This is a genomic window from Vagococcus luciliae, assembly GCF_024637875.1.
GTDB lineage: Bacteria > Bacillota > Bacilli > Lactobacillales > Vagococcaceae > Vagococcus > Vagococcus luciliae.
Map to the genome: position 1 here is coordinate 663,358 of NZ_CP102451.1, position 115,343 is coordinate 778,700.

The 115,343-nt window shown below is 33.2% G+C and carries 112 protein-coding genes, 1 tRNA gene, 1 pseudogene, 2 riboswitches and 2 other annotated features (2 of these 118 only partly in view); of the genes and pseudogenes, 98 read left to right on the forward strand and 16 right to left on the reverse strand.

The genetic code is table 11. The features are described 5' to 3' along the window. On the reverse strand, positions 1-659 hold the 5' portion of the coding sequence (locus G314FT_RS03495; protein ID WP_257702067.1) for a DeoR/GlpR family DNA-binding transcription regulator. It extends 97 nt beyond the left edge of the window; only the first 659 of its 756 coding nucleotides appear in the window; its start codon is at positions 657-659; its stop codon lies beyond the left edge, outside the window. A 223-nt stretch (positions 660-882) separates the two neighbouring features. On the opposite strand from G314FT_RS03495, the gene G314FT_RS03500 reads away from it, so the two are divergent. The 9 genes from G314FT_RS03500 (at position 883) to G314FT_RS03540 (ending at position 10,843) form a co-directional block, all read left to right on the forward strand. After that, positions 883-2,340 carry a CoA-acylating methylmalonate-semialdehyde dehydrogenase gene (locus G314FT_RS03500; protein WP_257702068.1) on the forward strand — a complete coding sequence of 486 codons (1,458 nt, stop codon included), beginning with the start codon at positions 883-885 and terminating at the stop codon, positions 2,338-2,340. Positions 2,341-2,354: 14 nt separating this feature from the next. Next, entirely contained in the window at positions 2,355-3,173 is an 819-nt protein-coding gene (gene iolB, locus G314FT_RS03505) for a 5-deoxy-glucuronate isomerase (protein ID WP_257702069.1), read from the forward strand. A gap of 14 nt (positions 3,174-3,187) precedes the next feature. Further along, complete coding sequence (gene iolC / locus G314FT_RS03510) at positions 3,188-4,150, forward strand: 5-dehydro-2-deoxygluconokinase (RefSeq protein ID WP_257702495.1); 963 nt, start codon at positions 3,188-3,190, stop codon at positions 4,148-4,150. Between the two features lie 14 nt (positions 4,151-4,164). Beyond that, positions 4,165-6,078 (forward strand): 3D-(3,5/4)-trihydroxycyclohexane-1,2-dione acylhydrolase (decyclizing), encoded by a 1,914-nt coding sequence (gene iolD / locus G314FT_RS03515; RefSeq protein WP_257702070.1) that lies wholly within the window; start codon positions 4,165-4,167, stop codon positions 6,076-6,078. 88 nt (positions 6,079-6,166) lie between these two features. After that, positions 6,167-7,051 carry a myo-inosose-2 dehydratase gene (gene iolE / locus G314FT_RS03520; protein ID WP_257702071.1) on the forward strand — a complete coding sequence of 295 codons (885 nt, stop codon included), beginning with the start codon at positions 6,167-6,169 and terminating at the stop codon, positions 7,049-7,051. 15 nt (positions 7,052-7,066) lie between these two features. Continuing rightward, positions 7,067-8,662: a solute:sodium symporter family transporter gene (locus tag G314FT_RS03525; protein WP_257702072.1), complete on the forward strand. Its 1,596-nt coding sequence runs from the start codon at positions 7,067-7,069 to the stop codon at positions 8,660-8,662. 24 nt (positions 8,663-8,686) lie between these two features. Continuing rightward, a complete protein-coding gene (gene iolG / locus G314FT_RS03530; protein ID WP_257702073.1) occupies positions 8,687-9,691 on the forward strand; it encodes an inositol 2-dehydrogenase in 1,005 nt (334 codons plus the stop codon). A 12-nt stretch (positions 9,692-9,703) separates the two neighbouring features. Next, the gene (locus tag G314FT_RS03535; protein ID WP_257702074.1) at positions 9,704-10,012 is read left to right on the forward strand and encodes a PTS sugar transporter subunit IIB; all 309 of its coding nucleotides are present in this window, start codon (positions 9,704-9,706) and stop codon (positions 10,010-10,012) included. A gap of 192 nt (positions 10,013-10,204) precedes the next feature. Further along, positions 10,205-10,843 carry an NAD(P)H-binding protein gene (locus G314FT_RS03540; protein WP_257702075.1) on the forward strand — a complete coding sequence of 213 codons (639 nt, stop codon included), beginning with the start codon at positions 10,205-10,207 and terminating at the stop codon, positions 10,841-10,843. A 67-nt stretch (positions 10,844-10,910) separates the two neighbouring features. Here the strand turns inward: G314FT_RS03540 and G314FT_RS03545 are convergent, their stop codons facing one another. After that, positions 10,911-11,960 carry an endonuclease/exonuclease/phosphatase family protein gene (locus G314FT_RS03545; protein WP_257702076.1) on the reverse strand — a complete coding sequence of 350 codons (1,050 nt, stop codon included), beginning with the start codon at positions 11,958-11,960 and terminating at the stop codon, positions 10,911-10,913. Between the two features lie 164 nt (positions 11,961-12,124). Here G314FT_RS03545 and G314FT_RS03550 point away from each other — a divergent pair, with 164 nt between their 5' ends. From G314FT_RS03550 to G314FT_RS03615, 14 genes are all read left to right on the forward strand, one after another. Next, a complete protein-coding gene (locus G314FT_RS03550; protein ID WP_257702077.1) occupies positions 12,125-12,856 on the forward strand; it encodes a DUF4396 domain-containing protein in 732 nt (243 codons plus the stop codon). A 107-nt stretch (positions 12,857-12,963) separates the two neighbouring features. Next, the gene (locus G314FT_RS03555) at positions 12,964-13,671 is read left to right on the forward strand and encodes an MgtC/SapB family protein (RefSeq protein ID WP_257702078.1); all 708 of its coding nucleotides are present in this window, start codon (positions 12,964-12,966) and stop codon (positions 13,669-13,671) included. 113 nt (positions 13,672-13,784) lie between these two features. Next, on the forward strand, positions 13,785-14,309 hold the full coding sequence (locus tag G314FT_RS03560; protein WP_257702079.1) for an HdeD family acid-resistance protein: 525 nt from the start codon (positions 13,785-13,787) through the stop codon (positions 14,307-14,309). Positions 14,310-14,374: 65 nt separating this feature from the next. Beyond that, entirely contained in the window at positions 14,375-14,782 is a 408-nt protein-coding gene (locus tag G314FT_RS03565; RefSeq protein ID WP_257702080.1) for a DUF4809 family protein, read from the forward strand. 116 nt (positions 14,783-14,898) lie between these two features. After that, a riboswitch (TPP riboswitch) is annotated at positions 14,899-14,987 on the forward strand. Between the two features lie 144 nt (positions 14,988-15,131). Next, on the forward strand, positions 15,132-15,692 hold the full coding sequence (locus G314FT_RS03570) for an ECF transporter S component (RefSeq protein WP_257702081.1): 561 nt from the start codon (positions 15,132-15,134) through the stop codon (positions 15,690-15,692). 19 nt (positions 15,693-15,711) lie between these two features. Continuing rightward, a complete protein-coding gene (locus G314FT_RS03575) occupies positions 15,712-16,278 on the forward strand; it encodes an ECF transporter S component (RefSeq protein WP_257702082.1) in 567 nt (188 codons plus the stop codon). Next, positions 16,275-17,705, forward strand: a complete 1,431-nt coding sequence (locus G314FT_RS03580; protein ID WP_257702083.1) for an ABC transporter ATP-binding protein — start codon at positions 16,275-16,277, stop codon at positions 17,703-17,705. The genes G314FT_RS03575 and G314FT_RS03580 overlap by 4 nt, the downstream gene beginning before the upstream one ends. Then, positions 17,644-18,297 (forward strand): CbiQ family ECF transporter T component, encoded by a 654-nt coding sequence (locus G314FT_RS03585; protein ID WP_257702084.1) that lies wholly within the window; start codon positions 17,644-17,646, stop codon positions 18,295-18,297. Before G314FT_RS03580 ends, G314FT_RS03585 begins: the two co-directional genes overlap by 62 nt. A gap of 11 nt (positions 18,298-18,308) precedes the next feature. After that, positions 18,309-18,995 (forward strand): thiaminase II, encoded by a 687-nt coding sequence (gene tenA / locus G314FT_RS03590; RefSeq protein WP_257702085.1) that lies wholly within the window; start codon positions 18,309-18,311, stop codon positions 18,993-18,995. After that, the gene (gene thiW / locus G314FT_RS03595; RefSeq protein WP_241699512.1) at positions 18,976-19,521 is read left to right on the forward strand and encodes an energy coupling factor transporter S component ThiW; all 546 of its coding nucleotides are present in this window, start codon (positions 18,976-18,978) and stop codon (positions 19,519-19,521) included. Before tenA ends, thiW begins: the two co-directional genes overlap by 20 nt. Further along, entirely contained in the window at positions 19,508-20,335 is an 828-nt protein-coding gene (thiM, locus tag G314FT_RS03600) for a hydroxyethylthiazole kinase (protein WP_257702086.1), read from the forward strand. Before thiW ends, thiM begins: the two co-directional genes overlap by 14 nt. Further along, positions 20,332-20,982 (forward strand): thiamine phosphate synthase, encoded by a 651-nt coding sequence (gene thiE / locus G314FT_RS03605; protein WP_257702087.1) that lies wholly within the window; start codon positions 20,332-20,334, stop codon positions 20,980-20,982. The genes thiM and thiE overlap by 4 nt, the downstream gene beginning before the upstream one ends. Next, positions 20,972-21,793 carry a bifunctional hydroxymethylpyrimidine kinase/phosphomethylpyrimidine kinase gene (gene thiD, locus G314FT_RS03610; protein ID WP_257702088.1) on the forward strand — a complete coding sequence of 274 codons (822 nt, stop codon included), beginning with the start codon at positions 20,972-20,974 and terminating at the stop codon, positions 21,791-21,793. Before thiE ends, thiD begins: the two co-directional genes overlap by 11 nt. Positions 21,794-21,901: 108 nt before the next feature. After that, entirely contained in the window at positions 21,902-22,651 is a 750-nt protein-coding gene (locus tag G314FT_RS03615; protein ID WP_257702089.1) for an LPXTG cell wall anchor domain-containing protein, read from the forward strand. Between the two features lie 40 nt (positions 22,652-22,691). Here G314FT_RS03615 and G314FT_RS03620 read toward each other — a convergent pair whose 3' ends face one another. Beyond that, complete coding sequence (locus tag G314FT_RS03620; protein WP_257702090.1) at positions 22,692-23,123, reverse strand: hypothetical protein; 432 nt, start codon at positions 23,121-23,123, stop codon at positions 22,692-22,694. Positions 23,124-23,561: 438 nt separating this feature from the next. Beyond that, positions 23,562-23,741, forward strand: a riboswitch (Lysine riboswitch). A gap of 74 nt (positions 23,742-23,815) precedes the next feature. Between G314FT_RS03620 and G314FT_RS03625 the strand changes: the two genes are divergently transcribed. The 19 genes from G314FT_RS03625 to G314FT_RS03715 all read left to right on the forward strand — a co-directional run bounded on the left by G314FT_RS03625 (position 23,816) and on the right by G314FT_RS03715 (position 44,117). Beyond that, on the forward strand, positions 23,816-25,018 hold the full coding sequence (locus G314FT_RS03625) for an aspartate kinase (protein WP_257702091.1): 1,203 nt from the start codon (positions 23,816-23,818) through the stop codon (positions 25,016-25,018). Positions 25,019-25,036: 18 nt separating this feature from the next. Continuing rightward, a complete protein-coding gene (gene dapA / locus G314FT_RS03630; RefSeq protein WP_257702092.1) occupies positions 25,037-25,915 on the forward strand; it encodes a 4-hydroxy-tetrahydrodipicolinate synthase in 879 nt (292 codons plus the stop codon). Positions 25,916-25,919: 4 nt separating this feature from the next. After that, a complete protein-coding gene (dapB, locus tag G314FT_RS03635; protein ID WP_257702093.1) occupies positions 25,920-26,639 on the forward strand; it encodes a 4-hydroxy-tetrahydrodipicolinate reductase in 720 nt (239 codons plus the stop codon). Positions 26,640-26,654: 15 nt separating this feature from the next. After that, entirely contained in the window at positions 26,655-27,374 is a 720-nt protein-coding gene (gene dapD, locus G314FT_RS03640) for a 2,3,4,5-tetrahydropyridine-2,6-dicarboxylate N-acetyltransferase (protein WP_257702094.1), read from the forward strand. Between the two features lie 30 nt (positions 27,375-27,404). Next, positions 27,405-28,550 (forward strand): M20 metallopeptidase family protein, encoded by a 1,146-nt coding sequence (locus tag G314FT_RS03645; protein WP_257702095.1) that lies wholly within the window; start codon positions 27,405-27,407, stop codon positions 28,548-28,550. Further along, positions 28,547-29,614 (forward strand): alanine racemase, encoded by a 1,068-nt coding sequence (gene alr, locus G314FT_RS03650; protein WP_257702096.1) that lies wholly within the window; start codon positions 28,547-28,549, stop codon positions 29,612-29,614. The genes G314FT_RS03645 and alr overlap by 4 nt, the downstream gene beginning before the upstream one ends. Then, entirely contained in the window at positions 29,611-30,873 is a 1,263-nt protein-coding gene (lysA, locus tag G314FT_RS03655) for a diaminopimelate decarboxylase (RefSeq protein WP_257702097.1), read from the forward strand. Before alr ends, lysA begins: the two co-directional genes overlap by 4 nt. Before the next feature lie 18 nt (positions 30,874-30,891). After that, entirely contained in the window at positions 30,892-32,067 is a 1,176-nt protein-coding gene (locus G314FT_RS03660; RefSeq protein WP_257702098.1) for an aminotransferase class I/II-fold pyridoxal phosphate-dependent enzyme, read from the forward strand. A 401-nt stretch (positions 32,068-32,468) separates the two neighbouring features. After that, a complete protein-coding gene (locus tag G314FT_RS03665) occupies positions 32,469-34,526 on the forward strand; it encodes a BglG family transcription antiterminator (RefSeq protein ID WP_257702099.1) in 2,058 nt (685 codons plus the stop codon). 5 nt (positions 34,527-34,531) lie between these two features. Further along, positions 34,532-34,996 (forward strand): PTS sugar transporter subunit IIA, encoded by a 465-nt coding sequence (locus tag G314FT_RS03670; RefSeq protein WP_257702100.1) that lies wholly within the window; start codon positions 34,532-34,534, stop codon positions 34,994-34,996. Next, entirely contained in the window at positions 34,993-35,271 is a 279-nt protein-coding gene (locus G314FT_RS03675) for a PTS sugar transporter subunit IIB (protein WP_257702101.1), read from the forward strand. Before G314FT_RS03670 ends, G314FT_RS03675 begins: the two co-directional genes overlap by 4 nt. Positions 35,272-35,290: 19 nt before the next feature. Further along, complete coding sequence (locus G314FT_RS03680; protein ID WP_257702102.1) at positions 35,291-36,562, forward strand: PTS galactitol transporter subunit IIC; 1,272 nt, start codon at positions 35,291-35,293, stop codon at positions 36,560-36,562. A 10-nt stretch (positions 36,563-36,572) separates the two neighbouring features. Beyond that, positions 36,573-37,610: a zinc-binding dehydrogenase gene (locus G314FT_RS03685; RefSeq protein WP_257702103.1), complete on the forward strand. Its 1,038-nt coding sequence runs from the start codon at positions 36,573-36,575 to the stop codon at positions 37,608-37,610. 59 nt (positions 37,611-37,669) lie between these two features. After that, entirely contained in the window at positions 37,670-38,737 is a 1,068-nt protein-coding gene (locus G314FT_RS03690; RefSeq protein WP_257702104.1) for a galactitol-1-phosphate 5-dehydrogenase, read from the forward strand. Between the two features lie 63 nt (positions 38,738-38,800). Beyond that, positions 38,801-40,801, forward strand: coding sequence for a transketolase (gene tkt, locus G314FT_RS03695; RefSeq protein WP_257702105.1), 2,001 nt, complete (start codon positions 38,801-38,803; stop codon positions 40,799-40,801). Positions 40,802-40,939: 138 nt separating this feature from the next. Further along, a complete protein-coding gene (locus G314FT_RS03700) occupies positions 40,940-41,566 on the forward strand; it encodes a sugar O-acetyltransferase (RefSeq protein WP_257702106.1) in 627 nt (208 codons plus the stop codon). A gap of 75 nt (positions 41,567-41,641) precedes the next feature. Then, positions 41,642-42,610, forward strand: coding sequence for an ABC transporter substrate-binding protein (locus G314FT_RS03705; protein WP_257702107.1), 969 nt, complete (start codon positions 41,642-41,644; stop codon positions 42,608-42,610). Between the two features lie 17 nt (positions 42,611-42,627). Continuing rightward, the gene (locus G314FT_RS03710; protein WP_257702108.1) at positions 42,628-43,368 is read left to right on the forward strand and encodes an ABC transporter ATP-binding protein; all 741 of its coding nucleotides are present in this window, start codon (positions 42,628-42,630) and stop codon (positions 43,366-43,368) included. Continuing rightward, a complete protein-coding gene (locus G314FT_RS03715; protein ID WP_257702109.1) occupies positions 43,365-44,117 on the forward strand; it encodes an ABC transporter permease in 753 nt (250 codons plus the stop codon). The genes G314FT_RS03710 and G314FT_RS03715 overlap by 4 nt, the downstream gene beginning before the upstream one ends. On the opposite strand, the gene G314FT_RS03720 is transcribed toward G314FT_RS03715, so the two are convergent. Beyond that, positions 44,114-44,674: a prepilin peptidase gene (locus G314FT_RS03720; protein WP_257702110.1), complete on the reverse strand. Its 561-nt coding sequence runs from the start codon at positions 44,672-44,674 to the stop codon at positions 44,114-44,116. The two genes, G314FT_RS03715 and G314FT_RS03720, sit on opposite strands and share 4 nt — an antisense overlap. Before the next feature lie 105 nt (positions 44,675-44,779). Between G314FT_RS03720 and G314FT_RS03725 the strand changes: the two genes are divergently transcribed. Beyond that, positions 44,780-45,523: a hypothetical protein gene (locus tag G314FT_RS03725; RefSeq protein WP_257702111.1), complete on the forward strand. Its 744-nt coding sequence runs from the start codon at positions 44,780-44,782 to the stop codon at positions 45,521-45,523. Between the two features lie 30 nt (positions 45,524-45,553). On the opposite strand, the gene G314FT_RS03730 is transcribed toward G314FT_RS03725, so the two are convergent. The 3 genes from G314FT_RS03730 to proB are packed head-to-tail and all read right to left on the reverse strand — an operon-like array spanning position 45,554 to position 50,277. After that, positions 45,554-48,169: a YfhO family protein gene (locus tag G314FT_RS03730; protein ID WP_257702112.1), complete on the reverse strand. Its 2,616-nt coding sequence runs from the start codon at positions 48,167-48,169 to the stop codon at positions 45,554-45,556. A gap of 29 nt (positions 48,170-48,198) precedes the next feature. Continuing rightward, on the reverse strand, positions 48,199-49,446 hold the full coding sequence (locus tag G314FT_RS03735; protein WP_257702113.1) for a glutamate-5-semialdehyde dehydrogenase: 1,248 nt from the start codon (positions 49,444-49,446) through the stop codon (positions 48,199-48,201). Between the two features lie 27 nt (positions 49,447-49,473). Further along, entirely contained in the window at positions 49,474-50,277 is an 804-nt protein-coding gene (gene proB, locus G314FT_RS03740; protein ID WP_257702114.1) for a glutamate 5-kinase, read from the reverse strand. Positions 50,278-50,522: 245 nt separating this feature from the next. Between proB and G314FT_RS03745 the strand changes: the two genes are divergently transcribed. The 9 genes from G314FT_RS03745 (at position 50,523) to G314FT_RS03785 (ending at position 60,715) form a co-directional block, all read left to right on the forward strand. Continuing rightward, positions 50,523-52,505: a KUP/HAK/KT family potassium transporter gene (locus G314FT_RS03745; protein WP_257702497.1), complete on the forward strand. Its 1,983-nt coding sequence runs from the start codon at positions 50,523-50,525 to the stop codon at positions 52,503-52,505. 88 nt (positions 52,506-52,593) lie between these two features. Then, entirely contained in the window at positions 52,594-53,121 is a 528-nt protein-coding gene (locus G314FT_RS03750) for a dCTP deaminase/dUTPase family protein (protein WP_257702115.1), read from the forward strand. A 109-nt stretch (positions 53,122-53,230) separates the two neighbouring features. Continuing rightward, positions 53,231-54,601: a DNA repair protein RadA gene (gene radA / locus G314FT_RS03755; protein WP_257702116.1), complete on the forward strand. Its 1,371-nt coding sequence runs from the start codon at positions 53,231-53,233 to the stop codon at positions 54,599-54,601. A 20-nt stretch (positions 54,602-54,621) separates the two neighbouring features. Next, complete coding sequence (locus G314FT_RS03760; RefSeq protein WP_257702117.1) at positions 54,622-55,707, forward strand: PIN/TRAM domain-containing protein; 1,086 nt, start codon at positions 54,622-54,624, stop codon at positions 55,705-55,707. A 100-nt stretch (positions 55,708-55,807) separates the two neighbouring features. Then, positions 55,808-57,283: a glutamate--tRNA ligase gene (gene gltX, locus G314FT_RS03765; RefSeq protein WP_257702118.1), complete on the forward strand. Its 1,476-nt coding sequence runs from the start codon at positions 55,808-55,810 to the stop codon at positions 57,281-57,283. Further along, positions 57,268-57,478 (forward strand) — a binding site (T-box leader). (Overlaps the previous gene by 16 nt.) A gap of 52 nt (positions 57,479-57,530) precedes the next feature. Continuing rightward, a complete protein-coding gene (gene cysS / locus G314FT_RS03770) occupies positions 57,531-58,949 on the forward strand; it encodes a cysteine--tRNA ligase (RefSeq protein WP_257702119.1) in 1,419 nt (472 codons plus the stop codon). Then, on the forward strand, positions 58,946-59,365 hold the full coding sequence (locus tag G314FT_RS03775; protein WP_257702120.1) for a Mini-ribonuclease 3: 420 nt from the start codon (positions 58,946-58,948) through the stop codon (positions 59,363-59,365). Before cysS ends, G314FT_RS03775 begins: the two co-directional genes overlap by 4 nt. Next, positions 59,346-60,161 (forward strand): 23S rRNA (guanosine(2251)-2'-O)-methyltransferase RlmB, encoded by an 816-nt coding sequence (rlmB, locus tag G314FT_RS03780; RefSeq protein WP_257702121.1) that lies wholly within the window; start codon positions 59,346-59,348, stop codon positions 60,159-60,161. The genes G314FT_RS03775 and rlmB overlap by 20 nt, the downstream gene beginning before the upstream one ends. Before the next feature lie 17 nt (positions 60,162-60,178). Then, the gene (locus tag G314FT_RS03785; protein WP_117973391.1) at positions 60,179-60,715 is read left to right on the forward strand and encodes an NYN domain-containing protein; all 537 of its coding nucleotides are present in this window, start codon (positions 60,179-60,181) and stop codon (positions 60,713-60,715) included. Between the two features lie 51 nt (positions 60,716-60,766). On the opposite strand, the gene G314FT_RS03790 is transcribed toward G314FT_RS03785, so the two are convergent. The 3 genes from G314FT_RS03790 to G314FT_RS03800 all read right to left on the reverse strand — a co-directional run bounded on the left by G314FT_RS03790 (position 60,767) and on the right by G314FT_RS03800 (position 63,330). Next, positions 60,767-61,012, reverse strand: a complete 246-nt coding sequence (locus G314FT_RS03790) for a hypothetical protein (protein ID WP_257702122.1) — start codon at positions 61,010-61,012, stop codon at positions 60,767-60,769. A gap of 129 nt (positions 61,013-61,141) precedes the next feature. Further along, entirely contained in the window at positions 61,142-61,858 is a 717-nt protein-coding gene (locus G314FT_RS03795) for a DUF4811 domain-containing protein (RefSeq protein ID WP_257702123.1), read from the reverse strand. Continuing rightward, positions 61,855-63,330: an MDR family MFS transporter gene (locus tag G314FT_RS03800; RefSeq protein WP_257702124.1), complete on the reverse strand. Its 1,476-nt coding sequence runs from the start codon at positions 63,328-63,330 to the stop codon at positions 61,855-61,857. The genes G314FT_RS03795 and G314FT_RS03800 overlap by 4 nt, the downstream gene beginning before the upstream one ends. A 142-nt stretch (positions 63,331-63,472) precedes the next feature. Here G314FT_RS03800 and G314FT_RS03805 point away from each other — a divergent pair, with 142 nt between their 5' ends. The 15 genes from G314FT_RS03805 to G314FT_RS03875 all read left to right on the forward strand — a co-directional run bounded on the left by G314FT_RS03805 (position 63,473) and on the right by G314FT_RS03875 (position 77,639). Continuing rightward, complete coding sequence (locus G314FT_RS03805) at positions 63,473-63,910, forward strand: MerR family transcriptional regulator (RefSeq protein WP_257702125.1); 438 nt, start codon at positions 63,473-63,475, stop codon at positions 63,908-63,910. A gap of 146 nt (positions 63,911-64,056) precedes the next feature. Continuing rightward, positions 64,057-64,599 carry a sigma factor gene (locus G314FT_RS03810; RefSeq protein ID WP_257702126.1) on the forward strand — a complete coding sequence of 181 codons (543 nt, stop codon included), beginning with the start codon at positions 64,057-64,059 and terminating at the stop codon, positions 64,597-64,599. Between the two features lie 145 nt (positions 64,600-64,744). Continuing rightward, positions 64,745-65,002, forward strand: a complete 258-nt coding sequence (locus G314FT_RS03815) for a Veg family protein (protein ID WP_257702127.1) — start codon at positions 64,745-64,747, stop codon at positions 65,000-65,002. 59 nt (positions 65,003-65,061) lie between these two features. After that, positions 65,062-65,532, forward strand: coding sequence for a low molecular weight protein-tyrosine-phosphatase (locus G314FT_RS03820; protein WP_257702128.1), 471 nt, complete (start codon positions 65,062-65,064; stop codon positions 65,530-65,532). A 346-nt stretch (positions 65,533-65,878) separates the two neighbouring features. Further along, positions 65,879-66,919 (forward strand): sortase domain-containing protein, encoded by a 1,041-nt coding sequence (locus G314FT_RS03825; protein ID WP_257702129.1) that lies wholly within the window; start codon positions 65,879-65,881, stop codon positions 66,917-66,919. A gap of 117 nt (positions 66,920-67,036) precedes the next feature. Next, positions 67,037-68,521, forward strand: coding sequence for a helix-turn-helix domain-containing protein (locus G314FT_RS03830; protein WP_257702130.1), 1,485 nt, complete (start codon positions 67,037-67,039; stop codon positions 68,519-68,521). A gap of 88 nt (positions 68,522-68,609) precedes the next feature. Beyond that, positions 68,610-68,762, forward strand: coding sequence for a hypothetical protein (locus tag G314FT_RS03835; RefSeq protein ID WP_257702131.1), 153 nt, complete (start codon positions 68,610-68,612; stop codon positions 68,760-68,762). Between the two features lie 60 nt (positions 68,763-68,822). Further along, positions 68,823-70,301 (forward strand): AcpB/EbpR/MafR family transcriptional regulator, encoded by a 1,479-nt coding sequence (locus tag G314FT_RS03840; protein ID WP_257702132.1) that lies wholly within the window; start codon positions 68,823-68,825, stop codon positions 70,299-70,301. A 104-nt stretch (positions 70,302-70,405) separates the two neighbouring features. Continuing rightward, the gene (locus tag G314FT_RS03845; protein WP_257702499.1) at positions 70,406-71,050 is read left to right on the forward strand and encodes a redox-sensing transcriptional repressor Rex; all 645 of its coding nucleotides are present in this window, start codon (positions 70,406-70,408) and stop codon (positions 71,048-71,050) included. A 77-nt stretch (positions 71,051-71,127) separates the two neighbouring features. After that, positions 71,128-71,619, forward strand: a complete 492-nt coding sequence (tpx, locus tag G314FT_RS03850) for a thiol peroxidase (protein WP_257702133.1) — start codon at positions 71,128-71,130, stop codon at positions 71,617-71,619. Positions 71,620-71,661: 42 nt separating this feature from the next. Beyond that, positions 71,662-71,859 (forward strand) — a binding site (T-box leader). 58 nt (positions 71,860-71,917) lie between these two features. Continuing rightward, on the forward strand, positions 71,918-74,560 hold the full coding sequence (locus tag G314FT_RS03855; RefSeq protein WP_257702134.1) for a valine--tRNA ligase: 2,643 nt from the start codon (positions 71,918-71,920) through the stop codon (positions 74,558-74,560). 19 nt (positions 74,561-74,579) lie between these two features. After that, positions 74,580-75,866 carry a bifunctional folylpolyglutamate synthase/dihydrofolate synthase gene (locus G314FT_RS03860; protein ID WP_257702135.1) on the forward strand — a complete coding sequence of 429 codons (1,287 nt, stop codon included), beginning with the start codon at positions 74,580-74,582 and terminating at the stop codon, positions 75,864-75,866. Positions 75,867-75,869: 3 nt separating this feature from the next. Continuing rightward, positions 75,870-76,535 (forward strand): HAD family hydrolase, encoded by a 666-nt coding sequence (locus tag G314FT_RS03865; RefSeq protein WP_257702136.1) that lies wholly within the window; start codon positions 75,870-75,872, stop codon positions 76,533-76,535. A 55-nt stretch (positions 76,536-76,590) separates the two neighbouring features. Then, complete coding sequence (gene radC, locus G314FT_RS03870; RefSeq protein WP_257702137.1) at positions 76,591-77,283, forward strand: RadC family protein; 693 nt, start codon at positions 76,591-76,593, stop codon at positions 77,281-77,283. A 155-nt stretch (positions 77,284-77,438) separates the two neighbouring features. Beyond that, positions 77,439-77,639: a cold-shock protein gene (locus G314FT_RS03875; protein WP_071457588.1), complete on the forward strand. Its 201-nt coding sequence runs from the start codon at positions 77,439-77,441 to the stop codon at positions 77,637-77,639. Between the two features lie 171 nt (positions 77,640-77,810). Here G314FT_RS03875 and G314FT_RS03880 read toward each other — a convergent pair whose 3' ends face one another. Continuing rightward, complete coding sequence (locus G314FT_RS03880) at positions 77,811-79,094, reverse strand: ISL3 family transposase (RefSeq protein ID WP_257700363.1); 1,284 nt, start codon at positions 79,092-79,094, stop codon at positions 77,811-77,813. Positions 79,095-79,265: 171 nt separating this feature from the next. Here G314FT_RS03880 and G314FT_RS03885 point away from each other — a divergent pair, with 171 nt between their 5' ends. Further along, on the forward strand, positions 79,266-79,805 hold the full coding sequence (locus G314FT_RS03885; RefSeq protein ID WP_257702138.1) for a DUF2179 domain-containing protein: 540 nt from the start codon (positions 79,266-79,268) through the stop codon (positions 79,803-79,805). Beyond that, positions 79,802-80,239 carry a GNAT family N-acetyltransferase gene (locus tag G314FT_RS03890; RefSeq protein ID WP_257702139.1) on the forward strand — a complete coding sequence of 146 codons (438 nt, stop codon included), beginning with the start codon at positions 79,802-79,804 and terminating at the stop codon, positions 80,237-80,239. The genes G314FT_RS03885 and G314FT_RS03890 overlap by 4 nt, the downstream gene beginning before the upstream one ends. Positions 80,240-80,291: 52 nt before the next feature. Here the strand turns inward: G314FT_RS03890 and rnjA are convergent, their stop codons facing one another. Together rnjA and G314FT_RS03900 are read right to left on the reverse strand one after the other, a co-directional pair. Continuing rightward, positions 80,292-81,971: a ribonuclease J1 gene (rnjA, locus tag G314FT_RS03895; protein WP_257702140.1), complete on the reverse strand. Its 1,680-nt coding sequence runs from the start codon at positions 81,969-81,971 to the stop codon at positions 80,292-80,294. Between the two features lie 2 nt (positions 81,972-81,973). Beyond that, positions 81,974-82,189 carry a DNA-directed RNA polymerase subunit epsilon gene (locus G314FT_RS03900; protein ID WP_257702141.1) on the reverse strand — a complete coding sequence of 72 codons (216 nt, stop codon included), beginning with the start codon at positions 82,187-82,189 and terminating at the stop codon, positions 81,974-81,976. Between the two features lie 380 nt (positions 82,190-82,569). On the opposite strand from G314FT_RS03900, the gene G314FT_RS03905 reads away from it, so the two are divergent. The 27 genes from G314FT_RS03905 to G314FT_RS04035 all read left to right on the forward strand — a co-directional run bounded on the left by G314FT_RS03905 (position 82,570) and on the right by G314FT_RS04035 (position 108,420). After that, positions 82,570-84,300, forward strand: coding sequence for an ABC transporter ATP-binding protein (locus tag G314FT_RS03905; RefSeq protein WP_257702142.1), 1,731 nt, complete (start codon positions 82,570-82,572; stop codon positions 84,298-84,300). After that, a complete protein-coding gene (locus G314FT_RS03910; protein ID WP_257702143.1) occupies positions 84,297-86,060 on the forward strand; it encodes an ABC transporter ATP-binding protein in 1,764 nt (587 codons plus the stop codon). Before G314FT_RS03905 ends, G314FT_RS03910 begins: the two co-directional genes overlap by 4 nt. 190 nt (positions 86,061-86,250) lie before the next feature. Next, the gene (locus G314FT_RS03915; RefSeq protein WP_257702144.1) at positions 86,251-87,279 is read left to right on the forward strand and encodes a Gfo/Idh/MocA family protein; all 1,029 of its coding nucleotides are present in this window, start codon (positions 86,251-86,253) and stop codon (positions 87,277-87,279) included. 4 nt (positions 87,280-87,283) lie between these two features. Continuing rightward, complete coding sequence (locus tag G314FT_RS03920; protein ID WP_257702145.1) at positions 87,284-88,576, forward strand: DEAD/DEAH box helicase; 1,293 nt, start codon at positions 87,284-87,286, stop codon at positions 88,574-88,576. A gap of 21 nt (positions 88,577-88,597) precedes the next feature. After that, positions 88,598-88,924, forward strand: coding sequence for a PTS sugar transporter subunit IIB (locus tag G314FT_RS03925; RefSeq protein ID WP_257702146.1), 327 nt, complete (start codon positions 88,598-88,600; stop codon positions 88,922-88,924). A gap of 59 nt (positions 88,925-88,983) precedes the next feature. Further along, positions 88,984-89,057 (forward strand) — tRNA-Arg (locus G314FT_RS03930). A gap of 398 nt (positions 89,058-89,455) precedes the next feature. After that, positions 89,456-89,926, forward strand: a complete 471-nt coding sequence (locus tag G314FT_RS03935; RefSeq protein ID WP_257702147.1) for a FeoA family protein — start codon at positions 89,456-89,458, stop codon at positions 89,924-89,926. A 2-nt stretch (positions 89,927-89,928) separates the two neighbouring features. Then, positions 89,929-92,073, forward strand: a complete 2,145-nt coding sequence (gene feoB / locus G314FT_RS03940) for a ferrous iron transport protein B (protein WP_257702148.1) — start codon at positions 89,929-89,931, stop codon at positions 92,071-92,073. 10 nt (positions 92,074-92,083) lie between these two features. Next, the gene (locus tag G314FT_RS03945; RefSeq protein WP_257702149.1) at positions 92,084-92,224 is read left to right on the forward strand and encodes a FeoB-associated Cys-rich membrane protein; all 141 of its coding nucleotides are present in this window, start codon (positions 92,084-92,086) and stop codon (positions 92,222-92,224) included. A gap of 213 nt (positions 92,225-92,437) precedes the next feature. After that, on the forward strand, positions 92,438-93,364 hold the full coding sequence (locus G314FT_RS03950) for a DUF561 domain-containing protein (protein WP_257702150.1): 927 nt from the start codon (positions 92,438-92,440) through the stop codon (positions 93,362-93,364). Positions 93,365-93,528: 164 nt separating this feature from the next. Then, the gene (locus G314FT_RS03955) at positions 93,529-94,494 is read left to right on the forward strand and encodes an acetylxylan esterase (protein WP_257702151.1); all 966 of its coding nucleotides are present in this window, start codon (positions 93,529-93,531) and stop codon (positions 94,492-94,494) included. Between the two features lie 4 nt (positions 94,495-94,498). Beyond that, complete coding sequence (locus G314FT_RS03960; protein ID WP_257702152.1) at positions 94,499-95,191, forward strand: N-acetylmannosamine-6-phosphate 2-epimerase; 693 nt, start codon at positions 94,499-94,501, stop codon at positions 95,189-95,191. Positions 95,192-95,207: 16 nt separating this feature from the next. After that, positions 95,208-96,086 carry a carbohydrate ABC transporter permease gene (locus G314FT_RS03965; protein ID WP_257702153.1) on the forward strand — a complete coding sequence of 293 codons (879 nt, stop codon included), beginning with the start codon at positions 95,208-95,210 and terminating at the stop codon, positions 96,084-96,086. A gap of 14 nt (positions 96,087-96,100) precedes the next feature. Next, complete coding sequence (locus G314FT_RS03970) at positions 96,101-96,943, forward strand: carbohydrate ABC transporter permease (protein WP_257702154.1); 843 nt, start codon at positions 96,101-96,103, stop codon at positions 96,941-96,943. A 13-nt stretch (positions 96,944-96,956) separates the two neighbouring features. Next, entirely contained in the window at positions 96,957-98,324 is a 1,368-nt protein-coding gene (locus tag G314FT_RS03975; RefSeq protein WP_257702155.1) for an ABC transporter substrate-binding protein, read from the forward strand. A gap of 12 nt (positions 98,325-98,336) precedes the next feature. After that, the gene (locus G314FT_RS03980; protein ID WP_257702156.1) at positions 98,337-98,768 is read left to right on the forward strand and encodes a YhcH/YjgK/YiaL family protein; all 432 of its coding nucleotides are present in this window, start codon (positions 98,337-98,339) and stop codon (positions 98,766-98,768) included. Positions 98,769-98,770: 2 nt separating this feature from the next. Next, a complete protein-coding gene (locus G314FT_RS03985) occupies positions 98,771-99,646 on the forward strand; it encodes an ROK family protein (RefSeq protein ID WP_257702157.1) in 876 nt (291 codons plus the stop codon). 16 nt (positions 99,647-99,662) lie between these two features. Next, a complete protein-coding gene (locus G314FT_RS03990) occupies positions 99,663-100,496 on the forward strand; it encodes a MurR/RpiR family transcriptional regulator (RefSeq protein ID WP_257702158.1) in 834 nt (277 codons plus the stop codon). Continuing rightward, a complete protein-coding gene (locus tag G314FT_RS03995) occupies positions 100,483-101,400 on the forward strand; it encodes a dihydrodipicolinate synthase family protein (protein ID WP_257702159.1) in 918 nt (305 codons plus the stop codon). The genes G314FT_RS03990 and G314FT_RS03995 overlap by 14 nt, the downstream gene beginning before the upstream one ends. 539 nt (positions 101,401-101,939) lie before the next feature. Then, positions 101,940-102,740 (forward strand): SDR family oxidoreductase, encoded by an 801-nt coding sequence (locus tag G314FT_RS04000; protein WP_257702160.1) that lies wholly within the window; start codon positions 101,940-101,942, stop codon positions 102,738-102,740. 18 nt (positions 102,741-102,758) lie between these two features. Continuing rightward, positions 102,759-104,606, forward strand: coding sequence for a BglG family transcription antiterminator (locus G314FT_RS04005; protein WP_257702161.1), 1,848 nt, complete (start codon positions 102,759-102,761; stop codon positions 104,604-104,606). Further along, positions 104,607-105,089 carry a transcriptional regulator GutM gene (locus tag G314FT_RS04010; RefSeq protein ID WP_125957398.1) on the forward strand — a complete coding sequence of 161 codons (483 nt, stop codon included), beginning with the start codon at positions 104,607-104,609 and terminating at the stop codon, positions 105,087-105,089. 2 nt (positions 105,090-105,091) lie between these two features. After that, a complete protein-coding gene (gene srlA, locus G314FT_RS04015; protein ID WP_257702162.1) occupies positions 105,092-105,646 on the forward strand; it encodes a PTS glucitol/sorbitol transporter subunit IIC in 555 nt (184 codons plus the stop codon). A 17-nt stretch (positions 105,647-105,663) separates the two neighbouring features. Next, a complete protein-coding gene (gene srlE, locus G314FT_RS04020) occupies positions 105,664-106,662 on the forward strand; it encodes a PTS glucitol/sorbitol transporter subunit IIB (protein WP_125957394.1) in 999 nt (332 codons plus the stop codon). A 30-nt stretch (positions 106,663-106,692) separates the two neighbouring features. Then, complete coding sequence (locus G314FT_RS04025; protein WP_125957393.1) at positions 106,693-107,052, forward strand: PTS glucitol/sorbitol transporter subunit IIA; 360 nt, start codon at positions 106,693-106,695, stop codon at positions 107,050-107,052. A gap of 16 nt (positions 107,053-107,068) precedes the next feature. Beyond that, positions 107,069-107,740 carry a fructose-6-phosphate aldolase gene (locus tag G314FT_RS04030; protein ID WP_257702163.1) on the forward strand — a complete coding sequence of 224 codons (672 nt, stop codon included), beginning with the start codon at positions 107,069-107,071 and terminating at the stop codon, positions 107,738-107,740. Positions 107,741-107,757: 17 nt separating this feature from the next. Further along, the gene (locus tag G314FT_RS04035; protein WP_257702164.1) at positions 107,758-108,420 is read left to right on the forward strand and encodes an HAD family hydrolase; all 663 of its coding nucleotides are present in this window, start codon (positions 107,758-107,760) and stop codon (positions 108,418-108,420) included. Between the two features lie 34 nt (positions 108,421-108,454). On the opposite strand, the gene G314FT_RS04040 is transcribed toward G314FT_RS04035, so the two are convergent. Next, complete coding sequence (locus G314FT_RS04040) at positions 108,455-109,225, reverse strand: AraC family transcriptional regulator (protein ID WP_257702165.1); 771 nt, start codon at positions 109,223-109,225, stop codon at positions 108,455-108,457. A gap of 217 nt (positions 109,226-109,442) precedes the next feature. Here G314FT_RS04040 and adhE point away from each other — a divergent pair, with 217 nt between their 5' ends. Then, positions 109,443-112,028 (forward strand): bifunctional acetaldehyde-CoA/alcohol dehydrogenase, encoded by a 2,586-nt coding sequence (gene adhE, locus G314FT_RS04045; protein ID WP_257702166.1) that lies wholly within the window; start codon positions 109,443-109,445, stop codon positions 112,026-112,028. A 56-nt stretch (positions 112,029-112,084) separates the two neighbouring features. On the opposite strand, the pseudogene G314FT_RS04050 reads toward adhE, so the two are convergent. Next, positions 112,085-113,042 (reverse strand): annotated as a pseudogene (locus G314FT_RS04050) (IS30 family transposase). A gap of 497 nt (positions 113,043-113,539) precedes the next feature. Then, complete coding sequence (locus G314FT_RS04055; RefSeq protein WP_257702167.1) at positions 113,540-114,673, reverse strand: RNA-directed DNA polymerase; 1,134 nt, start codon at positions 114,671-114,673, stop codon at positions 113,540-113,542. 256 nt (positions 114,674-114,929) lie between these two features. On the opposite strand from G314FT_RS04055, the gene G314FT_RS04060 reads away from it, so the two are divergent. Next, positions 114,930-115,343 carry the start of an RNA-directed DNA polymerase gene (locus G314FT_RS04060; RefSeq protein ID WP_257702168.1) on the forward strand. 1,578 nt of this gene lie beyond the right edge of the window, so the window shows 414 of its 1,992 coding nt (coding positions 1-414); it begins with the start codon at positions 114,930-114,932; the stop codon falls past the right edge of the window.

Consider the following 115,343-nt stretch of genomic DNA (forward strand, 5'->3'; position numbering starts at 1 on the left):
AAATCTGCATAAGTTAATAAAGTCGAATGATCAAATTTTGTTTCATCAGCTAGTAAAAAGATTTTACCCGCTTTATCAATGACTTGTCGCTTGATTTCGTATTCCATAATATCAGAATTCATTAAGCCGCTATTGATAGAAACTGCAGTTGCCGCCATAAATGCTTTTGTAATATTGTATTTAACAGATAATTCATCGTTTTCTAAGCCCACAAAAGAACGGGTGGGTTTCTTAAAAATATGACCAATCAGAAAAATATTCGCTTTTCTTAATTTTTCAGCTTTTAATACCACATCTAAACTATTGGTAATAATCGTAAGAGGTATGTTTTCATCAACATAATCTAGAATGTATTTTGTTGTAGTACCAGAATCAATATATATTAGATCTTCTGCTTCGATATAAGAAGCGGCTTTTTGTGCAATAGCTTTTTTATCTTCTTTATTTTCAATGTTTCGATATTCAAAATCAACAAGAGTACCTTCTTTTACACTAACACCGCCGTAAACTTTTTCAAAACGTGAGTCTTTGAGTATTTTATTGACATCTCGTCTAATAGTATTCATGGATACGTTGAATTCCTCTTCCAATTCTTTTAGGCTCACATGGCTGTGATCTAAAATATATTGTTTCATTAATTCAAATCGTTTCTCTTTCATAAGTATTCTCCGCTTTCTGTCATTTCTTTTATCATATCACTTATACATAAGTTTATCAATAGTTAATCAAATTATGTTTTAATTACCAATTATTTTTATAAAATTAACAAAAAACATTGACTGTTGATTAGATTAAAGGTAATATTAAATCAAAGTTAACCAAAACAACCAAAATATAACAATTAAAATGGTATGTTTTAAGTAAATGTATGGAGGGTTATGAATGTCAATTAGAAAATTAAAAAATTATATAAACGGTGAGTGGGTAGATAGTCAAACAACAATGTATGAAACAGTAGTGAATCCTGCAACCAAAGAAGCAATGTGTGATGTTCCGTTATCAACTCGTGAAGATTTAGATCATGCAGCAACAGTAGCACATGAAGCATTTCAAACATGGAAAGAAGTCGCTGTACCAAGACGAGCACGAATTTTATATAAGTTTCATCAATTATTAATTGAAAATAAAGATGAGTTAGCAAAATTAGTAACATTAGAAAATGGAAAGGCTTTATCTGAATCGTATGGTGAAGTTCAACGTGGAATTGAAAACGTGGAATTTGCTGCTGGAGCACCAACTTTAATGATGGGGGATAACTTATCTTCTATTGCGACAGATGTTGAAGCAAGTGTTTATAAATACCCAATCGGAGTAGTTGGTGGGATTACACCATTTAACTTTCCAATGATGGTTCCATTCTGGATGTTCCCGATGGCCATTGCAACTGGAAATACAGTGGTGTTGAAGCCATCTGAAAAAGCGCCAATGTTAATGGAAAAAGTGGTGAGCTTATTAGAAGAAGCTGGTCTACCTAAAGGAGTATTTAATGTAGTTTTTGGAGCACATGATGTTGTAAACGGTTTATTGCAACACCCAGATATTAAAGCTATTTCATTTGTTGGGTCACAACCAGTTGGACAATATGTTTATACAGAAGGTTCTAAAAACTTAAAACGTGTTCAATCTCTAACAGGAGCTAAAAACCATACGATTGTTTTAAATGACGCCAACCTAAAAGATAGTATTCCTGCTATTGTGAGTGCGGCATTTGGATCAGCTGGTGAACGTTGTATGGCTGCTGCAGTAGTAACCGTAGAAGAAGGTATCTATGATGAATTCATGGTTGAATTAACAAAAGCCACAAAAGATATCAAAATGGGGAATGGATTAGATGACGGTGTGTTCTTAGGACCAGTTATTCGTCAAGAAAACTTAGACCGTACGCTAAACTATATCGAGCAAGGTGTTGAAGCAGGTGCCAACTTAATCTGTGACGGTCGTGACCAATTAGATGAAGATGGATTCTTTGTTGGACCAACTATCTTTGAAGGAGTTACAACAGACATGACAATCTGGAAAGACGAATTATTTGCTCCAGTATTATCTATTATGAAAATTAAAGATTTACAAGAAGGTATTTCTATTGCAAATGCATCAGAGTTTGCTAATGGCGCATGTTTGTTTACTAACAACGCTTCAGCTATTCGCTACTTTAGAGAAAACATTGATGCTGGAATGTTAGGCATTAACTTAGGTGTCCCAGCTCCAATGGCAATGTTCCCATTCTCAGGATGGAAATCATCATTCTACGGAACGTTACCAGCAAATGGAAAAGCTGGAGTAGATTTCTATACACGTAATAAAGTTGTGACAGCGCGTTACGCACGTAGTGATGTGTAAAGGGAGGAAACAAGATGGTTGAGTTAAAACGACGTCCGTATAAAAAAGAACTTTCTGAACACGTGGTGGAATGCCATCACGTGACACGTGAGGCGGACGGATTACGCTACATTGAAATGCGCGTCTTAAACCTATCTAAAGATGGCGTTTATACAGAAGAATTAACAGATTTAGAAGCCTGTATTGTTGCGATGACTGGGAAAATTGATGTAACAGTTGGAGAAGATTCATTTAAACAAATTGGAAATCGTCAAGATGTCTTTGATAGAGTTCCAACTGATAGTGTTTATGTTTCAAGTGGCAAATCATTCCAGATTACGACAAGTGATGAAGCTAGAGTGTTAATTGCTTATGCACCAAGTAATAAATCATTGCCAACAGCTTTAATTAAAGCTTCTGATAATACAGTAGAACATCGTGGTAAATATCAAAATAAACGAACAGTGCATAATATTATGGATGATCAAAGTCCCATTTCAGATAAATTGATTGTGGTTGAAGTGTATACAGATAGTGGTAACTGGTCTAGCTATCCCCCTCATAAACACGATCAAAATAATTTACCACATGAATCATTTTTGGAAGAAACTTATTATCATGAAATGAACCCTAAACATGGATTTGTATTCCAACGAGTGTATACCGATGATCGTTCGTTAGATGAAACGATGACAGTTGAGCATGAAAATGTGGTAATCGTACCAAAAGGTTACCATCCAGTATCTGTTCCTGATGGATACGATGGTTACTATTTAAATATTATGGCTGGCCCAATCAAAAAATGGCAGTTTCATAATGACAAAGATCACGAATGGATTTTAAATAGAGACTAATAAAAAGGAGTTTAATTATGACAACCTATGATTTAATTGCTGTTGGTCGTGCTTGTATTGATTTAAATGCAGTGGAGTACAATCGTCCAATGGAAGAAACAGAAACATTTAGTAAATACGTTGGAGGATCTCCAGCTAATATTGCAATTGGTGCATCAAAATTAGGATTATCTTGTGGATTTATTGGGAAAATTCCTGATGATCAACACGGAAGATTTATCTCAAATTACATGTCAGAAGTTGGAATTGATACAAGTAATTTAGTGGTTGATACAGAAGGGCACAAAGCAGGTTTAGCTTTTACTGAAATTCTTAGTCCGTCAGAATGTAGTATTTTAATGTACCGTGATGATGTGGCTGATTTATATTTAGAGCCAAATGAAGTTAGCGAAGGGTACATCAAACAAGCGAAAATGTTAGTTGTATCAGGAACAGGTTTAGCACAAAGTCCTAGTCGTGAAGCCGTATTAAAGTCAGTTGCATTAGCACGAAAAAATAATGTCAAAGTGGTATTTGAATTAGACTATCGTCCTTATACATGGAAAAATGCTGAAGAAGTATCTGTTTACTACTCAATCGTAGCTGAACAATCAGATGTCGTGATTGGAACACGTGATGAATTTAATATGTTGGAGAATGTAGTAGAAGGAAATAACGACAAAACAGTCGCGTATTTATTCCAACATGAGCCTGAATTAATCGTGATTAAACATGGTGTGGAAGGATCGTACGCTTATACTAAAGAGGGCGACACATTCCGTGGTAAAGCGTATAAATCAAATGTATTAAAAACATTTGGCGCAGGGGACTCTTACGCTGCAGCCTTTTTATATGCTTTAACTAAAGGAAAAACAATTCAAGAAGCATTGCAATATGGCAGTGCCTCAGCAGCGATTGTAGTTAGCAAGCATAGCTCATCTGAAGCCATGCCAACAGTGGAACAAATTGAAGCGTTAATGGAAGAACAATCAAACTAAAAGGAAGTAAGCTAATGAGAGAAACAATTCGATTAACAACAGCACAAGCATTAGTTAAGTTTTTAAATCAACAATATATCTATGTTGATGGTGTAGAAACACCTTTTGTTGAGGGAGTATTTAATATTTTTGGACATGGTAATGTATTAGGTCTAGGTCATGCTCTAGAAGAAAATCCAGGGCATTTAAAGATAATGCAAGGTAAAAACGAACAAGGGATGGCGCATACTGCGATTGCTTATGCCAAACAAATGAAACGACAAAAAATTTATGCTGTGACAGCTTCAGCTGGACCTGGTTCAGCAAACATGATTACAGCAGCCGCAACAGCGCATGCAAATAATATTCCTGTTTTATTTTTACCCGCAGATACTTTTGCGACACGTCAACCAGATCCAGTGTTGCAACAACTAGAGCATGAATCTAGTATTTCACTAACAACAAATGATGCGTTTAAAGCAGTATCACGATATTGGGACCGTGTGACACGTCCTGAACAGTTGATGTCTGCGTTAATTCGAGCGTTTGAAGTGATGACGAATCCTGCAACAGCAGGGCCAGCAACGATTTGTTTACCGCAAGATACTGAAGGGGAAGCATTTGATTTTGATGCCTCATTCTTTAAAAAACGTGTACACTATTTAGATCGTACTAGTCCAGTTGAAAGAGCCTTGAATGATGCACTAGATAGAATCAAAGAAAGCAAACGTCCAGTGATGATTGTGGGTGGCGGTGCGAGATATTCTGGTGCTGGTGAGGTAATCCAACAGATTGCAACGCAACATAATATCCCATTAGTTGAAACGCATGCCGGAAAATCAACTGTTCCAAATAGTTTTGCTTATAATCTAGGTGGTACAGGTATCTTAGGGACATCAGCTGCCAATAAAGCAATTGATTCTGCTGATTTAGTGATAGGAATTGGAACTCGTTATACCGATTTTACTACGTCATCAAAGACAGCATTTAATTATGATAAAACACGTTTTATTAATATCAATGTGAGTCGAGTACAAGCCTATAAATTTGATGCCTTACAAGTAGTGGGTGACGCGAAGGCTAGCTTAGAATGGTTTAGTCAACATTTGGATGATTATAAAGCCAGTTATGGTCATGAGTTAGAAGAATGGCAAAAAGAATGGCAAGAAGAACGCCAACGTTTACATAATATTGTCTTTAATAGAGAAACATTTAAAGCTGAAATTGCCGATCATTTTTCTCAAAAAATTATGAATGAGTACGCTGATGTATTACATACTGAATTTACTCAAACCAATGCGTTAATCACACTAAATGATACAGTAGCAGATGACAGTATTGTCGTTGCTTCAGCGGGTTCTTTACCAGGAGATGTGCAACGATTATGGGAAACAGATACCGTCAATACATATCATTTAGAGTATGGTTACTCATGTATGGGGTATGAAGTAGCAGGAGCGTTAGGAGCAAAATTAGCTAATCCAAATCAAGAAGTCTATGCCGTATTAGGCGATGGTAGTTTCTTGATGTTACATACAGAGTTAGTAACAGCCCTACAGTACAAACAAAAAATTAATATTTGTTTGTTTGATAACGCTGGATACGGTTGTATTAATAATTTACAAATGTCTAATGGTGGCGGAAGTTTCAACTGTGAATTACGCGATGCTGATAATCAAATTATGGCAATTGATTATGCGATGGTTGCTAAAGGATACGGAGCAAAAGTGTACCGTGTTACCACACGAGAGGAACTCGTTGCCGCATTAGAAGATGCAAAAAAACAAACAGTGTCAACATTGATTGACATTAAAGTATTACCAAAAACCATGACTGATGGATATGGTGGTTGGTGGAATGTTGGGGTATCAGAAGTATCAGATAATCCGGATGTCACACAAGTATGGAAACAACGAGAACAAAAGTTAGAAAAAGCGTGGAAGTATTAGGGTTGGGGAATATAGCTAGCTAAAAAAGGTGTTAGCTATATTTCTTTTAAAAATAAAGAAAGCGCTCTTTTTGAGCCGGGAGGATACTATGACAATTAAGTTAGGGATTGCACCAATAGCTTGGACAAATGATGATATGCCAGAATTAGGTAAAGAAAATACGTTTGAACAATGTGTCAGTGAAATGGCATTAGCAGGGTACACAGGAACAGAAATTGGAAACAAATATCCAAAAAATCCAGAAGAATTGAAAAGCTTCTTAGAGCCACGAGGATTATCAGTAGCCAGTGCATGGTTTAGTGCCTTTTTAACAACGAAACCATTTGAAGAGACAAAAGAAGCCTTTATGTTACATCGTGACTTTTTACATGCAATGGGAGCAAAAGTCATCGTTGTGTCAGAACAAGGACATAGTGTACAAGGTCAAATGGAGACACCTGTTTTTGATAAAAAACCTGAATTTACAGAAGAAGAATGGGAAAAATTAACAAGTGGGTTAGATAAATTAGGCGAGTTGGCAAATGAAAAAGATATGTCTATTGTTTATCATCATCACATGGGGACTGGTGTTCAAACAACTGATGAAATCAATCGTTTGATGGCTGAGACAGATCCTAAAAAAGTGTCACTATTATATGATACTGGTCACTTAGTTTTCTCAGGTGAAGATCCGATTGAAGTGTATCAAACACACAAAGACCGTATTAAACATATTCACTTTAAAGATATCCGTAAAGAAAAAATGGAAGAAGTCAAAACCAGCTCATCTAGTTTCTTAAAAGGCGTGAAAGAAGGGGTATTTACCGTTCCTGGAGATGGCATGATTGATTTTGCACCAATTTGGAAAGAAATTGAAAAAGATGGTTATGAAGGATGGATTGTCGTAGAGGCAGAACAAGATCCAGCAAAAGCTAATCCATTTATTTATGCAAAAAATGCTCGTGAATACATCAAATCAGTTACGAAACTGTAATAAAGGGAGACGGTCATGAATCTATTTTCTATTTTAAGTTTTGTTGTCATTATTAGTTGTGTGTGGTTATTTGCATATAAACGCTCACGCGGTGTCAGTGTTGATGGGGCAGAAGGATTCTTTATGGGTGGTCGAAGTTTGACTGCCTTACCGATTGCTGGTTCGATTATTATGACGAACTTATCAACGGAACAAATTGTGGGTCAAAATGGTCAAAGTTATGTCGCGGGAATGGAAGTTATGGCATGGGAAGTCACATCAGCCATCGCAATCGTTATGTTAGCGTCCGTTTTCTTACCGAAGTATTTGAAATATGGGATTAATACCGTATCAGATTTTATTGAGATACGTTATGATACACAAATTAAGAGAATTATTTCGGCATTATTTATTATTACATATATCACATCTTTTTTACCCGTGGTATTATATTCAGGATCATTAGTATTTAATAAAATTTTTCGAATTGATGAGTTATTAGGTATTCGTCCTATTACGTCAATCATTGTCGTTTCACTAGCTATTGGTGTGATTGGTATTTTATACCTACTTATCGGTGGATTACGATTAAGTGCATACAGTGATACGGTTTATGGATTTGGATTATTGGCTTGTGGATTACTAATTCCAACAATCGGTATCACAATGCTTGGTAATGGTAGTTTCATTGGGGGGATTGATCATATTGTAGATAACACACCTTGGTTACTAAATTCAGTGGGATCAATTGATTCAGCCATTGTTCCTTGGCCAACGTTATTAACAGGTATGATGTTTAACAATTTATATTTCTGGTGTACCAATCAGATGATTGTCCAAAAAGCGTTAGCTGGAAAAAACTTAGCTGAAGCACAAAAAGGCGTATTCATTGTTGGGTTCTTTAAAGTATTTGGTGCATTATTCTTAGTATTCCCAGGAATTGTGGCAAGAAATATTTTTGGTGATACACTAATGGGGATGCCTGATGATGCGTATCCAACACTTGTGACACATGTTTTACCAGAGATGATTTATGGCGTGTTTGCAGCGGTTATTTTTGGGGCGATTTTATCTTCATTCTCAGGAGCGTTAAATGCGACATCAACATTATTATCGCTTGATTTTTATAAGCCTGTTTTCAATAAACAAGCAACGGATCATGATATTACGCGTTTTGGAAAAAAAATCACGATTGCTATTGGACTATTATCTATTTTTATTTCACCATTGATTTCATTTGCACCGGCTGGATTGTATCAATTTGTACAAGAGTTTAATGGATTGTATAATATGCCATTATTGGTAATTATTCTATTAGCATTTTATTCTAAAAAAGCAACAGCTTTTGCAGCAAAAGTAACGATTTACTTACATATTATATTGTATGCGTTATCAAAAGTTGTGTTAAAAGATGTGCATTTTCTATATGTGTTAAGTGTACTATTTTTCTTAGATATGCTTGTTATGTTTGTGGTTTCAAAACTGAAACCAGATGGTGATTTTGAATTGAAAGTCTTTAATACAAAAGTAGATATCACACCTTGGAAGCATACAAAATTAGTGAGTGTGATTACCATTTTAGTAGTTGTATTTACATATTTAATGTTTTCTCCATTGGGGATTGCTAGATAAATAAAAAATTAGGGGATGAACGAAATGACAAAAGAATTAGTTATAGGTGTAATCGGTGGCGGACGTATTGGAAAACTTCATACAAAAAACTTGGTACAAATGCCAGGTGTGAAAGTAAAAGCAGTCGCGGATATCTTTGCAGATAACATGCCGACCTTTGAAGCAGAACATGGTGTTCCTTTAGTATCAGATTTTGATATCATTTTTAATGATGATGAAATAGATGCAGTATTTATTTGTACACCAACAGATACACACGTTGCGTTAATTAAAAAAGCTGCGGCAGCGAAAAAACATATTTTCTGTGAAAAACCAATTAGTTTTTCTGATGAAGAAACAGTTGAAACTTATCATATCGTGAAAGAAGCTGGAGTAAAATTCCAATTAGGTGTTAACCGTCGTTTCGATCGTAATTTTGCACAAGTTAAAAAACACGTTCAAGATGGATCTATTGGAGATATTCAGTTATTACGTATTGACTCACGTGATCCAGAAGCACCACCTTTGTCTTATGTTAAGTCGTCAGGCGGTCTATTTTTTGATATGATGATACATGACTTTGATATGGCCCGTTTTATCACAGGTAGTGAAGTAAAAGAAGTTTATGCTACAGGGGATGCATTAGTTAATCCAGAATTAGAAGGTATTGATGTTGATACAGCAATTGTGACATTAACCTTTGAAAATGGATGTCTAGGTGTGATTAGTAATAGTCGTCAAGCAGTATATGGCTATGACCAACGTTTAGAAGCATTTGGTTCAAAAGGTGCGTCTCAAGCAGAAAATGAATTAGTAAATCAAGTTGTGTTATCAGATGAGTCAGGTGTTCATAGCCAAAAACCACTTCACTTTTTCTTAGAGCGTTATAATGATGCGTATATTAAAGAAGTTGAAGAATTCTTGACAGCGATTAAAGAAGACACAGATACTGTTGTGACGTACGAAGATGGTATCATGGCACAACGTTTAGCTTTTGCTGCAAACGAATCTCTGAAAACTGGTCAGCCTGTTAAAGTTAAAAAATTATAAAAGGTGAATGACATGGAAAAAAGTATTTTATTTATCTGTGAGTCAGGTATTAGTGCCTCGTTATTTGTTTCAAAAATGTTAGAGAGTTTAAGAGAACATGGTTTGAATTATGATGTGGATTATGCACCAGTTCAACGTGTGGAAACAAAATTGTCACAACAACATTATGATGTGATTTTACTTGCACCACAAATTAAACGTTATGAAAAAGAATTAAGAAGTTTACTTGAAGAAAAATCACATGAATCGTATGTGAGTGGTATTCAAGATGACGAATTCATTACAATGAATATTGAGCGAATCCTAGAACGAATTAGATAAAACGACAATAGAAGCAGAGTAATTAATGATGATAAAATCTTTTAATAACTAAGTAGAAAAACGATGATATTCTCTAGTTTTTTAGAGACAAGTCATCGTTTTTTTGTGATGTGCATAATATCTGAGAGTTATCAATTTACGTTAAGAGTCTCTTATAGTACAGTAAATGTATCAAAATATGGAGGGGTTAATATGAATATTTTTATTGTTGGCGCAAGTGGAAGAGTTGCGACTAAATTAATTAAAAATCTTATTGAAGAAGGGCACTATGTGGTGGCTGGTTCTAGACACCCCAAAAATATTATTGAAATGGATGGGGTTAAATCTGTGAAACTAGACCTTCATGATAGTATTGACGAAATAGCTAATATTATTGGACAGCCAGATGTGATTTATTTTACCGCGGGCTCACGAGGACAGGATTTATTACAGACGGATGCTTTTGGTGCCGTAAAAGTCATGAAAGCTGCTGAAAAAAATCAAATCAATCGGTTTATTATGTTAAGTTCTCTTTTTTCTTTAGAACCTGATAAATGGTATTTAGAAGGATTAAGGGAGTTGACAGATTATAATATAGCCAAATTTTTTGCAGATAATTATTTAATAAATGACACGTCTCTTTGTTATACTATTTTACAACCAGGAGCGTTAACTGAAACAAAAGGAACGATGAAAATAACAATTGATGATGGTATAGCAGGAAGTAATTCTATTGACAATGTTGCGCAGACTCTATCGTATCTATTAGATAATGAGAAGACTTTTTATAAAGTAATCACAATGCGTGATGGAGATATGGACATTGAGCAGGCATTGAATAATATTAATTAATATAACTAAAAACTATTTATAATAACCCCCTAGTATATAGTCAATCAAACTATACTAGGGGGTTATGTTATTTTAATTGAAAGGTCATTTGTACAGGGTGATGATCTGTGTATCTAAATTGATAATCATAGGTATTGGTTTGCTTAGTATTGATATTGTCTGATACGATAAACCCATCAATCACATAGACTTGAGAGGATTCATAATCACCAGTAAACGCATGGTTTAATACTCTGACTGAAGGATGGGTATCATCATATGAAAAAGAGAAATGATCAGGAATATCAGTTGAACTAATACTTCCAGGCTTCCATCCTTTTTGCCCTGTTTGAGGGAATGATTGAGTGCCTTCAAAGACTTGGTTAAAATCTCCTCCAGCAATGACATAATTTCCTTTATCATACTCTTCTTCAAGTACTTTTTTTAGAAGTTTACTTTGTTCAATTTTCCCTTGACCATTATCATAAGCATCTAGATGTAAATTAAAGACAACTAACTCTTTATCACTGCCACTTATGGGAAATCTTGTTTCAAGCAGTGCACGTTTTAAATTAGCCATACGAACAGGCCAAGAAAAAGGATTAGGTAGCGCAATGCGTTTTGCTTCACTCATAGTTGCGTTAGTCATCGTGACGATTCCACTTTCTACTTTTCCAATCGGTGGGATAGGGAATGGGACGTATGGTACATTGAAATTATACGCAAATGTGCTTGGCATATGAAGCGCATTAGACAGCGATTCTTTTTGGTTTATATGGTATGAGCGTTTTGAATCTAAATCCACTTCTTGTAATAAATACATATCAGAAGGATGCTCTTTTAACATTGTTGTAATCCCAGCTAAATTTTCTTCGACGAGTTGTTTAGATTTAGGTTGGATATTTTTCCCGCCATCCATAAAAAAATCTTCAGAGCTGGATAAGCCGCCATAACCAATATTTAGTGTGAGCAGTGAGATGTCAGTCTGTTGTTGCAACATGTTTTTTCCTTTAGTAGTTATCGCTGTTTCAACTTCTCTAGGTTTATATTCTTTGATTGAAAGATAGCCAATAAGTAATAATACGGTACTTAGTAAACTTATGACAATCCCTAATGTAATCATTAATAATTTTTTCATATTTTCTCCTCCAAGTCAGTAAATGACTAGGGTTTATTATAAAACAGTTTAGTTTATTAGGAAATAATATTTTGACATTTCTATAATTAAAATCATTAGAACATCATATTTTTTTCGAGGAATATTTCTATAATAAAATTAAATCACGTTAAGGAGGTAGTATCATGGTAGCTATACCATATTGGTTAACTGTTTTAGCTTGGATTAGTTTATTTTTAGCAGGTATTTCTTTTATTTATATTGCATTAGATGTGAAAAAACACCCACAAAAAATGAAAATAATGACGATTGTTTGGCCATTAACTGCTTTATTTGGGTCGTTTATCTGGGTTTTGGCTTATAAAAAGTGGGGTGAAAACCACTTGTCAGAAAAAATGAAAATGGATGATTCTATGAATATGGGTTCATCAAGTAAGTCAATGGCAGTCTCTGTTTTTATTGGGACATGTCATTGTGGGGCTGGGTGTAGTTTAGCTGATTTAATCATAGAGTGGCTACTATACTTTTTTCCAGCATTGTATGTTGTGGGAGGTTACCCAACTATTTTCTCTCATAAATTATTTTCAGGATTTGTTCTAGCTTTTATTTTGGCTCTAATTATTGGAGTCAGTTTTCAGTACTTTGCAATTGTTCCGATGAAGCACTTAAGTAGAAAAGAAGGGATTATAGCTGCGATAAAAGCAGATACCTTATCGTTATCTTGTTGGCAAATAGGGATGTATGCTGCTGTTGCATTGTGCCAATTAAGTCTTTTTCCTCATTTCTTTGGAGGAGAAGTGTTACCAACTACACCTGTTTTTTGGTTAATGATGCAAGTTGCTATGTTGGTTGGATTTTGTACAGCATATCCAATGAATTGGTGGTTAATTAAGACAGGTATTAAAGAAAAAATGTAGAAAATATTGTTGTCATTTTAAACAATATTTTTTTGTTATTTTATTAAAAATGAAAGGGGATACTTAAATGGTATAATAGAAAGTAAGATGAAAAAGGAGGGGTCGTTATGACATTATTGTCACTTGCTCAAACAGTTTTAAGATTAGGGTTATCCATTGTAATGGGAGGTACTATTGGGTATGAAAGGGAACAAAAAAACCGTCCGGCTGGGATGAAAACACATATATTAGTCTGCTTAGGAGCAACCATTATTGCATTAATTCAACAAGAAATAGCTAATGAAGCTATAAGTTTGGTACAAGAAAATCCAGATATTGCGCATATTGTAAAATTTGATCAATCTAGATTAATCGCTCAAGTAGTAAGTGGTATAGGTTTTCTAGGAGCAGGAACGATTATTGTAACAAGGCAACGTATTACAGGCTTGACAACAGCAGCATCATTATGGTCATGTGCTGCAATTGGTATTGGTTTGGGGATGGGTTTTTATTTGGTCACAATATTAGGATTTATATCAATAATGTTTTCGTTATCATTAGTGAAGCAAATTATTACAGTTTCTAAAGTAAATAATTTAGAAATTCAATACGTGCATAGAAAAGAAACAAAAGATTTTATTCATCAATATTTTGAAGTACGTCAAATTGAAATAGAAGATGTTACATTTGAAGTTCAAATTATCGAAGGTGAAAAATATTATAAAAATGTTTATACGATTGATTTGCCGAAAACATTAACCTATGCTGATGTGATTGAAGAGTTATCTATGTATTCAAATGTACGGGAAATAAGGTTAGTGGCTATTAGTGATTAAATTAAGAAAAAAATGTTATTTATTAATAAATAAGGTACTATTTCTTGCGATTTATATTATTAAAGAATAATATTGTATTGAGAGTAATATTTTAAGAAGGGAAGAGAGTTATTATGTCAAATGAAAAAAATGGATTTGATTGGTCCTCATTTTTATTAGGAATTTTGTTTATCTTTGCATCGTTGGCGTCGTTTCAAGATCCTGCTGGAAATTTAGTGGCAATCGTTGTAGTTTTTGGAATGTTTGCTATTATTAAAGGTATTTTTGAATTGTTTTTAAGAAAGAAAGTGAGAGAATTTATAGGTTTTTCTGCAACAATGCCAATAGTAGTTGGTATTTTTGATATCATTGTTGGTATCTTTTTATTATTTAATATCTCTGCAGGTGTTGTGGCTCTACCATTTGTGTTTGCTATTTGGTTTTTAATTGATTCATTAGTCGGTTTATTTAGTTCAAATGCTTTAAAAAATTTGAATACAGGTTACTATTGGTTCTCAATCATTATTAATATTTTAGGTGTGATTGTAGGATTCATACTTTTAGCAAATCCACTATCATCTGCTTTGACATTGAGCTTTTTAGTAGGGTTTTATTTTATGATGTTTGGTATGACTGAAATTATCTATGCTTTTCGTTAATATGTTTGATGGATATGCTATAATTGAGTTAATTAAATAACAGTAAACTCAAAGGTGTGATAAAGATGGAAAAAGTAATGGTACATTGTACAACTGAAATTGTACATGGTGGATGTAATGTCTGCCCAACAACTGCTACCGCTACTTATGAGGTAGAATTGTCAGGTAAAATGATTGGGATTCCGAATTTAGATGTTGTGTCACTTCTTCGCCCAATTGTGAGAGAGCATGGTTATAAAGAACGTCAAGAATATGATGTGACAGGTGATTATGATGTGTTTGAAACATCAAACAACAGTGTAGATGTATTTGAAACCTATCAAGGACTACGCTTTAAAAATCAAGAAATTGAAAAAGAAGTCAAACCTACTTATGAATCAGATGATGACGTATTTAAAGTAGTAAATGAGTTGTTAACAGATTTATTTAAACTTGATGCGGTAGAATTTGTGACAGACATACCTGAAAATTAAAAAGTTAAGCGACTAGTCGCTTAACTTTTTTTATTAATATCACTATATTTATAAAGATTTGTGAAAATGGTTGGCTATTCTATGAAAGCGTGTTATATTTGAATGGAATTGAATATAAGAAACATTTGGGGTGCGTAAAGCTGAGATTATACCCATGGAATCTGATCCAGTTAGTACTGGCGAAGAGAAATGTGTCATTTATGACAAAACATTGAACCTAGGTCTATTTACGCCCATCCAATTTATTTGGACGGGCTTTTTTATTTGGATGAGTGTCGATAATTGTTATAGTGAATCAGAATGTACAAACCTCCTTTGTTTCTTTTAATGAGAAAAAGGAGGTTTTTTTTTGTTACAAAAATGGTCGTTACGTGAGGTAGTATTACTTGCGTTTTTAGCTTTTTTATTTGGTGGAGTCTTTATGGGAGCAGGTTTTTTAAATGCGACACTAAATATTTTACTAACACCATTAGGGTTGGGATTAATTGGGAAACAGGTGATTTTTGGAATGTGGACAATGGCAGCACCAATGGCTGCGATGTTAATTCCTAAAAAAGGCAGTGCCATCTTGGGAGAGGTATTAGCAGCCTTAGCTGAAATGATTTATGGTAGCTATTTTGGACCAGGTGTTTTATTATCAGGATTTATTCAAGGTCTTGGGACAGAGTTAGGATTTATTGTAACAGGGTACAAACGATATGATTATCTTCCGCTAGTGTATGGAGCTATTGGAACAACTATTTTTAGTTTCATTCACACATATATTAAATATGGCTTTCATGTGTATCCATGGTGGATGATTACGACACTATTTTTAGTGAGATTACTATCAGTGATGTTTTTTGGAGTAGAGGTTGTATCATTTGTGATGAAGTTATACAACAAGAGCCAACGATTAGCAACACTTTAAATATAGGAGGATGGGTAAGATGAAGGGTAAATGGACATTACGTGAGGTTGTTTTATTAGCATTATTAGCCTTTTTATTTGGCGGAGTATTTATGGGGGCAGGATTTTTATATGCAGGGTTATCAGCTGTGTTAACGCCACTTGGATTAAGTCCTTTTGCTAATGAAATATTATTTGGGTTATGGACAATGGCAGCACCAATGGCAGGGATATTAATTCCTAGAAAAGGAAGCTCCATTTTAGGAGAAATGTTGGCTGCATTAGCAGAGATGTTATATGGCACGTATTTTGGACCAGGTGTTCTTATTTCAGGTTTTTTCCAAGGACTTGGAACAGAACTAGGGTTTATGGTAACACGATATAAACGCTACGACATCGTGCCATTATTTTACGGGGCAATTGGTACAACGGTCTTAAGTTTTGTATATGAATTTTTTAAATTTGGATATGGAACGTATTCAATTGGAATGATTTTATCACTTCTTGCTGTGCGATTTTTATCGGTGACGTTCTTTGGCGTTGTTGTGGTGTCAATGGTCATGAAGCTTTATAACCGTTCACAAGAGCTTTCGGTAGTAAAAGAATGAGAGGGATTGAATTAAGTGAGTTGACGATTAAACGTGGCGATAAAGAGGTGTTACGTCAGGTTGACTTTGGTTTTTCTCCTCATGAATTTATTTTGCTATCTGGTACCAGTGGTAGTGGTAAATCAACGTTATTAAAAGCCATTGCTGGATTTGCTGGTGTGCCATATTCAGGTACAATCACCGTTGATGGCAAGAGTCTAACACAAGCGAGTATGTCTGATAAGGCTAGACAGATTGGTATGATGTTTCAAAATCCTGGCCAACAATTTACAATGAAAACACTACGTCGTGAAATTATTTTTGTTTTAGAAAATCTGCAAACAAAACCTAGTGATATCACGGAACAAATGCACGAGGCTGTTTTATTAGCAGATACGACAGAATTATTAGATAGACAGTTATCAACTTTATCAGGTGGGGAAAAGCAACGAGCAGCATTGACTGTTTTACTAGCGATGAGAAGTCCATTTTTATTATTAGATGAGCCGTTTGCCAGTATTGATCCTAAAACAAGAAAATTATTGATTCAACAGTTACATCAATTAAAAAATCAAGGTAAGACGATTATTATTTGCGACCATGATTTTAATGATTATGCTGATGTGGTTGATACATGGGTGACACTAGATAATCAAGTATTACAAAAAGTTCCAGTAGCCCTTTTAAAGCAAGAGCAGACAAATGTCCTGTTGACGGATCATAGAGCATCTATGGATACCATTTTAAGATTAGAAGGTGTCAGATACAAGCAAAATAAACGCGAGTTACTTAGTCAAGATTCTTTTCATTTTTCTAAAGGAATCACCACACTTACAGGAAATAACGGAACAGGGAAATCAACGTTATTTCGTTCGATAGCACAATGTCATCGTTATAAAGGTAAGATGTTTTTATACGATAAAAAGCTTAAAAAAAGCCGTACGCTATATCAGACATTATCCTTAGTTACTCAAGAAGCGGAAAAACAATTCGTGACACTCACACCAGCTGAAGAATTTACTTATAGCGAGTATCAGTGGGAGGACGCTAAACGTCAAAGACAGGAAGCGATTGAGTTTTTAGGATTGGAACCACTACTTAATCGGAGCGTGTTCCATCTCAGTGAAGGACAGAAAAAAAGCATTCAATTACTGACGATGCTGAGTTTAGATGTGCCGTTTTTACTATTAGACGAGCCGTTTTCAGGTTTAGATGAACGTGCTGCCAACTATTTTGCTAATTGGTTTAAAAGGCAAGCGAACAGACAAGATATGATTATTATTTCGCATCGATTGGCGCCACTTGATGGGGTTAGTCAACATCATGTGCATTTAGATAAGAAACAATTATGGCAACAAGATTATTCGGTAAAGGAGGAGTTAAAAGATGTCAGTGACGAAAAGTTCTGCTTTAGTGCTAAGCGGACTACTACTACTTTTGACTATTGAATTGTCATTTACCTCATCTGTGACGTTAAACTGGTTTGTTGTGTTAGTCAGTGCTTTGTATCTTATTAGTAAGAAAAAATGGTTTGGGTTGTTTGGTTTAGTTTTTTTTCCATTAATTCCAGCTTTAGGAACGTATTGGTCAGTTTATTTATATGGAAATAATCCTGATTATGGTCTTGTTCTAGTGAGTCGAACCTTTGCTTTTGCAGCGATAGGCATGGTGTTTGCATTTGGTGTCGACTTAGAAGAATTACTCTTAATTTTAGAGCAAAAAAAATTACCAACGTCATTTGTTTACGGCATTTTAGTTGTTTTACATGCGATGCCTGTGATTCAACGAGAGATCGTAGCACTAAGGGAAGCCAGTTTATTTCGTGGGAAAAAACTACATTTTTATTCGCCATTGATGTATTTAAAAGTTATTTTTGTCGCCAATCATTGGCGGGATAGTTACACAGAGGCCATGTTTTCAAGAGGATTTGATGAAGAAGGCGAAAGGACGCATTACACACAATATAAAGTGTGTCCTAAAAGTTTAGCTACATTAGGCGTATTAACGATCGTATCACAACTTATATTAATCATTACTTAGGAGGAAGAAAGATGTTTACAAAAATTGCACGAGAGAAATCAGCACCTTATTGGGAAGGAAGTTTTACTCATCCATTTGTCGCAGGAATCCAAGAAGGAACGTTATCTGATGAAGCGTTTCGCTATTATTTGATTCAAGATGGGTACTACTTAGAACATTTTAGTAAACTTCATCGTTTGATAGCAGAACAAGTTGAAGACGAAGAAGTGAGAGAGATGCTACTAACAGGGTCTAACCACCTTAAAGAAGGTGAGATGAGTATTAGAGAGGATTTCTTTACTGAGTTAGGTATTACAGATGAAGAAATCGCTAGTACTGATATTGCTCCAACAGCTTATAATTATGTGTCACACATGTATCGTCAATTAATTGATGGGACGCCAAATAGTGCTGTTGCGGGTTTACTACCATGTGCGTGGTTATATCAAGAAATCGGGACTGAATTAATCAAGACGGGTTCACCTCATCAGTTGTACCAACGATGGATTGAAACATACTCTGGAGAAGAATCAAAAGAAGAAGTCGCTCATCAATGTGCTTTGCTGAATCGACTTTACGAAGAAAGTGAAAAAGCAGAACAAGAAAAAATGATTGAGGCATTTTATGTGAGTGCTCAAATGGAATACCTGTTTTGGGAAATGGCATATACACATCAAAAATGGCCGGAAGGAGAAAAAGATGCCGTCTCAAACTACTAATTTAAAAAAACTATTGATTTTATCTCTAATGATTGCGATGGATGTGGTGTTATCGCCACTCTTTCGTATTGAGGGGATGGCTCCAATGTCTAGTGTGATGAACGTGATTGGTGTGATGTTAATGGGACCCTTTTACGGTACCATCATGGCATTTGTTTGCGGTGTACTCCGAATGATGCTTCTAGGGATTCCCCCACTGGCCTTAACAGGTGCTGTTTTTGGCGCATTACTTGCTGGCATTTTTTACAAAATTTATCCAACCGTATATAGTGCAATGTTTGGTGAATTTTTAGGAACAGGAATTATTGGTTCGCTATTATCTTATCCTGTAATGGCTTGGTTTACAGGAAGTCGTAATGGTATGTACTGGTTTTTCTATACACCAAGATTTATCGGTGGCGCTGTGATTGGTTCATTTGTAGCCTTTATTGTGATGAAAAAATTAGCGAATGTTCCAACGTTTCAACGAATTCAAGCGATGTTTTTTAATGTGAAAGTGGGTGAAGAGCAACATGTTACGAGTTAATCAATTTCAAACTCCCTTTCCTCTAATACCTTCTCCTCTAGTGCATTGTATTACGAACTCAGTGACATGTGAAACGGTCGCAAATAGTGTGTTATACATTGGAGGAAAGCCAATTATGACAGAAGATACGCGAGATTTTTCAGATTTATATGAACAAGTAGGTGGCGTGTTAATCAATATTGGCCATTTGTCAGAAGAAAAAGAAACTGCTATGGAACTCGCCATGGAAGAGGCTCATAAGCACAACGTCCCTATCGTTGTAGATAATGTCGGCGTCTCTAGTTCAAGAATACGAAAAGAAGTAGCCAACAAATTATTGTCTCTTGAACCAACTGTTGTCAAAGGCAATGTGTCAGAAATGCGAACGTTGTGTAATTTAGCTAGTCATGGAAAAGGTGTCGATGCAGCCGAAGAAGACCAAGATTCGTCAGCGATGAAAGAATTAGAAGAAGGGCTATTAGCACTAACCAAAATCCATCCAAATACGTGTTTTTTAGCGACAGGACCAAGTGATTTAGTGGTGTATCAATCACAAGTTTTGCTACTACAAAATGGCATTGAGGCATTAGATAAATTCACAGGGACGGGAGATGTCGTTGGGGCATTAATTGCAACACTTTTAGGTAGTGGGGTGGATGTATTGCCAAGTGTTTTACAGGCAGTAAGCTATTTTAATTTGTGTGGTGAAAAAGCATTAGAAATAGTTCAAAATGACGCGAAAATTGCGAGCATTCGCGAAGAAACATTGAATCAATTATCACTATTAAAACAAAATGAGTCATGGCAAAATGGGATAAAAGGAGATTGGTTATGATTGATGAGGCATTAACATTGTATTTAGTGACAAATTCAGATGGGTTATCTGATGACGTCTTTTTAACCAGAGTAGAGGAAGCATGTAAAAATGGTGTGACACTTGTCCAATTAAGAGAAAAAAAAGCTAGCACACGAGAATTTTATCAAAAAGCGTTAGCAATTAAAGGTATTACGGATAAATATGGTATACCTCTTATTATCAATGACCGAGTCGATGTGTGTTTGGCTGTTGATGCAGCTGGTGTGCACATTGGAGATGATGAGTTGCCAGTTGATGTGACACGTCAGTTGATTGGTCCGGATAAATGGTTAGGTGTCTCAGCTAAAACCGTTGAGCGAGCACTTGAGGCCAAAGAACAAGGAGCAGACCATTTAGGTGTCGGGGCCATGTTTCCAACAACGACGAAAGAAAATGCTCCAACAACGGATATCTCAGTTTTGCAAGATATCATTCACGCAGCACAGTTACCAGTTGTCGCGATTGGCGGGATTAAAGAAGAAAATATGGCTGCATTACGTGACACAGATATTTCAGGTGTCGCGATTGTGAGTGACATTATGCAAGCTGATGATGTAGCGAAAAAAACACAAGCCTTAAAGAAACAGATTGTAAGTATAAAGGAGAAAAATCATCATGACAATTAATCAAACCCCTCAAGTAGTAACCATTGCTGGAAGTGATTCAGGTGGTGGTGCAGGCATTCAAGCAGACTTAAAGACATTTCAAGCAAGAGATGTTTTTGGTATGAGTATTGTTGTTGCCTTGACTGCACAAAATACATTAGGTGTACAAAGTAGTCTACCGATACCATGTGACTTTGTTGCGGAACAATTTGATTCTTTGGCAGCAGATTTTCATATACGCGCATGTAAAACAGGGATGCTAGCAGATAAAGAGCATGTTCAAGTTGTTGTTCAAAAATTGAAGGAAGTTGATTTTGGACCATTGATTGTTGATCCAGTTATGATTGCAAAAGGAGGGCACTCTTTACTTAAAAGAGAAGCAGTAGATTGTATCAAGAAAGAGTTACTACCTCTAGCAACTGTTTTAACACCAAATATTCCAGAAGCAGAAGTGTTAGTTCAACAAGATATTAAAACAAGTGAAGACATGATTCAAGCCGCATATGACTTGCAACAAATGGGGGTCAAAAATGTGGTGATAAAAGGAGGCCACTCATCTGATATTTTAGCGAAAGATTTTGTCTTACTTGAAAATGGCGAGACATTTTGGATGAGTTCAAAACGGATTGAAACAATTAAAACGCATGGAACAGGCGATACGTTCTCATCATGTATTGCAGCAGAAATAGCAAAGGGCAAGTCGGTTAAAGAAGCTATACAAATTGCCAAAAGTTTTATTCAAGGAGCGATTGAACAAGAAATTTTTGTTGGTCATGGTCATGGGCCAACAAATCATTGGGCAATACCTGCACAAGATATTTTAATTGATTAACTATTTTTCAAAAGAATGTTTATTATTGTCTGTATAACGAATAAATGTTACAATTATATTACAAATAGTAATGGTGTTGTAACATTTTGTTTTATAGGAGGGAATCATATGAAAAAGTTAGTATTAGGTACAGTGATTATGGCTAGTTTGTTGGTAGGACAAATGGGTTATGCATCTGAATCAACCTCTACATCAAGTACAGATAATTCATCGAGTAAAGTACTAAGTTCCGAAGTAAATGATACAACAGAAACAACAACAGATGAATCAATTCCGGATGCATTAGCGATGACAAAATCTGATATTTTTTTATTAATGAATGACATGGTAAATGAGGGGAAACTCTCTCAATTTCAATATGAAGGATTGATTTCACGTTTAGAGAAAGTTAACACAGTAGAAGAGGCTACACTTGTTTATTCAGATGCAAATGATTTAGCAAAACAAAATAAAGAATTGTATCAATCATCATTTGATGAAAAAGTATATAATACCAAACATCAATTAGAGCTATTAGTTCAAGCTGGTCGATTAACACAGAAACAAGCGGATGAATTTGTTGCAAAAGTTGATAGTAGTAAAACGATTGATGCATTAGATGATATATGGGCTGAGATTGAAAAAGCGGTAGATAAAATATCAACAAAAGCCACAAGTACAATAGAAACGAATATAACAGAAACGAGTACAACAGAAAATGATAAAAAAACAGAAACAGTAGCTAAAATACCTAATTCTAGTGATAAACAATCAGCTAGTTTACCTAAAACAGGTGAAAAAAAATCTAGTGTTGGGCTACAATTAAGTTTAGTTGCTTCATTGTTCTTAGTAAGTATATTGATGAAAAGAAAATTATAGCAATATAAAAGAGTGTCACCAAAATAAAGGTGGCGCTCTTTTATTTTTTATTAGAAAAGATAATAGACAGGGATGCTTCGGGGTCAATACTAGTTAGTATTTTTTGATAATAATCAGTTGCTTGTTCTTGTAACCAATCGTGATTTGTATCAATATATTTAATTAATGTTTTATTACTCATCGCGTTGTTTATTAACTCATGAGTGTCGATGTCTTCAGTAATAAAACTCAAAAACTCGCCTTTGCTATTAACCACCTCAAACTTTGGATTTCTAATACCAACAACAATAAATTCTGGAATAGAAATATTATAAGTATTTGAAGAATGACTTGCCTTATTAATGGTTACATGACTGCCATCAAAACCAAGTTTAGCTTCAAAAGTTCCTTTAATATAAGCTGTTTTTTCGCTAAATGGAATTTCCATTCCCAAAAATGTTTTAACCTGACTCTTGTCATAAATATCAGTCACGCTTAGCCCTAATATAGCAACGTGGCTGTGCTTAGTCATCGCATTGACAATTTGTGTTTCATTAATTTTAGATTTAGTATGCTATATGTCACGATTGCCAGTAAAAATATCAAAAACCCACATACTTATTAATAAAAGGGTTAAACAGATAACTATCCATATGTGAATTTTTAATTTACCAAACTTTCGAATAATATTAGTCACTCTCCTTTTTATTTTTAGTGTACTATAATAATAACGTGATGTAGATGAAAATTACGAAAAAATTATACTACAAATTAATTATTTCTGTATTAATCATTAGGTGTTATGAAGCAGTTTAATGAATTAATAGTTAGGTTAAAATATATTTTCTCATTTTTTTATTAGATAACTTTTTAGTTTTTACTTGTCATGGATGATATGGTTTGCTATAATCGTAAAAAATAATTAAATAAGTATTAGAGATGAGGCGCATTGATCATTATTAGATAAAGTTTTGGAATCTGCAAATAACTTTATTGAAAGGGTGATATGCCGAAATATCCATGTTGTTGCAGTAGCATGGGTGTTGGATTTGTAGTTAATAGCTATAAGTCTGTCATTATTTTAAAAAAATAATGGGGTGCATCGCTTGTAGATAGTTAAGACAAGTTCATGCCCGTGAACTTGTCTTTTTTATTTTTTCGATGCCGATTAGGAGGAAAAATAAAATGACAAAACGAAGTGTCATTAAATTTGGTGGAACGTCGGTTGGAGATTTTTCAAAAATTAAAAATATAGCTAGTTATCTAGCAACCCGGGTAGAAAAGGTAGAAGAATTAGTTGTTGTCGTCTCAGCTATGGGAAAAACTACAGATGAATTATTAAAAAATGTCGATATGTTATCTAAAGAGCCTGATCAACATGATTTAGCCTTACTTTTAACCACTGGAGAACAACAAACTATTTCTTATATATCTATTGCATTAAAAGCATTAGGAATAAACACTAAAGCTATGACAGGGTTTCAAGCAGGGATAAAAACTAAAGGAAATTATATGAAAAGTAAAATATTAGAAGTGGATAATAATGTGTTTGAAAAAGCTTTTGAATCAAATAACGTGGTCGTAGTAGCTGGATTTCAAGGAATGAATGAGGCGGGTGAATTAACAACACTAGGTCGGGGGGGAAGTGATACCACGGCTGTTGCAATTGCGTCTTCTCTTGGCACACCGTGTGAAATTTATACAGATGTAGCAGGCGTTTATGGTACTGATCCACGATTATATTCTGCTAAGCGTTTAGATGTTGTCAGTTTTGAAGAAATGATGGAGATGAGTGCATTAGGTGCAGGAGTACTGGAAACAAGAAGTGTCGAAATTGCTAAAAATTACAATGTACCCATTTATTTAGGGCAAACACTATCAAATGAAAGAGGGACTTGGATTATGCCACAAGAAGATATTTTAGAGCAAAAAGCTGTGACAGGAGTAGCACTAGATAAAGACATGCATTATGTTACATTTAGTTACCCAAAAAATGATGCTACGTTATTAAAACAATTATTTACTCAATTAGAAAAAGAAGAAATTAATATTGATATGATTTCTCAAATTGTCAATACGGAAGGTTTACAAATTTCATTTACGATGAAAGATACAGATACGTTAGAGTTAAAACATATTTTTGATACCTTATATCAAGAATTTGCTGAATTGAACTATGTGGTGAAATCAGAATATGTTAAGGTGTCTGTCATTGGGTCAGGAATGCGTGATATGTCAGGAGTAGCTAGTAAAGTATTTATGACTCTGTTAGAAAATGATATCGAGTTTTATCAAGTCACGACATCTGAAATTAGTATTTCGTATGTAGTGGATAAGGCAAATGGTGTTTTAGCTGTTGGAAAATTATGTGCAGTGTTCGGTTTATAAAAGAGAGGAGAAAGAATGATGACTCAATTATTTAAAGGATCAGCCGTTGCTATCACAACACCATTTAGTCATGATGAAGTAGATTATGATACATTTGAAAGACATGTTAATTTTTTAGTAGATGAAGGAGCTCAAGCATTATTTGTTAATGGAACAACAGGAGAAGGGTCTACTTTAACAGAAGAAGAACGTTTAAACTTAATTCGGTTGTCAGTTAAAGCCTCTGATGGACGCGTACCAATCATTGCGAATACTGGAACAAATGATACCAAAGCATCTTTATCTCATTCTTTAAAAGCCAAAGAAGCTGGAGCTAATGCAATCATGTTGATTACACCTTATTATAATAAAACGAGTCAACGTGGATTGATTAAACACTTTAATTTAATAGCTGATGCTGTCGAATTACCAGTTGTATTATATAATGTTCCGTCTAGAACCAATATGACGATTGATGTTGAAACATTGGTTGAACTAGCTAAACATCCTTACATTGTAGCATTAAAAGATGCAACAGGTGATATGGAATATCTTAGCCAATGTAAGGCACAATTACCAAATGATTTTTCTATTTACAGTGGCAATGATGATTCAATTATTCCTTTTTTTGAGCGTGGTGGAGATGGTGTGATTTCTGTTATTGCTAATGCTACACCAAAAGCATTTCAAGACATTTATACAACCTATCAAACAAATCCAAAAGAAGCAAAAGCCTTATTTGAAAAAATTAAACCATTAATTAATAGTTTAAGCATCGATATTAATCCCATGCCAATTAAAGCATTAGTTAATTATGTAGGATACGCTGAAAACGAGATTCGCTTACCATTAGTTGAACTAGAAGAAGACGTGCGACAACCTATAATACAGGCATATCAAGAATTTAAAGGAGTGTAAGCTTATGGATATTATATTAGTTGGGTATGGAGCAATGAACCAGCGAGTGGCACACTTAGCAACGTATCGTGGACATAACATCGTAGGAATAGTGACACCAGCTGAAAGGGAACATCCTTATCCAGCATTTCAAATCGAAGATGATTTACCTCAAGCAGACGTCATGATTGATTTTTCTCATCCGGATTTGAGTTTACCAATGATTAAAAAAAATACAGGCATTCCATTAGTTGTCGCAACGACTGGTCAAAAAGAAGAGATTATCAGTGCCTTAGCAGACATATCAACCACAACTCCCGTTTTCTTTAGCGCCAATATGAGTTATGGTGTCCATGTGTTGACGGAAATTATAAAATACAGTGTGCCATTACTTAAAAATTTTGATATTGAATTAACCGAAAAACATCACCGTAAAAAAGTCGATGCACCAAGTGGCACTCTCGTGAAATTGTATGATGCGATTAAAGAAATCAAAAAGAATTCTTATCCAGTTTATGATCGACATGAAAAACATACACCAAGAGATGATGATGAAATTGGCATTAGTGTGATTCGTGGTGGCTCGATTGTTGGAGAACATGAAGTGTTATTTGCTGGTGAAGAAGAAACAATTCAAATTATTCACCGAGCACAGAGTAAAGATATTTTTGCTAATGGTAGTTTAGATGTAGCAGAAAAATTAATACATCAACAATCAGGATTTTATACATTTGATAACTTATAGAAAGAAGGGGTATTTTTGGAATTACAATCAGCTCAAGAGATTATTCAATATATTAGCGATAGTAAAAAGCAAACACCAGTAAAAGTTTACGCCAATGGAGAGTTTAAAGGAGTCGAATTTCCAGAAAGTTTTAAAGTGTTTGGTTGCAAATACTCAAAAACAATCTTTGCAGATTTCAGTGAATGGAAAGTATTCTATGAAGCTAACAAATCACTTTTTAAAGAGATTGAGATCGAATATGACAGACGCAATTCAGCCATTCCTCTGATTGACCAAACAAAACTAAATGCCCGTATTGAGCCAGGTTCATTTATCCGTGAACATGCGGTGATTAAAGATGGGGCAGTTGTCATGATGGGAGCTACAATTAATATTGGAGCGGTCGTTGGCGAAGGAACGATGATTGATATGAACGCAACACTTGGTGGACGTGCAACAACAGGAAAAAATGTTCACGTTGGAGCCGGCGCAGTATTAGCTGGCGTGATTGAACCACCTAGCGCGCAACCAGTTGTGGTAGAAGATGATGTGTTGATTGGGGCGAACGCCGTTATCTTAGAAGGCGTTAGAGTTGGCAAAGGAGCGGTTGTGGCTGCAGGCTCAATCGTGACTGAAGATGTCCCTGCAGGAAGTGTCGTTGCAGGTATTCCTGCCAAAGTGATTAAAAAAGTCAGTGATGTGAACGAATCTAAAATAGAAATCGTTCAAGCACTCAGAAAATTAAATGAAGAATAGTTGATAGTATAAATAACAGGAGATGATTGTGTGGTAGAAGAGTATTTGGTTAAAACGCGTCGCTGGTTGCATCAACACCCAGAATTAAGTTTGCAGGAATTTGAAACAACTGCTTTTATTAAAAAAGAGTTGGATAAAATGGGTGTAGCATATGACACGCCACTTGAAACAGGCGTTGTGGCTTATATCAAAGGAAGCGGAGATAAAAGTATTGCGTTTCGAGCAGATATAGACGCGTTACCCATTCATGAAGAAAATGAGGTAGAGTATCGCTCACAAGTAGATAATGTCATGCATGCATGTGGACATGATGGTCACATTACTATGCTACTTGCGTTTATTCAACGTGTAAAAGAATTATCTGAAAAAAGCCCATTAAAATCAACTGTTTATTTTATATTTCAACCAGCAGAGGAAACATATGGTGGGGCAAATATCTTACTAAACCAGTATCAGTTTGATATGACACCATCGTTTGTTTTTGGTTTACATATGATGCCAGACGAAAATGAAGGAATCATATTGTCCAAACCAGGTCCAATTACTGCTAGTGCAACAGAATATCGTTTTTTTATTAACGGATTGTCAGCCCATGTTGCTAATAAAGAACAAGGATACTCTGCAGGAGAAGCCTTGCTAACCGTATTGAATCAATTATCACAATTACAGCATTATCATCTTGCCGGGTTACACCAAAATATCATTCACATAGGTTCATTTAAATCAGGAGAAGCCATTAACACTGTTCCGTCAAAGGCTTATTTAGAAGGGACGATTAGAACATATAGCCAAGACGATTTAGACATTGTGAAAGAACAAATGACACGAATAAAAGAGGCAAGTGAGTTATTAACAAATTGCTCAATTGAGCTTGTTTTTTCTGAAGGGTACCCGTCGACTATTAACGACCCAGTTGCATATGAATTAATGAAAAAAGCAAGTATGGAGACTAGTTTAACTTGGATTGAAAAAGATGAGCCTTATTTATTTGGTGAAGATTTTTCATTTTATCAACAAATTGCCCCAACTTCTTTTGCTTTTTTAGGTTGTCGAAATGAGGAAAAGGGATATGTAACAGGGTTGCATACATCGACACTTAATTTTGATGAGCGAGTACTAGCAAAAGGTGTTGAGTTATATGAATCGATACTAACACAATTTGAGGAATGTTTATGACAGCAACTTTGACAGTAAATAAATCAATTTTTAAAGAGAATATCAAACAAGTAGTTGGAGATACTCCAGTGATGGCTGTGGTAAAAAATAATGCTTATAATTTTGGATTGGACTTTGCAATTGAGGTTTTTTTAGAAGTTGGAATAGAGATGTTTAGTACAACGTCTTTACGTGAAGCTATTAAAATTAGGAAAGTAGCACCGAAAGCAATGATCTTTTTAATGAATCCAGGTATTGAATTTGAAATATTAAGAAAATATGACATTCAAATGACTCTACCTTCTCTATCTTTTTATCATCAATACAAGGATGAGTTATCTGGGATTAAAGTCCATCTAGAATATGAGAACTTACTTCATCGATCAGGCTTTCATACGTTTGAGGAGATGAAGCAAGTTATACAAGAAAACAGTCAACTACCGAAAAAACAGCAACTCAATATTACGGGAATTTGGACGCATTTTGGTTATGCTGATGAATTTGATGTGAGTGAATATGAGATAGAAAAAGAAGCGTGGTTAACAGGGTTAAACGAGATGTTAACACAATACAATTTTCAATATATCCACGCACAAAATAGTGCGAGCTTTATGCGTGATGACTTGTTTGAGCATCATACCCATGTTAGATTAGGTATTGTTTTATATGGTTGTCGACCATATTCTAGTTTGCCAGAAAACGCCGTGAAACAGTCGTTGACCCTTAGTGCAAATGTTATCCAATGTCGCGAGTTAAAAAAAGGTGATTCGGCTGGTTATAGTTTTGCTTATACAGCGAAGACAGATACAACGGTTGCTGTAGTGGATATTGGATACGGAGATGGCGTATTGCGGGCACGAAGTCAATATGACTGTTTGATTAATGGAAAAAGATATCCCATACGAGCTCTTATGATGAGCCATTTATTAGTGGAAATTGATGAAGCAGTTAAACCGCAAGATAATGTGATTTTATATGGTGAAGATATCCGTATAGATGAGTATACATTTAAAGGAGTCGGAGCGAATTCGGAACAAATCAGTGCGTTGAACCACTGTTCTTTAGAAAGGAAGATAATTGGATGACACTAACTTATACAAATGGAGAACTAACTTTACATGGTCATAAATTAACAGATATTGCTAAAGAATACGGCACGCCTTTGTTTGTTTATGATGAAGTGGCAATTCGTAATCAGTGTCGGAGATTTCATACAGCACTGAAAGAATCAGGTTTATCTTATACTATTTCTTATGCCTCAAAAGCTTTTTCAGCTATTCAACTATTTAATCTAATGGCTGAAGAAGGGATGGGGCTAGATGTGGTGAGTGAAGGTGAATTGTATACTGCGTTGCAATCTAAGGTATTACCAGACACAATTCATTTTCATGGAAATAATAAAACTGATCGAGAAATTCGCTATGCGATTGAGTCTGGAGTAGAGTATTTTGTGGTAGATAGTTTATCAGAAATTGAACGACTAAACGAGCTAGCAACTAAAAAAGTTAAAGCATTGCTTAGAATCAATCCAGGTGTTGAAGCTCATACGCACGAATTTATTCAAACAGGACAAGAAGATAGTAAATTTGGGTTAAGTATTCAAAAAGGTTTAGCACTTGACGGTGTAAGAAAAATTGAGGATGCTGAAAATATTGAATTTATGGGTGTTCATTTCCATATAGGTTCTCAAATTTTTGAATCAACAGGAACGGTTGCCACCATTGAACAGGTGATAACTTGGTTATCTGATAATCATATTCAAGCTCAAGTATTAAATATTGGTGGTGGGTTTGGTATCAAATACACAGATGAGGATGTTAGCTACCCTATCGAAGAGGGGATAAAAATCATTACTGATACACTTAAGTCAGCCTGTCACGCAGTTGGTTATCCTGTTCCAGCAATTTCTTTGGAACCAGGTCGCTCAATTGTTGGTGAAGCAGGTGTTACACTTTATGAAGTAGGAACGGTGAAAGATATCCCTGAAACGAATTATTATGTATCGATAGATGGTGGGATGAGTGATCATATCAGAACGGCACTTTATGGAGCAACCTACGATATACTGCTAGCAAACCGAGCGGAAGAATATGATAAATTGATGACAGTGGCTGGAAAACTGTGTGAGTCAGGTGATATCATAAGACGTGACATAAAATTACCGTCAAGTGTTCACCGTGGGGACTTACTTGTGGTATTATCAACTGGTGCCTATCATTATAGCATGAGTTCGAATTATAATCAGATGTTAAAACCCGCTGTGGTATTTGTGACACCAGAAAAAGTTCGTTTAGCGGTGCGACGTCAGACACTAGAACACCTTATCGCACAAGATGTAAGATAAATGAAAGAAGAGAAAATAATGGAAGAAACAAGATTTAATACACGAGCAACCAATTTAGAGGTACCAGGGACGAGAAAGTTTTCTAATCAAGTTAAAAAATACGATGATGGTGTTGATTTAACATTGGGACAATCAGGTTTTGATACACCAGAATATATTAGAGAAGCTATGATTGAAGCCATTAATCAAAATAAATTACGTTATACACATAATAGAGGTTTAATTGAATTAAGGGAAGCTATCTCGCAATATAATAGGAAACGATTTAATGTGACATATGACGCTGAGACAGAAATTATTGTGACTAACGGTGGATCTGAAGCGATTGATAGTGTGTTACGAACAATTCTTGAAGACGGGGATGAAGTAATTATTCCTTGCCCAACGTATTTAGCATATGAGCCAATTACTAAACTTCAAGGTGCAAAAACAGTTTTAGTTGATACAACAAAAACAAATTTTGTTTTGACAAAAGAAGCATTAGCTGATGCTATCACACCGAAAACAAAAGCCATTATCTTTAATTACCCAACAAATCCAACAGGGATGATTCCATCATTGGAACAAATGAAGGAATTAGTTGATGTATTGAAGGAGACAGATATATTCATTTTAACTGATGAAATTTATTCTGATAATGTGTATGATGGAGAGTTTCATTCTTTTATGGAGTTTTCAGAAGTTAGAAATCAATTATTTGTGATCAATGGATTATCAAAATCTCACGCTATTACTGGAGGAAGAATCGGATATATTCTAGCCCCACCTCTTGCAACGGAACATGTGACAAAAGTTCATTTATATAACTCTGTGTGTGTAGCTACTCCGTCACAGTATGGAGCAATTGCAGCTTTTACAGATGCAACAGGGCCAGTAATCTTATCGAAAATGAATGAAGCTTATAAAGAGCGTCGTGATTTTGTTTATAAACGTTTAAAAGAGATGGGATTATCAGTTGAATTACCTAAGGGAGCATTCTACATTTTCCCTGATATTTCTGAGTACAATAATGATTCTTTTGAATTTGCAGCAGAATTATTAGAAGCAGAACATTTAGCTGTAGTACCTGGGAAAACATTTTCTATTTATGGAGAAGGTCATATTCGTTTGTCTTTTGCATGCACAATGGAAGAATTAGTAGATGGTTGTAAACGACTTGAAAGATTTCTATCAACATATAGAAAAAGAAGCTAAACAGAATCATACTGTTTAGCTTCTTTTTTTTTACATATACATAGTGGTTAAAAGGAGTTGTTTACTTATTATTAAATAAGTAAATAAAAGTTTGCTAGGGTTACTTCGTTAGTACACTAACATTATATAGTGAAAATGTGATGAAATTATGAAGAATAGTTTCAGAATAAGAATTTCTACCTAATGCTATTTATATTGATACTATCAGATAGAGAGATTAAAAGCAGTTTTTTTAAATCTTTATTTTGTGAAAAAATATTTTAAAATATTGTTTATCAAGGATACTTATTTAAAACAACTGCACAATTTGATTTTTTTGATTAACTAACTTTGTGTTGAAAGCGTAAACAAAAAAACGCTATGTCCTGTATAATAAAATCAGAAACAAGGGGGTAATGATGATGGATGATCGAACTAAGATGATTTTAAGTGAGGTCATAAAAAATAAATCATTAACAGTGGAGGGGATAGCTAACAATAATGGATTAACACGTTATCAAATAGAACATGTTTTATATAAAACTAATATTCTTTTACAGGGTAAAGGGTTAGGAAACATTATCATCAACGATCAAGATAAGTTAGATTTTCCAAATGAATTTGATCATTTTTTAGTGGAATATAATATATTGTTAGATGATATGTATTTCATTTCTAGTCCAAAAGAAAGAGCACATATGTTAATTATTATTATGTGTACAGTTTCGGAAGATCTATCAGCAAATTATTTTTCAGAAGAATTTAGGGTGAGTAATAATACGATATTTAATGATTTAAAAAAAGCTAAGGAAGAAGTTAACCATTTTGAATGTTCTATAGAATATTCTAGAAGATCCGGATATGAAATAAGAGGAACAGAATGGAATATCAGAAATTGTATGTTACAATCTATTAATTTTATGATGAGAAATAAACGAGGAGCATTACTTTTAAAGCATTATATGAAAATAACGGTTACTGAATTTAATTTATTACAGATGCGTATAAAAGCGATTGAAAGTGAGTTAAAACTGTATTATGCAGAAGAAAGTTATCATCATTTAGTTTATTTTTTTATTGCAATTTTTAGAAGGTTTAATCAATTTTCTACCTTAGAAGATATTTTTTTTGTTGGTTATGAAGAGTTGTTGGATACTAGAGAGTTTTTGTTGATGGATGAATTTACTGAAAATTTAGAATTATCAAAAAGTGAAAAGATGTATATGGCACTACATTTGTTATCTAGCAATATCTATCATATTGAAAAAAAAGTTGATGATGAATTACCAGAACTAACACGTGCTATTGAAATGTTTTTAGATGAATTTCAAAGGAAATCTTGTATAGTATTTAAAAATAAAAATGAATTAATTAGTCGGATATTTTTTCACTTAAAACCTGCTTATTATCGAATTAGATATCGATTAAGTACACCATATAAAATTATACCAACTATAGCACGTGAATATAGTCATATATCGGTATTAGTAGAAAAATCAATTCAACCGATTGAAAGTTTTTTAGAAAGTGATATTCCAGAGATAGAAATAGATTTTTTATCAATTTTAGTTGCAGCGTATATAGATGAAAAATCAAATCCCAAATTTACAGAAACAAGAGCAGTTATTGTCTGTCAAAATGGAATTTCTATGTCAGTTTTATTTTCTAGTATATTAAAAAAAATGTTTCCACAATTTTATTTTTATGAAGTGATGAGTATTAAAGATTTTGAATTATTGGATAGTAAGTCTTATGATATTGTTTTTACAACGACTTTTTTAAAGAATGAAAAACCTATTTATTTGATTAAAAATCTAAATACAATCGATGACTTTAATGATTTACGTAATAAGGTGATACTCGATTTTTATAAGATTGGAAATTCAGAAGTCATGTTATCACAGATTGTCAATTTAATAGAGAAACATACAGATAGTTTTGACAAAATTAATTTTATACCCAGTATATTATCATTATTCGGGGAGTATGATAATAGCTTTGGTATGAATCACTTTGTCCCGGCTACAAAGAATATTACAGATATATTAACGCCATCAAATATCATAAAAGTTAATCATCATCTAAGTTGGCAAGAGGGGTTAGAAATAGCAGGTAATAATTTACTTTTAAAAAATAAAATATCACCTGAATATTTAAAAAAAGTTACAGATAGTTATAAAGAATTAGACAGCTCGATTGTATTAAGAGGAAATATTGCTATTCCACATAGTATTCCTGATTACAAGTCTACTTTATCAATGTCTTTAGTTATTTTAGAACAACCAATAGTATATGAAGATGGAAAAGAAGTACATTTTATTTTATTTATATCTACTCCTAATAAAGAAGAGCATATCAATGCTTTATTACAAGTATATGAGTTGGCGGGGGATGATAGTTTTTTAGAAGAAATACAAAAAATGACTTCAGAAGAAATATATGAAAAATTAGAAAAATATAAATTTATAGAAAGAGAGTGAAAAATTTGAATTTTTATTTATCTGAAGAATTAATTTTGAAAAATGAGACATATGACGTTCAAAAAGATTTGTTTGAAAATATAGGTAATTATTTATCTTTAAAAGGATATGTTAAAGATAGTTTCATTAATGAAATACAAAAAAGAGAAGAAAATTTTCCAACAGGATTAGAACTTGATGGTTATGGTGTTGCTATACCACATACTGACCCAGAACATATAAAAAGAGAATTTTTATGTCTAGTAACGTTAGAAAAACCAATTGTATTTCAATCTATGGCAGATAAAAATAAAGATGTTTTGATAAATACTGTCTTTGTATTGGGATTTAAAAAAGCTGAACATCAGCTTTTGATGCTTCGAACATTGATGAATCTAATTCAAGATAAAACTTTTATTGAGAATCTTAATAGTAAAGAAAAACATGAAATTATTAAATTAATAGAAAATACAGAGGAGAATGTAAAATGAAAAAACGTGTATTAGTAGCTTGCGGAGCAGGTATTGCAACATCAACAATTGTAATGGATCGTATTGAGAGATTACTAAAAAGAGAAGGAATTGAAGCTGATTTAATGCAGATTAAAATTGTTGAAGCTAAAAAGTTACAATCAGAAGCGGATATATTAATATCTACTACTATACTGCCTACAACGTACGATATTCCTGCTATTGTAGCTACGTCATATATCACTGGTATTGGAATAGAAGACATCGATAATCAAATTATTGATATTTTAAAATAACAAATAAAGGAGATTAATTATGGAAAAAGGGTTAGAAATTATTCAATATGTTTTAGGTTTAGGGCCTACTGTAATCTTACCTATCGCAATCTTTTTCATAGGTTTATTTTTTAGGGTTAAGCCAGGTAGGGCTTTTCAATCTGCCATCACAGTAGGAATTGGTTTTGTTGGTATTAATTTAGTTATTGGGTTACTTTCTGAGAATTTAGGTGTAGCTTCACAACAAATGGTTGAAAGATTTGGACTGGAGTTAACTGTTATTGATGCAGGTTGGCCTTCAGCAGCAGCAGCAGCATGGGCCTCACCAGTAGCTGCGATTTTAATTCCAATAATTATAGCAGTCAATTTATTTTTAATTTTTATTAAATTTACTAAAACATTAGATATTGACATTTGGAATTTTCATCATTTTATGGGAGTTGGAGCAGTAGGCTATATTGTAACTGGTAATATTTTTTGGGCAATTTTTGTAGCGGTATTGATGGAAGTCATTGTTCTTAAAGTAGCAGATATGTTTGCGCCGACAATACAAGAATTTTATGGTTTACCAGGCATTTCATTACCTACAGGAGCAACAGTGTCTTATGGATTAATAGGTGTACCAATTGGTTGGTTGATTAGTAAAATACCAGGAATAAAAAACATTGAAATATCACCTGAGACGATTCAAAAAAGATTTGGTGTATTTGGTGAACCAATGATTATGGGATTAATTATTGGTATAGTGATTGGATTATTAGCTGGATATGATGTTGGATCAGCATTTCAATTAGGTATTTCTTTAGGTGCTGTGATGTTATTGATGCCACGTATGGTAAAAATTTTAATGGAAGGGCTTTTACCAATATCGGAAGGAGCTAGAACTTATTTACAAACTCGATACAAAGATCGTGAAATTTATCTAGGGTTAGATGCTGCTTTAGCCATAGGCCATCCTGCTAATATATCTGTAGGATTAATCTTAGTACCAATTACTTTATTTTTAGCAGTTATTATACCTGGTAATAAAGTATTACCATTTGGAGATTTAGCAACGATACCTTTTTATACTGCTTATATTACAGCTTCTAGGAAAGGAAATATTTTTCATTCAGTAATAGCTGGGGCTATAGTTATTTCTTTAGGATTATTAATGGCAACTAATTTTGCTCCGGTCCATACAGAAATGATGCAAGGATTGGATCAATTTACAAAATTAGGCAGTGATATTAGTTCTTTAGATACAGGAGGAGCTTCTCTTAAATGGTTAATATTAAAATTATCACAATTAGTTGCTCCACTATTTAATTAGGAGTGAATTTATGAAAGCATTGATGAAAAAATCTCCAAGTATAGGTGATTTAGAGCTAGTTGAAGTTTCAGAGCCTTCATTATGTAGTAATCAAGTAAAAATAAAAGTAATGTACACAGGGATTTGTGGCTCAGATATTCATACTTATAAAGGTGAATACAACAATGCTAATCTACCATTAGTTTTAGGACATGAGTTTTCAGGTCAAGTAGTTGAAGTAGGTGATCATGTTTCTAGGATAAAAGTAGGAGATTTGGTAACCAGTGAGACAACTTTTTCTACTTGTGGAAAGTGCACATACTGTTTAACAAAAAATTATAATCTTTGTGATAATAGAAAAGGGATTGGTACGCAGATATCAGGAAGTATGTCGGAATTTGTTGTTACTAGAGAAGAAAGTTGTCATAGATTGCCTGATAACGTTAATTTACGAGCGGGTGCACTAACAGAACCCTTAGCATGTTGCGTGCATGCAGCTTTTGAAAAAACAACAATTCAAAATGATGACTATGTTTTAGTCATAGGACCAGGTCCTATCGGGTTATTAATGACTCAAGTGATAAAGTCTGCAGGAGCTAAAGTTATATTAACTGGTATAGATCAAGATAAAGATAGGCTAAGTTTAGGTTTCGAACTAGGCGCAGATATTGTAGTGAACACATCACAAGAAAATTTAGAAGAAATTATTTTTTCGAATACAGTTTATGGGGTAGACAAAGTATTTGACTGCTCAGGCTCAATTTATGCAGTAAATGAAGCCTTACCATTATTAAAAAAGAAGGGGATTTTTATACAAGTTGGATTGTTTGCTCAAAAGTATAATAACTTAGACTTGGAGTCAATTATTCAACGCGAGTTAATATACATAGGTAGTAGGTCACAAAAACCTAGTTCATGGATCAAGGCTTTGAAATTATTATCTGATAGAGCCATTGATGTAGATAAAATAGTTACGCAAGTTTATGATTTAAAAGATTGGGATAAAGCTTTTAAATCAGTTTTATCAGGAAATGAATGCAAAGTATTAATTCAATCTAATCATCAATAGCATACAGTGTTATTTTTAACATAATTTATTAAACGTCAGGTTAACGAGGGGAAAAAATAATGAAGTCGTTAAGATTATATGATAAACAAGATTTAAGATATGAAGAAGTAGATGAACCAGTCATTAATAGAAGTGATATGGTAAAAATTCAGGTGAAATCAGCAGGAATTTGTGGGTCGGATTTATCTAGGTATAAAAAGTTAGGACCGTATGTTTCTGGTATGGTATTTGGCCATGAATTTTCAGGTGAGGTAGTAGATATAGGAAGTGATGTAACAAATGTCAAAGTGGGAGATCGAGTAGCATGTTCTCCAAGTTTGATATGTAGGCATCAAGGCAAAGATGAATGTCAATATTGTAAAAAAGCAGAATTTGCTCGATGTGAAAATCTAACAGTTCTGGGAGCTATTTACCCAGGTGGATTTGCAGAATACACAGTACTGCCAGCTGAGAATGTTGTTCGTTTAACTGATAATGTTTCTTATGAGGAGGCGGCTATGATAGAGCCATCTTCTGTTGTGCTACATGGTTTATATAAATTAAATTTTAAAGTAGGGAATCAAGTTGTTGTAATCGGATGTGGAAATATTGGGTTGATGGCAATAAAATGGTTGAATATAATGGGGGCTTCCAAAATTATTGCTGTTGATATTAACGATGATGCTTTAATAAGAGCAAAAGAAACAGGGGCAACAGATACTATTAATTCAATGAAGTCTAAAACAGAATTAGAAATAAAAGAATTAACAGGAGGCTTAGGAGCGGATCATGTTGTAGAAGCAGCAGGATCCCCAGTAACATCCGTACATGCCTTTTCATATGCTAAAAAGGGTGGAGAAATAGTTTATTTAGGTATACCGTATAGTGATATAAATTTTGAGAGATATTATTTTGAAAAAATAGTTCGTAGTGAATTAACTGTTTATGGTTCATGGAATTCTGTATCTGGAGTATATCCGGGTAATGAATGGACTACTACAGTAGATGCATTAAGCTCCGGCCTTTTGAAGTTAGAAGATTTGATTACCCATCGTTTAGAACTATCAGATGGCGAACAAGTATTCCACAAAATGACCAATAGAAATTTATCTGACGAACGTTTTGGTAAAGTTATGTTTAGTATTTAAGTAGTTATTTTCTTTAGGTATATTATAAAAAAAAAGAAAAATATATTTATAGGAGGGCGTTATATGTTATTTGATCAAACAGATCAGTTAGGTGTGAATACAATTCGTACACTTAGTTTAGACATGGTTCAACAAGCAAATTCAGGACATCCAGGATTACCAATGGGGGCAGCTCCAATGGCTTACACTCTTTGGACAAAATTTTTAAAGGTCAATCCTAAAACATCAAGACAATGGGCAGACCGTGACCGTTTTGTGTTATCGGCAGGACATGGTTCCGCAATGCTTTATAGTTTACTTCATTTGTCAGGTTATAACTTACCAATGGAGGAATTAAAAAAATTCCGTCAATGGGATAGTTTAACACCAGGACATCCTGAAGTTCATCATACAGATGGGGTAGAAGCAACAACTGGTCCATTAGGTCAAGGAATTGCGATGAGTGTTGGATTTGCGATGGCAGAAGCGCACCTCGCTGCAACATATAACAAAGATCAATTTAATATCGTTGACCATTACACGTATGCTTTATGTGGTGATGGTGATTTAATGGAAGGTATTTCTCAAGAAGCAATCAGTTTAGCTGGTCATTTAAAACTTGGTAAATTAATTGTGTTATATGATTCAAATGGTATTTCATTAGACGGACCATTAGATAAGTCATTTACGGAAGACGTTAAAGGTCGTGTTGAATCATCAGGATGGCAACACATTTTAGTCAAAGACGGCAACGATTTAGAAGAAATTGCGAATGCTATTGAAGCCGCACAAAAAGAAACTACAAAACCAACCATGATTGAAGTCAAAACAGTGATTGGATTTGGTGCTGAAAACGAAGGAACAAACAAAGTTCATGGTGCACCACTTGGAGTTGACGGTGTGGCGTTTGCTAAAAAATCTTACGGTTGGGATTACCCAGCATTTACTGTACCAGAAGAAGTGGCAACACGTTTCCACGCTGATATGGTAGAAAAAGGTGAAAAAGCAGAAGCAGAGTGGCAAAAACTATTTGCTGATTATAAAGCTACTTATCCAGAACTAGCGAAACAATTTGAAGAAGCCTTCAAAGATGACGTGACAGTTGATTTGGAATCTGTTTTACCAACATATGAACTTGGTGAAAGTGCTGCGAGTCGTGTGACAAGTAAAGAAGCCATTCAAGTCTTATCAAAAGAAATCCCATCATTCTGGGGAGGATCAGCCGATTTATCATCATCAAACAATACAATGGTGGCAGCTGAAAAAGATTTTGAACCAGGACAATATGAAGGCCGTAATATTTGGTTTGGTGTTCGTGAATTTGGTATGGCAGCAGCAATGAATGGGATTGCTTTGCATGGTGGAACCCGTGTGTATGGTGGAACATTCTTCGTATTTGTCGACTACTTACGTCCAGCATTGCGTTTATCAGCGATTCAAAAAGCACCTGTAACATTTGTGTTAACACATGACTCTATTGCAGTTGGTGAAGATGGTCCAACGCATGAGCCAATCGAACAGTTATCAAGCTTACGTGGGATACCAAATGTAAACTTAATTCGTCCAGCTGATGGCAATGAAGTATCAGCAGCATGGAAATTGGCTGCAACATCAACAGAAACACCAACTGTTTTAGCTTTATCAAGACAAAACTTACCAGTTCTTGAAGGAACAAAAGAAAAAGCCTATGAAGGGGTTGCACGTGGAGCCTACGTATTATCTCCATCAAAACGTGACACACCAGACGGAATCTTGATCGCGACTGGATCAGAAGTGAAATTAGCGATGGATGCACAAAAAGCGTTGTATGAAAAAGAAGGCGTGGATGTGTCAGTCGTTTCAATGCCATCGACTACTTTATTTGACGCACAAGATACAGCTTATAAAGAAAGTGTGTTACCTTCATCAGTGAGCAAACGCGTGTCAATCGAAATGGGCGCAACATTTGGTTGGGAACGTTATGTTGGATTGTCTGGAAAAGCGATGGGCATTGATCGTTTTGGTGCCAGTGCGCCAAATATGAAAGTTATTGAAGAATTTGGTTTCACAGTAGAGAATATTGTGAATACTTTTAAAGAATTATAGTATAATTTGACCTCAAACTCTTAGATATATTGTTTGGGGTTATTTTATATTGATTTATTTTTATAAATAACTCATTAATTGAAATATACTTTATAATTTGTTTAAATAAATTTATCAAATAAAATTACGGAGGTTTATATGAAAACACAACGAGAGCGTATGATTAATGGAGAACTGTACTATCCTGGTAGTGGTGAGACAGAGTTAAGAGAGTTATTTATGAGAAGTCGTCGTTTAATGCGTGAATACAACCAAACAAGTGAATTGGAAGCAGAAAAAAGAGCCGCTTTACTGAAAGAATGGTTAGGAAAAACAGGAGAAAAAGTCTATATAGAACCTAATTTTAAATGTGATTATGGCAAACATATTTCAGTTGGAGAAAGGTTTTACGCTAATTTCGATTGCATTATGTTAGATGTTTGTCCTATTACTATTGGGGATCATACGATGTTTGGGCCACGCGTTAGTTTATTGACAGCTTCACACCCAATTGATGCACAAGTAAGAGTATCTGGATTAGAGTTGGGATCACCTATAACGATTGGAAGTAATGTGTGGTTAGGTGGTGGGGTTATTGTTAATCCTGGTGTGACGATTGGAGATAATTGTGTCATAGGATCGGGTGCAGTAGTGACAAAAAATATTCCACCTAATACTGTTGCAGCAGGGAATCCTTGTAGAGTAATCCGTCCCATCACAGACGAGGATAAATCTTATTGGGAAAAACAAGCGAGTTTATATTGGGCAGAGGTTGAAGGAAACTAGTCATACTATGGTATATTATGATATTTTGTGATATTTTATACTAGTAGATAAATAGTGATAAGGGAGTTTTTTTCATTGAAGAAGAAGTTAGGTTGGGTTAATTTAGTATTAGCTATGGTTCTGGTTTTATTAGTAGGTTGTGGCACCAAAGAAAGCGTAAACAAACAATTGACTAATGAGCCAGATCGAAAAGAATCTTTAGCATTAAGTTTTGGAGCTATGCCAGCAGTAGATAGTTTACCAGTTTATATTGCTGAAAAAGAAGGATATTTCAAAGAAGAAGGACTTAATTTAGAATTAAATAGTTTTAAATCACCAAAAGATCGCGATGCAGCTTTAACAAGTGGTCATCTAGATGGAGCCAATACAGATTTAATCGCATTGAGTGCATATAGACAAGGTGATATGGATATCAAAGTGGTTAGCCAATCAATCGGTACTTTTTCTGTTTTAACAGGAAATGATAGCATTAACACAATAAATGATTTAAAAGGAAAAAAAGTGGGTTACGCTAAAAATCAAGCACCTTATTATTTTTTAGATGAAGCATTAAAAACGCATGACTTATCTGTTAATGAAGTCGGGTTTGAAGAAGTACCGCAAATTCCAGTCAGAGTTGAGTTAACACTAAATCATAAAATAGATGCTACAGTGGTACCTGAACCTTTTAGAACGATTGGTTTGTCGCAAGGATTAAAAGAATTAACGAATAGCCAAGAGTTAGGTATTCAGTCAACTGTTTTTGGTTTTACAAACGAAGCACTAACCAATAATAAAGAAGCCATTGAAGCTTTTTACCGTGCCTATAATAAAGGTGTTGATTATGTTAATGAGCATGATTTGGATGATTATTATGATGTGTTAAAAGAAAAAATTGGTTTTATGGATGACATTAAAAAAGATGTAACATTACCTAAGTATGTTCATGCCGAACAAATAGATGATAAACAAGTAGAAAAGGCATTTAACTGGTCAAAACAAGAAGGTATTTATAAAAAAGAGTACAATCAAAAAGAGGTTATGAGTGATTTACTCGTTAAATAAGTATAGAGGTGAAAGAGATGTTAACCATTGAAAACGTCAGTGCGTCTTATGAAGGAGCACCGTTGATTTTAGATGACATCTCTTTTACTGTTTCTAAGGGAGAAGTTGTTGCGTTAATTGGTCCAAGTGGAACGGGAAAATCGACGTTACTTAATGCCATTACAACGCTGCACCAACAGTATCAAGGAACGATTACATTGGATGGGAAAGAGATTAACCCAAAACATCATAAGATAGCCTGGATACCACAAAATTATGGATTATTACCTTGGGAAACAGTAAAAGAGAATATATTGCTTGGAGTATCTGTTAGAAAATTATCTGTAAAAACGATATCTAATCGGTTAGATCATTTGGTAAATGAATTAGGATTGGAGGAATTACTATTACGTTACCCTAATCAACTGAGTGGTGGACAACAACAACGCGTTGCTATTGCTAGAGCGATGCTTGTGACACCAGACATTTTTTTATTAGATGAGCCTTTTTCTGCTCTAGATGCACTAACACGAGAACACATGCAAAGTTTATTTTTAACTCAGTGGGATAAAGAAAAAGCCCCAGCTATTTTAATTACTCACGATGTAGAAGAGGCTGTATTTATGGCAAGTAAGATAGTCTTATTATCTGGTAAACCAGGAAGAGTATCAGCTGTTATAGAGAATAGTAGCTTTTCGATTCCGTTGAAAGAAAAAAGGTTATCACCACTATTTTATGACATCATCAAACAAGTGAGAGGAGCAATGGAAAAAGCATGAGAAAAAGTGTATCAAAAGTGACACATGCGATTCTAGCATTTATTTTTTTAACTATTTTATGGTGGCTAGCAAGTAAGGTATTAAATAAAAATATGTTACCCACACCGTTTGCGGTGTATCGACATTTAATGGCTATCGAGCCACAAGTATTATGGCTACATACATATAATAGCTTGATTCGCCTGTTTTGGGGTATGTTGATTGCTGTTTTGATAGGATTAATCATAGGGCTTTTGATGGGACGTTTTCCCAAAATAAATCAATTGTTAGATCCAATTGTTTATTTGACTTATCCCATTCCTAAGATTGCATTGTTACCCATTATTATGTTGTTATTTGGATTAGGAAATGCCTCTAAAATTATCTTATTAGTGTTGATTATTGTGTTTCAAGTTATTTTGTCTGTGAGAGATAGTGTTAAGTCGATTCCAAAAAGTTATTACCATCATTTGTATGTACTAGGTGCGAGTCAATTTCAACAGTTTTATAAAATTACGTTACCTGCAGCATATTCTGCTATTTTAAATGCCGTAAGGATAGCGTTAGGAACAGCGATTGCCATTTTATTTTTTACAGAAGTATATGGGACAAGTTATGGATTAGGTTTTTTCATTATGGATGCATGGGGAAGATTAGATTATTTAGATATGTATAGCGGAATTTTAGTGCTAAGTTTGGTGGCCTTTATTTTATTTCAAATGATTGATTTTGCTGAAAACAGAACAAATAAATGGCGTAAAACGTATTAAATTATTAATAGCACAATAGTTAAAGCAATTGTTAAAAATGGAACAAAAGCTATTTTTATAAGAGGGTTGCTTGTTAATAAATGATATAAAATAATATAGAGTATTCCTATAAATGAAGCAATAAATATTAACCATATAAGTTGTATTGGAGTTAAAAAGATTGACCAGTAGACAAGTAATTTGATATCACCAAATCCTAACTTTTTTGGCATCAAATAACTAAGTAGTAAAAAGAATAATAAGACACATACAGGTAATAACTTATTTATTGATGGGTAAAGAGTGAGTAATCCTATTAGAAATAAGACAGATAGATAAGGATCAACGATATAGTAGTAAAGATCAATAATAGATAAATAAAATCCCATAATGATGAGTAGAATCGTTACCATAGATAATTTTGTTGTTAGCAATAATAGATAAATAATCGAACTTCCAAGAAAAAACAAGTAGCGAGTATGTTTATTAAAGATGTTTATCTTTTTGTCAGTTGGTAAAAATAATACGTATGTTAAAAAGATATACGACATTATATTGATGAATAAAAAAAATATCATATAAGCACCTCCTTTAAAAAGATACGAATTAAATAAAAAATCCTTTTTTAGGAGATATATGGTAAACTAACAATAAAAGAATGTAAGTAATAGGAGTGAAAAAGCATGTTTAAAGACAAAAGACGCTGGTTTTTATTGTTAAGTACACTATTGCTATTCTTTCTTTCTAGTTGTTCTTCTAATAAGGATAACGCAGACGAGGTAGCTACTTTATTTGCTAATCGACTTTTATACAATACCGATTTGGATGAATACAAAGAAAAATTTTCTGATAGTAAACGATTTAATGAACGATCAAAAGAAGTTGAAGAAGATTTAGAAAATAATTTTGCAACAGTTTTTGAACCAATATCAGGAAAATTATCTCAAAGTGAAAGAGAAGATATATCGAAATCATTAATTGATAAAGTGAGAGAAACAACAAGTTATACATATACCATTGATGAACAATCAAAAGGTGAACTTAAAGTAATGTATCATATTAAGGGATTTGATTATGCTCGACTTGTTGCAATGATGATGGCTAAATTATTGGATAATCAAGATAAAATTGATATAGGTTCGGTTAATGCAAAACATCTAGTGACGACAGCTTATTACGAATCATTAGAGAAATCAATGAGTATCATAGAACCTGTAAGCATTAATATTTACTTTAAAAAAGATAATGATAAAAAGTGGTTAATTGACACTAAGAAAACGGATGAAACGGATATTCAAAATTTGTTATTTGTTTTTATGACAGGGAAAGTTCACGATGAAGATTACGAGAAAAGTATGTTAGAAGAGATTAATCAAATTATTGCTAGAGAAAAAGAAAAAGACAACAAAACATCCTCTCCAAACTAATGGAAAGGATGTTTTTTTAATCCTATTTAATTAAAGGTTTCTTCTTTTTTTTGCTTTTTTTGTTAAACGGTAGTATAAAATAAAAAGCCCAGTAGCACTAATAAAACATATGACACCAATTATAAAGCCTGGAGGTAGGAAACTTAGCTCAATCTCATGGTTACCTTTTGGTACAGTAAATGTCAGAAAACCGTCTTGAAAATCTTTTATGGCTACTTTCTTGTTGTCTATTTTTACTGTCCAACCTTTATCATAAGGAATAGTTGTAAATACAACTTGCTCTTCAGGCGTTTCTACATGAGCTGTGGCTTTTCTACCGTTAACTTTGAAATCCACTCCTTTTGTTTCCATAGATTTAATAGCAGCATCAAATTTAGGAATATCTAGTAAGACAACAGGTGGATTGATTAATTCAATGGTATCTGTACCATAAAAAGAAACTGAGAATTCGACAATGGAATCTTCTTTGAAATACCCTAAATTGTAATATTGACCTGTGATACCAATTTGTGTTTCATAGCTAACGTTTTGAGTAGTGATTTTAGCATTAGAACTTTTTAAGTCACCAAAATTATTTGGAAATAGGCTAAAATAAGCTTGTTTTCCAGCTGGGACACTTACTTGATAAGTGATGGTTTTAGCTTCATTTGGTTTTTGTTCTTTAATTGAGACTCGATTATTTGGTAAATTGGTAATCAGTGCATTTTGTGTGGTCATAACTGTCGGAGTTGTAAAGGTATAATAAACATCATTTAAATCAGCTAACTGGTTAATCAGTGTAGTCTGAGCTCCAAGATTATCGTGGATAGGGAGTTTTAATTTATACAAATCATTATTGGTTAATATACCTAGTGGTAGAGCATTATCATTTGTGTAAAGGGTATATTTTCCTTGGCTGTTTGTTGGATTGAATCCATATTTTAAGACATCTTGATTACTGATATTATATTTAATTCCCATTAGACTATCCATTAACAGTGTATTATTTTGATATCGTATGTTTAAACTAGTTCCTCGAGAACGAAACCCTAGTTCATTTAGTAAGGCAGAAGAATGTCTATTTCTAATAGAAGAAAACATGCTAATACCACTATAGCCATAATTAAAACTATCATTGCTTGAAATGGGTGAAAGAGATTCTAAACGACTAAATGATTTTTTATTAGAATTATTGACTTTGTCAACTAGTACCTTATAATCTGGATAAGGTTCTGAATACAAGCTCCGAGAAGCATAATTCCAATCGTTTAAAATACCATTTAGCATAAAAGATGTATTAATATAAGCTTCACCAGCCACTATTAGAAGAAGCAAAAAGACGAATGTATTTTTAGGTAACTGATTTCCGTAATAAAAATACATACTTACTAAATACAATCCTAAAAATAGAATGGTTAAGATATATTGTCCTAGAGTAACATAAGTGTAACTATCTTTACTTGATGCAAAGAAAGCGATAGAAAATAACACTGCTAAAGAAAGGACGATAACAATCATTAAGGGCATATCTGATTTAGAAAATTTTTCCCAACCATATCCAGCTAGTATGACGACAAGGGATGAAAATAAAAAACTGTATCTAAATAAAAACATGTTAGGAGCATGCATACCATGCCAAAATAAATTAAGAGGTTCAATATAAAAGCTTAAGATTAGAATAATAAATAAACTTGCATAAGCTATTTTATTTTTTGTTTGATTTTTTTCGCTACAAAAATAAAAGATGCAAAAAATTAATGGTAATAGACCAGCATAAATAAAAGGAATTGAGCCATATTTTGTGGTATCAAAAACTCCAATCATATTTTTAATCACGATATCCCAAAAAGCAGTTGCTTCTGTCTTAAGGTTGAGAACGGTAGATAACGTTTCACCATTAGATTTCAAATCAAAAATAGCAGGTAAAATCATCACCATTGAGGCAATTCCGGCTAATAAAGAAGTTGTTAGGTAAGGAATAATTCGTTTCTTGTAAGAAGAACTATTTATAACAACACGAACTACGAAATAAAGGAAAGAAAACAAACCAATCATAAAACCAAAGTAAAAGTTAGAAACAAATAATAGAAAATATGCGACAAATAATAAAGCTGATTTTCCCTTATCTAGTATTCGATTAATTCCTAAAAAGATAAGAGGAATGTACATAAAAATATCTAGCCACATAATCAATTCAGAGTGTGCTGTCGCAAATGACATAAGAGAATAACAAATAGCTAGTATAACATGTGACAAATCAGGTAATTTGTAAGTTTTTTTTGAGTAGTACCAAAAGGATAATCCAGCTGTTCCTATTTTTAATAAAGTTAATAAATAAAGAGCATCTGGAATATTTTGATTATTAAAAAAGAAAACAATCGGTGTAAATATACCACCCAAATAGTAAGAAATAAGAGACCAGTAATTGAGTCCTAAAGAAGCATTCCAAGTATAAAAGATACTCTGTTTACCATGTAGAACGTTGTTAAAACTAGCATGAAAATTAGAAAATTGTGAAAAAGCATCGCTAGCCAAGACACTTCTGGTACTGCCTGGATAAATACCTAAACTCAAATAAACGCCAATCATAACCAAAACTGGGATACTAAAAGCAAGAAGTCCGAATTTACCACTTTTTTTAAATTTTTTTTTCATGTTTGATAACATAGTCGTTTTCTATCCTCCTAGATAAGATTTTAACGTCTAGTTTGTCCTTCCCCAAAGATGATATATTTTGTGGTAGTTAATTCGTTTAATCCCATTGGACCTCTAGCGTGTAATTTTTGTGTGCTAATGCCAATTTCTCCACCAAATCCAAATACGCTACCATCAGTAAAGCGAGAAGATGCATTGACGTAAACAGCGGCTGCGTCAATTTGTTGCATAAATTTTTGAGAGTGCTGATAGCTGTCTGTTACAATCACTTCGGAATGTTTCGTTCCGTAATGGTTAATATGTTGGATAGCTTCATCTAGATTATTGACGATTTTTACAGATAAGATTAGGTCATTAAATTCTGTGGCAAAATCTTCCTCTGTTGCAAGTGTAGCAGAAGGTAGGTAAACCAAAGATGCTTGATCCGCTCTTAATTTAACATGATTGGCTTCAAGTTCAGGGTAAACCAGTTCAAAAAATTCCTTAGCAATAGTTGCGTTCACTAAAAGTGATTCTGTCGCATTGCATACTGAAGGACGTTGACACTTACCGTTAATCACAATATCTTTTGCCATAGTTAAATTGGCGTGTTCATCAACATATACATGACAGTTTCCAGTTCCAGTTTCAATAACAGGGACAGTGGCATTTTTAACCACAGATTGAATTAAGTTCGCACCACCACGAGGGATTAGAACATCTAGATAATCTGATAACTGCATGAATTTTGTTGCTGTTTCTCTTGAAGTATCATCAATGAATTGAACACAATATTTTGGAAAATCAACTAGCTCTAAAGCCTGTTGAATCGATTGAACAAGTGCTCGATTAGAGTAAAAAGCTTCTTTTCCGCCGCGTAAGATGATGGCATTACCTGATTTTAGAGCAAGAGCTGATGCATCAGTTGTAACGTTAGGTCTTGATTCATAAATCATACCAATAACGCCTAATGGAACTCGTTGTTTTCCAATTAATAAATTATCCTCGTTTCGCCACATATGATCAACTTTTCCTATGGGGTCGTCTAAATCAATGGTTGTCTGAATGTCGTGTTGCATCGTATTAATTCGTTCTTTTGTGAGAAGTAGCCTGTCAATCATGGTTTCAGGAATCCCATTTTTATTAGCTAATTCAATATCTTTTTCATTTGCTGCCAAGATAATCTCCATATCTTTATCTAGCATTTTGATGATAGATTTTAGTGCATTATTTTTTTCTTTTGTTGTGGCATTATTCAAGAAAAAGGCCGATTTAGTTGCTTGTTTACCCAATATTTCTAATAGTGTCATTTAAAACTCCTCCTTTATAAGTTCTAGCTAATTTGAAAATAGTGTACCTACTTCTTTTCCCTCTAAAATGTCGAATAAAATAGCAGGATCTTTACCGCTAGCTAAAATCATTTGTGATTGATTGTCTAACACACGCTTTGCTGCTTTTAATTTACTTGTCATACCACCAGTTCCAAAAACGCTCCCTTTACCACCAGCTGCGTCTTCCATCATTTCTGTAATTTTTGTGATATGAGAGTACAATATCGCATCTGGATTAGTATGAGGATTATCACTATAAAAACCATCAATGTCTGAAAGCATTAGGAGTAGGTCTGCTTGTGCTAATTTACAAACAATAGCAGATAGTTGATCATTATCACCGAATTTTGTTAAGTGATCGAGTTCATCTACTGAGACACTGTCATTTTCGTTTACGATTGGGATAACCCCCATAGTTAATAACTCCTCAAATGTATTAATAACATTTTGTCTACTTGTTGGGAAATCGATGACATCACGAGTGAGTAATACTTGGGCTGATTGCTGGTGATAAGAAGTAAATCGTTGAGTGTATATCTTGATTAATTCAGATTGACCAATCGCTGCAACAGCCTGTTGTTTAGCTATAGTCTCAGGTCGTTTTTCTAATCCTAATAAGTTCATTCCAACACCAATTGCACCTGAAGAAACCAAGATAACCTCATATCCAAGTTGTCTTAAAGAAGATAAGGTAAAAGCTAATTGATCAATAGCACGTAAATTTATTTCAGAATTGGGTAGAACAAGAGAGCTTGTTCCAACTTTTATAACAAGTCGCTTGCTTTTTTTTAATAATGTTTTTCTGCTCAAAATAATCCCTCTTTTTTGTTTAATGGCTATTTTTTAAGTGCCTATGCTTGCTATAATAACGCATTTTTAATTGTGTTTCCACTAATAGAAAATGATTTTTGAAAATTAGTGTTGACTTTAAAAAAAATGAGTATATGATTGTCATGAATACTAACTTTTTAAAGAGAAAAGGAGTGAAAAAGGTGAGTCAAAAATGTAATCCACAAGCAATTGATCGATTTACGCTAGGTGGAACGCTTGTTGCAATGGGAGTTGTTTATGGCGATATTGGTACTAGTCCATTATATGTCATGAAAGCCATTGTTGATGGTAATGGCGGGCTAGAGCATGTTTCAGAAACCTTTATTTTAGGTGCGGTATCACTAGTTTTTTGGACGTTAACTTTATTAACCACAATAAAATATGTCATGATTGCATTAAATGCAGATAACCACGGTGAAGGTGGTATTTTTTCACTCTTCACATTAGTTAGAAAAAATAGTCGATATTTATTATATCCGGCTATGCTAGGAGGAGCCACTTTACTGGCAGATGGTATATTAACTCCTGCTGTAACGGTCACAACAGCTGTTGAAGGCCTTCGAGGAATTCCCTCTTTCTATAATGTGTTTGGGGATAGCCAGCAAATCATTGTGATTATAACAGTTATTATTATCTTTTCCCTTTTTATGGTTCAACGTTTAGGCACTAAAAAAGTGGGGACAGCTTTTGGTCCAATTATGTTTAGCTGGTTTACATTCATTGGTTTGATTGGTTTATCTAATTTTATGGGGAATTTATCTGTGATTCGTGCATTAAATCCTTATTATGCTGTTCATTTACTATTCTCTGAAGAAAATAAATTAGGTATTTTAATTTTAGGTAGTGTATTTTTAGCGACAACAGGGGCCGAAGCATTATATTCTGATTTAGGTCATGCTGGTAGAAAAAATATTCGTGTTAGTTGGCCATATATTAAAGTATGTTTGGTATTAAATTACTTTGGTCAAGCTGCTTGGATTATTCGTGTGAAAGATTTACCGGAATATCAAGATATCGATATGTTGAATCCGTTTTTTAGAATGATGCCACAATCATTGACCATTATTGGTGTTATCTTTGCAACAGTAGCTGCTATTATTGCGTCACAATCGTTGATTTCTGGCTCTTATACATTAGCTTCAGAAGCAATTAAGTTACGTCTATTACCAAGAATGAAGATTATTTATCCGACTGATCAAAAAGGACAATTATATATTCCAGCTATTAATAATATGTTAATGGTGGGTTGTTTAGCCATTGTTTTTGGTTTCCGGACATCTGCTCGAATGGAAGCAGCTTATGGGTTAGCCATTACGATTACGATGTTAATGACAACTATTTTGTTACTTGTATATTTATTGCAAGAGGGAACACCAAAACCTTTAGCGTACTTGATTTTTATCTTTTTTGGAACGATTGAGAGTATCTTTTTTGTTTCTAGTGCATCTAAGTTTATGCACGGAGGTTACGTTGCTTTAGGTATGGCGTTAGTTATTTTCTTGATCATGTTAATTTGGCATCGAGGTAATATGATTACAGAGGCAACATCAAAACGTATCTCTTTATATGATTATAAAGGACAATTAGGTGAGTTAAGAGATGATACGGATTGGCCACAGTTACAAACAAATTTAGTCTTTTTAACTTCTAAAATAAAGGGGCACCTGATTAGTCGAGAAATTATGTATTCAATATTAGATAAAAGCCCAAAACGTGCGAAAGTTTATTGGTTCGTTAATGTCTTTGTGACAGATGAACCGTATACCAAAGAATATTATGTAGATATGATGGATACTGATTATATTGTCAATGTCCAACTTCGTTTAGGATTTAAAATGCCACAAGAAGTTAACGTCTATCTAAGACAAATTGTACATGATTTAATGAACGAAGGAAAACTACCGAAACAACCACAAAAATATTCTATTACACCAGGAAGAGATACAGGAGATTTTTCATTTGTTTTAATACGTGAAGAATTATCCCGTGTAACGGAGTTGAATTGGTTAGATACTTTAGTGATGCAAGCAAAATTAGGAATCAAACGGCGAGCAGTTGATCCTGCTAAATGGTATGGGTTGGAATATAGTGATGTGATTACAGAATATGTTCCACTTGTTATTCAACCTAAGCGAAACAAAGTAACATTAAAACAAGTACCAGTTGAAGAATTTGATGAAGATGACGATGAATTACATAATTTATAAAAGAAAGAGTAAGATTTATTTTTACTCTTTTTATTTGTCTATTTTTCGGTTAGGATTAAAGAAATCAAAAGATAAAGGAAGGTAACACATGAAGAAAGTAAGAGGATTTGAAAAAGTATCAACATTTGAGAATATCAATCTACCAAAAAGAGCAACAAAAAATGCAGCAGGGTATGATTTTGAATCAGCTGTTGATATTGTGATTCCAAGTATTTGGAAACAAGGAATTGCGAAAGTATTAAAGGCTATTTTATTAAAAGAAGACATATTTGTTGATGCTGATATGCAAAAAGAATTAAAATCAACACTTGTTCCGACAGGTGTGAAATCTTATATGGGGGATGATGAGTTTTTACAGATTGCCAATCGATCAAGCAACCCGTTAAAAAATTTTTTAGTTTTGACAAATGGTGTGGGAGTTATAGACAGTGACTATTATGATAATCCAGATAATGAAGGACATATCATGATTCAGCTACTAAACTTTGGCTTAACTGATAAGCAGATTAAAAAAGGAGATCGTATCGCTCAAGGCATCTTTTTACCATTCTTAAAAGCAGACAATGATTTAGTGCAAACAAAGAGAACAGGTGGGTTCGGGTCGTCTGGTAAATAATTCTTTAAAGAGTCACAGTTTTTATTAGAATCGGACAATTTATGTTAAAATACGTTTATAAGTATTTTATTTTATAAAGAACTAAAAATTGTAAGATAAGGATGATTTTGTGGCAAAAAAAAAGAGAAATGAGTTTGTTTGTCAAACGTGTGGTTATATCTCTCCAAAGTATCTGGGTCGTTGTCCTAACTGTGGTGAATGGAATACATTAGTGGAAGAAATTCCTTCAGATACCCCCACTAGACATAGTCGAGTAAGTTTGACGGGTGAAATGAGCAAACCTCAAAAGTTAAAAGAAGTCGCTACACAAAAAGAACGGCGTATAAAAACACAATTAGGTGAATTAAATAGAGTATTAGGCGGGGGTGTTGTTCCAGGATCAATGGTCTTAATTGGTGGAGATCCTGGTATTGGAAAATCAACACTATTACTACAAGTATCTCAACAACTTAGCCTGTTAAAAGGAAATGTGTTATATGTATCTGGTGAAGAGAGTTCGCAACAGATTAAAATGCGTGCAGAACGCTTGGCTGATGGGACAAATGATTTTTATGTTTATCCAGAAACGGATATGGGTCGCATTAAACAAGTTATCGAGCAATTGACACCAGACTATGTGATTATTGATTCGATTCAGACAATGGTTCATCCGGAAACGGAAAGTGCTGCAGGAAGTGTCAGTCAAGTGCGTGCTAACACTGCTGAATTAATGCAAATAGCTAAGACTAATAATATTGCCATTTTTATTGTAGGGCATGTGACAAAAGAAGGCTCGCTTGCTGGACCAAGAATGTTAGAGCACATGGTTGATACAGTACTTTATTTTGAAGGAGATAGACATCATACATTTAGAATATTGCGTGCTGTAAAAAATCGTTTTGGTTCAACGAATGAAATAGGTATTTTTGAAATGAGACAAGCTGGTTTAGTGGAAGTGTTAAATCCATCTGAAGCTTTCTTGGAAGAGAGAATTGATGGGGCAACTGGTTCAGCGATTGTCTGCTCAATGGAAGGAACGCGACCTATCTTAGCTGAAATTCAATCACTTGTAACGCCATCTGTTTTTGGAAATGCGAAACGAACAGCAACAGGTCTTGACTATAATCGTGTTTCACTGATTATGGCTGTATTAGAAAAACGTGCCGGATTATTGTTACAAAATCAAGATGCTTATCTGAAGGCTGTGGGGGGCGTAAAACTGGATGAGCCAGCAATTGATTTATCAATTGCAGTTAGTATTGCCTCAAGTTATAAAGATAAAGGCACATCTCCACAGGACTGTTTCATCGGTGAAATTGGGTTGACTGGTGAAATTAGACGAGTGAATCGTATAGAGCAGCGTGTAGGAGAAGCACAGAAATTAGGATTTAGACGAGTCTTTATTCCTATTAATAATCTACAAGGGTGGACACCACCAACTGGAATTGAAGTGATTGGTGTCGAGACACTATCTGAAACATTATTTAAAGTATTTTCCTAAGTAAAGGAGGAAAGATAAGTATGCAGAAAAAAATATATGCGATGGTGATGGCTATTGTTGGATTTAGTTTAGGTGTGGCATTATTCCCATTACTATGGAAAGCGACAAATCAAGAAACACTCAGTTGGTTAAATAACGATATTACTAACGGAATTATTGGTGCTATTATTTTTGTAATTATTGCGACTTTAACTGAGCGATACTTGGTATCAGGTTTAAAAAAAATAGAAAAATTTATTACAGAACAAAGTCTATCAGATTTGTTATTTGGAAGTATTAGTACAATTATTGGATTACTCTTAGGGGCACTTATTTCTGTTCCATTTTATTCATTGCCACTTATTATACCGGCAATTATTATGTTAATTACAGGATATTTAGGTTTTAGAGTTGGAACAATGAAAACTGAAGATTTTAAAAAACTTTTTATGCCAAAATCAAAAAAAGTATCAGAGGACATCTTAGACCGTCGAGTTGATGATTATTTTCATAAATACAAAGTATTAGATACTAGTGTTATTATTGACGGGCGTATTTATGATATAGCTAAAACTGGGTTCATTGAAGGAACATTGTTAATTCCAAATTTTGTTTTATATGAATTACAATACATTGCGGATTCAGGCGATAGTATGAAACGCGTTCGCGGGCGTCGGGGGTTAGATATCTTAAACGCCTTACAAAAAGAAGAAAATATCTCGGTTGAAATGTATGAAGGCGATTTTGAAGATATTCAAGAAGTTGATAGTAAATTGATTAAGTTAGCTAAATTGTTAGATGGAATTGTCGTGACAAATGACTACAATCTTAATAAAGTCTGTGAATTTCAAAATGTGCCAGTATTTAACATTAACGCGTTAGCTAACGCGGTTAAACCAGTTGTCATACCTGGTGAAACAATGGATGTTGTTGTAATGAAAGATGGAACAGAACGACAACAAGGTGTAGCATATTTAGATGATGGGACAATGGTTGTGGTTGAAGATGGTAAACACTTTATGAATAAAAAAATTAACGTCATCGTGACCAGTGCACTACAAACAGCAGCGGGTCGAATGATTTTTGCTAAGCCTAGTCATTCCCAAACAACATTAAATGCTGATTAATTGTTAAAAAAGTCTTAAGAAAGTGCCTTTACTATTTAAGTAAATGAATGTAAACTAAAGGCATAGGAAGCGATAATACGTGAACAAGGAAGGTAATATCATGGGAAATAAAGTACGTGTCAGATATGCACCAAGTCCAACAGGTCATTTGCATATTGGAAATGCCAGAACAGCATTATTTAATTATTTATTTGCTCGTCATCATGATGGCGATTTTATTATTCGTATTGAGGATACAGATCAAAAACGTAACATTGAGGATGGAGAAAAAAGTCAGTTAGATAACTTAGCATGGTTAAATATTGATTGGGATGAGTCACCTGCTAAACCAGGTGCTTATGGTCCTTACCGTCAATCAGAAAGAAAAGATATTTATCAACCATTAGTCGATCAATTATTAGCTAGTAATTTGGCTTACAAATGCTACTGTACAGAAGAAGAATTAGAAGCAGAACGTGAAAGCCAACGTAGCCGTGGTCAAATTCCACGTTATAATGGAAAATGTGCTCATTTAACACCAGAACAACAAGCAGCAAAAGAAGCTGAAGGTATCACACCAGTTGTTCGTTTTAGAGTGCCAAAAGGCGAAGAATACACATTTGATGATATTGTGAAAGGAAATATAACCTTTGAATCTGATAGTGTTGGTGGAGATTTTGTTATCTTAAAGCGTGATGGCATGCCAACTTATAATTTTGCCGTAGCCGTGGATGATCATTTGATGAAAATCACGCATGTTTTACGTGGGGATGATCATATTGCAAACACACCCAAACAATTAATGATCTATGAAGCATTTGGTTGGACACCACCAAGATTTGGTCATATGACATTAATCATTAATACTGAAACAGGTAAAAAATTGAGTAAACGTGATGAAACGATTCTACAATTTATCGAACAATATCGTGAATTAGGTTATTTACCAGAAGCAATGTTTAATTTCATTAGTTTGTTAGGCTGGTCTCCAGTGGGTGAAGAAGAAATCTTTAGCCAAGAAGAATTGATTAAAATATTCGATGCTGATCGTTTAGGTAAATCTCCTGCAGCGTTTGATAATAAGAAACTTGAATGGATTAGTAACCAATACATGAAGCAACTTGATAGAAAAACAATGGCAGAGATGGCCTTACCTTATTTAATTGAAGCAGGATTAGTAGAAGAAAATCCAACTGCTGAAAAACAAGCTTGGGTTGAAGAATTAGTGAGTCTTTACCAACCACAAATGAGTTATGCAAAAGAAATCGTTGAATTATCAAGTTTATTCTTTAATGATACATTGTCATTTGATGAATCTGCTAAAGAAGTCCTATCAGATGAACAAGTGTCAGAAGTATTAGAAGCATTTAAAGCTCAATTGAATGAATTAGATGAATTTGATGTTCCAACAATTAAGAAAGCCATTAAAGCTGTTCAAAAAGAAACAGGAGCTAAAGGTAAAAAATTATTTATGCCAATTCGTGTAGCAGTCAGTGGACAAATGCATGGTCCAGAATTAGCAGAAACGATTCTTTTATTAGGTAAAGAGCAAGCAACAGAACATATTAATTTAGCATTAAAAGAAATACAAGGATAAGAAAAGTAAGTGATAAATTGTCTTTAGAGAGCTTGTGGTGGGTGCGAACAAGTGTTAATTTATCAGTGAAGTGCCTCTTTGAGTAGGATAAGTGAAGTAAGTAGCTTGTCTCGTGTGATAGACGTTATGTTATCAAAAAGATTCACTGTATCAAGTGAATGAAGAAAAGTGGAACCACGTGAGAACGTCTTTTAACAAACAATTTGTTAAAAGACGTTCTTTTTTTATCTATGAGAGGAGCAAGTATATGGGAATACAGATATATAATACATTAAGTCGAAAAAAAGAAAATTTTGTACCAATTAAACCAAATGAAGTGAGCATGTATTTGTGCGGTCCGACTGTTTATAATTACATTCATATAGGAAATGCTAGAAGTACAGTCGCTTTTGATACAGTTAGACGTTATTTTGAATTTAGAGGATATAAGGTTAATTATGTCTCAAACTTTACAGATGTGGATGATAAAATCATTAAGACGGCTAACCAGGAAGGAATTTCAACGAAGGAATTAGCAGATAAATATATAGAGGCTTTTAAAGAAGATACGGGAAAACTAAATGTTCAACCAGCTTGTTTACATCCACGTGTTGTTGATCATATTGATGATATCATTGAGTTTGTTTCTGTTTTAATTGATAAAGGTTATGCATATGAGTCACAAGGAGATGTGTATTACCGCACACGACTATTTAAACCTTATGGACAATTAAGTAATAAAAGCATAGATGAGTTAGAGACAGGTGCTAGTCAAAGAACTGGTACTGAATCAGCTAAAAAAGAGGACCCATTAGACTTTGCTTTATGGAAAGAAGCAAAAGAGCATGAGGTTTCATGGGATTCTCCATGGGGAAAAGGTCGCCCAGGATGGCACATTGAGTGCTCTGTGATGGCAACAAAACATTTAGGTGATACAATAGATATTCACGCAGGTGGTCAAGACTTAGAATTTCCTCATCATGAAAATGAAATTGCTCAAAGTGAAGCAAAAACTGATCAGACATTTGCTCATTATTGGATGCATAACGCTTATTTAACAGTCGGTGAATCAGGTGAGAAAATGAGTAAATCACTTGGTAATTTCATAACGGCACATGAATTGATGAAAGACGTTTCACCAGAAGTTGTGCGCTTTGCCTTATCAACCACTCATTATCGTCGTCCAATGCCATTTAATGACACCACGATTAAAGAAGCAACGACTAATTTAGGACGTATTAAAAGTAGTTACAATAATGCGAGTTTCCGATTAGAAACGTCAGTTGATTCTTTAGAAAACGATCATGATTGGTTAAAAGAATTATCTACTTTGATGATGGAATTTGTCACAGAGATGGACGATGATTTTAATGCCGCAAATGGTATTACAGTAGTTTATCAGTTAGTGAAACACTTAAATCGTTACTTAGAAGAAGAGATGGTTTCTAAGGAAGTTATATCTGCCTATCAAGAAACGCTAGAAAAATTAATGCTTATTTTTGGTATTGAACTAGCTAATAGCGAGGATTTATTAGATGAAGATATTGATGCGTTAATTTCTGAGAGAAATACGGCACGTAAAGAAAAAAACTTTGCTAGAAGTGATGAAATTCGTGATTTATTAAAAGAACAAGGGATTATTTTAGAAGATACCCCTCAAGGAACAAGATGGAGTAGAAGTGAATGACAAATGAAAAAGACTATACCTTACTAAGTGGATTAACTCTTGCTTACGTGGGGGACGCCATATATGAAACATATATCCGTGATTATTTAGTAAAAAGTGGACAAACACGCCCCAATCAATTACACCGTTTAGCAACACACTATGTATCAGCTAAAGCACAACATTATTTGATTGAGCAAATGATGGAACAAGGACTTTTAACTGATGAAGAACAAGATATGTATCGACGCGGCCGCAATGCCAAAAGCCACACAAGTGCAAAAAATACTTCCGTGTCGGTGTACCGATCATCCACAGGTTTTGAAGCATTGATGGGATATTTACATTTAACAGAACAAAAAGAACGCTTAGAAGAAGTCATTGCATGGTGTATTCAAACAATAGGAGAAAAAAATAATGAGAAAACCGCAAAATAAACGCAAGTCAGAGAGACAACGCCCGAAATTTGATAAAAAACATCAACAAGAAGCAGATGTACCAACACCAGAGATGGATGATGTGGTATTAGGAAAGCATGCCACAATAGAAGCACTACAAGCTAATCGCGGCAATAAATTATTTTTACAAGAAGATATTAAAGGAAATAAGATTGAAGAGATTAAGCAACTTGCTCAAGAAAAGATTGTCTCTATTAAATGGGTCCCAAAATCTAAATTAGATGAAATGGTAGATGGATTAAATCATCAAGGGATTGTCTTAAAAATTACCCCATATGAATACCTATCATTATCTGAATTACTTGAAAAAACAAAAGAAAAAGAAAATCGTTTTTTCTTAATTTTAGATAGTATTATGGATCCACATAACTTAGGTTCAATTTTACGGACAGCTGACGCGGTAAATGTTGATGGTGTGATTATTCCAAAACACCGTGCAGTTGGTGTGACACCAGTTGTGGTTAAAACCTCTACTGGGGCAGTGGAGCACATCCCTATTTCACGCGTGACAAATTTATCTCAAACAGTGAAAGAGCTTAAAAAAGACAATATTTGGGTATTTGGAACCGATATGGAAGGAACAGACTATACTCAATGGAATGTATCAGGAGATATTGCTTTAATTATTGGTAATGAAGGAAAAGGTATGGGACAAGCGCTCAAAAAAGAGGTCGATGAAATGATTACTATTCCAATAGAAGGTCATGTACAAAGTTTAAATGCTAGTGTTGCAGCTGGCTTGTTAATGTATGAGGTATACAGAAAGAGGAGATAAACAATGGAGGGCATCATATGACACGAAAATTAAAACATCAAGTCCTTTTTGTCGATGGTTATAATATGATTGGTGCTTGGCCTGAATTAAATCGCTTAAAAAAGCTAGATAAATTAGGAGATGCGAGAGATCAGTTATTATTTATTCTATCGAATTATGCTAAATATAAAGGAATCGAAATCATCGTTGTATTTGATGCCCAACTTGTTCCAGGTATTCAACAGACGTATGATAAGTATGGATTAACAGTTATTTTTACAAAAGAAGAAGAAACAGCAGACACATACATTGAACGGGAAGTTCCCAATAAAATGAATGCTTTATCAACCGTTCGTGTAGCAACGAGTGATTTAGCAGAGCAGTGGGTGGTTTTTTCTCAAGGAGCGTTACGTGTTTCAGCAAGAGAACTATTTAATTCAATTAAAGAAATGGAAAAAGAAATTAAAACTGATACACAAGATTATAAGTACCAAAATTTAAGACGAAATAGTCCATGGAATCAAGAACAAGTTCAAACATTAAAAGAATTATTTGATGAGTTAATGTATCATTGATATTAAGTCACAAAACCCAATGATTTAAGTAGAATTACTGGGCTTTGTGATTTATTTTTTTGATGAAATAATAATGGCTTCCACTACTGATTTAATAAGATAACCTAAACCTGATATAATAAATCCAATAAATAATATACTAGAAACATCTGCAAAAAAGTTTTCTAATTGTGGGTTACCAAATAAACCAATCAAATAAAAAATAATACTTAAACTAAGTAAAATAATAGCAATTAAAAAAATAATAGCATTAACAGTTAATTGTTGATTTTCTTGATTATTAAAAAATTTTTTCATAATATATCTCCTTTAACAATATGATTTTTATTATCATAATATAGATTTCAGTTTGAAGTAAAGAGAAAAAATTGGATAGTAAAAGACCAAAAAAGGACGACTATCTTTAAAAAGATAATCGTCCTTTTTTTATTTGGTTATGTTTTTAATCATATCAGACATCATTTTTCGTTGGTATTCTGTTGCATAGGCTTGAGATAACTCAGATTGTTTGTCTTTACTTGTTGCTAAAGTAGGATCTTTAGTGATAGCTTCTTTTAATCTAGAAGAAACATAGTTTTTCGTTTCGGTTTCTAATAAGTCTTTTTTACTAGCCATCTCTTCTCCAAGTTTTTTTGCTTGGTCTGTGCTTAGCTCTAACCAGTCTTTTGGAATGTAGAAAATATTTTCTTTTGAAACATATTCCTTGTTATTACCAGATATACCAAAAAGCATTTGATACATAGAGTTTTTATATACCCAACGAGTAGTCTCGGTTTTCAGTAAGGCTTGATTATCGTCGCTTGTTTTAACAATATTGGTTACATGGTTAGTCCCAGTTTGAGTGAGTTTTTTTTGAGATGGCTTTGTTTTATATAAATAAATTTTTTCATCACTAGTTCCTAATGGTTGATAAAGTAATATATTCACTTGGTCATTGTCAGTTGAACTGGCAATAGAAATTTCTTTTAGTGTTTTTTCTTCTTTCATCCCAAAATGATGTGAATAGTTCATTCCCATTAGAGTGATACTTCCAATAAATAAGATACCAAATACGACAGTTAAAATATATTGCCATGTTGATTTTGCGAAAATAAATGTGAAAGCAAATAGTAACACACTAAGAATAACTAAGACAACAATCATGATATAACCTCCTTATCTCGAGTTGCTTTTTTTGATGGTTCATGAATGAAAAATGTAATAACTAAACCGATTATACCGAAACAAACAGCCACTAAGAAGGCCGCATGATAACCAGTTAAAGTTGCATTGGTAGCTAGTTCTTTATACTCAAGAGGAGCAGATTTTAATAGAGATTCTTTGGGTAAAGCATTTTTTGTTTGATTTGTTAACACACTGATTAAAATAGCCGTACCAACTGAACTAGCAACTTGTCTAAACGTATTATTTACTGCAGTACCATGTGTTATTAAATGTTTTGGTAATGAATTCATTCCCAAGGTGGTTAGAGGCATCATAACCATTGAAATACCAAACATACGTACCGCGTATAACGTAATAATATAAATTACAGGAGTTGTTTCAGTTAAAAACATAAAAGGGATTGTGGCACATGTTAATAAGAACATTCCCATAATACCAAGTTTTTTCGCGCCATGTTTATCAAAAATACGACCAGTTACGGGCATCATAATTCCCATAACTAATGCGCCAGGTAGCAACATTAAACCAGAATGAAAAGCGGATTCACCACGGATATTTTGAATATAAAGTGGCAGAACCATTTCTGCACCAATCATTGCCATTGTGGCTAAACTTGAAAGAATGGTAGCGATAGTATATGTCTTTGATTTAAATACTCTAAGTTCTAAGAAAGGCGTTTTAGTGGTTAATTGTCGCCAAGTGAAAATGATAAGGGTAATAATACCAACGACTAAAAATGCTATCACTTTAGTGCTTCCCCAACCATCGTTCCCAACACTAGAGAAACCATAAAGTAGTGAGCCAAATCCTAAAGTAGACAAACAAATTGATAGGACATCAATGGCAGGATTTGATAATTCGAGTACACTCTTCATTGCAAAAAATGACAAAATGATCACTAAGACAACAATAGGAATGACCATATAAAATAAGTCACGCCATACGTAATGATCAATGATATAACCTGAAAGTGTAGGACCTAATGCAGGGGCTAATCCAATAACAATACCAGCCCCCCCCATAGCTGCACCACGTTTTTCAGGCGGGAAAATATTTAGCATAATATTTTGCATCAAAGGCATGGATACGCCAACACCAGCCGCTTGAACTAATCGACCAATTAATAGCATTGAAAAAGTCGGAGCAATTGCACAAAGAATCGTTCCAATTAAAAAAATACTCATGGCCCCAATATACAAGTTTTTTGAATTAAATTTATTCATTAACCAAGCTGATATAGGAATCATAATCCCATTAACTAATAAAAATCCAGTTGTGAGCCATTGAATGATAGCAGCAGACACATCAAATTCTTTCATTAAAGTTGGAAAGGCTGTTGTTAGTAAAGTTTGATTTAATACAGTACAGAAAGTCCCGATTAAAAGTACCGCAACGAGTAAGCTGCGTTTATATGTGTTCCCATGAATATCAACGGGTTGTAAGTTTTCCATATAATAATCCTCCTAAAAATTATTTTTATAACAGTAAAACAATATACACTTCTCTAACGTTGTTGTCAATGATGTTGACATGATTGTTAAGTGAGTGTATATTAATGTAGTTAACCATTTTATAGAAAGTAGGGCAATTATTATGGTATCTAAATTTAAAGACTGGATAGAACAAGAAGATATTCGTATGGGAATCAGTGAATTAACAAAAAAAACTGAGACAACGACTAGACAGTTAAGATATTGGGAAAAAAAAGGATATATCCAATCCATTCAGCCGGATCCTAATAGCCCAAGATCATATAAGCTAAGTGAGATTATTAAAGTGGAATTGATTAAAGAATATCTGGATAGTGGATATAAATTATCTATGGCACACGAAAAAGCAATGGCAAAATTATCTAAAATGAAACGATTCCGTGAAGTTTTTTCAAATTACTTTAAAGATGCTGAAATTTTAGATGATCAGTATGAAATATTTACGATTGGACCATTTAGTGAGACAAATGAAAAAATAACTATTAAGCATGATTCAGTTAATAATACATTAAGTTATGAAATAAAAAAAATAGAGGAATAATAAGGATGAATAGCTATAAAAATATCTAAATGATAACAAAAAATTCATATTTTTTTTATAAAAATAACAAATTATTATAAAATAAGGGATGTTATAATAACGAGGAAGAGAGATAACGCTTTCAATAAACAAGGAGACTTATGATTATGAGAGAGGATATTTTTGACTTATTAAAGGAACGTGCTGTGAAAGGATGTTCCTATTCGTTTGACTATATTTTTGAAACATACAAGCCTATTGTTTATCGTTCGAAGAAAGTATATCATTTATACCATTATGAGACAGACGATTGGTTGCAAGAAGGAAGAATCGTATGTTTCAAGTCCTTACAAACATATGATGTTAAACGTGGAGCAACGTTTGGTAGTTACTTTCGAATGAATTTTAAGAACCATATATTTTCTTTGATAAGGAGACAAGAAGCTCATAAAAGAAGAGTAGATAAAGAGTGCATCACTTGCGGAGGGGATATTGACATGATGTCTCATGTGATTGAAAATCGCCCACTAGAAACCATTAAATATATATTTTATAAAGAAAATACGTTTCTTTTTGCGGAATCATTATCTGATTATGAACGTCAAGTGTTCGTAAAATATACATTAGAACAGGAATGTAAGATGTTAAAAGAAAAAAGAGCCTTAACTCGAATTAAGAAAAAGTTTGTTCATCACTATATTAACCCATAAAAAAATAAAAGTGTTTATCTCTCTTATTAAAAATGTTTAATTATTCTTTGAAAAAATGAAAATACTATTGATAAATAAAAACGATTGTGGTAAAATTTGTCTTTTTTGTTCGCCTATGATATAATTGGTATAAGAGGTGAATAAAATGTCTTTAAGTATCTCCACCATAAAAGAAGAATTAGAACATAAAGTCGGTAGTAGAATAAAATTAGTTGCTCAAACTGGTCGTAAAAAGCAGACTGAGCGTCATGGAGTGTTAGCTGAGTTATATCCATCAGTTTTTATTGTACAACTAGATCAAGATGAAAATTCATTTGAACGTGTGTCATATAGTTATACAGATATTTTAACACATTCAGTGGAAGTATTATTTCATGAAAATGAAGAAGAATTAATAGGATAAGAAAGATATAGAGCCTAGTAGTCCTAAGGCTTTTTATTTTTGTATAAGGGGGACAAAGGATGAAAAAAGTATTATTTGTTTGTTTAGGTAATATCTGTCGTTCACCTATGGCAGAAGTAGTTTTTAAAGATAAAGTTGAAAAAAATGGTTTGTCAGATAAGATTGACGTATCTTCTAGAGCGACTGGTAGCTGGAATGAGGGAGATGCGCCGCATAAAGGAACGCAAGATAAATTGAAAGAAGTTGGTTTGTCTTGTGAGGGGGTACATGCAAAAAAAATTTCCTCTGATGATTTTCATCAGTTTGATTATATTATAGGGATGGATGAAAATAATATTCGAGATTTAGAAGGATTATCACCTGATATTGAATCATTACATAAAATTCATTTATTATTATCAGAAGAAGTTGGGTTGGATAAAAAAATTATACCGGATCCTTATTATACCGGAGATTTTGATTTAACTTATGAGTTGATAGATAAGGGAACAACAAAATGGTTAGAAAAAATTGAACAGGAAATTAGTTGATTTTGTCAAATAGTATGCAAATAAAAAGAGTTAGGAGCTAAATGTTCCTAACTCTTTTTATTTTAATCTTAATGAGATAATTTGTGAAAAATTAATAAGTATAATCAACATTTTTTTAATAAATAGGTCAAAATTTGGTTTCAAGAAATTAAAAGGTGACGATACCAATACGAGATAAATTAGAAACTTGTATATCATAAGATTCTTTTATGATGAATGAGTTGGATTTTTATTTTTAGTCAATTTTCGGTTATTTTGTAGTTAGTTTTGAACATTAAAAAAAAATAAAAAGCATCATATACTCATTTTGTAAGTAACAACAAATTCAAAAAAGGGGTATATAAGGATGACCAATAAAACTAATAAAATACAACCAGAAAATTTAAATAATACAAAATTAAAGAAGAAACGTAAAAAAAAAAAACATAGACAATCATCTGTTCATTCTGCCTGTTCAACCAAGGCTATAAAAAATGGAAAAGTAGTCGTTAAAAAAAGAAAACAAATAACAGAACAAGAAATAATTAACGAAAAAAAGGAGTTATCAAATAAAAAGAATATAAAAAGGTTGAGTGTGGGAGCTATTTTGATTGCTACTTTAGGATTAAGTACAACAGCTGTTGCTTTAAATCATCATAATTATCATCAGGAAGAACCAGAAATAAAGCAACATGTGGTTACAAAAGAATACAAACCTGGTAGTCTAACGTACGAAAAAGTTCAAAAAAATAACGAAAAAAACAATAAAGAGGAAATTAATAAAGAGGAAATTAATAAAGAGGAAATTAATAAAGAGGAAATTAATAAGATGGAGCCTCAAACTAATAATACAGCGGTTAATGAAGTACAAGAATCTGCAGCATCTCAAGAAGAATTAGTACAAGAAACAGTAATGGAACCAGAATCAATTTCTGTTTTTAGCCAAGAAAAATCCTCGGGAAGCGATGAATTACATGGTGTTCAGATACAACCAGCTATGACTTTAAATATTTTAGGGGAAATTATTTATTATCAAAATGGTGGACAAATAGCAGGACAAAGTATTATTGATGCAAACTCTGATTCTGAAGCATCTACATGGGGGGGAGCTCAAATATTTTCTGGAAATGATGGGCTCAACACACATTTTATCGGTCACAATCCTGGAGCATTTAGCATTATTTTTAGTTTATCAATTGGAAATCAAATAGTGGTAACTGATTCCATTGGGACATCTCAAACATATGTTGTGGATTCTATTTGTCAAGTAACAGATGATGGTGTAGATACTAATACGGGTACTGACTTATATGATATGATTGCTGGAGAAGGTGGAGGAGAAAGGATTACTTTACAGTCATGTATTAATGATGAAGTTAACTTAATTATTTTTGCTTCTGCACAATAGATAAAAAACACGATATTTGTAGTAAATATCGTGTTTTTGTTTACTTTTAGTACCTATATTGCATAAAATATGTTAAAATTTATTTAATTAATTATGTGTTTAAGGAGGATGGGTAGTGTGAAACACATTTTGAATAAAGATACTGAAAGACAGCAGCGTTTAATTATGTTGATGTTTAAGGATGATAAATGGAAATCAGCAAAATATATATCAGATACCTTATCTTGTAATATAAAAACATTAAGACAAGATATTGAATATTTAACAACTACTTACGAGGATGTTTTAATATGTGATTATTCAAAAAATATAGGTTATAAATTTTTTGTTAAAACAGGACATAGTATACAAGAAATATTTTTGGATTGGATTAACCACTCACTATTTTTTTCGATTATTACTGACGTATTTTATCAAAAAAATAAAGATGATAAAGATTATTTTTATAATACTTATTTTGTTAGTGAAACAACGTTGAAACGTCAAGTGGCTATTATAAATTATCATTTGAAAGAATTGGGTATATCTCTAAGTTTGAGTCAAATGAATTTTAAAGTAACGGATGAATTTGTTGCTCGGATATTTTTTGGCAATCGTGAAATGGAAAAGCGATCTATTTATGATTGGGATGATTCACAAATACAAAATCAACAATATGCCTTTCAAATTATTGAGATTTTAGAAGACTTCCATCAGATTAAATTAACTGTACTACAAAAAAATATGATGGCTTATTTTGTCCTTTGTTCAGTCATTCGTTCATCAGGAGGATTTTATTTAGATGAACCTAATATAATTGAGAGTCCATTGATGATTCATAAAAACGTTCAAGGTATTTTACGTTCGTTTAAAGACCCTAATAACAATATGAAGTATTTAACTTCTAAGGAGCAGATAAATGATACACTACGGTTTCTTGATAAATTTTTTGAAAAATTGAAAGTGACGTATACTTCGAAATTAGCAACAGATATCAGTGAAGAATTGATAGAACTTATTGTGGATAAAATGAAAACAGAAATAGGCGTTTTTGATAAGACATTATTAGTAAAAGATATTGGTTATATTCTTTTTGTCAAGGAAAATTATCCTTATAAAATGAGCTATATCAATCATAGAGGGTACTTTAATTCAGCTGCTATACAGATAAAATACCCTGTTTTTTACCAAGCAGTAATGGATAGTTTTAATCAATTATCTAACGATCATATCTGGTTAGCTACCTATACTCCTGAATTAATAAATAGTTTATTTAGGTATTGGAACGCACAAGATTATGGATATATCACTAGCATTAATCAGGTGAAAGTATTTATTTCAACCACGCTTAATGAAAATCAGGTGAAATTAAATCAATATATTTTTGAGAAAGCATTTAAGAATAAAATGGTTGTTATTGGTTATGAGTGTCAAAAGGCAAGTTGTAATGTTGATCCAACAAACAAAATATTAGCAGAAGCTGAACTAGTTATATGTAATCATCAATTTTATCAAGGTTTAGATAATATCATTATAGTAGATGATATTATTGATGATGCTAAGTTGTATTATATTAATCAACGACTAAATAAAATTCAAACTGAAAAAATGACAGGACTCTAATTTTCTCTTTATAAAACCATTTATTGGTTTGTTAAATTTGGATAATTTTCGTTACACTAAACTCTTAAAGGTAGGGTGAGTGGAGAATATGGAAATAAGAGAACTAATTTCTTATTATGAAAAGGAAATATATCATTTATTAGAGGATCAACGACGATTTCCTTATGATAATTTAGAAATCAATCAAACGATTACGATTTATCGAAAGTTTATTACTGAATTAAAACAACTGCTTTTTTAATCAGTTGTTTTTTATTTTAATAAATTTGTTCAAAAAAGATAGTAAAAAGAGGTGTGTGAATTGGGATTAATCTTAAATAAAAGTACAGAAAGACAAAGGCAACTTATTTTGTTTATTGCCCGAAATTATGAATGGGTCACAGCACAGGAGTTAGCAGATTATTTAGATTGTAATATAAAAACAGTTAGACAAGATATTAGTTATTTGGAAGAAAATTATGCCGATATTATTACAGTAGAATATTCTAAACAATTAGGTTATAGATTTTATACGATGGATGGACGTAATGTATTAGAAATTTATTTAAATTGGAGCCAGGAATCTCTTTTTTTCTCTATTTTATCTGATTGTTTTTTTGGAAAGAATACTAGCTTAGATTATTTCTATGATACTTACTTTATTAGTGAGACAACGTTAAAACGTCAAATGTCATTGATTAATCGAACTTTAAAAAAATTGGGTATTTCTGTTAGTTCTTCAACAGGACAATTGAAAGTAAAGGATGAACGGATATTAAGATTTTTTTATGCTTTATTTATTATTGAAAAACAATCTATTTACGAATGGAAAGATATGGATATGAATCAGAAAATATTATTTGACATAATAGGTATCTGTGAGCAATATTTTAATATTAATTTGAGTAATATCCAAAAAAATATTTTTTCTTTTTTTATTTATACATCTGTTATTCGCTCAAGTCAGGACAAGTTTTTAGATTTTGTAACAGCAATACCGTCTGATTTTGAGCAAATTGTGTCTCAATCTTTAAAAATATTAAAACATGAATCAACTTTTGATGTTTTTTTGACTAGTGAGGCACATTATAGAGATAGTTTACAATTTGTCTATGTGTTATTTAGTCAATTAGCTGATCATTATCACTCTCAAGAGGTGGAAGGTTTAACAACACATTTTATTTTCTCTATATCTAGTAAGATGAAAGTTGATGAAAAAGTTCTTGATTATCAGGGGATAAAAAAAGAATTAGCCTACGTTTCTTTTATGAATGATGTTTATCCTTATCAACTAAATTTGGTTAGTTTACGAAGTGAATTAAATGCTAAATCTATTAAATTACAGTATCCAATTTTTTATGATATTGTATCCCAAAGTTTAAAAGAATTAGAAATAAATACTCCTTGGATTCGTTTTTATAAGCCTTTATTGATTAGTCGTGCCTTTAGGTATTGGGATTATAAGGAATTTGAGAGTCTTACTAAAATTAAGCCTGTTTCAATAGTGGTCTCGACAACTTTAGAGAAAAATCATGCTGAGATTTTAAGTTATATTTTAAAACAAACATTTCAAGCTAAAATTAGAATTGTAGGATTAGAATATGAAAAGACATTATTTAATAGTAAAGAAACGAGGGATTCTTTGAATAAAGTCGATATTGTGATAACGAACCACCTCTTTTATCACGACTTAGATAATGTGATTATTGTAGATGACGTTATTGAAAATAATCGATTAGAAGCTATTAAACGTTTAATAGATGGTATATTAATGAAAAATACTGAACAAGGTTTGGAATAATATTGCTGAACAGTCATTGAAAAAGATTGTGAAAAATGATACACTCGATGTGAAAATCATCACAATTTTTTTAGGAGGGATGGACTGTGGAAAAACACAAAAATATGAGAATGGTCCCTAAAGCAACAACTAAGCGCATACCACTCTATTTTAGATATTTAAAAACATTAGATGAAACAGGTGTAAAACGTATTAAGTCAAATGAATTTAGTAAAATGATTCAAATTCCATCGGCAACTATTAGACGGGATTTTTCTCACTTTGGAGAATTAGGAAGAAGTGGTTATGGCTATGATGTTCCATACTTAATAGAAGTCTTTAGTGAGATATTAAAAACAGATATCGAAAAACGAATTGCACTAATTGGCGCTGGTAATCTGGGACGAGCATTGATAAAAAATAATTTTAGACGAGATACGAATTTAAACATTGTAGCAGCTTTTGATGTCAATCCAGCTATTATTGGGGAAAAAATTAATGGTATTTTTGTAAGAGATATGACTGAATTAAAAAATATTGTAAAAAAAGAAGGCATTACAACAGTTATTATGACTGTACCAAGCAGTAAGGCACAACAAGTGATTGATGATGTTGTTGATGCGGGAGTAACAGCTATTTTAAATTTTGCCCCCAAGCGATTAAAAGTGCCATCACATGTTCAAGTTCAATACATTGATTTAACAACGGAACTGCAGACACTCATCTATTATGATGAAAATTACAATCATGCTAATCTTGATTTAATCTAGCTAATTTAAGCATCTATTTTGTATATTTTTTGTTATTTCACTATAATAAAGGAAGCTCAAACAAAGGATGTGTCGATATGGAAGTATTGTTAAAAGGTAACCCAGTTGAATTAGTAGGAACACCACCCAAAGTTGGTGAAAAAGCTCCAACATTTAGTTTAAAAGATTTGTCAGATCATGTAATTTCATTAGACGAATTAAAAGGAAAACCAGTTATCATTAGTATTGTGCCTGATATTGATACGAGTGTTTGTGCACTACAGACAAAACACTTTAACAAAGAAGCAGCAACGATTGCTGATATTCACTTTTTAACGATTTCAAATAACACAAAAGAGCAATTAGCAAATTGGTGTGCAGCTGAGTCAGTTGATATGACTATGTTAAGAGATGAAGAGGGTATTGTTGGGAAAGAATATGGTATCTTAATCCCAGAAATTGGTCGCTTAGCACGTTCAATTTTTGTGTTAGACAAAGATGGTGTGATTACTTATGAAGAGATTGTACCAGAAGTTTCAACAGAACCAAATTATGTGAAAGCATTAGAAGCAGCGAAAGCTTTAATCTAAGTTTGACGAAATGATTGTACCAATGTAAAATGAATGGCATAACCAACCACGATGAACAGGAAGAGTAATACTTGGAGATATATCCAGAGAGAAAATCCATTGGCTGAAAGATTTTCCATTTGAAAAGTATGAAGGTAGCCTAGGAGTGGGAACCGTATTGTCAACGTTATATGACCTAGAGAGATAAGCGTATTTGTATGCTTATAAGATAGGTGGTACCGCGAGATAATCGTCCTAAAGTTAGAAATAACTTTAGGGCTTTTTTGTTTTGAAAAATAAAAAATAAGGAGAAATGTATATGACAGATGAACAACAAAACTTAGCGCCAAAGTTTGACCCAAAAGCTGTTGAAAAAGGGCGTTATAAAGAGTGGCTAGAAAAAGATTTATTTAAACCAAGTGGGGATGAAAGTGCACCAGCGTATTCTATTGTCATTCCACCACCAAATGTGACAGGAAAGCTTCATTTAGGTCATGCATGGGACACAACGCTGCAAGATATGATTATTCGTCAAAAAAGAATGCAAGGTTTTGATACATTATGGTTACCTGGTATGGATCATGCTGGGATTGCGACTCAAGCGAAAGTTGAAGAAAAATTACGTGGTGAAGGGGTATCACGATATGATTTAGGTCGTGAAAAATTCATCGAAACAACGAAAGAATGGAAAGAAGAATATGCTGGACACATTCGTGAGCAATGGGCGAAATTAGGTTTATCTTTAGACTATTCAAGAGAAAGATTTACTTTAGATGATGGACTATCTGATGCGGTGAAAAAAGTTTTTGTAACACTTTATAACAAAGGACTTATTTATCGTGGTGAGTACATCATTAATTGGGACCCACAAGCAAAAACAGCATTATCTGATATCGAAGTAATCCATAAAGACATCGAAGGCGCGTTTTATCATATGTATTATCCACTTGCTGATGGTAGTGGTCAGTTAGAAATTGCCACAACTCGTCCAGAAACCATGCTTGGGGACACAGCTGTTGCCGTTCACCCTAAAGATGAACGTTACCAACATTTAATTGGTAAAACAGTGATTTTACCATTAGTGGATAAAGAAATTCCGATTGTGGCTGATGACTATGTTGATATGGAATTTGGAACAGGTGTCGTAAAAATTACACCAGCTCACGACCCTAATGACTTTGAGGTGGGTAATCGTCATGACTTACCTCGTGTTAATGTGATGAATGATGATGCGACAATGAATGATTTAGCTGGCAAATATGCTGGGATGGATCGCTTCACAGCACGTAAAGAAGTTATTAAAGATTTAGACGAACTAGGATTACTTAAAGGTATTGAAAAAATGACTCACAGTGTTGGTCACTCTGAGCGAACTGGAGTAGTTGTTGAGCCAAGGTTATCAACACAATGGTTTGTTAAAATGGCACCACTTGCGAAAAAAGCTGTCGAAAATCAAGCGACAGATGATGCCGTTGATTTTTATCCACCACGTTTTAATCAAACATTCTTAACTTGGATGGAGAATGTGCATGACTGGGTAATTTCTCGTCAACTTTGGTGGGGGCATCGAATTCCAGCTTGGTATCATAATGAAACAGGCGAAGTCTATGTTGGAGAAGAAGCACCAAAAGACATTGAAAATTGGCACCAAGATGAAGATGTGTTAGATACATGGTTTAGTTCAGCTCTTTGGCCATTTTCAACAATGGGTTGGCCTGATACAGAATCACATGACTTCAAACGTTATTTCCCAACGAATACTTTAGTAACTGGTTATGACATTATTTTCTTCTGGGTAAGTCGTATGATTTTCCAAAGTTTAGAATTTACGGGTGAACGACCATTTGAGAATGTGTTGATTCACGGGTTAATTCGTGCCGAAGATGGACGTAAAATGAGTAAATCTCTCGGTAATGGTATTGATCCAATGGATGTGATTGACCAATACGGGGCGGACGCATTGCGTTGGTTCTTATCAAATGGTTCAACACCAGGTCAAGACATGCGTTTTAGTTATGAAAAAATGGATGCTGCTTGGAACTTCATTAATAAAATTTGGAATGCCTCTCGTTTTGTATTAATGAACGTTGAAGGAATGACGTACGATGATATCTCACTTGTTGGGGATAAAACAGTTGCAGATAAATGGATTTTAACTCGCTTAAATGAAACGATTGAAAAAGTAACGAACTTCTTTGACCGCTTTGAGTTTGGTGAAGCAGGTCGTCATTTATACAACTTTATTTGGGACGATTTCTGTGATTGGTATATTGAGATGAGTAAGGAAGTTCTTTATGGTGAAAATGAAGAACAAAAACAAATGACGCGTAGTATTTTAGTATATGTATTAGATAACATCTTACGTTTACTACACCCAATCATGCCATTTGTGACAGAAGAAATTTGGGAAAAAATTCCACATCAAGGTGAATCAATTGTAGTGGCAGCATACCCAACAGTAAATGAAGTTTGGACAGATGAACAAGCGGCAGAAGGTATGGAAGTATTAAAAGAATTAATCCGCTCAGTTCGTAATATTCGCTCAGAAGTGAATGCACCAATGTCTAAGCCAATTACATTGTTAATCAAAACATCAAAAGATTCAGTTAAAGACTTCTTTGAAGCAAATACTAATTATATCGAACGTTTCTGTCATCCAGAAGTGTTAGAAATTAAAGAAGAATTTGATGTACCAGATTTAGCCATGAGTGCAGTGATTACTGGAGCTGAAATCTATTTACCATTAGAAGATTTAATCAATATTGATGAAGAAATTGCTCGTTTGGAAAAAGAGTTGGATAAGTGGACGTCAGAAGTCGCACTTGTTGAGAAGAAATTAAGCAATGAACGTTTTGTTTCAAATGCACCAGAAGCAGTGGTTGCAACAGAACGTGAGAAACAAAAAGATTACTTAGAAAAACAAGCCTCTGTAAAAGAAAGACTTGCTTCTTTGAAAAAATAAATAAAGGTGGCTGTACAAGATGGAGTATGGAGAAATCATTTCATGGATACATGAACGCACAAAGTTTGGTATTCGTCCGGGGTTAACACGAATCAATTATTTATTAGAACAATTAGACAATCCGCAAGATAAGTTAAAAATTGTTCATATCGGTGGAACAAATGGGAAAGGCTCAACGACAACGTTTTTACGTTGTCTGTTAGAGCAACAAGGGTTAACAGTCGGTACATTTACCTCACCTTACATTGAGTCATTTAATGAACGCATTGCCATTAATGGCCAACCAATTCCTAATGAAGACTTGGTTGAAATATGTGAAAAAGTGATACCTATCGTGGATAAGATGGATGAAGTACCAGAGCTAGCCCACACTGTTGAATTTGAAGTATTAACTGCCATGATGTTTGATTATTTTGTTGATAAAAAGGTCGATATTGTGTTAGTCGAAGTTGGTTTGGGCGGACGTTTTGACTGTACGAACGTGATGACTCCACTTGTGTCAGTAATTACGACAATTGGTTTGGACCATGTCGATATTTTAGGAGATACGATTGAACAAGTTGCTAGTCAAAAAGCTGGGATTATTAAAGAAGGAAGGCCAGTTATTGTCGGAAATGTTTCAGATGAAGCATTTGATGTGATTAGTAAAGAAGCAAACTCATTACATGCTCCAATCAAACGTTATGGAGTTGACTTTGATAGTCAATACTTACAACCAACTGATAATTGGGGAGAAATATTCAATTTTAAATCTACAGATGTTGATTTAAAACAGTTATCCATTAATATGGTTGGAAAACATCAAGTAGATAATGCTAGTGTTGCGATAGAAGCATTTAATAAAGTTTCAGAGATATTACACTTACCTGTGGCCAATCGTGATTATCAAAAAGGGTTAAAACAAGCTTTTTGGCCAGGACGTATGGAAAAAATTTCCGATGAACCATTTATTGTTTTGGATGGCGCTCATAATGATCATGCAATGGAAGTGTTAGTGGATAATTTACAACGTGAGTTTTCTGACCGCCGTATTCATACTATCTTTGGAGCACTAACAACTAAAGACATTAAAGGGATGATAGAGTTATTACAATCAGTTAATAACCTAGACTTGAAAGTAACAACGTTTGACTACCCGAAAGCTTGTACAAAAGAGTTGTATGAAGAAATGGGATTAACAGCCTATGATCATTGGCAAGAAGCACTATCTGATACTTTGAAAGAAGTATCAGGAGATGATTTGATTTTAATTACAGGTTCACTGTACTTTATTTCTCAAGTCAGACAAATTTTATTAGGAGAGTGACGTGTGAAAAAAATTAGCGGCGTTATTTTTGATATGGATGGTTTGTTGTTTAATACAGAGGCAGTCTATTCAAAAAATAATATTGAAATAGCACAACGATTTAATATGCCAGGTTATGATGAAGAGTACTATAAATCAGAAGTTGGTTTAGGTGAGAAAGCTGTTTATGAAAAATACACCAATGATTTTCCAATGCTTGAAAAAAATGATGTGGATCAATTTTTTAAAGAAAGTAGAGAAAGTACTTGGAACGAGTTTAATGAAAAAGGCGCTCCGTTAAAACCTGGAGTGGAAGAATTATTAACTTATTTGAATCATCATGATATAGCATGTGTGGTTGCTTCAAGTAATAACCGAGTGGCAATTGACTTGTTGTTGGACAAAGCTCAATTAACTGATAAATTTAAGGGAATCGTAAGTGGTGATGATGTAACACATGCTAAACCACATCCTGAAATTGTCGAAAAAGCTGTATCATTACTTGGAACACCAAAGAAAGAAACCATCATGTTGGAAGATTCGCTAAACGGTATTCGGGCATCTTTTTCTGCTGGAGTTCCTGTCATTATGGTGCCTGATTTAATTTTATCTAATGATGAAGCAAATGAAAAAACATTAGCCGTCAAAGATGATTTGTTTGCGGTTTTAGACTACATAAAATCAAATTAAGAAAAACTCTTTCTTTTTCACGTATGTTTTGAGTGAAGAAGGGAGTGTTTTTTTATTGAAAATTAAATGCCGAGAGCAAGAGTATAAAGATCAATTATTACCTCGTGAGCGATTAATACAATATGGTTCTGAGGTTTTATCCAATGAAGAGTTATTGGCTATTGTGTTACAATCAGGAAACAAGTCAACACCAGTCATGCAATTAGCAGAAAATATGTTAAAAGAAGTGGATGGGTTGTACGGATTAAAAACCGTTAAAATAGAGGAATTGATGAATTTAAATGGAATAGGAACAGTGAAAGCGGTACAAATAAAAGCTATTGTGGAATTAGGAAAACGATTAGCTTTATCAACACAAGAAAAATATGGAAAAATTTATTCTAGTCAACAAATTGGCGAACGATTAATTGAAGAAATGAAGGATTTAACACAAGAACATTTTATGGTATTTTATTTAAATGCTAAAAATGAAATCATTAAAAAAGAAACGATTTTTATTGGCACATTAAATCAATCGATTGCTCATCCACGTGAAATTTTTCATCTAGCCGTGAGGTATTCGGCCTCTCGTCTTATCATTGTTCACAACCATCCGTCTGGAAATCCAGAACCGTCAGATCAAGATGAAATATTCACAGAACGTTTGGTTTCTTGTGGTAAAATGATGGGTATAGAGATTTTAGATCATATAATTGTAGGAGAATCCGGTTACGTAAGTTTTAGAGAAACTAAGAGATTGACATTGTGAAAACGTGTCTTTACTTGCAATTAAAAGAGACATGAGTTATCATGAATATGTAATATGGTTTTGGATTTCAATAGATGTTGTATGAAACACCCTCTATCGACCGAAAGCAAGTATTACAAAAATTAACATGTGCTACGGCACGAGGAGGAAGTAACATGGCTCAAGGAACAGTAAAATGGTTTAACGCAGAAAAAGGATTTGGATTTATTCAACAAGAAGAAGGAAATGACGTATTTGTACATTTTTCAGCTATCGAAGGCGACGGATTCAAAACTTTAGAAGAAGGTCAAGCTGTAACATTCGAAATCGAAGAAACAGATCGTGGACCTCAAGCAGCAAACGTTGTAAAAGCGTAATTAATTCTAATTAAAATTTTAAGTGTAAGTGGTTAATCCACTTACACTTTTTTTATTAATTTGTTGCATGGTATAAAGTTATCGGATAATATGGGCTCTCCGTCAAATGATGTGGATGAGTAAAATTTAGTGAATTTAAGCAACGAAAGACAACAGGTTTTCGTTGCTTATTTATTTACCTTGAAAACTAAGTAAAATTCTATATTTATAGTTTTGGAAATTTCTATAGCCATAGGCTATTCGTTTGATTAGCTTAATTTTATTGATGGTCCCTTCTAATGGTCCGTTAGAAAATGGAAACTTGAAAGTATTATTAATTCTTGGAAGATGTTTTTTTAGTGTTCTGATAGATGTTTTCATTGGTTCAGAGATTAACTCATGACTTAATAATAGTAGATCTGAGAAAGCCTCAAAATCATTGTTTTTACTACAATATAATAAGTTTTGATAGAGTCCGTATGTCTCAGATAGTTCTTTGCTTAAGCTTAGTAAATAATCCATAATATCTGTTTCAGGTAAGATATTTTTAAATAATCGTTGATAACGATAGTCTTTATAATTTAATTCGTTAGAGTCTTTTAAAAATAGCTTCCAATATCTCTTTAGTTTTCTATAATTCTTTAGATCATTAAGGTTTGATGTCTTAAACTTATTCATTGTTCTAATTCTTGTAATATTTAATGAACGACTAATTAATTGAACTAAGTGAAATCGGTCAATAACCACTGAAGCATTTGGAAAAAGTTTATTAGCTAGTTTAAAATAGCCAGCATTCATATCAACAACGATCGTTGCGACTTTATTTCTTACTTTCAAAGGGTATTTTGAAAAGTGTTTTTCTAACGTAATCCTTTTATTATCTGGTAAAATATCAATAATTTTATGTGATAAGGAGTCTGAGTAGATAAAACTGTACTTACCTTGATTGTTTTTTACAGATGTAAACTCATCAAAACATAGGTGTTGAGGCAAGTCCGTAAATTTATTTGACAGTTCTTTCCCAAATAAATTAAGAATTCTACTGATTGTAGTAGTTGATACAAAATGTCTTTTAGATAAGTCTTTCAATGAGATAGCATCGGATAACTCCATGCCAATAGACTGTTTCACTCTGTTAGCAATAAAGCAGTGCTTATCAATTTCTAAAGATTCAGCTATAAAAGAGGTGTGACATTTACGACAAAGGAACCGTTGTTTCTTTAGTGATAGATAGGTTGGATAATGGGCAACACTTAGCCATTTTATTCGAGAAGAAATAAAACCATTTTTTACAATAGAATAGTTTTCATTCTTAATTCCACAACAAGGACAAGCCAAAGGCTTATAAGTAAGTGTTCCGCTATAGATTTTACTTCTAACTCCTTTTATCATTTTTTCTTCACAAAAAATAGAATCAAAATAAATGTTTGTGTCTTTCAAATCCAGCGACACTCGGATACAATGGTTGTGAGACATATGAATCTTCCTTTCTAAAATTTGGTTTGGTCACTTTAATTTTACCTGGAAAATTCGTATGTTTCTTTTTTATGTAAAAAAATAGATGCAGATGAATTTCTTCATCCACATCAAAAATTATACAGCCATAATATGAGGAAACAAAGTTGTATAAAAAGAGGAGTTTAATAAATGGAATTGAAAACATTACTAATAATTTTTTTAATTAATTTTTGTTATGTTACACTAAATACTATCCGTTTCATGTTAACAATGAAAGGGTCACGTGTTATTGCCCCATTACTTAGTATGGTGGAAATTTCCATCTATGTTGTTGGTCTATCTTTAGTATTAAATCAAATTAATAACCCTGTTAATTTGTTTGTATATGCATTAGGTTATGCTTGTGGAATTGTTTTAGGGATAAAAATTGAAGATTATTTAGCATTAGGCTATATTATGGTGACAGCTATCGTGCCATTAAATGAAGAAAACAAGGAACTTCCAGACTTGTTAAGAGACGAGGGGTATGGTGTGACGCAAACCATAGCTCATGGACGAGAAGGAGAACGATTAGTACTAGAAATTTTATCTGCTAGAAAATCGGAGCGTTCTTTATATAAAGATATTAAGGATTTTAATGACAAAGCGTTTATCATCTCTTATGAACCTAAGTACATTTCTGGAGGATTCTGGACGAAAAAAGTACGTGAAAGGAACAAGAGAAGATGATTACATTTGAACAAAAAAGATTTGATCATTTAACCCGACAAGAATTATTTTCTATGTATCACCTACGAGTTGCTGTGTTTGTTGTGGAACAAGATTGTCCTTATCAAGAGGTAGATGAGATAGATTTATCAGCTATACATGTTTTAGGAAAAAATGAAGCAGGTGAGTTAGTTGCTTATATGAGGTTGTTTCAAGAAAACCAATCTTGGCATATTGGCCGAGTAACTGTTCGAAAAAGTGATAGACATCTTCATTATGGAAGAAAGTTAGTTTCATATGGTTTGTCTTGTGTACCAACTAATCAATTAATAAAAGCACAAGCACAGAAGTATTTAAAAAATTTTTATGAATCATTTGGTTTTGAAGCAACTTCGGATGTTTATCTAGAGGATAATATTCCACATATTGATATGGAATGGATAAAAAAAATATGAAAAAACCTGTAAATGCTTAATTAGTTTTAAGCATTTACAGGTTTTTAGATTATTATTTACTGGATGTTTCAAGTACCATTGGCAGAATCATTGGATGACGTTCAGTTTTCTCAATTAGAAATGGTTGAACAGTGTTAACAATCACTTCATTTAGCATTACTTCATCACACTCGGGATGTTTTAATGCTTTTCTGATAGCGTTAAATAATAACCGTTGTGTCTCTTGGATTAATTCACCAGACTCTCTCATATAAATAAAGCCACGAGATAAAATATCTGGACCAGCAACAATCATTTTTGATTGATAGTCAACTGTGGCAACAGCTAATACTAAACCATCTTCTGAAAGAATTCGGCGATCTTTTAAAACGATGCTTCCAATATCTCCAATCCCATTACCATCAACATAAACATCCTCTGCATTAAAATGTCCGGCTCGTCTCGCACTATCGCTTGTTAGAGCTAATACATCACCGTTTTCTAAAATGAAACAATTTTCTTTAGGGACACCTGTTGCTTGAGCTAATTTCGAATGGATATTTAGCATACGATATTCTCCATGAACTGGAACGAAGTATTTTGGTTTTAATAAACGTAAAAACAGCATTTGTTCTTGCTGCCCACCGTGTCCAGATGTATGAATATTATTCACTTTACCATGAATGACATTAGCTCCAGCTTCGGATAATAAATTGATTAAACGATTCACACTAGTTGTGTTTCCTGGAATAGGTGAGCTTGAGAAAATCACGGTATCATCAGGTTGAATCGAAATCTGACGATGAGTTCCATTAGCAATACGGCTTAAGGCAGCCATTGGTTCACCTTGAGATCCAGTACATAAAATCATAATCTCATTAGCTGGGTATTTATTAATATCGCGAGCATCGATAAAGGTATCATCAGGAACGGTAATATGTCCTAATTCACGTCCATTTACAATGGCATTTTCCATACTACGACCAAAAACCGCAATTTTTCGGCCTGTTTTAACAGCTGCTTGAGCTGTTTGTTGTAGACGGAAAATATTTGAAGCAAACGTCGCGAAAATGACACGACCTTCAACTTTTTCAACAATTTTTGTAATGGATTCCCCAATTACTTTTTCAGACTTTGTAAATTCAGGAACTTCAGCATTGGTACTATCTGATAGTAAACATAATACACCTTCTTCACCTAGGCGTGCCATTTTATGTAAATTGGCCGGCTCTCCAACGGGTGTAAAGTCAAACTTAAAATCACCAGAATACACAATATTTCCTGAAGGAGTTTTAACAACAACTCCATTTGCTTCAGGAATACTATGAGTGGTTCTGAAAAAACTAATTTGAGTTTTTCTAAACTTGATCACAGTATCTTCATTCACTTCATGTAAGACAGCGTCACGAAGTAAGCCGTGTTCTTCTAGTTTATTACGAATCAATGCAAGAGCTAGAGGGCCAGCGTAGATTGGGATATTTGCTTGTCTTAAAAGAAATGGTATCCCACCAATATGATCTTCGTGCCCATGAGTAATCACTAGTGCTTTGACTTTTTTGATATTTTTAACAATGTATTGGTAATTTGGTATGACATAATCGATACCTAATAAGTCGTCTTCTGGAAATTTAATTCCAGCATCAACAATGATAATTTCATCTTGAAATTGGACGCCATAAGTATTTTTACCGATTTCCCCTAGTCCACCTATTCCAAAAACACCTGTTTCATTGTTTTTTATTTGGGGTTTCATGATTAATTAAAATCCACTAATTCAAAGTTAGTATGTTCTTTTTCATAATCTAAATGGTTTCCTTCTAGGGGTTGGATAAACTCAATGTTGTAATTAGTGTGCTCAGTAATTAATCGGCGAGCAGTGATAGGTGAATCTGATTCGATGTAAAGAGATTGTGTTTTTTCTCTTTGTGGGCTAAATTTTTTGTCCTCTTGGTAATATACTTTATAAATCATTTGACATTCTCCTTTATAATAAATGAAATTTTTATCTTTAATTTGTTAAAACACGACAAAATTAGGTGCAAGAAGACACCTTTTTAAAGTAATAGTTATCTTAAATCGTTGATTTAAGATAACATGGAATTTTGTCTTATTCCACGAATGTTTACTATCTTTTTCACCGTCGTATTTTGGAGTATACAGCTCCAACAATTAGGTTCATTTTATCATAATTGCAAATAATTGTATAGAAACATTCACTACGCCAAAAAAGGATATCGTTTTCATAGGTGAAACTTGTTTTATATTTAACTAATCACTGACTTTTTTTGACAAATCAGTTATGATAAAATGGTGTATTAAAGATATATTAAATGAAAAAAGAGGGTGGATAGATGAAAACGATGTGGAATTATGCCATGAAACAAAAAAAATTATTATTATTAAACTTTTTTTGTGTGTTTGGTTTTATTCTAATAGAATTAGGTCTACCAACTTTACTTGCAAAAATGCTAGATCAAGGTGTGATAAATAATGATATGGCAGTTGTGAAACAAGTTGGGTGGCAAATGGTGATTGTGACGGTTGTTGGAATCATTTTAAACTTAAGTTTAGCTGTTGTTGGAGCAAAACTTAACACAGGAATTATTAAACATATGCGTGAGGATATGATGGAGAGTATTCAACGCTTTTCTCATAAAGAATATGAAGATTTTGGTATGTCTTCACTTATTACTAGAACAACAAATGATGCCTTTCAAGTAATGAACTTTATGGGGATGATTTTAAGAATAGGATTTATTACTCCAATTATGTTTATTGCGAGTTTATATATGATCGTTAGAACAAGTCCTTCGTTGACGATATTTGTTTTTGTTGGCTTACCATTTTTGATACTAGGTATGTTAGTGATTGCTAAGTTTTCAGAACCTTTATCAAAACGTCAACAAAAAAATCTAGATAATATGAATCTAATATTACGCGAAAATTTATCTGGTTTAAGAGTGATTCGTGCGTTTGTTAATGAAACATTTGAAGAGAAACGATTTGATAATGTTAACAATGCTTACGCAACAAGCTCAATGAAGTTATTTAAATTAATGGCTTCAGCTCAACCAGCTTTTTTCTTACTATTTAATATTATTATGGTATTTGTTATTTGGTTTGGAAGTGTTCAAATCAATGCAGGTAGTTTAGAGGTTGGGAATTTAATCGCATTTATCGAGTATATTTTTCATGCGTTATTTTCATTCATGTTGTTTGCTTCTGTGTTTATGATGTACCCACGTGCAGCAATTTCAGCTACTCGTGTACAAGAAGTCTTAGATGTTAAACCTGCTATTCAAGATAATCAATCTGGTATCACAGAAACAAAGACACAAGGTGTCATTGAATTTGATAAGGTTTCTTTTGCCTATCCAGGTCATAGTGAAAGTCCTGTGATACGAGATGTTAGTTTTACAGCTAATCCAGGAGAAACTGTTGCGTTTATTGGGAGTACTGGTAGTGGTAAGTCAACATTAATTCAATTAATTCCAAGATTTTATGATGTGAGTCGAGGCTCTATAAAAATTGATGGAGTAGATGTACGAGATTATAAGTTAAAAAGTTTAAGAGAAAAAATTGGGTATATTCCACAAAAAGCGGTTCTTTTTTCTGGCACTATTGCAGATAATTTGCGTTTTGGTAAGCAAGATGCGACAGAAGAAGAGATGAGAGAAGCGCTGGACATCGCACAAGCAACAGAATTTGTTTCTCAAAAACCAAAAGGCTTGTTAGAAGTGATTACAGAAGGTGGTTCTAATTTTTCTGGAGGACAAAAACAACGGTTAGCTATTGCGCGAGCGATTATTAGAAAACCAGCTATCTATGTATTTGATGACAGTTTCTCAGCACTAGATTATCGAACAGATGCTATGTTGCGTCAGCGACTAAAAAAAGAAACAACAGAATCCACTGTTTTAATCGTAGCACAACGTGTAAGTACCATCATGCATGCAGATAAAATTGTTGTGTTAAATGAAGGGGATGTTGTAGGTATAGGAACGCATAAAGAGTTGCTGAAAACTTGTCAAGTTTATTATGATATTGCCTCATCACAATTAACAGAGGAGGAATTAAAATGAAACAATCATTTGGACAATTAAAAAGACTGTATCAATATATTTCTCCTTATAAATTTAGTTTTATTGGCGCTTTGTTTTTAGCGGTTATAGCAGTTGTGATGAATGCATTGATGCCATTTGTAACAGGGTTACCGACTACTAGAATAGCGCAAAATGTAAAAAATGGTGAATCGCTTGATTTTAATTATATTTTTAACGTGTTAATTGTATTATTTATCATCGGACTTGTTTACAGTTTATCTAGTTTTTTTGCCCAATGGTTTATGACACAAGTTGTGCAACGGTCCATGAAAGATTTAAGAACTGATATTTCGCAAAAAATTAATCGACTTCCCGTCTCTTACTTTGACACACATCAATTTGGGGATATTTTATCTCGTGTGACAAATGACGTGGATGCTGTAAGTAATGCGTTGCAACAAGGATTAATCGCTATCGTCAATGCCCTTTTAGGGATAACGATGGCTGTTGTGGCAATGTTAACTATCAATGTAAAATTAGCATTGTTGGTTATGTTGATTATTCCACTATCTATGATTATTTCTAAATTAGTTGTTAATTGGTCTCAACCATATTTTAAACGTCAGCAAGATTCACTGGGTGAGTTAAATGGGTTTGTTCAGGAAAATTTAACAGGGTTTAATGTATTGAAGTTATATGGCCGAGAAGAAGAAACCGTTACAGATTTTAAAGATGTCAATCAACGTTTAACAAACAATGGATTTAAAGCAGCAGCAATCTCTGGGTTGATGATGCCATTAGTTAATTTGACAGCTTACAGTGCTTATATAGGAGTTGCTGTATTAGGATCATTTTATGTGATTTCAGGAACGCTACTTTTAGGTAATTTACAAGCATTCATTCAATATGTATGGCAAGTTAGTCAACCAATGGGACAAATTACGCAGTTATCTTCTATGTTACAAAGTGCATCTGCTGCCACAAAGCGTGTTTTTACGATATTAGATGAACCAGAGTCAATTGAAAATGACGCAGATATTCCACTGCCAGATGTGATTCGTGGTGATGTTGAATTTGATAATGTATCGTTTAGTTATCAAGCAGATAGACCATTGATTCAAAATTTTAGTGTATCTGTTAAAAGTGGACAAACAGTGGCAATTGTTGGGCCAACAGGAGCTGGAAAAACGACATTGATTAATTTATTGATGCGTTTTTACGATGTAACAGATGGTGCCATTAAAATTGATGGAATTGATACGAAAAAAATGAATCGTAGTGATGTTCGTTCTCTATTTGGCATGGTACTACAAGATGCTTGGTTGTATAATGATACGATTGCTGAAAATATTCGCTTTGGTAAACTTGATGCGACAGATTTTGAAATTGTTGATGCAGCAAAAACAGCTAACGTGGATCATTTTATTCGCACAATGCCTAGTGGTTATGAGATGGCAATAAATGAAGAAGGCGATAACATCTCTCTAGGACAAAAACAACTCCTAACGATTGCTAGAGCAGTGATTTCTAATCCTAAGATTTTAATATTGGATGAAGCAACTAGTTCAGTTGATACACGTCTTGAAGGACTCATTCAAAAGGCCATGGAAAAAGTGATGGAAGGGCGAACAAGTTTTGTGATTGCTCATAGATTGTCGACCATTCGTGAAGCTGACTTAATCTTAGTAATGGATCAAGGTCAAATCATTGAACAAGGAACACATGAGAGTTTACTAGCTAAAAAAGGATTTTATGAAAAATTATATAACAGTCAATTTGCAGAAGATATAGAAGTATAAAAGATAACCACTTTGTAAACTAATCAATTCTTACTAGTAGACGTAGGTGCTATTAGTCAGTATGATTAGAATACAAGTGGTTTTTTATTTTAATTTTAGCCATAGATGGATGAAAAATGATATACTTTTGACTACGAAGTATAAGGTATTAAAATGAGTCATGCGATAATAGAATAAAGGGGAGTACGTCATGTTGAAACTAGGTGTTATTGGAACAAATTGGATTACTCATGCATTTGTCAATGCAGCCATCAAAAGTGAAGAGTATGAACTTAGTGCAGTATACTCACGAACTAAGGGAAAGGCAGAAAAATTTGCTAGTAAATACGATCATTCAGAGACCATTCAGATTATGACTAATCTATCAGAATTAAGTGAATCAGAAGATATTGATGTGGTTTATATAGCATCTCCTAATAGTTTACATTACGAGCAAGCAAGATTACTGATGACGCATGGTAAACATGTGATTGTTGAAAAACCAGCAGTTTCAACGCTAGAAGAATTAGAAGAATTAATTGATTTGGCTGAGGAAAAAGAAGTATTCTTTTTTGAAGCGGCAAGACACATACATGAAGATAATTTTCAACGTGTTGCTTCATTTTTGAAAAATAGAGAAGATATTCTTGGAGCTAATTTAACGTTTATGAAGTATTCATCCCGTTATGACGCTCTTTTAAGAGGAGAAGAACCCAATATTTTTTCTGCTAAATACTCGGGTGGAGCCTTAATGGATTTAGGCGTATACTTAGTTTATACAGCAGTAGCTTGGTTTGGTAAACCAAACTCTGTCTATTATTTTAACCAAAAATTACCCACAGGTGTTGATGGGTTAGGAACAATGATTTTCCGTTATGATACGTTTGATGTGACGATGACTGTTGGAAAAAATGCTGATAGCTTTTTACCATCAGAAGTGTATCTAAGCGATAGTACATTATGTTTAGATGCAGTCAATAGTATTGGTAGTATCATTCAAAAGAAACGAGAAAATAATGAACTGTTAGAAATTAATTTTGGAACAGAGCAATCAGAAGATGTGATGTTAGAAGAAGCAAGTGCATTTGCAAATATTATGGTTAATCCAATGGGAATTAAACAGCAAAAAATATACCAAGATTGGGTACAACTTGCCAAAGATGTTCATGGATTGATGGAAACGATGAGAAAAGAATCAGATATTATATTTGCGGCAGACGCAAAAGAAATTAGAGGGTAAAAGTATGAGTATGTTAGAATTATTGCCAGAAGTTTGGCAAAAAGAATGGGATAAACAGAGCTACGGGGAACCGACGTTAATTCAAAGTACCCTATATCCATTATTATTAGAGAGTGAAAGTGTGTTAGGGATTTCTCCGACAGGATCAGGAAAAACGGTGGCTTATTTGTTGCCGTTATTACAAAAAGTGATTCAAGGAAATGGAAATCAACTCTTAATTATTTTGCCATCACAAGAACTAGCAAGTCAAGTGGCTGATGTCACAAGGGTATGGGCTAAAGGACTAGAATTAAATGTTCAAGCCATTATCGGTGGGGCAAATGTTAAGCGACAAATTGAACGATTAAAAAAACGTCCCGAAGTTTTAGTTGGGACACCGGGACGTGTGCTGGAATTAATCAAACTTAAAAAAATTAAAGCTCATTTAATCCAAACATTAGTCTTGGATGAGGTAGATGATTTATTAAGTGATGCCGATTTTAATTCAACTAAAGGCATTATCAAAAGTGTACAAGCAGATACACAAATTGTGGCAACCTCTGCTACAGGCGAGCAAATATTACCAAGAATGGATACATTGTTTAGAACAGAGTTACGTGTGATTGATGTGACAGAAGAAGATAACACGAAAGGAAGCATTCAGCATGGCTTTATTATGACTCCAGTTAGAAAACGTTCTGAAGTATTGCGTCGATTGGCTCATGTAGAAGGATTTAAAGGACTAGTATTTTTTAATCAAGTGAGCGAGTTAGGGGCAGTATCTGAGCGATTAAATTATCTAGGTATTAAACATCAAACACTCGCTTCTGATCAACACCAAGTAGAACGAAAACGTGCGATTCATGACTTTGAAATAGGACAAGTATCATTGTTATTAACAACTGACTTAGGTGCTAGAGGATTAGATTTTTCTGATTTGGATTATGTCATTCAGTATGACTTAGCTCAAAGTGTTCCAGATTACATTCACCGTGCAGGTCGTGTAGGACGTATGGGAAAACAAGGAACGGTGATTAGTTTAGTTAATGATGGAGAAAAACGAGAACTAAATCGATTGTATAAAGAAGTCGGAAAAACAGGAACAGAGTTTTTTGCAACGCATGGAAGATTAGTGACGGAAAAACCAGATACGCACACGGAAGAAGAGAGTAAAGAAGTTCGACCGGTAAAAGAAGAAAAAGAAAAACCAATTGCCAAAAAAGAAGAAAGCAATCGAGAAAAAATGGAGACACCAAAAAAGAAAAAGAAAAAAAATCGAACTAAGAAACAAAAGAATAAAGGAGCTAAATGGAAATAATTTTTTTATGAGGGGGAAGGCATGAAAAAACGGATCGTTTTAGTCTGCTTAGCTGGCATGACTACTAATTTACTAGTAAATCGTATGAGGCGAGCAGCAGATATGACAGATAAAAATATAGATATTGTGGCTATTTCAGCATCAGAAGTTGAAAAAGATATTCAAAATGAACAGACAGATATCTACCTTTTAGGGCCACAGGTTAGATATTTAAAAAAAGAATTGAAACAAAAATTAAATAATCCAAATGTTCCTGTTAAAAATATCGATATGACAGATTATGGGTTGATGAATGGATCCAAAGTATTTGCATATGCTGAAAGATTATTAGATGATACAAGTGAATGAAAAAGATATTGTGACTAGACTTTTATTAATAAAAGTGAGAGAATCATAATAGCTTTGATGTCCCTGTAGCTCAGCTGGATAGAGCACCGTCCTCCTAAGACGGGTGTCGTACGTTCAAATCGTATCAGGGACGTTTTCTTTTTAATAAATTAATTGAATTATTAATGAGTATAATATTATATATGTTTGAATATTGTATGAAAAATTAAAAATGTATGGAAGCAAATAAAAACACGTGGTACTATGAAATCAAATAAGGATTGTAACTGGTTAAGCAGGCAAAACCTCAAATGAAGGCGTTTACTCTATAGTTGGAGATAACGGCTTGTTTGAGGTTTTGCTTTTTTGTTTTTTATAGAATTAAAGTGACTGATTGTTTTAATAAGGTTTTTCGTTGTTTATCTATTTAGATATAAATGATTTTTTTCACAATATAGATTGACGGTTTTTCCTGACAAGTGTATGATTAGTTTGTTAAATGAGAATGGTTTTCATTATTGATTAATAGAAAAAATAAACATAGGTGAAAAAATGAAAAAATTGAAGGATTGTCAGATAAATAAAGTCTATCAATTTGTTGCGTTTAATGGTCAAGAATCTCATGGAAAACATTTAAAAAATTTGGGGTTGTTACCAGGAACAGAGATAGTTTTATTATCGAATAAAAAAAATCAACCATTTATTGTTCTATTTAAAGGGACAAAAATAGGAATAGATGATACTATTGCAGAATTTATCCAAGTTAGTGAGGATATAGAAAAAAATTCTGCCGAGCTTAAAACGTTGGATGAAATTGGTATTGGAAAACATGCACAAGTAGTTGATTTCACTGCAAAAGGAGCATTAAAACGGCGATTGATGGATATGGGATTAACAAAGGGTGTGCTCGTTCAGGTAAAACAATATGCTCCTTTAGGTGATCCAATTGAAATTACAGTTAGAGGTTATGAACTTAGTTTGAGAAAACAAGAAGCGTCGTTAATTTTGGTTAAAGAGGTGTAGCTATGACAAAAAAACAAATCGCATTAGTCGGAAATCCTAATAGTGGAAAAACGAGTTTATTTAACGAGTTAACAGGGTCTAATCAATCAGTAGGGAACTGGCCAGGTGTGACAGTAGAAAAAAAAGAAGGTAAATTAAAAAAGAACCCAAATATTGTGTTACAAGATTTACCAGGAATTTATTCATTGTCACCTTATACACCTGAAGAAGTAGTCGCACGAGATTATCTATTACAAGATAATCCATCTGGTATTCTGAATATTATTGATGCAAGCAATTTAGAAAGAAATCTATATTTAACCACACAGTTATTAGAGTTAGGCATTCCAATGATTTTATCACTAAACATGATGGATGTGGTTGAGAAAAAAGGAATTCGATTAAATGAAGAAAAATTAGCTTATTCTTTAGGGATTCCTGTAGTAAAAATGAGTGTGACTAAAAAAGAAGGGTTGGCTAATGCTCTTGTAGAAATAGACAAGCTATTTGTTCATGGAAGAATTCCCGATTTTCCTCTATATGACAATCGATTAGAAGTAGCTTTGTCTGAAATAAGTGAGTTATTACCAGACAATATACCAACTCATCAAAAAAGATGGTACAGTATCAAGTTATTTGAAAGAGATGAAACAGTTTGTTCACGAAACGTCATGTCTGATAAAGTGAAAAAAGAAATTGAAGACATTATTAGTATGACAGAAGAAATTATTGGAGACGATAGTGAGAGTATTATTATCAATGAACGATATAATTATATCAGTCAAGTTGTTAGTTTGTGTTGTGTAAAAGAAACGGATTACAAACTAAGCATGAGTGATCGAATCGATAAAATAGTAACGAATAGATGGCTAGCTTTACCAATCTTTGCGTTTGTGATGTGGTTAGTTTATTATCTATCCATCCAAACCATTGGAACGATTGGGACTGACTGGGTAAATGATGTATTATTTGGAGAAATTGTTCCAGATAATGTCACCAAGTTAATGGAGATGATGGCTATTGCCCCTTGGCTACAATCGCTTGTTCTTGATGGAATTATTGCCGGAGTAGGTGCGGTACTAGGGTTTTTACCACAGTTAATGGTCTTGTTTTTATGTTTATCACTACTAGAAGATTGTGGATACATGTCACGTATCGCTTTTGTCATGGACCGATTTTTCAGACGTTTTGGTTTATCTGGTAAATCATTCATTCCAATGTTGATTTCAACCGGTTGTGGTGTTCCAGGAGTGATGGCTTGCCGAACAATAGAAAATGAAAAAGATCGACGTATGACGATTATGACCACAACGTTTATGCCATGTTCAGCTAAATTACCTATTATTGGTCTTATTGCAGGTGCTTTTTTCCCACATAGTTCTTGGGTTGCACCATCAGCTTATTTTGTAGGGATAGGGTCCATTGTTTTATCCGGTATTATATTAAAGAAAACGGCATTATTCAGTGGAGACACAGCGCCATTTATTATGGAATTACCTGATTATCACATGCCAAGATTTCAAAACAGTTTTAGACAAATGATCGAGCGCTCAAAATCTTTTGTGAAAAAAGCAGGGACGATTATTTTTGCCAGTTCTGTTATAATCTGGTTTTTATCTTCATTTAATTTTCGAGGACAAATGGTTGAAACGGATCAAAGTATTTTAGCTTTTTTAGGTCAATCAGTAGCATTTGTTTTTGCTCCACTTGGATGGGGAAATTGGAAAACAACAGTGGCAACTGTAACAGGATTAGTTGCAAAAGAAAACGTCGTAGGAACGTTTGGTATTTTGTATAGTAACTTGCAAGAAGTCTCAGAAACTGGAAAGGAATACTGGCCATTATTAAGTGCTAGTTTAACACCAGTAGCTGGATATTCATTTTTATTATTTAATCTATTATGTGCACCATGTTTTGCTGCAATTGGAGCAATACGTCGAGAAATGAATGATTGGAGATGGACAACGCTGGCGATAAGTTATCAATGTCTATTAGCTTATGTCGTTAGTTTAGTTGTTTATCAATTTGGTCATTTCCTATTTGAAGATGGCACATTTGGTATAGGACAAGTTGTAGCAAGTATGTTAGTTATTGGTCTGATTATATTAATAACAAGAAAACCTAGAAAAGAAAAATTAGTCGGTGTAGAAGGTATCAGTATATTATAGGAGTGATAGTATGGGCACAATTATTTTAGCTGGAATTATTTTTTTAGGAGTAGCTAGGGTTGTATATAAGTATGGTGTAAAAAAAGAAAAAACATGCGATTGTTCTTCGGTGGACTGTCCGATAAAAAAAGAAACGATTTCAGATAAATAGAGTATCATCATAATCCCTCATGTTAATTTTAACTATTAACGTGAGGGATTTGTTATTTAAAAATCTAAAAGTATATAAAAAATTAGATTTTATAGTAAAATAAAGGCAAAGGGATTATTCAGTCATGTTTTAAAGAACTTACATAACTTATTATTAAGAGGTAGATTTATAATAAGGTTAATATCTGTTAATAATACAAAGGAGAGAACAATCATGACAAAAATGACAGAATTATTAGGAATTCAATACCCCATCTTTCAAGGGGCAATGGCTCAAATATCAACTTCACAGCTAGTAGCTGCCGTGTCAAATGCTGGTGGATTAGGCATCATTGCATCTGGAGGTATGAGTGGTGAACAATTAAAACAAGAAATAGATAAAACGAGAGCACTAACAGATAAACCATTTGCCGTAAACGTGATGTTGATGATGGAGAACTGTGATGAAATTATTGATGTTATTATAGCTAGAAATGTGAAAATAATCACAACAGGTGCAGGGACTCCTAAACGATACATGCCACGACTAAAAGAAGCAAATATCATCGTCATCCCAGTTGTTCCTAATGCAAAATTAGCTAAAAAGATGGAAGATTTGGGAGTAGATGCGGTTGTTGCTGAAGGAATGGAAGCTGGTGGACACATAGGAGAAGTTGCAACGATGCCTTTGGTGACAGCTGTGACAAATGCTGTGACAATTCCTGTTTTAGCAGCAGGGGGAATTGCAAGTGGAAAAAGCATGGCAGCTGCATTTGCTCTAGGCGCTTCTGGTGTTCAAATGGGAACAGTCTATCTGGGATCAAAAGAGTGTCCAGTTGCTCAAGCATACAAAGACAAAGTCATAGAATCAGTAGAAACATCAACGGTTGTTACAGGTAGAAAAAATGGCGCACCTGTTAGAACGATTCGAAACGAGATGACAGCCCATTATATCGAACTTGAAAATAAAGATGTTGCTAGAGAAGAGCTTGAAAAATTAACAATGGGATCTCTAACAAAAGCTGTTGTTGATGGTGATGTTGAAAATGGCTCTTTAATGGCAGGACAAATTATTTGTCAGGTTAATAAACTTAGAAGTGTAAACGAAATACATCAGGACATATTGGATGAGTACAGAAACGTTGTTTTGCCAGAGTTGTAGATAAAAAATAGATAGTAAAGAGCAATGCAAACAATTATAGTGTTTGCATTGCTCTTTATTATTAAAGTATAAAATACTGAAAATCATTTTCTTTTAATTTTATTGATAAAATTATTTTCTTGTGATATATTGATAATTGTAAACGATTTCAAAGGGGCGTTTTTATGTCGGAAACAATGTCGTTAAATGAAAAGAAGCTATATAAGGGTAGTAGAGATAAGCCGAATGATTTTGATTATTTTTGGGAAAAACAGATTAGACAATTAAATTCTAAAAATGATTATACGTTATATAAATGTCATTTTATGATTGATTATGTTGACTGTTATGATTTAACAATACAAATGGAGAATAATTCAAGTACTTATTGCAAGGTATTAAAACCACTTGGTAAAGGTCCGTTTCCAGTAGTGTTTCATTTTCATGGTTATCAGGGACAAAGTAGTGATTGGTCAGAGTATTTTAAATATATTTTGGCAGGATATGCCGTTGTAGCGATGGATGTTAGGGGGCAAGCAGGCAAGTCAGTTGATGGTAATTACTTTAAAGGAAATACAGTGAAAGGGCACATTGTTCGCGGGATGACTGAAAATCCAAACGATTTATTTTTTAAAGACATTTATCTCGATGTGTATCGTGTTATAGAGTTAGTAGCAACATTTGATTGGGTAGACAACGATAATTTGACGACTTTAGGTGCTTCACAGGGAGGGGCATTGGCATTAGTTGGAGGAGCGTTAAGTGATAAAATCAAAAAAATTATTAGTGTGTATCCATTTTTGTCTGATTTTTCTCGTGTATTGGAATTAAAGTTGTCATGTGAACCCTATGATGAATTATTTCGATATTTTAAGTTTGAAGACCCTTTTTACATGACGGAAGAAAAAATTTTATCCAGTTTAGATTATATAGATATTAAGAATTTTGCTGACTTAATAAAAGGTGATGTGAAATTAGTGACAGGATTAAGAGATGATATTTGTTTGCCATCGACTCAATATGCGATTGTTAATCATTTGAAGACATCATATGAACATATTATCTTACCAGAATATGGACATGAAGCGATGAATGTATTTATGCATGATAAAATAATGAACTGGATTACCGGTGACAAGATAGGAGAATAGTAATATGGATACTAGTAAGCAAATAGAAAAAGGATTGATAGTGTCTTGTCAGGCATTAGAAAACGAACCTTTACACAGTTCGTTCATTATGTCACGTATGGCAAGAGCAGCGAAAGAATCAGGAGCTGTCGGGATTCGGGCTAATTCGGTGGTGGATATTCAAGCCATACAAGACACGGTTGATTTACCAATAATCGGAATTATTAAAAAAATTTATGAAGATAGTGAGGTATTTATTACTCCTACATTAAAAGAAGTAAGAGCTGTTTGCGCAACGGGTGTAGAAATTGTAGCGATGGATGGAACAACAAGGGAACGACCAAATGGAGAACAACTTAGTGATATTGTGGCAACTATTAGAAAAGAATATCCTAATACACTTTTAATGGCTGACACGGCTTCTTTAGAAGATGCTAAATATGCGGAAGCTCTTGGGTTTGATTTTATAGGTACAACGCTTTATGGGTATACAAACAATACAGATGGAGAAAATATAGCAAATGATGACTTTAGCCATTTGAGAAAACTTCTTAAAGATATTAATAAGCCAGTTATTGTAGAAGGAAAAATTGATACACCAGAAAAGGCACGAAAATCCTTAGAAATTGGTGGATTTAGTGTTGTATGTGGTGGAGCAATTACGAGACCACAGGAAATAGCACAACGTTTTGTTGATGAGATAGCATTAATTAAATAAAAGTGGGGGTCTTATAATGAAAGAGGGAAATAAGAGAAAACAAGTTTTGGGTGAGTTAAAATCTTCTTTAACAGGTTATTTATTTGTTGGACCACAATTGATTTTATTTATACTATTTATTGTTTATCCTGTTCTTGAGGGATTTAAGATGAGTTTATATCGTCAAACCTATACGGAAGATATATTTGTTGGGTTAGAAAATTATAAAGAATTATTTGCAGATCCTGTATTTATCAAATCGGTATTTAATACAATTATTTTTGTTGTGGCTATAGTATTTGGATTATTTGTCGCAACAACAGTTTACGATAAATCAGCTAAGTATATTTCTTTTATTCGAGGAAGTTTTTATTTACCAGTTATGGTATCTATGGTTGTTATGAGTATGATTTGGAATTTTTTATTAAATCCAGCTAATGGGTTAATTAGCTATTTACTAGGTAATGTAGGTGTAGATGATGTTAACTTATTAGGGAGTAGTACCTGGGTTATGCCAACCATTATTTTTGTTACATTTGTAGGTAATGTGGGACAGTCTATTATTTTATATATTGCATCAATGATTGGTATTCCAGAAGATTATTTTGAAGCGGCAGAAATTGATGGGGCAACAAGGTGGCAACGAATGACAAAAATTTTAATTCCATTAGTTCGACCAACAACATTATATTTAGTTGTCATTAATATTATTGCAGTTTTAAAAATATTTGTTGTTATTCAATTATTAACAGGAGGAGGACCAAATAATTCTTCAGTAACTATGATGTATTATCTATACCAAAATGCTTTTATTTACAATAATACAGGTGTTGCAGCAGCTGTAGGTGTATTAATGTTTGTAGTAGCATTACTACTATCTATTCCACAGTTTAAGGCATTTGGAAATAAAAAATAAGGAGGGGTTTGGAGATGAAATGGTTAAAAAAAATCAAAGGAATGGAACGTTATGATCGAATAACCAATATCATTGTATTGATTTTGGCATTGTTAAGTTTGTTTCCCGTATATTGGCTAATTACGAATTCGTTTAAAACATCAGCAGATATTTATAAAATGCCACCAGATGTTTTACCAAAATCTTTGTATTTAGGACATTTTAAGGAATTATTCAAAAATCAACCAGCATTAAAGTGGACATTTAATAGTTTCTTTGTATCAGTAGTTACAACAACACTAAGTGTAATATTATCATCAGCTGCAGCATATGCTTTTGCAAAACTGCACTTTAAAGGGAAAAAAATTCTTTTTTCATTATTTATAGCGTCTTTAATGGTTCCAAAAGAAACCTTTATTGTACCACTATTTAAAATAGTTGTAGCTTTTGATTGGGTGGATACATACCAATCCATGATTATTCCAAATTTGGCAATGTGTTTTGGTGTGTTCATGCTAAAATCTTTTTTCGAATCAATTCCTGATTCGATTAGAGAATCTGCTAAGTTAGATGGGGCTAGTGAGTGGTATATATTTTGGAAATTAATGTTACCGATTGCAAAACCAGGTATAGGAGCATTGTTTATTTTAAATTTTGTTACTTTCTGGAATGATTATTTATGGCAATTATTGATGGCTCGTAGTAAAGGTATGAGTACGTTAACAGTAGGAGTAGCAGGGTTGATGCAAGAAATCAATCCTAATATAGGGTTAAGGGTAGCTGGTGCAGCTGTTGCTGCATTACCTATGATTATTATCTTTATCGTGTTTCAAAAGTATTTCACTAAAGGAATTGCAGCAGGAGCTGTAAAAGAATAAAGGAGAGAAGAAAATGAAAAAGAAAATGTTGAGTTCATTATTGGTGTTAGGGGTAGCAGGACTAGTGTTATCAGGATGTGGTACGGGAGATAAAAAGTCTTCTGAAACAGCTAAAGGAGATAAAAAAGCAGAAGAAGTCGAAGTTTGGTTAACACCTCAATGGAAAGGTGTACAAAGTCCGACTGAAGAAGGGGCAGACTATGATAGTTTCTTTAAAGAAGCAGCTAAAAAGTATAATGAGAAAAATCCTAATGTAAAAATTAATGTGCAAGTCATTCCTGGAGAACAACGTTCAGATAAATTAAGTGTAGCTGCTCAAACAAAAACATTACCAGATATTTTCTTTGATTCAAGTTTTGCGTTAAGCGAATATGCTCATATGGGAATATTAACACCTTTAAATGATATCGTGGATGAACAGTCGAAAAAAGATATTCCTCAGTCGATATGGGATAATGTCACAATAAATGATAACGTTTACTTTTATCCGTTTGGCCACAACCCTGGAACATTAGCTTACAATGCGGACATGTTTAAAGAAGTTGGATTAGATAAATATATTGGAGAAGAACATGATATTGCAACTTGGAGTGTAGATGATTTAACAACTATTTTAAAGACGTTGAAAGAAAAAAATCCAGATGTAGCACCTTTTGGATTATTTGCTAAAAATAATCAAGGAGATACTTGGAATATGTCTTATATGAGAATGTTTGGTAATCCTTTCTTTAGCAAAGATGGTTCAATTATTTTGAATGAAGAATCTGGCGAAAAAGCTTTAACCTATTTAAATGATATTCGTGAAAAAGGGTATACAACTAAGGGAGCAGAATCCCTAACAAGTAATGATGTTAATGCTATGTTCCAAAATAAACAAACAGCGATTAATTTTACGAATAGTGTATTATTTTCAGGGATTCAAAAAGATATGGAAGATGGAAAAGTTGATAAGTTTGATATGAGATTAGCTAATATTCCGGGAGAGAAACAGCCGATATCATTTACGTATGTGACAAGTTCTGTTGTTTTTGATACTGGAGACAAGGAAAGAATGGAAACAGCAAAAGATTTTGTTAAATTCTATTCTACAGATGCAGAATTGGTTAAAGCTTCAAAAAATACATTACCAGTAAGAGAGAGCGTATCAAAAGAAGTTGCGACAGAGTTACCGTATTTAGAAGCTTATAATAAAAATTCTGATTATGTTATTAATTTTTCTAATAATACGCCAGGTTACGCTGAATTAAGAAATGCGTTTTTCCCTGAATTGCAAGCGGTCTTTACTGGAGAAAAAACACCAAAAGAAGCAGTTGATAATTTTACAGATCAAGGAAATCGTATTATTGAAACAAATAAGAAAAAATCAGTTATTTTAAAATAGGTAGTGATGAGGATGTTAAAAGGAAATCGTATAGAACAAATCAATGATGAATTATTGGAAGCTATTCCTGTTATTACGTCATTTATAAAAAAAATAACTGAATTTAAAGAGCAAAGTGTGATTATCACAGAAAATATAACAGCTAATTTTTTAAGTTATCAAACTGGAAATGAGCATGATAGAGTTTGGGAAGCGCATAAGTTACATTATGATTTGCATTATATGTTTGAGGGAAAAGAGTCTATTGTTTTTTCAAGCAAGCTGAGTGAGATGGGTGATTACTACCTTGAAGAAGATTATTATCTTCTTCAAGGTTTAAGTGAGTATTCAGAAAAGTTGTTAACTGGGCAGTGGCTATTTATCGATACAGAAGAAGCTCACAGAACAGGTATAGGTAATGGCGAGCAAGTTAAAAAAATAGTGTTTAAGATAAGGAAGGCTTAGAAATGAAAACTTATCTATGTATTGATATTGGTGGAACAACGATTAAGTCAGGAATATTTGACGATGATGGCTATATTATTGAAAGATTTAGTTTAGTGAACACTGATAATAGTGATAAAAAACGAAATATCGTCACTAGTTTAATGACTATTATCAATCAGGCTAAAATAAATTATACACTTTCAGGTATCTGTATATCCACAGCAGGAGTAGTTGATCCAAATACAGGTGAGGTTATTTATGCTGGTTATACTATACCAAACTATACGAACACACCATTAAAAGCGTTGGTGGAAACTAACTTTCAATTACCTTGTGAAGTCGAAAATGATGTTAACTGTGCATGCTTAGGAGAATACTGGAAAGGCAGTTTAAGAGATGTGGAAAATGGCATTTGCTTGACCGTGGGAACAGGTATTGGAGGTTCGTTGTTAAGAGATGGAGAGATTGAGCATGGTATTGGTTTTACAGCAGGAGAGGTAGGGTATCTGCTTATTGATGGTCAAAAATACCAAGATATTGCTTCAACGACTTATTTGATTAATACTGTTAATCACCATAAACAAACTAAATTAAATGGTAAAGAGATATTTGAATTAGCTAAAAATGGTGATGTTATTTGTGTGAATGGTATAAAAAAAATGATAGATAATCTATCCATAGGGTTGATTAATATGATGTATTTATTAAACCCAGAAGTCATTGTTTTAGGTGGAGGAATTATGGCACAAAAAGAGTGTCTAGAACCTTTAATTAATGATAGTATAGCAAAAAATATAGAAGACCATCGTTTTTTTAAAACGAAGATATTATTTGCCGAATTAGAAAATGATGCAGGAATGATAGGAGCGTTGTATAATTTTAAGAAAAGACATTAATTAAGAGAGGTCAACTATGACTATTTTAGAAGAAATACAACAAAAATTCCCATCCTTTTCTGATAAAGAGAAAAAAATAGCAACCTACTTATTGAAAAATAGTGACACATTAACCAATATTAATATTTCTACTTTAGCTAAAGAAACCAATACATCTCCTGCAACGATTACGAGATTTGCTAAAAAATTAAATCAAAATGGATTTGTTGATTTAAAGATACAGTTAAGTGCCGTTCCTGCTGTCCATATTGAAAATGATATGGCGATAAACAGTGATGTCTATAATTTTTACACAAAAGTGATTGAGCAAACTGAACAAATGGTAAAGCAAGAAGATTTAGAAAATGTTGTTCAAACCATAAAAAAAGCACCACGAATTTTTATATTTGGCGTAGGAAGTTCAGGATTGACAGCTTTAGAATTCACACAACGGTTAATGAGAATGGGGTTAAATGTTGTCTCTACAACAGATTCCCATATGATGTTAATCACAAGCTCGATGGCTGTTAGTGGGGATTTAGTGATTGGCATATCCGCTTCAGGAGAAACAACTGATGTTAATGAAGCAATTTTATGCTCAAAACAAAACGGTGCTCATATCGTTAGTATTACAAGTTTTCCTGAAAGTACACTTTCTAAATTATCTGATACGTCATTATTGGTATATAACAGTGCGTTTATTGGACGAGAACGTTTTATAAATTCTCAATTTGCCATAATGTATCAAATTGACGTTATTTCAACGATGTTACTAGAAGATAATCAATTAAACGATAGAATGAATCAAACGATTAAAGTTATCACAAGAAATAGTTTGAATGAGGAGCTTAAAAGAAATGAAAAATCTTGATAAATATAAAGGTATTATCCCAGCATTTTATGCTTGTTACGATGAAGCAGGGAATATTAGTGGAGAGAGAGTACAAGAACTAGCAACATATTATTTAAACAAAGGTGTTAAAGGGTTATATGTAGGTGGGAGCTCAGGCGAGTGTATCTATCAAACAGTAGAGGAAAGACAAGAAGTTCTAGAAAATGTGATGAAAGCTGTGGGTGGTAAGATGACAATAATAGCCCATGTTGCTGCACCATCAACCAGAGACAGTATTATTTTAGCTAAACATGCAGAAAGTTTAGGGGTTGATGCTTTAGCTGCGATTCCGCCAATTTACTTTGGTTTACCAGAATTTGCGATTAAAGATTACTGGGTATCTATGATGGAGGCCACTAATTTAGATTTTATTATTTATAATATTCCACAAACAACAGGATATGCCTTAAGTATTGAATTATTAAAAGAAATGATGGCGTATGATCAAGTCATCGGTGTAAAAAATTCATCGATGCCAGTACAAGATATTTACCTATTTAAACGTCATGCAGGAAAAGATATCGTGGTATTTAATGGACCTGATGAACAATTTATAGCTGGAAGAATCATGGGTGCTGATGGAGGAATAGGTGGAACGTATGGTGTGATGCCTGAACTGTTTATAGCAGCGAATAATGCCATCGAAAACGGAGAATTAGAATTAGCTAAAAACTTACAAATCAAAATTGATGATATTATTTTTAAAATGTTATCTGCAAAAGGTAATTTGTATGATGTGATGAAAGCTATTTTGAAAAAAAGAGGAATCAACATAGGTAGTGTGAGACAACCCTTGCCTAAAATTACAATAGAGGATAGATTAATTGTTGAGGAATCATATCATATGATTCAAGATGCTCTTAACTATATAGAAACAGTTTAAAATGATAGGACTGGAAAAATTGACTTTATGACAATTTTTCTAGTTCTTATTTATTTTTTTTTCGCGATAGTGTAGAATGAATTTGTTCAGTATTTTTTTATAATATTTATTGATGTTATTTTTACTAAATATTGTCAATCAAATAGACATGGATAAACTAACATTATTTAGCCGAATAATATTATATATAGTTATCATCTGACTATAACCTAAAAATACTTACCTATTTTTAGGTTATTATTTTTCACAAGGTTTAAGTCGGGATGAATAGAAATTTAAAAGATTAGATGTTAGAAAAAATGTCAGTATAAGTTTTATTTCATAGAGAGTCTAGTATAATAAGTTAGTCAAAAAAACGCCTCTTGTTAGTAAAAAAGAGAGGCGTTTTTGTTTTCTTTACCTATTTTTTAAAATCTATCTTTCTTATTGTCTTTTATAAATTAGTATCGACTATTTTATTTCTGTGAAAAAATTGTTGTATTAATTTATATAAGAAATCGTTTTATACTTTGTTTATCAAAGAAGTGGGAGTGGTAAACATGAGTCAATGGTTAAATACAATGGGAAAAGTAGCGGTTGTTACAGGAGGATCTTCAGGAATTGGGGCAGCAATTGTGAAAGCGTTATTAGGTGAAGATGTTAAGGTCGCTAATTTTGATTTATCTGAAGGTAAAGAAAAACATGAAAACTTGTTATTTGTACCTGTAGATGTATCAAACAGAGAACAAGTTGAATCTGCTGTAAACAAAGTGGTTGAAACATTTGGAACAATTGACTGTTTAGTAAATAATGCAGGCATTAATATTCCGAGATTATTGGTTGATGCTAAAGAATCACATAGTGACTATGAACTATCAGATGCTATTTTTGACAAAATGGTAGCAGTAAATCAAAAAGGTGTCTACTTAATGAGTCAAGCTGTTGGACGTATTTTAGTAGAAAAAAAATCAGGTGTGATTATTAATATGTCTTCAGAATCTGGATTAGAAGGATCAGAAGGACAAAGTTGCTACGCTGCAACAAAAGCAGCCGTGAATAGTTTTACCCGTTCTTGGTCAAAAGAATTAGGGAAACATGGCGTGCGAGTAGTTGGTATCGCTCCAGGTATTATGGAAGAAACAGGATTAAGAACATTGTCTTATGAAACAGCATTAGCTTATACACGAAACATTACAGTTGATGAGTTAAGAGCTGGATATAGTAAAACAAGCACCATCCCATTAGGTCGAAGTGGAAAATTATCAGAAGTAGCTGATCTAGTATGTTATTTCATGTCTGACAGAGCAAGTTATGTCACAGGGGTAACAACTAATGTTGCTGGAGGTAAAACAAGAGGATAAAAGAAGTGAGGGGTTCACTTGGCTCAGATTGATACATGGTATGACATATTAAATGTATTGGTTTCGTACGAGAAAATAAAAGAAACAGAACTAAGAGATATTGTAAGGGTTAGCTTGCCAACATTAAAAAAAGAATTAACGTTGCTAAATGGGCAGCTAGAATCAGTTTTAAAAATTAATAAAATCAATGATTACTATTTATTGGAAATAATTGACTACACAGCATTTGAAAGTATTATGAATGGCGAACTAAAACAAGAAACGGATTTTAATTCTGTTAAAAAACGGGTTGCTTATATTTTAAAACGTTTAATTGATACAAATGATTATTTATTGATTGATGACTTGGCACAAGAATTAGAAACAAGTCGAGGAACTGTCACAAGAGACTTGAAAGAAATTAAAAAAGTGATTGAAAAATTTAGTGTGTCTATCTCAGGGACACCTAACAAAGGATTGAAGATAGAAGGAAATGAATTTGATATTCGGTTATTATACCTACATCACATTTATGATTACTATCCAAGTAATGACTTTATTCCCAATATTTCTTCTTATATGACAACTTATTCTCTTGAAAATAACATACCAACTAATAGTGTTAATACGTGGAAAAAAGTGTTGGAAATCACATTGATGAGGATTCATCAGCAACATCAGTTAAATCGACCAATTCCACATTATACAAACTATCAGTGGCGTGATGAGTCATTTGATCAGTTAATTTATCAAATAGAATCATTGTATGAAATAACATTGAGTCAGTATGATATTGATTTTATCAGCTTTCCTTTAAATATCAGCAATACAGGTGCTGTTGAGAAAGTCTATATGAATGAGCCGTTTATCAGAGAAATTTTTGACCAAATGATGCGACATGTTTCTAACTTGATGAGTGTTGAATTTGATGAAGAAGAGTTATATACAGAAATGCGATTTCATTTGTTGTATTTATTAAATCGCTTGATTTTTCGTATTGATAATTATGATTATTTTTACGGAGAGTTAGAGAAAAAATACCCATTTGCTTATGAAGTAGCAAAAGTTTCTATGGAAAAGATTGAAGAAGTAATAGGTAGACAATCTTCTGAAGCTGAGATTAGTTATTTAGCCGTTTATTTTGAGCTGATGATGAAAAAAAATCGTCCTCAAGATAAAAAAATTGCGATTGTTTGCAATACAGGTAAAGGAACAGCTAATTTAATGAAGCAACAAATTAATCAAGTATTAGGCAGTCACATCAAGTTAGAAACTTATACAGAAATAGAGTATCAAGAAATAGATTTATCAAATTATTTTGCTGTTTTTACAACAATTCCTTTAAAGAACATAGGTGATAAGATTCCATTAATTCGGATTACAAATTTATTTAATGATGAATGGCTACATTCGGAATGGCGACGTGTGAATAAAATGAATCAGCTACAATTTGAGCATGTCGATTTTTCTTTCACTCATATGAAAAAAGCTTCAACATATCACAAACAACTATCACAAATGATTGAAGTTTTACGGGATAAAAAGCAAGTTGATGCACAATTTGAGGAACGGATTATTGAAAGGGAGCATAAGCAAACCACTGTTTTTGGTAATGGGATTGCATTTCCCCATGCATTAAATAAAGGAAATAATCGAATCGTGTTTCATTTAGGTGTTTTAGGAAATAAGTGCAGCAGTGATGAGGAGATACGATTTATTTTTATGGTTGGAATACCACAAGAAATGACCAAAAAAGTCGAAGCCGAATTATTGCAATTATACGATAATATGTTAAGAATCACATCAGATAAAGAAAAGTCGAAAGAATTATATGAATTAAATAGCTCAGAAGAGTTTTATGACTGGTTATGGAAAGAGGTAGTGTAAATGAATTTCATGATAGTATTAGGAGCGTTTGGTATAGGAGCTTATTTACTTCAAATTGTTTTTGGTATGAAACAAATTAAACATTTTAATCAAACCTATCAGCAGCTACGAAGAAAAGGGAAAGTAGCTATCGGTCGTCGAGCTGGGAAACTTAAGGCTGGAACCATCGTTATGTTTGCCGTATCAAAAGAAGGCGAAATCATTGAATCAGTTAAAATGCAAGGGGTTACGGTAATGGCAAAATTTAAACAAATGCCACAATTCAATGGACAATTTATCACGTCTCTTGTGTCAGATAATGATCTTGTTCAACAAGAAAATAAATTGATGAGACAAGCGATTGTCAATGCTAGAGAGATATATATTCGCGTTGAAGAAGGCAATTATGTGGAAGAAAAGCCAGTATCACCATTTGTTTTAGCTAAAATACAGGCTAATTTATTTAAAGAAAAAATACAAACAAAATTAAAAAGAGGTGTTTAATAATGGAATATGTTACACAGTTTGCTGAAGGATTTATGGGGTTGTTCCAAACAGGAGCTCAAACCTTTATTAGTTGGATGTCAGGGATTGTACCCGTTGTTTTAATGTTGATGGTATTAATGAATACATTAATTGCTTTTCTAGGGGAAGAACGTGTTGTTAAGGTAGCCAAAGTATCTGCTAAAAACCCATTTACTCGTTATTTATTGTTACCATTCATTTCAGCGTTTATGTTAGGAAACCCAATGTCATTTACAATGGCTCGTTTTTTACCTGAATACTATAAACCAAGTTATTATGCAGCACAAGCACAGTTTTGTCATACAAGTAATGGTGTTTTTCCTCATATAAACCCAGGTGAGTTATTTGTTTGGTTAGGGATTGCATCAGGAATTGAACAATTAGGATTAAACACAATGGAATTAGCCATTCGTTATATGTTAGTAGGGATTGTGATGAACTTTATTGGTGGTTGGGTAACTGACTACACGACAGCTTTTGTGTGTAAACAACAAGGCATCACATTAAGTAAAACAGTTGATACATTAGTAAACTAGGAAAAGAGGGACTAACGATGTCATATAAAAGTATAAAAGTAACAAAAGGTAGTGGGGGATTTGGTGGCCCACTTATTATTACACCAACAGAAGAAAAACATAAATTTATTTATATTACTGGTGGAGGAGAAAAACCTGCTATTGTTGATAAAATTGTTGAATTAACAGGTATGGAAGCAGTAAATGGATTTAAAACATCTATTCCTGATTCTGAAATCGCTTTAGCTATTATTGACTGTGGTGGGACATTACGATGTGGCATTTATCCTAAAAAAGAAATTCCAACGATTAACATTGTTCCAACTGGAAAAAGTGGTCCATTAGCACAATATATTACAGAATCCATCTATGTATCGGCAGTTGGATTAAATCAAATTGAGTTAGTAGACGCTAAAGAAAGTACAACCGCTACTACTAAAACAGAAGAGCCGAAAAAAGAATATAAATACAGCACAGATAAAAAAATCACTGAACAACGCGCGGAACAACAAAGCTTTATTGCTAAAATTGGTATGGGAGCTGGTAAAGTCGTAGCAACCTTTAACCAATCAGCTCGTGAAGGTGTTCAAACAATGATTAATACGGTGATTCCGTTTATGGCATTTGTGTCATTATTAATCGGAATTATCCAAGGATCAGGTGTGGGTGATTGGTTTGCTAAAATCATGTCACCACTTGCAGGAAATGCAATTGGTTTGATGGTGATCGGATTTATTTGTTCATTACCATTCTTATCACCATTGCTTGGACCTGGTGCTGTTATCAGTCAAGTTATCGGAACATTAATTGGTGTTGAAATTGGACGTGGAAATATTCCACCACAATTAGCATTACCAGCATTATTTGCCATTAACACACAAAATGCATGTGACTTTATTCCAGTAGGATTAGGATTAGAAGAAGCAGAAGCTGAAACAGTAGAAGTTGGTGTGCCATCAGTATTGTACTCACGATTCTTAAATGGTGTCCCTCGTGTTGTAGTAGCATGGTTAGCAAGTTTTGGATTATATCAATAAAATTTTTAAATGATTAGGGAGATTTTTTAAATGGAAAAAGTATTTGAAACAAACGTAATTAACATTGGTAGCGAAGCAGAAATGTTTAAATCAGAAAACATGATTATCTTATTTGGTGAAAATGCCCCAAGTACATTATCAGATTATTGCTTTAACATTGAAGTAAAGAATATCGAAAAAGATATTGAAAAAGGTATGACAGTGAGTTTTGATGACAATACTTATGCCATTACAGCTGTAGGAGATGTTGTGAAAAAAAATCTCTCAGATTTAGGTCATATCACCATCAAATTTGATGGATCAACAGAAGCGGAATTACCTGGAACACTTTATGTTGAAGAAAAAGCATTACCAACGATTAGTATTGGCACAATTATTTCAATTCAATAAAAAAGGTGGTTATTAAATGGAATTTTTATTAGATACAATTAATCTTGAAACCATTCGTTTGTATAATGATTGTTTAGAAATTGATGGGGTAACATCCAATCCATCTATTGTTAAAAAGGAAGGTCGAGTAGACTTCTATCAACATATGAAAGACATTCGACAAGTAATAGGTTTTGATAAAACGTTACATGTTCAAGTGATAGGAAAAACATATGAAGAGATGATGACAGATGCTAAGGCATTGATTAGTGAGATTGATTCAGATATTTATATAAAAGTTCCAACAACCTTGGATGGATTAAAAGTGATGAAAGAGTTGAAAAAAATGGAAATAGGTGTGACTGCTACAGCTATTTATTCAACCTTTCAAGGAATCATGGCGATTAATGTGGGGGCGGATTATATCGCTCCTTACTATAATCGAATGGAAAATTTAGGTGTTCAATCTAGTGAAGTCTTGTTAGAATTAAGTGAGGTTATTAAAACAAGTCAATCATCAACAAAAATTTTAGCTGCTAGTTTTAAAAATGTGTTACAGGTGAATTCGGCTATTTCTGCAGGAGCTCATGCTGTCACAATTGGACCAGATATATTAGATAATGGATTGAACCTGGTATCTGTTGATCAAGCAGTCGAAGATTTTAGAGATGATTGGTTTAGTTTGTATGATAAGTATTCTATTGAGTAATCACTAGGAGGAAGACGATGACGGATAATCGATTAGTTATTTTTGATATGGATGGTGTATTGATTGATTCAGAGAAGTTTTACATGAAGAGTGAACAGCGTGTGGTCGAATCTTTTGGGAAAAAAGCCAGTATCAGAGATTTTAGAAAATATTGTGGGATGACTCAGACAAACATTTGGAGTGGGATAAAATCCGATTTTGATTTACCCAAAAGTGTTGATGAGTTAAAAGTCCAAGGTAAGGAGTCTTTAGAATATCTGTTTGAAACAGAACCAGTAGAGTTGATATCTGGTGTTTTAGAGACATTAAAAGGATTAAAAGAGGGGAATGTCCCTATGGCAGTTGCTTCATCAACTGGTAAAAAACTGATTTTAGAACATTTGACTCAACTAGGGATAAAAGATTATTTTTCTTTAATAAAATCAGCTGAAGAAGTGGGTGCCTCAAAACCAAATCCTAAAATATTTTTGGAAACAGCAAAAGAATTTGGTGTAACACCTGATAAATGTTTAGTTGTAGAGGATTCAACCAATGGAATTTTGGCAGCTAAACATGCTGATATGTATTGTCTGGCTTTTTCAAATCCTGAATATGATCCAATTGATCAATCAAAAGCGGATAAAATAACCGATGATTTGAGAGTGTTGACACCTAAATTTGTTGAAATGGTTTTAGTATAAAAAGATGGATCCCGCTTTTGGGAACCATCTTTTTTTAATTCATCATAGAGACAATAGGTCTAGTATCACCGTAATATAGTTGCCGATAGCTAATAGGTGACATGTTTGTTTTCTTTTTAAAAATACGACTAAAGTACGCAGGATCACTATACCCAACTTGATGACTAATATCCGCCAATAAGTCATCCGATTCTTTTAATAATACTTTGGCTTGTTCAATACGATAGTCTGTTAAGTAATTATTGAATGTCATTCCAGTTTCTTTTTTGAAAAGATTAGAGACATAGTACTTGTTCAAATGAAGATAGTCAGCTAATTTATCTAGTGTCAGTTGATTTTGATAATTTGTATGGATGTAATCAATCATGGAATAGGTCATATCATTATTTGTAGATACTCGGTCTTTAGTTGATTTGCCCAATAAAGAAATCTGGTTTAAGGAGATAATTGCCCGATGAATAGATTCTAGGGTTTCTTGTTCGTTAAATGGAAAGGTTAAATAGTCAAGAGAACCTAATTGCATGGACTGTTTGATATGAGAAAAATTTTCTTCATGGTCGATAGTGATAAAACGACAATTTGGACGGATAGTTTGTAATTTTTTTTGTAAATCGAATGGATTAGCATCTTTTAGAGTAATATCTAAGAGAATAATTTCGGGAAAGTAGTTATTAGTCACACGGATGGCATCGTCATAAGAAGTTGAATCAGGTAGTAAAAAAACATTAATAAAATAGGTATTCACTAAATCTTTTATTTTAGCGTTAACTTTCTTGTCATTCGTAACAATCATCATATAGCACATAAATAACACTCCTTTAACAAATTACTTCACAAACTTTCAGAGCGACACAATATAAAATGTTGTAATTATCTTTATTATACCACACGAAAATGTAATATTTATTGTGTTGATTTAAAAAATCCAAAAACATCTTAAAAAAGTCCTACCTACATCTTTGTGAAATTTAATATACTATAAATGTAAATGAAAACGCAAACAAATGATAGGAGGAAGATTCATGGTTTCTGAAAAAAAGACAGAGAACACAATTATTACTCAAGTAGATAAGTTAGTAGTGAATGCTAAAGTTGCTTTGAAAGAGATGATGGCTTTTGACCAAGAAAAAGTCGATACTATCGTTCAAAAAATGGCAATTGCAGCGATGGATCAACATATGCCACTTGCTAAATTAGCTGTGGAAGAAACAGGCAGAGGTGTTTTTGAAGATAAAGCAATCAAAAATATGTTTGCTTCAGAAAGTATTTGGAACGACATCAAAGATGACAAAACAGTTGGTGTGATTTCTGAAGATTTACAATCTGAATTAATTGAAATTGCCGAACCAGTGGGTATTATTTGTGGTGTGACACCAACAACGAATCCAACTTCTACAACTATCTTTAAATCATTAATTGCTATTAAAACACGAAATCCAATCGTTTTTGCTTTCCATCCATCAGCACAAAAATCATCTGCAGCAGCGGCAAAAGTTGTAAGAGATGCGGCAATAGCAGCAGGGGCTCCTGAAAATTGTATTCAATGGATTGATACACCTTCCTTAGAAGGAACAAATGCGCTAATGAATCATCCAGATGTGGCTATTGTTTTAGCAACAGGTGGTAGTGGTATGGTGAAGGCTGCTTATTCAACTGGAAAACCAGCATTAGGAGTTGGACCAGGTAACACACCAGCATACTTAGAAAAAACAGCCAACATCCGCCGTTCAGTACAAGACTTAGTATTATCAAAATCATTTGATAATGGGATGATTTGCGCAACAGAACAAGGTGTGATAGTTGATAAAGAAATATATGATGAAGTGAAAGAAGAATTTAAACGTCACCATGTTTATTTTGTTAAACCAAGTGAATTATCACAATTAGAAGATGTGGTAATGAATGAAACAAAAACGGCTGTTAATGCAGCAATTGTGGGTAAACCAGCAACTGAAATTGCCAAATTAGCAGGTATTAAAGTTCCTGAAAAAACACAAGTATTAATTGCTGAATTAGAAGGGACAGGAGCTAAATATCCATTATCTCTTGAAAAATTATCACCTGTTTTAGCAATGGTGAAAGCAAAATCGCAAGAAGATGCCTTTGTACTATGTGAGAATATGTTAGAGTTTGGTTTAGGGCATACAGCAAGTATTCATACGACTGACTTAGAAGTTGAATTAGCATTTGGTATGCGTATGAGAGCTAACCGTATCTTAGTTAATACACCAGCAGCTTTAGGTGGTATTGGAGATATCTATAACGAAATGATTCCTTCATTAACATTAGGTTGTGGATCTCAAGGTAAAAACTCAACATCTAGAAACGTTTCTGCTGTCAATTTAATTAACGTCAAAACACTAGCAAGAAGGAGAAAAAATATGCAATGGTTCAGATTACCTTCAAGAATATTCTTTGAGAAAAATTCATTACAATATCTACGCTCTATGGACAACGTTGAACGTGTATTCTTAGTATGTGACCCTGGTATGGTTAAACTAGGTTATGCAGACTTAGTAACACATATGTTGAATAGTCGTGACAATGATGTATCAGTGAGAATCTTCTCTGAAGTTGAACCAAATCCATCAACCAATACTGTTTATAAAGGAACAGAACAAATTGTTGAATTCCAACCAGATACAATCATCGCACTTGGTGGTGGATCAGCCATTGATGCCGCTAAAGGTATGTGGTTATTCTATGAACATCCAGAAGCAGAGTTCTTTGGAGCAAAACAAAAATTCTTAGATATTCGTAAACGTATCTATAAATTCCCTAAAGCGGTTAAATCACAATTAGTCTGTATTCCAACAACATCTGGTACTGGTGCAGAAGTAACACCATTTGCCGTTATTACAGATAGTGATACACATGTGAAATACCCATTAGCAGACTATGCATTAACTCCTGATGTGGCAATTATTGACCCACAATTTGTAACATCCGTTCCAAAAGCAATCGCAGCAGATACCGGAATGGACGTGTTAACTCATGCGTTAGAATCATATGTATCAGTTATGGCGTCAGATTATTCAAGAGGCTTAAGTATCGAAGCTATTAAGTTAGTCTTTGAAAACCTAGAAACATCTGTAAAAACACAAGAATTCGACGCAAGGGAAAAAATGCATAATGCATCAGCACTAGCTGGTATGGCATTTGCCAATGCATTTTTAGGAATTTGCCATTCGATTGCTCATAAAATTGGTGGAGAGTACAATATTCCTCATGGACGTACGAATGCGATTTTATTACCACATATTGTGAAATACAATGCGACAAAACCAGTAAAACATGCAACGTTCCCTAAATATGAGTACTTTAAAGCAGATGAAGATTATGCAGACATTGCACGTATCTTGGGACTTAAAGGAAATACAACACAAGAATTAGTTGATAGTTTAATTCAAGCGATTATTGATTTAGGTAAGAGTGTGGGTATTGATATGAGTCTGAAATCACAAGGTGTAACGCAAGAAGTATTAGATTCAACAGTTGATCATATGGCAGAATTAGCCTTTGAAGACCAATGTACTACAGCGAATCCAAAAGAACCGTTAGTAAGTGAATTAAAACAAATTATTGTGGACGCTTATGAAGGTGTTTAAATGAATGATTGAATCCTCTGGCAAAAAGTCAGAGGATTTTTTTATATTTTCATTTGTCAAATTAAGCTAGACAAAATATCATATATTCATATAACTCAAAAAGACTTCTAACGGTATTTTATAGTGTAATGATTTTCTAGGAATATTATTTCTTCTTGAAGCAATAGAATGAATGAGTGTAACATCAACTTCATTGAAATCCATTTTCTTAGGTAATCCATCTTGATGTAGTAACCCATTAGAATGTTCGTTTAAACCTCTTTGGGAGGAGGGTCAGGATCAGCAAAATAGATATCAATATCATTCGAATTACTAATTGATTTCCAATTAGAAAATTCTTTACCACAATCAAATGTAATAGATTTAAACAAGTGCTTAGGAATTTTTTGAAACCATTCATTTAAGCAATTTTCAATATCTATGGCTTGTCTACCTGCTGGTTTCAAAGTAATAATAACTTTTGATAGTCTCTCAACTAGTGTGATAATAGCACTTTTATAATTTTTTCCAACAATCGTGTCACCTTCAAGGTGACCAAATTCATTTTTAAAGTCATCATATTTCTTATTTCGATGATGAATGGTTCTTCTAAAGGCTTGTTTCCCTTTTTTTCTTTATGTCCATTGATTTTTCTTTTACCTCTCATTGGTAAAGAAGAGACATCAAAATCGCCTCTTTTAAATAAATGATAAAGAGTACGAACAGAACAAGAAATAGGAAACTCAGTACGACCAACAACCACATCTGGGGTCCAACTTTGAACCACTTTCTTTTGGATATATTCTTTTTCGTTATCAGGTAAATAGGTAGACCGTCTATCGCAATTTTTTTATTTGTTTTGTATCGTTGATAATAATCAAGAATAGATAACCCATCGTTTAATGCGTTATAGACATTATAAATAGTCTGTCTAGATTGTTTCAATTGTTTAGCAACGAATATTACTTTCTTATTTTGATAGTAATATGATTCTATTAAAACGAGTTCGTCTGTAGTAATATGTGTATAGGTCATTTGTAATCACTTTCCTTGTTTTCTTTGGTCAGAAATACAACTTGAGTGTATCACAAAGGATTTTTTCGTTGTCTAGATTAATTTTACAATTGATATTTATAAAAATATCAGTAATTAATCAATTCCTTAAAATAGGTTTAAAAGTATTTTAGTTTTAACATAAAAAAGAATGTTTAATATATCTTGGATTTTGATTATCTATTAATATTAATTTTATTAATAGTGGTATTGAGATAGGAAAAACAAAATATTAGGAACAGAGTATGGAATAGTTTCATTAGAAAAATGAAAAGAAATCTAGAAAACTAAAAAAGCTTTCTAGATTCTAAATTCTAATGTTTGAACTCTTACCAATAGTAGTTGACAAAGAGTGTTAATAGTACGTTTTTTAGTAGTTAATCTCAATCTTTTAATTAGATATTATTTCTAATGGATACAAACAGAAATTTCAAAATTTATAGAACAAGCTTTGTACGTGACTAAAGTATAAAATATTTTTATTTTTTAAAATTTTTATATAAATTGAAAAAAATTCTACTTATGTTATTACTAGACGTAGTTAATTTAAGCCTATTTTTTATTTTGCTAACCTGATTAGAGGTTAGTTTTGTATAGTCCATTCGTTTGTTTAATATCTCTAATGAAGAATTAGGAGTGTATATTAGATAGAATAAAGTAGATCTTTTTCTTGAATTTAAGTGACAAGAATGAATTAACCCTCTTATCATTGAAAGTAATTCTTGGATTTGTTTTTCATCATTGACAAATTTATAAGAATATCCTATACCAAATTTTATTTTTCTATTTTTTTCATTTGTTGAAGTGACGCCGTATATTATATTAATTAGTCTATAATAAAGTAGCCAAAATTCTCGATTAGATTGATTACTCTTTTTATAAATATAAAAGGAATATTTAATATTATCAATAATTTTTTTGAGTTTAATCTCTGAAATAGATATTAATAGCTTTTTATTAATGGTTTTAAATTGATAACCTAGATAGCTGAAATTTAGGTTGTCAGAAGAATTAAATCTAGTAATCATGGTTTTTTCTTTATTGATAATCAAGTGATTCTTAGTGAAAATTTCGGAAAGATTATTATTAATATCTAAATCATTAATTCCTCTTAAAGAATCATAGTTGATTATTATTATATCATCTACATATCTAAAATAGAAAGTGGGATTAAAGACAGAATTTATTTGTTCATCAAATCTTTCAAGATAGATTTCAGAAAGTACCGAAGAAAATGGTAATCCTAAAGGAATTCCTGTCACTGATCCAGAGAAAAAAATGGGTTGAAGTACATTGAAAGTTTGTTGGGAAAGCAGATTTCCTTTTTTTAGTTTTTTATATAGTTCATGTTTGTTAATTGAAGGATAAAAATTTTTGATATCTGAACGTATAATAACCAAATTGATTTCAGGAACTTTATAATTAATGTAATCGCCATGCGTTAAAGTTGCAATTAATTGTTTGATTATAAAGTCTCTATTAGATAAATTGATTGAATATTTTTTCACTAATTCATTTTTAATTTTATTATATTCTTTTTTTTGTTCGTCATTGGGGTTAAAAAAAACCCTTTTACCGTTATTTATTTTATTTAAATTCGGAATACGTACCATTAATTTAACCTCCAGGCTAGATTTCTTCTCCTCATGGAAAAAAACCATGAGGAGTTATCTAAAAATAGATATTTTTGGTTACAAAAAAATGAAGTAAACCTTGTGTGTGTATTCCGCATCGTCATATAAAATGAAATTTATTAGAATTGGAATTGTAGAGCACAACTTGTGTCTACAAGAAATCTAGTATAATATAATATATTATACAGATAATTGTATCTTATTATGTTATTTATTTCAATAGGAGGGCAGTTTATTGAAGAAAGACTTATTTCTTAGAACAGATGTATTACCTACAGAAGTACCAACGCTTTTTTCAAATAAAAGCGTTTATTTGAATTTTTCAAAAAATAAGTTTAGTTTAAATGATGGTATAAATAATGCATTAAAAAAAATAACAGTTCCTTATTTCTTTTTCATTCCAAAATCTGATAAAGAAGAAAGAAAAATTGGGTTAGTTCATCCAATTGGACAACTGCAAATGTTTAATTATGTTTTAAAATATGAAAAATTAATAACAAGTTTCTGCAAAAACTCACAATACAGTGTTCGTTCACCAATTAAAAGGAATATACCTAAAATAACAAAACAAGAAGTTAGAATAAAAGAAATATTAAAAATTGAAGAGGAATTCAGTTTTTCTGATAAAATTTCAGTTACAAGTGAAGAA

Bases quoted from the DNA above. Each gene is read 5' to 3' on its own strand.
- G314FT_RS03845 (WP_257702499.1), top strand. From the start codon at position 70,406: ATGAGAATGGTCCCTAAAGCAACAACTAAGCGCATACCACTCTATTTT.
- G314FT_RS03750 (WP_257702115.1), top strand. From the start codon at position 52,594: ATGAAGAAAGTAAGAGGATTTGAAAAAGTATCAACATTTGAGAATATC.
- dapB (WP_257702093.1), top strand. From the start codon at position 25,920: ATGGATATTATATTAGTTGGGTATGGAGCAATGAACCAGCGAGTGGCA.
- tpx (WP_257702133.1), top strand. From the start codon at position 71,128: ATGGAAGTATTGTTAAAAGGTAACCCAGTTGAATTAGTAGGAACACCA.
- adhE (WP_257702166.1), top strand. From the start codon at position 109,443: ATGGTTTCTGAAAAAAAGACAGAGAACACAATTATTACTCAAGTAGAT.
- G314FT_RS03555 (WP_257702078.1), top strand. From the start codon at position 12,964: ATGACATTATTGTCACTTGCTCAAACAGTTTTAAGATTAGGGTTATCC.
- G314FT_RS03745 (WP_257702497.1), top strand. From the start codon at position 50,523: ATGGGAGTTGTTTATGGCGATATTGGTACTAGTCCATTATATGTCATG.
- tkt (WP_257702105.1), top strand. From the start codon at position 38,801: ATGTTATTTGATCAAACAGATCAGTTAGGTGTGAATACAATTCGTACA.
- G314FT_RS04035 (WP_257702164.1), top strand. From the start codon at position 107,758: ATGACGGATAATCGATTAGTTATTTTTGATATGGATGGTGTATTGATT.
- G314FT_RS03675 (WP_257702101.1), top strand. From the start codon at position 34,993: ATGAAAAAACGTGTATTAGTAGCTTGCGGAGCAGGTATTGCAACATCA.
- iolB (WP_257702069.1), top strand. From the start codon at position 2,355: ATGGTTGAGTTAAAACGACGTCCGTATAAAAAAGAACTTTCTGAACAC.
- iolD (WP_257702070.1), top strand. From the start codon at position 4,165: ATGAGAGAAACAATTCGATTAACAACAGCACAAGCATTAGTTAAGTTT.
- srlA (WP_257702162.1), top strand. From the start codon at position 105,092: ATGGAATATGTTACACAGTTTGCTGAAGGATTTATGGGGTTGTTCCAA.
- G314FT_RS03875 (WP_071457588.1), top strand. From the start codon at position 77,439: ATGGCTCAAGGAACAGTAAAATGGTTTAACGCAGAAAAAGGATTTGGA.
- G314FT_RS03690 (WP_257702104.1), top strand. From the start codon at position 37,670: ATGAAGTCGTTAAGATTATATGATAAACAAGATTTAAGATATGAAGAA.
- G314FT_RS03625 (WP_257702091.1), top strand. From the start codon at position 23,816: ATGACAAAACGAAGTGTCATTAAATTTGGTGGAACGTCGGTTGGAGAT.
- G314FT_RS03720 (WP_257702110.1), bottom strand. From the start codon at position 44,674: ATGATATTTTTTTTATTCATCAATATAATGTCGTATATCTTTTTAACA.
- thiM (WP_257702086.1), top strand. From the start codon at position 19,508: ATGTTACGAGTTAATCAATTTCAAACTCCCTTTCCTCTAATACCTTCT.
- G314FT_RS03715 (WP_257702109.1), top strand. From the start codon at position 43,365: ATGAGAAAAAGTGTATCAAAAGTGACACATGCGATTCTAGCATTTATT.
- G314FT_RS03710 (WP_257702108.1), top strand. From the start codon at position 42,628: ATGTTAACCATTGAAAACGTCAGTGCGTCTTATGAAGGAGCACCGTTG.
- G314FT_RS03810 (WP_257702126.1), top strand. From the start codon at position 64,057: ATGAGAGAGGATATTTTTGACTTATTAAAGGAACGTGCTGTGAAAGGA.
- G314FT_RS03580 (WP_257702083.1), top strand. From the start codon at position 16,275: ATGAGAGGGATTGAATTAAGTGAGTTGACGATTAAACGTGGCGATAAA.
- thiD (WP_257702088.1), top strand. From the start codon at position 20,972: ATGACAATTAATCAAACCCCTCAAGTAGTAACCATTGCTGGAAGTGAT.
- G314FT_RS03535 (WP_257702074.1), top strand. From the start codon at position 9,704: ATGGAAAAAAGTATTTTATTTATCTGTGAGTCAGGTATTAGTGCCTCG.
- rnjA (WP_257702140.1), bottom strand. From the start codon at position 81,971: ATGAAACCCCAAATAAAAAACAATGAAACAGGTGTTTTTGGAATAGGT.
- G314FT_RS03525 (WP_257702072.1), top strand. From the start codon at position 7,067: ATGAATCTATTTTCTATTTTAAGTTTTGTTGTCATTATTAGTTGTGTG.
- thiW (WP_241699512.1), top strand. From the start codon at position 18,976: ATGCCGTCTCAAACTACTAATTTAAAAAAACTATTGATTTTATCTCTA.
- gltX (WP_257702118.1), top strand. From the start codon at position 55,808: ATGGGAAATAAAGTACGTGTCAGATATGCACCAAGTCCAACAGGTCAT.
- G314FT_RS03790 (WP_257702122.1), bottom strand. From the start codon at position 61,012: ATGAAAAAATTTTTTAATAATCAAGAAAATCAACAATTAACTGTTAAT.
- G314FT_RS04000 (WP_257702160.1), top strand. From the start codon at position 101,940: ATGAGTCAATGGTTAAATACAATGGGAAAAGTAGCGGTTGTTACAGGA.
- G314FT_RS03540 (WP_257702075.1), top strand. From the start codon at position 10,205: ATGAATATTTTTATTGTTGGCGCAAGTGGAAGAGTTGCGACTAAATTA.
- G314FT_RS04025 (WP_125957393.1), top strand. From the start codon at position 106,693: ATGGAAAAAGTATTTGAAACAAACGTAATTAACATTGGTAGCGAAGCA.
- cysS (WP_257702119.1), top strand. From the start codon at position 57,531: ATGGGAATACAGATATATAATACATTAAGTCGAAAAAAAGAAAATTTT.
- G314FT_RS03990 (WP_257702158.1), top strand. From the start codon at position 99,663: ATGACTATTTTAGAAGAAATACAACAAAAATTCCCATCCTTTTCTGAT.
- alr (WP_257702096.1), top strand. From the start codon at position 28,547: ATGACAGCAACTTTGACAGTAAATAAATCAATTTTTAAAGAGAATATC.
- G314FT_RS03975 (WP_257702155.1), top strand. From the start codon at position 96,957: ATGAAAAAGAAAATGTTGAGTTCATTATTGGTGTTAGGGGTAGCAGGA.
- G314FT_RS03725 (WP_257702111.1), top strand. From the start codon at position 44,780: ATGTTTAAAGACAAAAGACGCTGGTTTTTATTGTTAAGTACACTATTG.
- G314FT_RS03825 (WP_257702129.1), top strand. From the start codon at position 65,879: ATGACCAATAAAACTAATAAAATACAACCAGAAAATTTAAATAATACA.
- G314FT_RS03915 (WP_257702144.1), top strand. From the start codon at position 86,251: ATGTTGAAACTAGGTGTTATTGGAACAAATTGGATTACTCATGCATTT.
- G314FT_RS03760 (WP_257702117.1), top strand. From the start codon at position 54,622: ATGCAGAAAAAAATATATGCGATGGTGATGGCTATTGTTGGATTTAGT.
- feoB (WP_257702148.1), top strand. From the start codon at position 89,929: ATGACAAAAAAACAAATCGCATTAGTCGGAAATCCTAATAGTGGAAAA.
- G314FT_RS03730 (WP_257702112.1), bottom strand. From the start codon at position 48,169: ATGTTATCAAACATGAAAAAAAAATTTAAAAAAAGTGGTAAATTCGGA.
- G314FT_RS03945 (WP_257702149.1), top strand. From the start codon at position 92,084: ATGGGCACAATTATTTTAGCTGGAATTATTTTTTTAGGAGTAGCTAGG.
- G314FT_RS03735 (WP_257702113.1), bottom strand. From the start codon at position 49,446: ATGACACTATTAGAAATATTGGGTAAACAAGCAACTAAATCGGCCTTT.
- G314FT_RS03560 (WP_257702079.1), top strand. From the start codon at position 13,785: ATGTCAAATGAAAAAAATGGATTTGATTGGTCCTCATTTTTATTAGGA.
- iolG (WP_257702073.1), top strand. From the start codon at position 8,687: ATGACAAAAGAATTAGTTATAGGTGTAATCGGTGGCGGACGTATTGGA.
- G314FT_RS03920 (WP_257702145.1), top strand. From the start codon at position 87,284: ATGAGTATGTTAGAATTATTGCCAGAAGTTTGGCAAAAAGAATGGGAT.
- G314FT_RS03805 (WP_257702125.1), top strand. From the start codon at position 63,473: ATGGTATCTAAATTTAAAGACTGGATAGAACAAGAAGATATTCGTATG.
- G314FT_RS03925 (WP_257702146.1), top strand. From the start codon at position 88,598: ATGAAAAAACGGATCGTTTTAGTCTGCTTAGCTGGCATGACTACTAAT.
- G314FT_RS03950 (WP_257702150.1), top strand. From the start codon at position 92,438: ATGACAAAAATGACAGAATTATTAGGAATTCAATACCCCATCTTTCAA.
- G314FT_RS03860 (WP_257702135.1), top strand. From the start codon at position 74,580: ATGGAGTATGGAGAAATCATTTCATGGATACATGAACGCACAAAGTTT.
- G314FT_RS03835 (WP_257702131.1), top strand. From the start codon at position 68,610: ATGGAAATAAGAGAACTAATTTCTTATTATGAAAAGGAAATATATCAT.
- G314FT_RS03550 (WP_257702077.1), top strand. From the start codon at position 12,125: ATGGTAGCTATACCATATTGGTTAACTGTTTTAGCTTGGATTAGTTTA.
- G314FT_RS03905 (WP_257702142.1), top strand. From the start codon at position 82,570: ATGAAAACGATGTGGAATTATGCCATGAAACAAAAAAAATTATTATTA.
- G314FT_RS03665 (WP_257702099.1), top strand. From the start codon at position 32,469: ATGGATGATCGAACTAAGATGATTTTAAGTGAGGTCATAAAAAATAAA.
- srlE (WP_125957394.1), top strand. From the start codon at position 105,664: ATGTCATATAAAAGTATAAAAGTAACAAAAGGTAGTGGGGGATTTGGT.
- G314FT_RS03885 (WP_257702138.1), top strand. From the start codon at position 79,266: ATGGAATTGAAAACATTACTAATAATTTTTTTAATTAATTTTTGTTAT.
- G314FT_RS03585 (WP_257702084.1), top strand. From the start codon at position 17,644: ATGTCAGTGACGAAAAGTTCTGCTTTAGTGCTAAGCGGACTACTACTA.
- G314FT_RS03685 (WP_257702103.1), top strand. From the start codon at position 36,573: ATGAAAGCATTGATGAAAAAATCTCCAAGTATAGGTGATTTAGAGCTA.
- G314FT_RS03880 (WP_257700363.1), bottom strand. From the start codon at position 79,094: ATGTCTCACAACCATTGTATCCGAGTGTCGCTGGATTTGAAAGACACA.
- G314FT_RS03700 (WP_257702106.1), top strand. From the start codon at position 40,940: ATGAAAACACAACGAGAGCGTATGATTAATGGAGAACTGTACTATCCT.
- lysA (WP_257702097.1), top strand. From the start codon at position 29,611: ATGACACTAACTTATACAAATGGAGAACTAACTTTACATGGTCATAAA.
- G314FT_RS03680 (WP_257702102.1), top strand. From the start codon at position 35,291: ATGGAAAAAGGGTTAGAAATTATTCAATATGTTTTAGGTTTAGGGCCT.
- G314FT_RS03995 (WP_257702159.1), top strand. From the start codon at position 100,483: ATGAAAAATCTTGATAAATATAAAGGTATTATCCCAGCATTTTATGCT.
- G314FT_RS03890 (WP_257702139.1), top strand. From the start codon at position 79,802: ATGATTACATTTGAACAAAAAAGATTTGATCATTTAACCCGACAAGAA.
- G314FT_RS03785 (WP_117973391.1), top strand. From the start codon at position 60,179: ATGACACGAAAATTAAAACATCAAGTCCTTTTTGTCGATGGTTATAAT.
- G314FT_RS03935 (WP_257702147.1), top strand. From the start codon at position 89,456: ATGAAAAAATTGAAGGATTGTCAGATAAATAAAGTCTATCAATTTGTT.
- G314FT_RS03565 (WP_257702080.1), top strand. From the start codon at position 14,375: ATGGAAAAAGTAATGGTACATTGTACAACTGAAATTGTACATGGTGGA.
- G314FT_RS03900 (WP_257702141.1), bottom strand. From the start codon at position 82,189: ATGATTTATAAAGTATATTACCAAGAGGACAAAAAATTTAGCCCACAA.
- G314FT_RS03500 (WP_257702068.1), top strand. From the start codon at position 883: ATGTCAATTAGAAAATTAAAAAATTATATAAACGGTGAGTGGGTAGAT.
- iolE (WP_257702071.1), top strand. From the start codon at position 6,167: ATGACAATTAAGTTAGGGATTGCACCAATAGCTTGGACAAATGATGAT.
- tenA (WP_257702085.1), top strand. From the start codon at position 18,309: ATGTTTACAAAAATTGCACGAGAGAAATCAGCACCTTATTGGGAAGGA.
- G314FT_RS03775 (WP_257702120.1), top strand. From the start codon at position 58,946: ATGACAAATGAAAAAGACTATACCTTACTAAGTGGATTAACTCTTGCT.
- G314FT_RS03910 (WP_257702143.1), top strand. From the start codon at position 84,297: ATGAAACAATCATTTGGACAATTAAAAAGACTGTATCAATATATTTCT.
- thiE (WP_257702087.1), top strand. From the start codon at position 20,332: ATGATTGATGAGGCATTAACATTGTATTTAGTGACAAATTCAGATGGG.
- G314FT_RS04030 (WP_257702163.1), top strand. From the start codon at position 107,069: ATGGAATTTTTATTAGATACAATTAATCTTGAAACCATTCGTTTGTAT.
- G314FT_RS04010 (WP_125957398.1), top strand. From the start codon at position 104,607: ATGAATTTCATGATAGTATTAGGAGCGTTTGGTATAGGAGCTTATTTA.
- G314FT_RS03955 (WP_257702151.1), top strand. From the start codon at position 93,529: ATGTCGGAAACAATGTCGTTAAATGAAAAGAAGCTATATAAGGGTAGT.
- G314FT_RS03820 (WP_257702128.1), top strand. From the start codon at position 65,062: ATGAAAAAAGTATTATTTGTTTGTTTAGGTAATATCTGTCGTTCACCT.
- G314FT_RS03660 (WP_257702098.1), top strand. From the start codon at position 30,892: ATGGAAGAAACAAGATTTAATACACGAGCAACCAATTTAGAGGTACCA.
- G314FT_RS04040 (WP_257702165.1), bottom strand. From the start codon at position 109,225: ATGTGCTATATGATGATTGTTACGAATGACAAGAAAGTTAACGCTAAA.
- G314FT_RS03980 (WP_257702156.1), top strand. From the start codon at position 98,337: ATGTTAAAAGGAAATCGTATAGAACAAATCAATGATGAATTATTGGAA.
- G314FT_RS03965 (WP_257702153.1), top strand. From the start codon at position 95,208: ATGAAAGAGGGAAATAAGAGAAAACAAGTTTTGGGTGAGTTAAAATCT.
- G314FT_RS03985 (WP_257702157.1), top strand. From the start codon at position 98,771: ATGAAAACTTATCTATGTATTGATATTGGTGGAACAACGATTAAGTCA.
- G314FT_RS03970 (WP_257702154.1), top strand. From the start codon at position 96,101: ATGAAATGGTTAAAAAAAATCAAAGGAATGGAACGTTATGATCGAATA.
- G314FT_RS04055 (WP_257702167.1), bottom strand. From the start codon at position 114,673: ATGGTACGTATTCCGAATTTAAATAAAATAAATAACGGTAAAAGGGTT.
- dapA (WP_257702092.1), top strand. From the start codon at position 25,037: ATGACTCAATTATTTAAAGGATCAGCCGTTGCTATCACAACACCATTT.
- G314FT_RS03855 (WP_257702134.1), top strand. From the start codon at position 71,918: ATGACAGATGAACAACAAAACTTAGCGCCAAAGTTTGACCCAAAAGCT.
- G314FT_RS03795 (WP_257702123.1), bottom strand. From the start codon at position 61,858: ATGATTGTTGTCTTAGTTATTCTTAGTGTGTTACTATTTGCTTTCACA.
- G314FT_RS03575 (WP_257702082.1), top strand. From the start codon at position 15,712: ATGAAGGGTAAATGGACATTACGTGAGGTTGTTTTATTAGCATTATTA.
- G314FT_RS03615 (WP_257702089.1), top strand. From the start codon at position 21,902: ATGAAAAAGTTAGTATTAGGTACAGTGATTATGGCTAGTTTGTTGGTA.
- G314FT_RS03815 (WP_257702127.1), top strand. From the start codon at position 64,745: ATGTCTTTAAGTATCTCCACCATAAAAGAAGAATTAGAACATAAAGTC.
- G314FT_RS03960 (WP_257702152.1), top strand. From the start codon at position 94,499: ATGGATACTAGTAAGCAAATAGAAAAAGGATTGATAGTGTCTTGTCAG.
- G314FT_RS03545 (WP_257702076.1), bottom strand. From the start codon at position 11,960: ATGAAAAAATTATTAATGATTACATTAGGGATTGTCATAAGTTTACTA.
- rlmB (WP_257702121.1), top strand. From the start codon at position 59,346: ATGAGAAAACCGCAAAATAAACGCAAGTCAGAGAGACAACGCCCGAAA.
- G314FT_RS03800 (WP_257702124.1), bottom strand. From the start codon at position 63,330: ATGGAAAACTTACAACCCGTTGATATTCATGGGAACACATATAAACGC.